The sequence below is a fragment of the Nostoc sp. DSM 114160 genome (assembly GCF_053470305.1).
In genome coordinates this window covers 980,418-1,095,760 of record NZ_JBPFGO010000003.1, presented here as the reverse complement: position 1 = coordinate 1,095,760, position 115,343 = coordinate 980,418, and the positions used below count along the sequence as shown (strand labels likewise).

Genomic DNA, 115,343 nt, shown 5'->3' with positions numbered 1-115,343 from the left:
TACTTGGTCTAAGAAAAAAGGCTTATGAGAGACAATTACATACGCACCTGTGAAATTCAAAAGAAACTGTCTTAGGCTTTCTAATGCTTGCAAATCCATGTGATTAGTTGGCTCATCGAGCAATAACAAGTTTGGCTCTTGAGCTAAACCGATTGCCAAAAACAGTTTAGTAAGTTCTCCACCACTCAAGTTAGCAATTGGTAAAGATAAGTCAACTTTGGTGTTAAATTGTGTTTGCAAAATATCCTCAATCTTCCACCATTCATCAGAGATAGAAATCAAAAAATTAAGTACTGTCTCTGCTGTAATTTCTTGCCTGATAGTGCTGATTTGTGGCAAATAATAGACAATACCATTACAGCAAACTGAACCTGTATATCGGTTAATTTGACCTGCAAGTATCTTGAAAAGGGTTGATTTTCCTACCCCGTTGCGACCGACTAAAGCAATGCGATCGCCTGCTTCGATACTCACCTGAATTTTTGGAAACAAAGTTCTGTCCAAGCTGAGTTCGTAGGCTAAATTCTCAGCTAATAATATTGATTTTTTCGGCATTCTTATCAAACCTCAATTCGCAAAATTCCACCCGCGTTTTTCCAAAAGCTGCGGGTAGATTAGACACAAAAAACCAGCCGCAGACAATCGTCAAGCGATTCTATGTAGATAGGAGTGATGACAATATTTGTAGTGCATGACTATGTGAAGTAACCGTGTCAAACTAGTTGCGTTTATTCTTCGTTGACATTTGTTGCTTTAGTGCAACAGGTGTTTGGTATTACTTCATTTGTGCTATCTCATTGGAGTTGTGATGAGGTTTGATATTGACTACAGTGTAGCACTAAGGTATTTCGGAAAGCGAGGATGCGATCGCTAACTACAACACTGCTAAAATAAATTAATAACTACTTGATGCCGTATTCATTCTATGACCATAGCTCAAGAATTAGATTCTCAAGAAGGCATCTGCCAAGATGTTATATTTCCCCCTGGCGATTTATATAGTGATGAACCACCCTTGGAAAGCGAACTGCATTTACGGCAAATAATCCTACTTTTAACATCTCTGGAATGGTTGTGGCGAGATAGGAATAATTTCTATGCGGCGGGGAATCTGACTATCTATTACAGTCCACATCAACGCAAATCAGAATACTTCCGAGGCCCAGACTTTTTTGTAGTGTTGGGAACTGAACGTAAAACCCGCAAAAGTTGGGTAGTCTGGGAAGAAGATGGCAAATATCCGAATGTAATTCTAGAAATTTTGTCTGACTCAACAGCGAATACAGATAAAGGTTTAAAAAAAGAAATTTATCAAGATACTTTCCGCACGTTAGATTATTTTTGGTTCGATCCTTATACAGAAGAATTTGCGGGATTTCATTTAGTAGATGGAAAATATCAACCTCTACAAGCAAGCGAACAAGGATATTTGTGGAGTCAACAACTAGGGTTATATTTGGGAGTCGATCGCGGATTATTGCGGTTTTATACAAGAGATGATCAACTAGTACCAACACCTGAAGAAACGGCAGAACAAGCAGAACAAAAGGCAGAACGTTTGGCAGCAAAACTGCGTGAGTTAAATATCGATCCAGATACAATTTAGACCACGGCTAATTCATTTAGGATAGTGTTGTGTTAAAAACTCCTCCGCTTCAGTCCTATCTTTAATTACTCCATCTAAGGTAGCAGCAACTACATCATCTAATATTTGCCGATACTGGGGCCCTGGTGTGTAACCTAGTTTCTTTAAATCATTGCCATTCAGTAGTGGCTGCACATTAGTCCAAACAGTTAAATATTCCCAAATCTGATGTCTGAGCGATCGCGGACTTTGCACAGCGATTAAAATCAGCATTGGTAAATCGTACTGTCGCAACAACTGTACTACTTGACTAGGACTTTGACACTTAGGTAAAGATTCCATTACTTCAGTTTGAGCAGAAGCCAAGTTTTGCAAGCGTTTAACGCCATCTTCTTGCAGTTGTAAGTTCTTTGCCACTTTCGCCCGATATTGTAGTGTTAGATGGGCAATTAACGCTTCTAAACGCATTTCCCAATGAATCAGAGTTGGTTTCGGGTCAAATCGCCGCAAACAGCGTTCTAGCAAACGTAATTGTCGCAAGAGTTCTGCGTCTAGCTTCAGGGTAGGATGGATGCATTGCAATGCCTCTAAGTTATCGAGTAACTGTAAAGCTGATTTCCAGTAGGGAGCTTCTAGGATGTGTTTTAGTTCTGTTTTCAGTCGAGTTTGCAGGGCTGGAGTTTTGCTATTCTCTTGAGCAGTGCGATCGTAAACACCACTGTTGATGGCATAGCGGATAAACTCTTCAGTTTGCGATTCTATCTGAAATCCAAAGCGCACGGCAAAGCGCACGCCACGAAAAATGCGGGTGGGGGTCTTCGATAAAGCTGTTGGCGTGTAAAACCCGAATTTGTTTAGCTTGTAAATCTAGTAATCCCCCAAAAAAATCGAGTAACTCACCAGTACGAGGGGAAGTCAGGCGCAAGGCGAGGGCGTTGATGGTAAAATCTCGGCGATACAAATCTTGACGAATAGAACTCGCCTCAACTTCTGGATTTGCGGCTGGATAAGGATAGAATTCTGTTCTCGCAGTGGCAATATCTACCCAGAGAGAATCTAATTCTGGGTCTTTGTGCCATAACAAAGCCGCAGTTTGAAAAGCCCCGTGGATTTCTAAGCGAGCCATAGGGTAAAGTTGTTGGAGTGCTTTGGCTAATTCCACACCAGCACCGACATCTGCTGATTTATGAAAGCCATCAACCACAAGATCGATATCTTTAATCATCAAAGTGCCCGCTACTGCTTCTGTTAATAGCAAATCCCGCACCGCACCGCCCACTAGATAAAGATGCCAACCCCGTTTTTCTGCCTCTTGCGATGCTGTAGTGAGTAATTGCCATAGTTGGGGAGCAAGGCGATTTTGCAATTCAGTGCTGAGAGGAATTTTAAATTTTGTTAGCGCAGCATTAGCGACTCTGTAAGCGTCATTTTGAATTTTGAATTTTTGCTCTCCCTCTTGGTCTTCATCCCTTTCTTGATGTAATTCGCGTAAGACATCAGTACGGGTGACAATGCCCATTAACTGCTCATTTTCCAATACTGGTAAGCGTCCGATATCATAAGTCACCATCACCGACTCTATTTGTGGTAATGTCGTATCTGGTGTAATCGTTTTGAGATTCTTGGTCATGTAGCCCTTAACTGGTGCATGACTAAATCCGTGGTGTAAGGCGATATCAATATCCCGCCGCGAAATAATACCTACTAGTTGCCCTTGAGTATCGACTACGAATAAACCAGAGTGTCCATAGCGTAATAAAATGCGCTGGGCTTCGGCAATTGTCGTTTCAGGCAGAATCGTGCGGACAGGAGAAGACATCAAATCCCTCGCAGTTAGGGGATGGGGAATTTGTGCTTTTATCCCGTCAAGAAGTTGTTTTAATATTGCCTGCGAATCAACTTCTCTTAGATTTAAAGATGCGGCTTGCGAATGACCGCCACCCCCTAGAGGTTGGAATAATAGGTTAAGATTTGTTTTGGGAATTTGCGATCGCCCAATTACCGTTAAGCGTGAATCCTCTTCACCTAAAGGATACTCATTAGCCAATAGTAGGGCATCAATTTCAGTTAATTCTACAAGTTCCGAAGCTAGGCTCGATAGCCCTGGCACAAAAGCCTCAGTTTTCAAAGTTACCCAAGCAACCGTATATCCATGTAGACTGAGAGATTCTAAACTTTCCAGAGATTTAGTTAATAGCTGCTGCAATTGCAAAGATAATCCGGGATCGCGGTAGGTGGAAATTACTGATAAACTAGCCCCTTGTTGCATCAACCAAGCCAAAGCTAGGGCATCTCGTGCTGTGGACTGATCGTATGTTAAAGAGCCAGTGTCAACGTGGATACCCAAAGCCATCACAGTTGCTTCGGCAGCAGTCAAGGAAATTTCCTGTTGTTGCAACTGCTCGACGATTAAAGTTGTGGTGGCTCCTACCGAGTCAATATGCGATCGCGTCGCCGGAATATCTGATTCTTGTCCTAAGTGATGGTCATAAACTATAATCTCTTTCAGATTGGGTAAATCTAACCACTCAGCAGCTTTACCCAAGCGATCGCGGTGCTGTGTATCCACCACGGTTAGAGAGCGAATTTTTTCTGGATTCACCGAACGGCGTTCAATCAGTGGATATTCATCCCGATGCAATGCTAAAAAATCCCGTACAGGAGGATGAGAGCCGCCAGTTAGCACAATCTTGCTTCCCGATAGTAGGCGTGTCAACCCTACTGCTGCTCCTAATGCGTCAAAATCTGCTGTAGTGTGGCAAAGAATTAAATCCATAGTTATACAGTCATTGGGCACTTGTACTGACCGAACGCGAACAGCGTTTCGTAGAGAAGCCGTTGGCGTGGTCACTGAACGTAGTCGAAGTGCAGCCTCTCTAAGAGTTGTATTGGACATTGGGCATTGGTAACGGACAAATGACTAATGACCAATGACCAATGACTAATGACAAAAATGTTGCAATTTCTGCTAGCTTAAAAATAATAAGAAAGTGTCAGTGTCGCCCTTTAGGATATTCTATCCTTAGTATTTCGCTGTATTGGGAGAAGTAAAAATGACCATAATATTCCAGTTTGCCTTGATAGGTCTAGTACTGTTGTCTTTTGTCCTCGTTGTAGGCGTTCCGGTTGCTTACGCCACTCCCCAAAACTGGAATGAATCTAAAAAACTGCTCTGGGTTGGTTCTGGGGGTCTGGATTGGTTTGGTGTTTTTAGTTGGCTTGTTAAACTTTTTTGTCGTTTAGGCGACGGCTTCGCTCTGGCGCAGGCACATAATATAAGAACTAGAGGGGCAGAAAAGCCAAGGTCAAAGGTTAAGGGAAACAAAAGATTTTTTTCCTACTAACTTCATTTTGACTGCGCTTTCCTGCTCCTCTACATTTAAATAAGAAATGTATATTGGCCAGAAGTATAGTTGATAAAGAGGCAGTCATGGCAGTTTTCGAGGGAACTTTTACCCAAACGGAGCCTTTGCGGTTTGCAGTGGTGATTGGTCGATTCAATGACCTCGTTACCGGAAAGCTGCTAGAGGGATGTCAAGATTGTTTAAAACGCCACGGTGTAGACCCTAATCCCCAAGGTAATCAAGTGGACTATGTTTGGGTTCCGGGAAGTTTTGAGGTACCTTTAGTAGCTCGCCAATTAGCACTTTCCCATCGTTATGATGCTGTAATTTGTCTTGGCGCAGTCATTCGAGGACAAACACCCCATTTTGATTACGTATCCTCAGAGGTTTCTAAAGGCATTGCTGCCGCTAGCTTTCAAACTGGAGTGCCAGTAATTTTTGGCATTTTGACAGTAGATACTATGCAGCAAGCCCTAGAACGGGCAGGCATAAAAGGTAATCATGGCTGGGATTACGCCCTGAATGCCTTAGAAATGGCTAGCCTGATGCGTCAACTGCGTTCTAACCTGGCAGAGCCATATTCTCGTAATAGCCAGTCTCTGCCACCTTCTTTTCCAAGTGCCAGCGTTGGCAATTTAACTTTGGAGTCAGAAGAACTCGGCTAGTCTGTCATTAGTCATTTGTCTTTTGTTATTCACTAATGACTAATGACTAATGACTAACTAGGGGGTTGACAATTACAGATAAATCTGAGATATTAATATTTGGGTGATGATCGCGGGTATAGCTCAGTGGTAGAGCGTCACCTTGCCAAGGTGAATGTCGCGCGTTCGAATCGCGTTACCCGCTTCCAACTAAAACCTCTTGAATTTATTAAGAATTCTAAGAGGTTTAGTGTTTTTAGGGTGCGTTGAAGTGTACGTAGATTAGCTCTGCACTCTTGTAAACCGCTCCAAAGCTGGGCAGGTCAATCAAAGTTAGTCAGAATCTATATATTTGGACAAAGATTTACACACTGTATATAGATGTTTTAGCAATTCCGGCTTTGCAAACGATTGCGAACTCCAAGGAATAGAGATTGGACATAATGGCGATCTAACCTTGAGAACTGATATTAATATATAGTGACCCAAAGCAAAATTAGCGGGTCTGTTGATGTGTTTTGTTTACGAGTGTAGCCTTCCCAAAGAATTTGCTTTAGAAGCGAATCGCCACCTATGCTTAAAATTGGATCGGGTATGTCAGCATAATAAATCACCAAAAACGCAACCACATTACCTTGAAAACAACAGATGAAGAGAAGGAAATTTTTAAACAAGACCGCCAGCTATGAGGAAAGATTACAAATAGATAACTCTGTACTAATTTGGCAAATAGTATACTTAAAGTTAGCGGCATCTACTATTTTTAATCAAGGCAATGTTTGTATCGCCTTTCTATGTATATAAAGACAGAAGCCTTTAAGGTGTTGATCAAGGCATTATATTCTCGTAGTTCGTGTAAAACACGCTCAAGTTATTAGAACGCTTGTGCAATCTCAAAAACCCGAAAAAATCGATTTCAATACCGAATACCCCTGTCCCTGTCGTCGCCGGGGTCAGTTAATTCCGATTACGCTGACAGAAGCATTTGGTTGCGATCGCTGTCAGCAAATCTTTGTTGTAGAAGATAATGGTCATGTCCTAGAACAGCTTTCCACCACCTATCCCTACAAACGGGCTTGGCGTTGGATGGGAAATAGTTGGCATGTTGTCCATCCCCGCTTGGGAGAAAGCTATTTGCCTATAGCGCTGGGGATTATTTTCGTGCTAGTGATTATATGGCTGCCATTAGCACTGCGATTGGCAAATGGTTCCAGCATTATTGCTTGGGCAATGGTGGCGGTGCTATTGGCTATCTTACCAGCACTAATGGTCTGGCTTACCTACAGACGTTAACTCAATGACTGTTGAATTGGATGACTACCCCGAACCGATTACTAGTGCCCAACGAGCCTATCAAGCTTCCCTAAAGCTGGCGCTCACAAAGGGAGCAGACCGGAGTCGTGCAGTATTGGCAATGGCTAAGGCGATTGAGCGCTCATTTGATGACATTCTAGAAGCCAATACCTTGGATTTAGAAGCCAGTCGGGAAATGGCAGTGCCTGAGCTGATATTGGACTGGCTGAAGCTGACTCCCACAAGACTAGAGATGACAGTAGACATTTTACAACGGTTGGGGGAATTATCAGATCCGCTGCGACGCGTCAGAACCGCTGATTATCAACTAGAAGATTCCCAAAGTTACACCCAGTTAATGCCCTTGGGAGTGATTGGATTTATTTATGAGGCTTTTCCCGATTTAGGAGCGATCGCAGCGGGTTTTTGTATCAAAACTGGTAATTGTATAATTCTCAAAGGCAGCACCGAAGCTAGCCATTCTAACGCGGTCATCGCTGAGGTACTGCAAAATGCGATCGCAGAAGTTGGTCTAGCTCCGGGCTGTCTAGAAATGATTACAGCAGAACATGGGGCTTCAGTTCGCGATCTAGTTACCCAAGACCAGTACGTGAATTTAGTTATTCCTTACGGACGTTCTAGCTTAGTGCAGCAAGTAGTCCGACAGTCAACTTGCCCAGTTTTAAAGTCGGCGATGGGTAACTGTTACCTTTATTGGTCGCCCAATAGCAGCTTAGAAATGGTACGCTGGATGATTCTTAATAGTCATCAAAGTGAACCCGATCGAGTTAACGCCATTGAAAAAGTGCTAATTCATCGTCAAGCCTTGCCATCATCTTTAGCTGTCTTGTGGAACAGCTTGATGGAAAAAGGCTTTGAAATTAAAGGGGATGCAGAACTAGTCCAAGCCTTTCCTCAGTTGCAGCTGGTAAAAGAAGGCGAATGGGGAAACCCTTATTTAACGAGGACAGTAGCTTTTAAACTGGTGGATAGCTTAGAGAGTGCGATCGCCTGGATTAATGAATACAGCAGTGGTCATGCCGACTCCATCGTGACTGAATCCTATCAGGAAAGTCGGCAGTTTGCCTTGGGAGTTAACAGTGCCTCTACCTACATCAACACTTCCCCGCGTTTTTCCCGCAACCCTTCGCGGGGAGATTCAGTATTTCTCGGCATGTCTAATCAAAAAGGTCATCGCCGGGGATTTATCAGCCTGGAAACCTTGACCACCGTTAAACACATTGTTCAGGGGAATGGCAGATTTTAAATAATTCGTAATTTATATAATATAATCCTGAATTTTGAAGTAAAACTATCTCAATCACCGTGAAAAATTAAATTCCCCACACCTCAACGGTGCTGTCTCCACTCCAAACAAATAGTCTCTGTCCATCTGAGCTAATTGTAAGGCGAGTAATTGACGATGAATGACTTGTGAGACTACAAAGTTCATGTCCTGTAAGAATATTCCACACTTTAATAATTCCATTTTCTCGACTACCACTAAGTAAAAAACGTCGATCGCGGCTGACAGTAATTACAGGCATATACCCTGAAAGACTTAAGGTGCAAATTACTTGTTGGGTTTGCCAATCCCATATTTCATAGTTTTGGTCAAAGCCTTGTTCTTCAGTCACTAATATTTGCGAATTTGAGTAGATGGGAATACGGCGATGAATATTTTCGGGGATAAAAATAGAAGGTGTTATCTTTTGTTCATTAACATCCCAAAATGTTAGTTCATAGCCATCACGAGTACTTACAAAAGTTTGACCATCTGGGCTAAAAGAAACTCTCCAAAATTCCTCAGACTGGATATTTGTACTGAAAATCTTCTGCTCTATTTTTAAATCCCACACTTCAGCCAAATCAAGACAATGCCAAAGTCCTAAAACGCGATTATTGGGTGCGATCGCGATTTGATCGAATTCCTTCGTAGTTTCTGGCTGGAATGTGCATATTACTTGTTGCGTTTGCATATTCCACACTTGAATTGTGTTGTTATAATTACCAGTAACTAAAGTTTGTAACTCTTGGCTTATATCTACAGAAGCTATCCTGCGAACTTCATCTGTATACCTTTCAATAGTCAAAAGATACTCAGAAAATAAATATGGGTTATATAGCTGTAATGCCAGTTTAGTTCTTGGCTCTGTACTTTCCTGAAGTAACCAATAAGCTGCTTCTTGAACATTAACCTCTGAGTTTTGTAAAGCTTGAATAATCAAGTCTAAGCCAGCTTCCCCATACTCAAAAGCATCTAGAAGGGCATCGATTTTTTGTTCAACCCTTCCATGCGTCAGAAATTGCTTAACTTTTTCAATTCCTAGCAAAACTGCATCTTTTCTGAGTTACCAAAATTACAAAAGACTTAAAAAAGTAGAGAATATGGGAGATTTAGGAGAAGTGTAGACTATATCAAGTCGAGAAGCGATCGCCTGTTCAAGGTTATACTAAATCAATTTTACTATAGAGTTATTTTGGCATTTATTTGCAATACTTAACTTATTTATAATTAACAAAAGTAAACATAGATTAAAAATAATAACTAACATCATAATTTATTAAGTTCATTAGACTAAGTTAAGAGTATGCTGAATAGTTGAAGTCTAGTTAAAAGTTTAAGTAACTAAGTGCAAATAAACTTAAATATTTGTTTAGTTTTTTATCCTTTGTCATTTATTTGAGTGTTAAATACTAAGAAATCAAAGTTTATTTGTGTCAACTTACTAACTAGGCTGTCAAACAAGGTGGTGAAAATCCGACCAGAGCCAAGTACCAACAGCGAAAACAAAAGTAAACTTCACAAAAATTACGTAAAATGATCAGAAGAATTTTGCTGGCTGTATCGGGATTGGGACACGCAGAAGAAATGCTTAAAACCCTGAAAGAAATCCCTTCAATTCAATCTGCAAAAGTTACGATTTTGCATGTTGTGCAAGCACAAAATGCTGCTGCTACCATGACAACTAAATGGGAAAATGGGGGTAAAATTCTGGCGAATGCCATTCAAACTTTGAACTTAGATCCTAGCCAAGTTTCTTCAATTTTGCGTGAAGGGGACCCTAAAGATGTGGTTTGCCAGGTCGCTGATGAAATCGATGCTGACTTGATTATTATGGGTTCACGCGGACTAAAGCGGCTGCAATCGATTTTATCGAACTCAGTCAGTCAGTATGTTTTCCAGCTATCTTCTCGCCCCATGTTGCTGGTAAAAGATGACATTTATGTTAAAAGAATTAAGCGCATTATGGTGGCAATAGACAATTCTGATTCAGCAAAAAATTGCTTGAAATTGGCATTGTTTTTACTGCGAGATATTCCAGGTGGCGAGTTAATTTTGGCAAATATTAGTACAGATTTTGGCGGTAAAAAATCAGAAATCACCCAGGTTAATTCCGACAAATATCCAGTTTTAGCAGCTGCTGTTGCAGAAGCTCAGAAACAAGGCATCCAATCTCGTTCTTATATCAGCAGTGGCAAACCTGGTGAAGAAATTTGTCGATTGGCAGAAGAGTTGAATATAGACTTATTATTGCTCGGTTCTCCAGATCGTCGTCCATCGATCGCTAAGAGTTTTGTTGATATAGATCGGCTCATCGGATCTTCTTTGTCTGACTATGTTCGAGTCAATGCCACTTGTCCAGTATTGTTAGCGCGGACAATCGCTTAAAGTAAACAGTGCTGAGTATAATAATTGTTGTAATAAAATAGTAAAGAAGTAAGATTTTTCTTGTCTTTACTATTGGGCACTCAGCACAGGCTACGCTAACAGCACTAAATGGATAGTTGATAAATAAAAACCCCTACACTATTAGCGCAGGGGTTATTTATTTTATACACAAACTCTTAACTATCTTTTCCACCTTCGCGGCTAGCAGTTTGGATGTACAGAATTAGTAAAAACACAGCAGGGACTAGTACGAACAAAATGCTCGCTATGAACCCCAGGTCATTAACTTGCATGGCAAGAAAGCCTCTCTTAAATTTCCAGTCAACAACATTAGGATAGCATTATCGATGACAGAGTTATACCAATTCAAAATTCAAAACTTGTACTGACTTGTGCCGAGCATCTCGACTCCGCTCGATGGAACCGTAGCCGAGGTAGCTTGTCGAAGTATTCAAAATGTCGGCGTAGCGTCTCGTAGAGAGAAAACTCAATTTTGGTAAGTATTTTGACTACTGACTGGATACATGACAGATTTGAGAACTTAAGGCTTCGTGACTACGCTGACTGAGCCATTCACTAAAGTTTGACAGGCAAGGCGGTAATTTTCTGGCTTTTTCTTAAATTTCCGGTTTTCTACATCTGTGCGGGGGGAAAGATTTTCTAGTCCTTCGACTATCTCCACAACACAAGTACCACACTGACCATAACCACCGCAATTGGTCATTTTGCCAATCAATGTATATATGTCAATGCCATTTTGTATCGCCTTGAGCCGGAGATTAGCACCATCTGCTGCCACTACTTCTTTATTTTCTTTAACGAATTTGATATTACCCATAACTGATTCCTCCTTGACTGTAAGCTTGGCTTTCAAGGCTTCATATTGACATAGCTTGATTAATATCTTATTTATTATAATAATTCATTGCAAAATATTAATAAATATTAATTTTATCAAACACGACACTGCAAAAAAATAGGACAGGTAGTCTACCTGTCCTATAAATTGAACAATAGATTAACTTATCTAAATCCCACAGCTGCTTGCCAAACGAAAGCAAGCAACAAGAAGAATACCGGGATAACTGGGAGAACGTCTACCAAAGGATCGAAGATTTGGTAAGCTTCAGGCAGTTTTGCTAATAAAAGTGCTGCTTCCATATTTGTTTAAATCCACCTATCCAACACAGCTTTCATAATTGAGAAGTATCTTAACATGGTTTGAGTCTCGATTATTGGTCAATAGTCATTTGTAATTTCACTCTCATCTGATGCTGATTCAGATGAGTTGAGCCAGTGACCAAATTCTGCGACAAAGCGATCGCTCAATATTGCTTCTCTAATTTTTTGCGTAAAGCGAATTAGTTCGGTAATGTTGTGAATGCTCAACAAGGTATAAGCCAAAATTTCCTGCGATCGCACCAAATGAGATATGTAAGCACGGCTAAAATTTTGACAAGTGTAACAGGGGCAAGTTTCATCTAAGGGCGTAAAATCTTCACGAAACTTAGCATTTTTTAAATTCCAGCGTCCGCCTTGGACTATCGCCGTACCATGTCTTGCCCAGCGGGTGGGAATGACGCAATCAAATAAATCTATACCAGATGCGATCGCGATCGCCATTTCCCGATAAGTACCCACACCCATCAAGTAACGCGGCTTTTCGGGGGGTAGAAGCGGTGCTGTTACTTTGACAATCTCAGCCATCAATTCTGGCGGTTCTCCCACACTCACGCCACCAATGGCATATCCGGGCAAATCTAACTTAGCCAAAGCTTCCGCCGCACGGCAACGCAAATCCAAATACACCCCCCCTTGCACAATCCCAAACAACGCCTGATCGCTGCGTTGATGAGCTGTTATACAGCGTTCTAACCAGCGGTAAGTGCGCTCAGTTGCAGTTTCTACCTCTTGGCGAGTAGCTGGGTAGGGCGGACACTCATCAAAGGCCATAATCACATCAGCCCCCAAAGTATTTTGAATCTGAATGGAGCGCTCTGGTGTTAAGTTAATAATTTGTCCATCATGGGGCGAGCGAAAAGTTACGCCTTCTTCAGTAATTTTTCGCATCTCGCTTAAGCTAAAGACCTGAAACCCACCCGAATCTGTGAGCATTGGACCCGTTCCAACCCATAAATTTATGCAACCCACCACCCCCAGCCACGATCGCTTCCCCTGGTTGTAGGTGAAGATGATAAGTATTGGATAAGATCATTTGCGCCCCAGTATCTCGTAACTGAGATGGAGTAATAGTTTTCACATTTGCCAGCGTTCCTACTGGCATAAATCTGGGGGTTTCTACAAGACCGTGAGGAGTGAAAAACACTCCTGCTCTAGCTTTTGTCTGACTACAGCAAGCAAGACATTGAAAAGAAAAATTCGCACTCATGCCATTTGGAATTTTAGATTTTAGACTTCGGCTTACCTCGACTTCGCTCAAGGCAAGTCGCTCAGTCGAACGATTTTGGATTGTGAAACACTAATTGATAAAGAGTTTCAAAAATCCATAACTAGTACAACGCAGCAAAAATAAACCTACCATTTCATTACAGCCAGAAAGCCCAAAATTCAAGCATGAGTGACTTTTGACTTTTGCCTTGCGGTACTAGCGCCATAAAACCAAATGGTATTAGGGCAAAATTAATCATATTTGGCTAAATTATGGACAAACATCAAGATTGGTAGTTTAGTTTTAGCGAACACTTAAGCATTCATTACTAACCTAGTTACCAACTTTACGAGTATATACTCTAAATAATTGTTATTTAGAAAGAATCAGAACAGTCATCGTCAATTTCTGCATCCCACTTGGCTGAGAGTACTTGTTCCATCATCGCTTCTATAGCGCTGACATTGAAGCTTCGCTCTCGTCGCTCTTGTAAAGGTGTCGATCGGGGAATTAACCGCAGACACAATCCTTCTTGCATCAAATCGAAGTAGGTTTCCTGTTGCGACGACTGTTTTAGTTCTAAGTAATCAAAACTACAAACATTCAGATATAGGGCGCGGTTAGCCACTAAGGTAGACCTTTGCGGATTGGCAAAAACTTCCATCACATCCCCTTCACCCTCGCTCAGTACCTTATCTTCTTGGGTGTAGATGTAGTGGACTCGACCTAAATCTGCCAGCAATCGCCGGATGTCGAGCTTATTCACAATAATGCCCGTGTTAATAATGCACGGAGCTGGTATCCTGGTGTCGGGTAGATGGTGACTCATAGGAAAATTGCGATTGAGCTAAGGAGGGCAACAACATAGCTAAACTGTCATAATTGAATAGCTTGTTTACTCCCTACATTTAAAAAAATATCAATTTTATGGGGCAATCGTCTAATAATTTGGAGTAAGTTTTTAGTTAACGAATACAAAATACAAATTTTGCTCCTTGATGGAATTTTAACTTCCTAAGTTATCGTTTTCGTATAAAAAGTTACTCAAAACTATTTGTTTACCACTTAGACCAGCATAACAAAATTTTCAACGAGAATGTTTAATAGAAGTAAATCTTATTTAAAGTTTTAAAGTCTACTGATGTCGGTTTTACCGAAATTATGACTATTATCCAGCAATTTACCAAAAATTAATCTAATTCAAATGACGAAACAGCAACAGTGGTGGAAAAAGCTGCTGTTAAAGCTGGCAGCTAGTATTATATTTTACACAAGTATTCCGTTACCGTATTTGAACGGATTGGACTTTCAAAGAGTAGCACGTCTTGCTTCGCTTGTTGGAGTTATAATTGGGGGAATTTTAGGGTTGCTAGATACGGGGATGGATTATATTGGTATGCCCGTGTTAACTCGTAGTGCTTTGGTAGTAAGTGTTTGGATTGCCATAACTGGAGGATTGCACTTAGATGGGGGCAATGGATACTGCCGATGGTTTAGCAGTAGGCGACCCAGATCGGCGACTGGAGGTAATGGCAGATAGTGCTACAGGAGCCTTTGGAGCAATGGCTGCGATCGCCTTGGTACTACTGAAAATAACAGCTTTGACGGATATGCCAGAAAACCGTTGGTTATTGCTGATGGCTGCTTGCGGCTGGGGACGTTGGGGACAACAACTAGCGATCGCCCGATATCCTTATTTGAAAGCAACTGGTAAAGGCGCGCTTCACAAACAAGCCATTCGTTCTTACAAAGATTTGTTACCAGGATTGTTATTGTTGTTTAGTTTGAGTGGTTTACTTTGGCTAATAGATAACCAGCAGCTATTTCTCGCACTGACAATCATAGTTGTTGGAAGTGCGATCGCCACTTTAACTGGTGCATGGTTCAACCATAAACTAGGCGGACACACTGGAGATACCTACGGCGCAGTCGTTGAGTGGACTGAAGCCTTATTTCTCTGTGTATTGACTACTGTAGGAAGTTAGGAGTGAGGAGTGAAAAGTGAGGAGTTAAAACTCCAAACTCCAAACTCCAAACTCCTAATTCCTAACTCAGCACGGGCTAAACGCCCCGCTACCGCTAACAGCACTCAGCACTCATTTAATCGGTTGCAACTTTGTGACTTTGAGTTTAAAAGCCCCAACCCCAGTTTCCCCAAAAGACCGGACACGAATAACATAATTCCCTGTCTCTACGATGCGAGTAAAGAGTAAGGAATTGCTACTACCATCAGGGCCATCATCATTTTCTGCTAAAGTCGAACCATCAGGTGCTAGCAGTGTGATGATACTGTCAAAGTTTTCCGATGACAGGTCAACTGCTAAATTATCGCCCTTCTGCAACTTCACAGTGTAATCACGGGCAAACCCACCTTGACCTGTGGGGATATCTTTGTCTGAAAGGCGATCGTCAATTTCAGTACTGTTAGATAAAGGAATTGGACTATACAACTTATTTTGAGCAACTGCACTTGTACTTATGCCTATTGCCAGCAATGTGGCAGGAATGATGATGAGTTGTTTTAAACCTGCCGCAAAAACTTTATTCATACATTTTAAGCAATTTTTCTACAAAAATAGGGTAATTAGGTCAATTTATGCACTTATCTGCTAAAGTTAGCTTATTAACTCTTGATTTATCCGTCTTTGACAGCAGTGGCTACAGCTACTAATCCTAAGACCACAATTCCATACTGACGAAGTGTTTGCACAGCAGACCTGGCAGTAGCACCAGTAGTATAAATGTCGTCCACTAACAGCACTGGGACATTTGGAAGACGATGGCGAAATTCTTGCCCAATAGCAAAAGCTTGGTTCAAGTTTTTTTCTCGTTTAGATACCGACAAACCAAACTGCGCTTCAGTTTCTCGCACTCTTGCTAAACCGTTTAGTTTCAATTTTAATCCAGTTATTTCGCAGAAACTTTGTGCTATTAGTGCAGCTTGATTGTATTTACGTTGTTTTTGTTTGCTAGCGTGAAGTGGGATAGGAACTACTACAGGCTGGCTATCTCGCTTCGGTGAATTTAACAACCATGCTTCCCCTAACCATTGACCCAAAGGACGAGCTATTTGGGGTTGATTTTCGTATTTCATCGCTGCGATCGCTCGTTTCACTGGGCCACCATATTCCCCCCAGCCAAACACTGGTATAGGCTCTTGCCATAGAGAAATCGGGTCTTTACGTTGACATTTTTGCAGTTGTATGGTGCAGTTTTGACAGAATTCTTGGGAAGTTGCGCGTTGACATAGAGGGCAATGGGATTGGAGAAAAAGATTGAGTAAGCCTTTAAAATTTTGAATCCAAGGGTGCATTTAGAATTGTCCTTTGTTATTTGTCATTTGTCCTTTGTCCTTTGTTTTTAGCTAATGACTAATGACTATTGACCAATGACTTAACATAGACGCGATCGCACCTTGTTGTTTCCACTCCTGTTGCTGGAGTGTAGCCATTGCTTTCATACAGCTTGACTGCTTCCACCAAAACACTGGCGGTTTCAATCCAAATTTGTTGAAAACCACGCTTTGCGATCGCTGCTTCTAGCTGTTGTAACAAATATTTCCCTAATCCTAAACCCCTGATGCTGGGTAAAAGATACATTTTGCGGATTTCTACAGCTTTTTCACCTCGGTGTATGGGGTAGTATGCTCCAGTACCTACTAACTGACTTTGGTGTTCAATTACCCAAAACTCTCCCCCAGTAGCTAAATAACATTCCTCGACTCGCAGCACATCTTGGTCAGCACCCTTGGGTTCCCAACCCAGACCGTATTCTGATAATACATAACTGATGACTTCGGCGGCTCTTGTGCGATCGCTTTTCACCCAATCACGAATTAAAAAATCTTGATAATAGTTTTTCATTACCATTTGCTGGTCAAGTTTACCCAGAAAAATTTTCCGCATCTATATCCCAATTTACTCAGCAAATCGCAATTCTTGCAGAGTTCATTTCAAGCTGTAATCTCAAGGCGTGAATTATCTTCAGTGCTGAGAAAAGTCATCTTTAACAAAGAAATCGGCTCTACATCTACCTACATTATCAATGCCCAAATCCGCTGAATTTCTGTTTGGAACAATTTACGACCGCGTTTAGCATCTCTTTGAGCAGCACGTAATCCCTGCTGACGGAGACAATAACCCGGTCTCACCACATCTCTCAAAACCTTGTGCAGGGGAGCAGGGGAGAGTTCTTGTACAAGTTCTTTCCCCTCTACCTCTCTGCACCTCAAGCTTGTGAGAAATGCGAGAATACCCCCATAAGCCTGAATTTGCTTTTTGTCAGTAACTATGAGATATTTTGTTTGAAATTGAAAATACTGTATTTTTATCGATTTAAGTAGGTCGGCGTGAATATTTATCGTTGAGATGAGGCAGGAGGCAGGTGGTCACTGAGCGTAGTCGTACCACTTCGTGGAAGCAAGCTAGCAAGAGCGTCTCCGACAGGAGAAGTGAGGTAGGAGGGAAGAGGGTTTGAGTCTATTTAATTTTTATTAACATAGTTTTGTTTTTCCACAGCGTTTTACTTACTGATGATTTGTGCTAATTAGCATGGTGTATAAGCTTTTTTCTATGAATTTAAGTTTTTTTAGAAAGCATCCACTGTTGTTTGTCATCATAATTTTCTTTGGAATTTTTTTCAGTACTACAGTAGTTGCTGCAAACTTCAAATTATATTTCGTTGCTCAAAACTATAAACCAGTCAAATTAGTAAATCTCCAAGCTATTAGGGTAGATGAACAACAACTGCCTGTAGATAAATTACTAAAATTGATCCAGCAGCGATTGTTAATCGCACATGATGTAGCCCGATGGAAATGGAATCAAAAACGTCCTATTGAGGATCTAAAGCGCGAACAAGAGTTACTATTAAAAGTTCGGCAGCAAGCAACAACCCATAGTTTAGAACCCGATACAGTTGCAGCATTTTTTCAAGCACAAATAAAAGCCGGAAAACTTATCCAAACCACTGATTTTCAAAACTGGCAAAAGCAAGGTATTAAATCTTTTCCTAACGTGCCAGACTTAAACCAGACATTACGACCATCGTTAGATAAATTAAACATAGAATTTCTCTTTGCTTTAACAGAACTGAATTCTGTTCTAGGTTGTCCACAAATTCGGGAATTAATTCAATCACGTTCCCAGGTGATTATTCAGGGAGATGGTATCGATCGGCAAGTGCAGAACCTAGCAATTTCACCTTTGCTGCAATTTAAAAGCACTTCTTGCAAAGTAGTTTCCTTTGCTAAATTCTAAATTAGATAATGATTCTGAAAGTTAGATTTATTTAAAAGTTTAAAAGCTATTTACAATATTGAAGCGAAACACCAATTGGCATTCATTTCTGGTGGTAAAGGCTGACTTTTCACAGGATTTGGAAAATTTTGATATTAAGCAATCGCTTGCAACAGAATTTCAAAAATAAGAGGGGTCAAGGGAAAAAGGTTAATAATAGTCTCCCACCATAGAAGCAATAGCTTTTTACCCTTTCCCTTGCCCCTTACCGTTCCTGATAAATAACTGATGATACACTTCCTGCTCCTGCCTTCTTGTATTAAGGCAATGTTGCTTCAGAAATGCTCAAAGTTTTGTTGTCGTCGGCTTTCGATGACTCATTTCCTGGAACGGATGCAGTTATCTCCCCAATGGCGCTGTCGTTTGTTGCGGTACCAGGACGCAAGGCACTTAAAGCAGTCTTAATCACAACAGCTGTAGGTACTGCCACAATTACACCCAACAGTCCGCCAATTCTTGCCCCTGTTAAGACCGAAATTAAAATCCAAACTGGATTTAAACCAGTAAAATTGCCTAAAATTCGGGGGGCAATTAAATTTTCGAGAATTTGCTGTACGATTACCGCTGCGATCAACACTCTCACACCCATTGAAAAATCTTGCAACGCTACCAATAGTGTAGTTAGGGCAATGCCTACAGAACCGCCAAAGGGAACGAGAGCCATCAGGCCAATAGTTAGTCCGAATAGCAATCCAAAGGGCACTTTTAGCCACAAAAAGGTAGGAATAAGGGCTGAAGCCATACAGGTAGATAAAATCAACTGGGTGATGAAGAAATTTTGGAAGCTGAGGCGGACTGTTTTGGAGAAAGGCTCGCGAAATTTATTAGGTAGCCATTCAACTAAACTTTCCCAGAGTTCACCCCCATGCTGTAAAAGATAAAAAGTCAAAACTATCGTCAAGAGAATATCTAGCAGACTAGTAACTGTCAGTACAGCCAGATTTAAAACTTGTCCAGCGATCGCTTGTAATTGTCCTTTGACGCGATCGTTGATTTGCACCACCAGAGCATCGAGGTTAATCGGTAAGCCAAAAGTCTCAGCTTTTCCGTTTAAGATCATCAACTGAGAGCGTCCAGAGTCGATTAAATCTGGCAAACGCGCCACCAGTTGTTGTGCTTGGGTAAGAGCCAAGGGAAAAAGTGTCACACCCAACGCCAATAAAATCGATAAAGCCAAGAGAAATACTAAAATAGCAACTTGCTCTCGCCTAGCACCATGATGCTCCATCCAACTCACGGGGTAGTTGAGCAGAAATGCTAGCACTGAGGCTCCGACTAAAATGACTATGAGAGAATGGAAATAATTGAAAAATACCGAAATTGCCCAACCATTGAGAACTAGCAGCGGAGCGAATAGCGCGATCGCCCCGATTCGCGCTATTGGAGTAAATGTTTGCCACCAGTCGAGTAGCTTACGTGTCTGCATTTTGAGCTGATTGCGGAATAGAACTAAATGAAATTTTTCTTTACAGCTTATTATCTCTAACTATATGAGTCTTATTCATCCTTCTAGTTTAGGAGTTAGACTAACCCCAATGAAGAATTTTGAAGCAAAAGAGAATGGGGAGCCAGGGAGCAGGGGAGCCAGGGAGCAGGGGAGCCAGGGAGCAGGGGAGCATACTTCGACTCCTTTCGACTTCGCTCAAGGCAAGACGCTCAGTAACCGGGGGAGCGGGGGAGCCAGGGAGCAGAGGGAGAATAATAATGCCCTATCCCCGATGCCTAAAACACAGTTGCTTTTACATTTAGTTCCAATCGTCGGCTTTTTTCCATCTTTGTGGACGCTCTATCGAGGCCAGGGTAATCGGGAACAACTTGCTATTAGTCGTCTGTCTATTACTTTGGCACTTACTTGGCTGTTGAGTTATCTATTATTAGCCACCGGGGCAGCAACTTCAGATTTTTTTCCGCTACGTCTATTTATCCTCAATAGCTTTCTTACGTCAGGTTACTTTTTAGTAAGTATTTGGTTGATTTTGCGCCTAATGCAGGGCAAATCTAGTCGTTTACCAGGGTTTAGTAGTTTAGCTGAACGAGTGCTTGGCAAGTATTTATCTTAATTTTTTAAAGCGATAAATTGTCGGTGTTTTTACTGAATTTTAGAAAATTTCTGGCAGATTTATTTATATATCTAGTCAAATCCAGTTTATTATTGCCATACTTCAGTAAAACATCTCCAGGTTGTCCCAAAAAAAGAATAAATGCTGCTATAAGTGTTGTGGTTGACACTACATTAAAAAAGTTAGCACCGATAATTAAGAGTTAGCTATTATGGGTTGATTTGTTTGGGTGTTTTTAGTCTGCAAAATTACTGAATTTGATTAGTGAGTAAGTGTGAGGAAGTCTGTGACCATTCAAAGAAGTTCGGCGGAAGAAAACCAGTCGGGAAAAGCCTCAAAGTCCAATAAAAAAATTCCCCAAAGCTCGACATCAGGACGGTGGCTGTGGTTTTGGGTAGGTATGGGTGGTATTGCGATGGTATCTGCAACTGCGGGGGCGCTTTTGGCGGTGTCTTTGACGAGTACGCCTTTGCAACAAGCCCAGCTAACTCCAAAGGATGAGGCGGCCTTTGATAGCGAGCGCATTTCTGGAGGTGTGCTGCGATTTTCAGAATTAACTCGTCCAGTGAATCTTTTAGTGATGGGAATGAGCGTACTTCCGCCAGATATCCAAAACCCTCCTGAAGATACCAAAAATCTCAAATACCTGCCCCAAGTCAACTCTTTTGATGGTCTTTCCGATGTGATGCTCTTGGTCAAATTCGATCCAGAGACGAAAAAAATAAATATGCTCTCCATTCCCAGAGATACCCGCACGCAAATAGAGGGATATGGAGTGAAAAAAATTAATGCTGCCAATGTTGACGGTGGACCAGCTTTGACTGCTAGAACCGTCAGTAATCTCTTAGGTGGGGTGGGAATTGATCGCTATATCCGAATTAACGTTTTGGGAGTTGCCAAGCTGATTGATGCTTTGGGTGGCGTGACTGTCTACGTCCCTAAAGATATGAAATATCAAGATGATTCTCAGCATTTGTACATCAATTTGAAGGCGGGTAAGCAGCATCTCAACGGCGATCAGGCACTACAATTGCTGCGTTTTCGCCATGACGAACTCGGTGATATTGGTCGGATTCAGCGCCAGCAAATGGTCATCCGCGCTTTGATGGAGCAAACACTCAACCCAGCGACTGTTGCTCAATTACCTAAAGTTCTTGATGTCGTGAAAGACCACATTGATACTAACTTGACGGTTGAAGAGTTAGTGGCACTAATGGGTTTTGGGGTGCGGACAAATCGCTCTAATATGCAAATGTTAATGCTGCCAGGTCGCTTTAGCGAAAAGAATGAGTTTGATGCTAGCTATTGGTTGCCCAACAAAGATGGGATTGCGAAACTGATGGCTCAACACTTTGGTGTGGAGTCAGAACAGGAACAGCTGGCAAGTACAACTAACCCCCGCTCTTTGCGTGTAGCAATTCAAGATAGTACAGGTGGCGATCGCTCTAACCTGCAACCGTTAATAAGAGCCTTGGAAAAATCTGGATATCGCAATATCTATGTGGCCAAGGCATGGGGTGAACCTCTAGATGTAACTCATATTGTCGCCCAACAAGGAGATGGTGACAGTGCCGAATCAATTCGCAGCACTTTGGGATTTGGAGAAGTGCGGGTGGAAAGCACTGGCAACCTTGCATCGGATATCAGTATCCAAGTAGGTAAAGATTGGTTGGAACAAAAATCTATTTTGGAGAAGTCGTTGACACCCTAAAGGGTACATCTGCTGATACTGAATTTACTACCTGGCTCAGTTCTTGGAGTTTAGCTGCTGCTAAACCATTGGTTAATAATTCTTCTGCTTTAGCTAAACCTTCTGGCATATCTGAACAAATACCACTGCGCCATAGATAAAATCCGCCATTCCACAAGGCTGTTTGCATCAATTCACCTGGTTTACCTGCCAAAACCTCTTGAATATCCGCCACCAGTTCTTCAGTAGTTCCAAGGGGTACGTTCTTGGTAGTAAAGCCGTAATCGCGCGGTACGAGGTGCAATCGTTCTACCTCTTGGGGTGCTACGGATGAAGATAAACTGATTATTGCAGTGCGATCGCGCGGTAAGTCGCAACTACCTTCCAATCCTTTGACTAATGTAAATTTTGTCACTCCCCGCAGTCCAAAAGCTATCTGAAACATCCCTTCTGTAGGTGGATGGACAAACCCAGCAATTACGTGAGCATCCCCAGCATAAGGACACCAAATTAGCTCCATTGTCGCCAACGGCGGACGTTTGCCAAGTTGGTCGCGGTACTCCCAAATACTTGTAGTTAAGGAAAAATGCTGAGGTAGATAAATAAAGCCGATTCCCGTTTGCTCAAACACTTGTTGAGTTTGTGCTAGGGGTAAAGTAGTCCAATCGACTCCTAAACCCTGCCAAATATCTATCAGGGGTAAGCCGTACTTCGTTGGTAGGCGATCGCCACCATGCATTACCACTGGTTGTCCCACTGCGGCGAGTAGTAAAGCTATGACGGGACTAATCGGTGCTGTGCGTGTCCTACCATCATAAGGAATGCCAAGAGCGATCGCAGGTCGCCCAGAGGCTATGGGTTGCAGTTTTGGCCCCAGTTCCTCATAAGCATCCAACATTCCGGCTAACTCTTCTCCCGTAGGACGCTTGATTCGGTGAGCAATCAAAAAGGCTCCAATTTGGGCTGGTGTCGCTTCACCCAGCAGCATCATTTGAGTAGCGGTGGCTGCTTCAATACGAGTTAAATTCTTAGATGTGTGGTTTCCGCTGCCTACTTTTTGCAGAAATTCCCGAAATACATTGCTCATTTTTCCTTTGTCCTCCGTCCAGCGTCATTTGTCTATTGTCCTTTGTCTTTCGGGATAAGCGAAAATGACTAATGGCCGAATTTTAGATTTAAGAAGGTAAAAATGAGTCGTCAACAGCAGAGTTTACTAAATTATTTAGCTCACAAGTTTGTCTATCTTTAACAAAGGGCTTAAGCTTGTTGTTAAGCCCCCAGTCTTGTTAATTAAAAGTTATAAAATCAGCTTTTTACTACACTACATATACAGTGAAATTAACTAGGTTATCCTGACCAAATCGCAGGGAATCACCGTTCAGTAGGCGATACTGCATACCAGGATTCAAAGGATTGTTGTTTAAATAAATACCATTTGTACTCATATCAACAATCATGTAAGAATTTTGCGACCAGTCCCAATCGACTCGCGCATGACGACGAGAGACTATTCCCTCACTGGGAATGCCGGTCAAGTCAATTTCTGGCGGCGCTATTCCTGGACTCTGACTGCGGCGACCGATATAACCTCCTTCCCCAATGAGGTGAAATTCTCTGCCGGTGCTATGAATCAGCTTTAAGGCTGGCGCTCTTTGAGGCGGGGGGGTATAAACAGGTGGCGTTGGTTGATAGGAAACTCGTGGCTGATAGACTGTTGAATAATCAATGGGGGCTTGTTGGGGAGCTTGGTAAGGTTGGTCTGTAGGCGGCCGCTGATACTGAACAGGTGGTTGACTAGGTTGTTGTTGAATAGGTGGAGGTTGACTAGGTGATTGTGGTGTAGCAGAAACTACATTACCCACCGGGGTAGAACACCAGGGACAAACCTTAGCATTGTTAGGCAGGGCGCGGTTAAAATATTCGCAACTAGGATTAGGGCACCGATTTGCAGGCATAAGACTTTATATCATCAGGCATAGGTTGTAAAGCTACAAGACCTACTTTACTAAGTAAACACTGACCCTGACGAGTAGTTAGCATCTGGGCAAATGTAGAACCACCAGGTAGGCGGTTGCTGTCTTTAGGGTACACTACAAAAATAGGGTATCCCAAGGGGTAGCTTTGGAAAGTTGTGACATCAACATAATAATCATCATGTTGACACAAATCATCTGAGGGATTAATTGAGCGCCGATCGCGCTTTTGAAACAGAGGTTGAATAGCAGACTTTTTAGCATCGGCGATCGCTAGAGGATAGCCAGTACACTGACTCGAAGTTTTACTGATAATCCCAAAACTGATAATACCAGTAGTTCGCCCCTCTAAAGTTTCACTGCGTATTAGGTTTTGAGTTTTTGTTGTATCAAGTTTAGTAACTTTCGCTGCAAATAAAGCTTCGTCTTGAGGAGCATTTTGCAGAACTATTTGTTGAAATTTACTGATTGCTTCCGGTTCGGTTGGGGCAAAAGGTTTCACAGGCAGATTTGGCAGTTTAGGATTAATCTGCTGCCAATTAGTAATTTTACCTGTGTAAATTTGACGCAATTGCTCGAGATTAATTTGCCCCCCAAGAGCATTAGCAAGATTTGAGTCTCTTTTATTAAATGCGACAAAAACAAGTAACCCATCATAGGCTACTGCTTTTTTCGCAAGTTTATCTGTAATGTTATCTACCAAACTAGTAATGGCAAAATCTTTTTTGTTTGTTTGAACTTCTTCGATACTTTTAATCGGATTATTTATATTTGATGACAAAACAGATTTATAGTCAAATGTTGCGGTTGCATCTGGCTTTGGTCTGGTCAATAAATCTGCTAAACGGCTGTTGTCCACTAATTGCGTTAAAACAAAACTCCATGTACTATCTTTTTCTCCTGTATAAGTAAATTGTCCAGAAGGAACGTTGGGGACTTCGGAAAAATTACGTACAAGTTTAGACCATTGGATATATTGATTAGGATTATCTGTTTTCCTACCCCATAGCCAATACCAAATTCCGCCACCAAGTAGTAATAAAAATAGGATTATTAGTAAAAGTAAGGGCATTGGCAAAGGCTTTTTTATTTCTTGAGAACCTGGCGCTCGCGCTGAATTTAAACTTTTAACACGATCTTCTTGAGGAAGTTCTAGCAGTGCTTTACGAGCCGCTTCTGCACTCTCAAAAGGAGTTTCCAACCCAATTAAGCGATAAATAAATTGCCTTAAATAGCTATCAGTATCCGGCCATTGTTGATTATCTCTAGGGTCGAGAGGCTGGTTAGATGAAAAATTAGTTGTCCGACCTACCCATAAATAAAAGGCTAATAATCCTAATGATTCTAAATCTTGATCGGGTCTGGCGGCAGCAGGTTGAGGAATAATTGGGGGAATAAATAAGTTTTCCCAGATTGCTAAATCACAAAAGTATATAGAAAATTTTTGATTATTTTCTACTTTAATTAAAATACTATCTAAATTGATATTGCCGTGAGTGATACCTAGTTGTGTTTGATTGGAGGGAAAACGCAGCTTTTGAGTGTGGAGAAACTGGAGAGTTTGTAAACCTTGATTTAGTACTTCCCGCACCTCAAGAGATGTCATTGCTCCCTTTTCTATGAGATATTTACCTAAAGTTTGGGATGATTCGATTCCTTGAGTAATAAGATAGCAGCGTTCTCCTTTTTCATCTGCGATCGCTTCTTTCGTTTCCACCAGACGGAAGTTTTGAATTCGACTATCGGCTAAACTTACCCCACCCACCCGTTTAAAAGTCTCTTTCCGCTTTTGAGTCTCACTTTCATTAAAAGAACGATTCGGGAGTAGGTATTCTTTGATGATTACAGGTTGTTTGTCTTTAAGTTGAACACCTGAATATAAGCGCCCTAAACCGCGCACACCGACAAAACTAGTTATTTGATAAGTTCCCTGATTTCCTTTAATCTCACCCTCCTGTGGTAAAGTCGCTGGAAAACCACATTCCAAGCAAAACTTAGCACCCTTGATTTGCTGCGCCGTTTGGAAGGGGCGATCGCAACTTAAGGGAGAATTGTACGAGCAGGGGTATTCTTGATAAAAAGATTCAAATGAAGCCATATCCAAAAAGTTTCGTGAATTGCGCCGATTACTTCCGTCGCGCTCAAGCATGAACTAATCCTAGCTTGAGGGCAGTTACAATCGCTTGAGTCCGGCTAGTAACCTTTAATTTTTCAAAAATACTGGTGAGATGCGCCTTAACAGTAGCAACTGTTACATACAAATGTTTAGCGATTTTTTCATTAGAAGCACCTTGAGTTAACCAGTACAAAACTTCTTGCTCTCTTTCGGTTAAATGCACCTCATGACATGCTTTTACACAAGAATCTGAATAAGCCTGAAAAAACCGGAAAAATCGACTAGCAACTTCTGAAGGTAGATAAATTTCTGACCTAGTTACAGTGTCAATAGCTTCACATAATTGAGTTGCTACACGATTTTTAAACACATAACCTGCGGCTCCTCCCTGCATCGCTCTAAAAATCCAATCGTCTTCTTGATGAGCCGACAATACTAAAACTTTGCCACTGTAAGCAGCTTCTTTTAGACGTGCCAGAACTGTAATTCCATCACATCCTTTCAATTGCATATCCAGCAAAATTAAATCTGGACACTTCTGAGTTGTAAACTTTAAAACCTGCTCAACAGAATCTGCATCACCAATAACTTCTACAGGTAACGCAGAATTAATACTATAAAAATTTAGGAGAGTACGTAAACCTTGACGAAAGCGTTCTTCATCATCTACGAGTAAAACCGAAAGTTTATTATTATCATTAATCATATTTTTCTGATGAATTATAAATTAATTCACATTCCTTGGTCGAGGTAAAATCATCGAAATTTGTGCCCCACTTTCTGATAAAACTTGTGCCCAGATACTTCCTTGATGATCCAAAATGATTTTTTTAGCAATAGTTAAACCCAGTCCTGTACCTCCTTGGCGTCGGGAATAAAATGGGGTAAATATTTTTTGTAAGTCTTCTTGAGACAATCCTGGTCCTCGATCGGAGATTTTAATTAAAACTTCATCTTGAAAAATTTGCCAGGTACAGGTAATAGTTCCTGAATGAGGGCTGAAATGAACGGCATTACTGAGGATATTATCAAAAACTTGTTTCATTTGTAATTTGTCTATCTTCAGTATTGTCGATGTATCAGGAATCAATATTTTAAGTTTTTTCTGATTAATTAGAGGTTGTAAATTTGTGATACTTTCTACCACTAAACTTCTTAAATCTTGAAGTGTTACTCTTAATTTTGCACTTTGACCGCAATCAATCAGTTCATTTAAATTAGTATCTAAATCTTGTATACTTTCGCCGATGATTGTTGCTTGCTCTTGCCAAGGGCTATCCTTTAAACCTAAACATAAATTATGTGCATACAATCCGATAAGTCCTAGAGAGTTACGTAATTGATGACCGACTCGATGCAAGATATTTTCTAGGAGTTGAATTTCAGTTTTTTGTCTGCCATAGTCCAAGGAAATATCTACATACTTACTCAGCAGCATAGCAGAGCGTTTTACATATAGTTGTAAACTCGACGAGAGAGGTTCATGAGTAATGATTTGAATATATTCAGTTTTCTGATTTCTATAGGATATGGGGCAAATGTAAGAAATAGATGAAAAGTCCTTCAGCTTAAATTCTTGTAAAGTCAAAACAGGCGGAAAATCTGTCAGCCATGCTTCCGAACGCAAATAAGCTAAAGTTTTTGAGGAAAAAGGAACTTGGTCTTGACCATAATTTATTACCTCTTGATTAGCTCTCAATAATGAATCATGATAGACAATCCGAGCGAAAAAAATTGGATACTGACTAGTTAACTGCTCAGACTCAAGCTGACAAAAGCTTTGGATGTCTGAGTAACTCAAATAATTAGAGCCATTGTCTAGTTTTTGTACAGAAAAGCCTAGTGTCATACCTTCACTCGCTTTTTGCAACTAAATGTTTTTACTCTTCTGCTGACCAGTATAAAATTATGCAGTTTCAGGAATGTTTATTTTTTTGTTAAGTTCTCTTTTGAGATAATTCATACAAATAATTATTAAGGTTTGTATTCACACGTGTATCAAGCTAACTTTGTTATGTAAAGAAGTTTGTAGTAAGGACTTTAGTCCTGATGTTAAGCACTGAAATGCTTACTACGTACCCAATACTTGTCGGGTTTTGGGGGAAAGGGGAAAAGGGAAAGAAAAAACCCTTAAACCTTACCCTTTAACCCTTTCCCAAAACCAAACTTTCAATTCAAAATGCAAAACCCGAGTAGTATTGACTACGTACCCAAGCTTTCGTTAGCTTAATGGACTACTTGGGATGTCTTTTCAGCCATTAGTGTCAAGTTAGGATGAAATCATTGGGTCAACTAGTATAGCTAGGGACACAACGACCGGCTCAGTGCATCGCTCTTTACTGGATGAAAAGTCTTTTTGTGTTTAGGTTTTATCCTTTTCAAATTAAAATTGAACAAAAATAATAAATGGCTGCCCAAATTCAATAAACGACTGCCCGAATTCAATAAACGACGCCCCGAATTCAATAAACGACTGCCCGAATTCAATAAACGACGCCCCGAATTCAACAAACGACTGCCCGAATTCAATAAACGACTGCCCAAATTCAATAAACGACTGCCCGAATTCAATAAACGACGCCCCGAATTCAATAAACGACGCCCCGAATTCAATAAACGACTGCCCGAATTCGACGAACATACCTTTGACATTTGGGCTTCTGCCTTAACTTGACACCAATGCTTTTCAATCCACCTCACAAGAAAAAAATGTAGTGCCTCCACTGAAGAACTGCTCCAGATTAATCTACAAACTGAAGTTGCTGCTTTACGGATTCTTGACCCAATACCTGATTTAAAAAATATCGACAAAAGTCTAATTAACTTTAGAAGCCCGATACATATACTGTAGATGCATCTGGATTAGCTACCAGCAGCACACCTTCATGCTTATCTTCGTTCTTCAAACTTTAGCCGAAATTCTCGCTGGAGGAACCTCACTTACCAGTACAGAGCAAATTGACTTTAGCCATCCTGGTAATCGTAGGGAAGAGGGAGCAGGCCCGACTCTCAATTTATATATTTTTGATATACGTGAGAGTAAGCAGGTACAACATTCTGGCAGGCAAGTAGAACGCAAGCTAACACGCGCTCTACAACCTGCCACTGTAAATTGGGCACCAGCTTGGTTTGATGTTTCGCTGCTATTAACAGCCTGGGATAGAACAGCTTTAGGTGAGCATCATTTTATTAGTGAGGCATTGACTGTGCTGTTGCGCCATCGCACCTTGGAAGAAGAGTTTTTGGTTCCTGAATTACGGGGCTATGGTAATTTGAACATGACAGTTGCCTTAGAGCCGCCAATTGAGATTGGCTCTTTATGGAGCGCTCTCAATGTGCCATTGCGTTCAGCCTTATATTTGACAGTTACAATACCCTTCGAGCCACAACCGGCTCCAGTGCCTTTGGTTTGGGAGCGAATTTTCAATTTGCGAAATCAATTGTCTCGCGATAGTGACAGTTTAGTATTAACCAGGCGAGTTGCGATCGCAGGTATTGTCAAAAGTGCGGTGACAAATTTGCCGCTGGTAGCAATAGAAGTGGCTGTGAGAGGAACTGACAAGTCCATATCAACTACTAAAGAAGGGTTGTTCTTCTTTGAAGACCTTCATTTAGGTAATTATGTTTTGACTCTGAATCATCCTGGCTATTTACCCCAAAACGTCAATGCATTGGTAGATAACCAAAGTAATACTTTCAAAGAAATATTTCTAACTCCTGAATAATTAGATTTTTACTGACTTGGAGAAACTTTCATGGCTAGACTTGATTACTTTGCTCCTGGTGTTTACATCGAAGAAATTGACCGGGGTAGCCGACCAATTGAAGGTGTTAGCACAGCAGTTGCCGGATTTGTAGGCTTTACAGAAGACGTTCGCGGTGGGGCTGAATTATACAAGCCCATGCTAGTAACCACTTGGACGCAATTTTTAAACTACTTTGCCCGTCCCAACTCTGACGGCTTCACTGACTTCAACGCCTATTTACCCTTTTCAGTCTACGGCTACTTTATGAACGGTGGCGGTCGTTGCTGGGTAACAAGCATTGGGACTCAGTTACCAGGCGCACCTAGACCTGCAACTCCAGAACCGGCTACCCTCAGAATCAACGCTAGAGGTAATCGTCCAGCCCTGCGCTTTACTTTGCGCCCTGAGCAAGCATCAGGTGGATTAGTAAATATTGTAATTGTTGATGGTTCGCCCCGCGCTCTACCCGAAGGTACTGAAGGAGAAGCACCTCCCAATACAGGCGAATATTTCACCATCGAAATTCGTCGGGGAGATGAACTTTTAGAGCAATACGAAAACTTGAGCATGAACCGCGACCCTAATGCTCAAGTCGCAACTTATGCGCTGACAGCATTGAGAAATTCGATGTATGTCACCGTAGAAGACATCACTCAAAGCGGACAACCTTTAGCTCGTCGTCCGGTGAATGGTCAATACGAATTAGCACCGCCCATTGTCGCTGCCACACCCGATAGATTTTCACAAAATTTAGAAGGGGTTAGAGACGATCGCACCGGGGTACGCGGTATCTTTGAAGTTGATGAAATCACAATGCTGGCTTGTCCTGATGTGATGCGGGCTTATCAAGAGCAAGTACTGAATTTAGATCAAGTTCACGGCATCATCGAGTTGATGATTAGTATGTGCGAGGGTTCTGCCAGTGGCGATATTCCCAACCCACCCAACCGCATGGTTGTACTTGATTCGCCACCAGAAGCCGTCAAACCGCAACAAGTAGTGGAATGGTTGAATAGATTTAACCGTCGTTCCATGTTTGCGGCCCTTTATTATCCTTGGATTAAAGTACCTAATCCACGCGATCGCGGTAATCCAATTTTAGTACCTCCTTGTGGTCATGTAATGGGTGTTTGGGCCCGCACCGACGAAACCAGAGGAGTTTACAAAGCCCCAGCCAATGAAGTTCCCAGAGGCGTAATTGGTTTGGGCTATGACACCAACTTCCGCGAACAAGAACTATTAAATCCCTTGGGAATAAATTGCATTCGCAGCTTCCCCAATCGAGGTATCCGCATTTGGGGCGCACGCACTTTAGTTGAGCCAGATAAAACAGAGTGGCGTTACATCAGCGTGCGTAGATTAATTAGCTATATCGAGAAATCCCTAGAATTAGGGACTCAGTGGGTAGTTTTTGAACCGAACGACCAAGATTTATGGGCGCGTGTCACCCGCACCGTCAGTAACTTCTTAGAACGTATCTGGCGTGAAGGTGCTTTATTTGGTGCATCTCCAGCCCAAGCATTCTATGTCAAGTGCGACGAAGAATTGAACCCACCAGAAACCAGAATTTTAGGACGTTTATATATTGAAGTCGGAGTTTGTCCCGTCAGACCTGCGGAATTTGTTGTTTTCCGCATCAGCCAATGGAATGGCATTGAAGATAGCGAATAAAACATAGGGCATGGGGCATTGGGCATGGGGCATTGGGCATTGGGCATGGGGCATGGGGCATTGGGGAAAGAATTCTTATAACTCCTAACTCTTAACTCCTAACTCCTAACTCCTAACTCCCCATTTCAAAATTAATTACACACAAAGGAGTCTAAAAGTATGGCAGGCGAATTTTTAACCTCTTGTAAGTTTTACTTCGAGGCTGATGGAATTACTGATAAATTCATCAAAGAAATTAGCGGACTAGGCGTTGAAAATACACCAGCGCAAGAAGTTCACGGTTCATCTAAAGGCGCTAAACTAATGCGTCAAGCTACACCAACTGTTGTTAAATTTACCAACATTACAGTAAAAGTCATCGCCACTGATGATATAGACCTTTATAAATGGTATCAAGACTGTAACGAAGACATGGGAGACCCTCGGAAGTGGGCACAGAATCGTAAAACTGGTTCAGTAGTTGCTTACGACCAACAAGGCTCAGAAAAAGCACGCTGGAACATTGTCAATTGTTATCCCTGTAAATACACCGGGCCTACCTTAACAGCCTCTGGTGGTGATATGGCAAATGAGACTGTTGAATTGGTTCACGAAGGAATTAAACGAATCAAATAATTAGCATTTGCAGTAATTAACAGTGGTACAATCCGCAAGCCGAATTCCAGAAGTTCTGACAGCCCATCGGTTCTATTTAGAACTGACACTAGAAGGTCAAAACGATGCCAATTGTTTCTTTTTGGAGTGTCAAGGCTTTAAAAGAACACAAGAGGTAATTGAAATTACTGAAGTCACTTCTCAAACCTGGGGTACAAAAGGACAATCCAAAGGTCAGGTGGTGAGAACCAAGCTTCCTAGCAATCCCAAGAGTGGTAATCTCATTCTGCGTAGAGGTACCACCAACTCTATGGATTTTTGGAAGTGGTTTGAAAAAGTCGAAAAAGGTAATTGGTCACAGCAACGTAGACTTGTTGCTTTGTCTATTTATAATCAGGCAAATGAAGAAGTAGCTAGATTTGAATTAGCCGGTGCTTGGCCTGCAAGTTACAAAATTGCCGATGTCAACGCCCGCAGCCATGACATCGAAATTGAGGAGGTGGAGGTTGCTTTTGAGGAATTTAAACGCGTGAAATAATTAGGAGAATTATGTTTCCCACAGAGTTTGAATTTACACTGCCAAAGGGGTATCTAGACTCTGAAGGCAACCTCCACCGCAAAGGTGTAATGCGGTTATCAACGGCGATAGACGAAATTGCACCCTTGCGTGACCCCCGCGTTAAAGCGAATCCCGTTTATGCCACAATTATTATCTTGTCGCGAGTGATTACCTGTTTGGGTGCTTTATCAGAAGTTACTCCTGCAATCGTGGAAAACTTTTTTTCCCAAGATTTAAATTATCTCCAAGATTTTTACCGTCGAATCAATGGCTTGGAAGGCGAAACTTCCATACCGGAAGATACAGTAAATTCTCCCGAAGCACTTGTTCATAATTGAATTGGGCATTGGGTATTGGGGAATGAGGAGCAGGGGGCAAAAGGAAAAGTTCTAAGCTACGTCTGCAAGTATCAAAGACTCATTAAGGGAACTCCAAATAAAAAAATACTCAACTACTTTTTGTGGGATGGGCGACACGAGCGCCCCAAGCCTTGGGCGGACAAGATGTCCACCCCACAAGATTGGATAATTTATTTGTTGGAAGTCCCTAATGAGTATCAAAGCCTCATTAAAGGAGTTCAAAGACTCATTAAAGGAGTTCAAAGACTCATTAAAGGAGTTCAAAGCCTCATTAATGAGTATCAAAGCCTCATTAATGAGTATCAAAGCCTCATTAAAGGAGTTCAAAGCCTCATTAATGAGTATCAAAGACTCATTAAAGGAGTTCAAAGACTCATTAAAGGAGTTCAAAGACTCATTAATGAGTATCAAAGCCTCATTAAAGGAGTTCAGAGCCTCATTAATGAGTATCAAAGCCTCATTAAAGGAGTTAGCCTCGTTCCCAGCCTAGAGGCTTGGGAATGTATTCCCAGAGGTTCTACCTCTTGTCAACAAAGAGGAGGCAGAGCCTCCCAGAATGGGTTCCCAGCCTGGAGGCTGGGAACCAGTCAGAAAAGACTCATTAATGGAGTTTAAAGACTCATCCCCTATTCCCAATGCCCAATGCCCAATGACGGCAGTTGCTCCACTTGGGGAGACCCCAAGACCGCACCGCCTCCCCAATGCCTAATGCCTAAATAAAATAACCTATGCGCCGTAAAAAGGATACTCTCTGCACAGAATTTGCTTTCACTCTTCCTAGAGGATTGAGTGATGGCGAACAACGAGTACATCGTCATGGGGTGATGCGTTTAGCCACCGCCAAAGATGAAATTTTGGTGCAACAAGAGCGCAAAGTTCAAGAAAATCCGGCTTACGGTGTCTTGGTGATGCTAGCACGGGTTATTACTCGCTTGGGCAGTTTCAACTCTGTTAGTCCTGATTTACTCGAAGGACTTCTCCTACATGACATTGCCTATCTCCGAGAATTTTACAATCGAATCAATCAACAAGGCAATGTACACATTCCGACACAATGTCCCCACTGCAATACTCAATTTTCAGTGGAGCTAGAACTAGCGGGGGAGTCGTAAGCTACCCCTCTGATACTTTATATGAGGAGGTAGCTTTTATTGCTTATCATTTCCACTGGTCACAAGATGATATTTTAAATTTAGAACATACTACCCGTCAGCGCTGGGTAGCAGAAATCAATAAAATTAACCAAAAATTAATATGAAAGTTAAAGTTAGCTACTCACCAAATTTAAGTGAAGTCAATGAAGTTGACCTGACCACAGAAACTCCAACAAGAGGAGAATGGGTAATAGGTCGTTCTCCTGATTCTGATTTAGTCCTAGACAGCCCTGATATCAGTCGGGTACATGCTAAGTTTTTTGTTAAAAGTGGAAATTACTACTTTTCTGACCTTGGCAGTAGAAATGGTTCAATAGTTAATGGGAAACAGGCTGAAAAAGATCGACCATATTCTTTGAGTGATGGAGATATTATTCGGATTGCAGATTATGTTTTGATTTTGGAAGCAGTTGCTCCTGCTTATGAGCAACCAGAGACAGTCTTTAGAATTATAGATCCTTCACTGTTTTCTCGGCCGCGATCGCCAGAAAATGTCAACGCTGCCAATGTTGTTAATCCAGCCCCAACCCCAGAGGTAGTTAGCGAAGTTCCACCGCCAATTAGTTCCGAAGTAGAAGCACCGCCTGCCTCAGAAATCAGCGAAATCTCAGAAGTTGTTTCGACTCAACCTGATGATGTCATTCCTGTTGTTGAGACACCAGCAGCAGTTAGCGAAGTTCCACACGATGTTCGTGATGATATTGTGGATTTGCGGACATTAGTTACACCAGAAGTCAGCGCCGATAGTCAGGAAGTCGAAGTTCCAGAAGTCAGCGAAGCCTCAGAAGTTTCTTTGACTGAACCTGATAACGCCATAGCTGCACCTGAAAACATCATTGAAACTCCTGAAGAGGAAAGTGTTCTTCCAGAAGCTAACCATGATGAGGCTGGAGATTTTGAAGCAGCACTGGCGACAGAATCTACTTTCGTACAACAGCGTGATACAAGTGCTACTCCAGACACTACCTACGACGAGGATGCAGAGTTAGAGGCAGCACTAGCAGCAGAAGTTACCTTCGTACAGCCACGTGATATTTTAAACGAAGTTCCTGTACAAAGCGCCACTCCCGAAGCTACCTACGACGAGGATACAGAGTTGGAGGCAGCACTAGCAGCAGAAGTTACCTCCGTCCAGCCGCGCGATATTTTCCACCATGTATCTGAGGAGGAGAGTGACATTCCCGAAACTACTCATGATGAAGTAGTGAATTTGGATACGCCAGTAGTAGAAGAAACCAGTGAAGTTGTTGAAAACGAAGAGATTCAGCCACAAGCAGCAGTGGACCAGAGCCAAGTTACACGGGATATCATTGATGAAACTACTCACGATGAAGTAGTGAATTTAGATACGCCAGTAGTAGAAGAAACCAGTGAAGTTGTTGAAAACGAAGAAATTCAGCCACAAGCAGCAGAGGAGCAGAGCCAAGTTACACGGGATATCATTGATGAAGCAATAGATTGGGATAGGTCAGTTACAGCAGCAGACAGCGCAGATGTTGAGGAAGTAGAACCTACTTCTGCGGTGGATGAAACAATAAGCGAAGTTTCGGAAGCATCAACTACACCTGATGATGCCGTTGCGGAAGTTTTAAGCAATCAATATATTGATTTGAGTAATGCAAGTACTGAAGAAGTTAGTCTATATGTTGATGGTGTTGCTGCACAAATAAGCGAAATTTCTGACTTCGGTTATATTCCATCTTTGGAAACAACAGAAAGTGGAGCTACTGAGAGCATCAGTCAAACTATTGAAGCAATTCCTGAAGTAGAAGAAGCTCATTTTGATGAAACTCCAGAAGAAACAAATGTTAGTGAGTCTCCTCAAGCAATCATTGAAAGAAACATAGTGCTGATTGCTCATGAAAGCAAAAAATCAGAACTTGCTGAATTGGTTTCCGAACATCAGGAATTTTTCTCGCAGAGTTTTACAATTACCTGGCCATCTGTTAGTGAAGTTTTACATCAGCAGGCAGGGATAACGATTAGTCAACAAACTCCCGCACCAACTTCTGGAGGATATCAAACAATTGCTTCATTGGTTGGAGCCGGAGAAATTGTAGCAGTTATTTTCCTGCGAGATTTGCTGCAACCTCAGCCTGGTCAAGCAAATGAAGAAGCACTGTTAAGATTATGCACTATTAATCAAGTTTTATTGGCTACTAACTTGTCAACAGCAGAGGCAATTGTGCATTATCTGAAACACATCTAGCAATGATAAATGAGTTATGAACAAAAAGATCCCCGACTTCGTAAAAGTTGTCGGGGATTTGAGTCTCTTGGCGTTTACAAGTAAAATATGATGACTATATTTTTTGAAAAGTTGCAAATTGCGTAGAATAATTTCGATATTAAAAATTAATCCAAAAATATACGTATATTTTAAAGTAAAATCTATTTAAGAAAATGGTTGTAACTTTTAAAAGTTTATTTAGACAGCCAGTTATTCTTTCAAGTGCGATCGCAACACTTCTATTAGTAGGAATTCAAAAACTGGGGGTTTTTGAGCCTCTAGAAATGAAAGTCTACGACCAAATGATGCAATTACGTGCCGACCCAGGCCCAGACACCCGTTTATTGATTGTTGCTTTAAGTGAAAAAGATATCCAAAAATGGAATTGGCCCTTGTCTAGCGAACTTCTAGACCGACTATTAGGCAAACTTGAAGAATATCAACCGCGAGTCATTGGTCTAGATATTTTTCGTGACTTACCAGTACCGCCTGGTCATGACAAGCTACTGCAACGCCTCCAACAGAGCGATATCATCATTCCCATTTGTAAACATTCGGGTTCTAATAATCCGGGAGTAGCACCCCCAAAAGGCGTTGAAGCAGAGCGAGTAGGATTTAATGATGTCGTAGAAGATACTGATGCCACAATTCGCCGCAACCTCTTATTAGTAAGTGCAGAGGAGTCTGATTCTTGTCAAAGTACCTATTCCTTTAGCTTACAACTAGCGCTCAAATATTTAGAAGTTGGAGGCATCCAACTAGAATTTACCCCCAAAAAGGAACTACGACTACGTAATACTGTATTTAAACCTCTGCAAAGTAACGCTGGCGGCTATGAAAAAGCAGATACCAATGGCTACCAAATCCTGTTTAATTACCGTTCTGGTCATCAAGTTGCCCAGCAGGTAACTATTACAGAAGTACTTGCAAATCAAATTAAACCAGATTTAGTTAAAGACCGCATCGTTTTGATTGGTTCAACAGCTAATAGTTTAAATGATATTTTTAATACGCCCTTTGCTAGCGGGAAATCAGATAATTCTGGCAAAATGGCCGGAATTGAAATTCATGCCCACAGCGTTAGTCAAATTCTCAGTGCTGTTCTGAACAAACAACCTCTATTTTGGTTTTTGCCTGAATGGGGTGAAGTCCTGTGGATATGGGGATGGACTGTAGTTGGTGGGTTGCTGGTATGGCGGATTCAACATCCGCTAGGCTTAGGATTGGCAGCACTAACAGCCCTAGCAGTATTATTTGGAGCCAATTTTGTCATTTTTACCCAAGCTGGATGGTTCCCAGTCATACCTCCGGCGTTGGGGTTAGTATTTACTGCCGCCAGTGTGCTTGCTTATAGTGCTTATCAAACCAAGCAAGAGCAAAAAGAAATTACCCAACGGGTTCAAGAACACCAACAATTAATTCTAGAATTACAAAATCTTTTACGACAGCGTGGCAACGCCTCAAATGAAGCGCCAACGGTAATTGTTGATTCTATCGGGCAAGAAATTGCACTAGGAACGGTACTAAATAACCGCTACAAAATTACTCAACCCTTGGGTTCTGGCGGATTTAGCAATACTTATTTAGCTGACGATATCCAGCGTCCTGGTAATCCGCAGTGTGTGGTTAAACAGTTGCGACCTCCCCGCCAAGATGCAGAATATTTAAATGTTGTCAGACGTTTATTCGACGCGGAAGCAGAAATTTTAGAAACTTTGGGAAAGCACCCACAAATTCCTCGACTGCTAGCTTTTTTTGAAGAAAATCGGCAATTCTCTTTAGTGCAAGAATTTGTTCGAGGGCACGCTATGGATAAAGAGTTAACTGCTGGAAAGGGACTAAAACAAGCTGAAGTTGTGGAGATACTCAAAGAAGTTTTAAATGTACTAGTTTTTGTTCACAGCTATGGCGTAATCCATCGAGATATCAAACCTAGTAACTTAATTAGGCGAGAATCAGATCGGCACATTGTTTTAATTGACTTTGGCGCTGTTAAGCAGATTCAACCTCAGCAGCAAGAAGTTCAGACAATTTCAATTGGCACTCCTAATTATGCACCTTCGGAACAAATGAGCGGGTTGCCAAAACTCAACAGCGATATTTATGCATTGGGAATTATGGGAATACAAGGCTTAACTGGAGTAGAACCCAGAGAGTTTCGTAGAGATGCAAATACTGGTGAAATAATTATCCAAAGCCAAGCTGATGCTAATCAACAGATTTGGCAACATTGGCGCGAATTCACTGACGCTACAGACGAGTTGGTGAGAATTTTAAATAAAATGGTACATTTCGACTTCACTCAACGATATCAATCAGCCGCAGAGGTGCTTAAAAATCTCGAAAGTCTTTAGTATTTTTTTCAACACTAAAATGCTAATAAAAAAGCTTGGTCATTTACATGACCAAGCTCTTAATCATTTCAATCAATCATTACAGGTAAAGTAGTGCGACGCCGAGTAGCCCGCACTTCGGCAAGCTCAGTGACCATCGTAGACATCGCAAGCAGATTATTAATTAGCAGATTGTTCCAAATTCACCTTGAAAACTTTGTTCTTTTCTTGCTCAGTTTTAGGCAGTGTTAAATTCAAGATGCCATCTTTATAATCTGCCGTAACATTAGTGTTTTGAATCCGAGCCGATAGAGGAATTACGCGTTGGAATTTACCGTAATGAAACTCACTTCTGGTGACACCTTTTTCCTCTGTTTTCGTTTCAGACTTCCGCTCACCGCTAACATAAACAGCATTTTCTGTGACTTGTACATCCAGGTCTTTAGCTTCTATTCCTGGCAGTTCTATCTTCAGATGAATCGCATTTTCAGTTTCTTGAATTTCAGCAGCCGGAACTTTGCTTAAGCCTTTGTCAAACAATGCAGATGGTAGTCTGGTATCTTCAAATAAACTATTGATTTGGTGTTGTAGAGTGTCAATTTCTCTCCAAGGATTCCAACGAACTAGTGTCATAACTCTTCCTCGCATTAGTTAGTATTTTTTAATAAGTTTTGCACTGAATCTTGTGCTTACATATTCATATTATGCAGAGTGAAAGCTGCTGTAAATTCGGTTTTTAACACCAATTAATTGATGATTGCCGTACTAAACTAGATAGAAAAAAATTGACGGTTTACTCTAATTTGTCTATTCGGGTTTACCGAATAGACAAATTAGATTCAATCATACTAAATCAAGAAATCTGCTGTTGAAGGGATAGCCTAGAAATACGATGCCTCAGTTGGGCTATATCTACAACTGAGTAATAGCGTTGCATAAATTTTTAGATAACCTCAGTTAAATATATATCTGTTCAAGTTTGTCCTGAACTTAGCTCTCGATTTATTAACCAACACAGCATCAATGATGAAACTCTTTCCTTGGCTTAATTTTGCACACATTGTTGATTCTAGTGTCCTGCCTAGAATCGCTAGGACTCAAATAGCTACTCATGGCAAAAGTGGCACATCAATCAACACCGCTGTCAAATCTAATACTTTACGCAACGATTCCACAGATATCAATTGCCTCAAAACCTTTGATACTGCTGTTCTTGCTTATCAGATGATGGGTCTTAGCAACTTTGAATGAATCGTCGGATGCAATCACCCAAATGGGTGAGGAGCAAATCAACCGTTTAGGTGAACTGGGTGCAGGAAGTTAAGACAAATAAAAAATAAGACTCTATTACTCAAGAACACTAATTGCACTTTACTATAACTAAGGATAATCCGATGAAACTCTCTATCTTGATTGATTCTGTACTCATTGTTACTTCTATTGCTTTATTACCTAGAATCGGTGGCGTTCAAATAGCTACTAACAATAGTGGCAAACCTATAGCTATCAATTCTAACAATTCATCTAACGTCAGCTACCTCAAACCCTTTGATGCTGTATTTCTAGCTGATCGAGGTAATCTGAAAGCACAGGGTGGTCTTAGCAGTAGCGCTTTGGTATCTCAATCCCAAACAGGAAACCTGACTGCATTAAATGTGGTTAAGACTGCTGTTAACGCTAAAAAGTTACCAACACAAAAAGCTTTGAATGATAAAGGTTATCTAAACGCTGTCGAGTTGCAGTTGACATCAGACGACAGCACTAACGATTTATCTTACTAAGTAGAGACTTGCAGAGGTTCGTAATGGATTTATAAAATGCTGTACTATCATCTGGTTGCTTTGACAAAAAAATGCGTAACCGAGCAGGAAAAGCTGCTGTCTCCCCCTAATTACCATTATCATTCGCAAAAATTACTTTCACCCCTCCAACACCTTGGAGGGGTTTTTAGTTGGTGCTACGGTTGCTACTTGCTCTAGCGTTGTCCTATGCACAGTAGCACTAGAATGCTTTCTGCTCCCACAACGGCGCGACTCATCACACTTTTAGAAATAAGGGACGAGTCATAAATTATTTACTGTTCTATCAAATTAACGTTGTTAAGTTACTCAGCAGGTGTAGTTTTCACCTCCAGGCTGTGTTAAATATTGTGATGCGAAACAGGAGTATAGATACGTTGCGAAAGCTTTCTCCCGAATCTCCTTTATTTATTGTATTAATCATTATTAGTTTTATAATAGTAACTTTGTCAACTTGGTTATCATCTAAACCATTCGTTTTAAAACCATTTGGAGCTAATGATATTGTCCAGCTACTCACATTACAATTATTTATTTCTTTGTTGTTAGAGCGTTCTTTAGAAGTTTTTATAACTACTTGGCGTGGCCCATTCGTCGAACAATTAGATATTAGTATTCAGCAAGAAAAGGCTCTCATCTCTGAGAAAATAAAACTTATGGAAGGACAACAGCAACAATTTCCTTCTTTGGAATCAAATCAAATCAGTGGACTTCCACCAGAAGGAATGAGTTTAGAACAGCAAATTATCCAAAATTTTACACAAAATCAACAAAATTCATTAAAACTTTTCCAGCCACAAATGGATGATATACATGAAAAAGAGCGCCAAAGAACAGCCTATAAATCTGATACACGAATAATTGCTCTATGGACATCTCTTTTATTCGGTCTTTTAATGAGCGCAATAGGTATTCGCTCAATCGAACCACTTGTAGTTATTGATTTAGATAATCCCATACAAGTAATTATTTTCCGTTGTTTAGATGCATTGCTGACAGGAGGTTTAATTGCAGGAGGTAGTGAGGGAATTCATAAGCTCATAAAAGTTTTTATCGACTTTATGGAAGCTACATCTAAACAAATCAAAAATCAGGGATCGTCTTGATGAAACTCTCAGAGCGACACCGAGCAGCGCCTTAAAGTAGAGATTGCATACAAAAAAGCCCAGTATTTTTAACTGGGCTTTTAGCTATCTCAATCAATTATTGGAGGTGAGAAGTTTCGCACTTATGCAGCAGGTTGTTCTAAATTAACCTTGACGACTTTGTTCTTTTCTTGCTCGGTTTTAGGCAGTGTCAAATTCAAGATACCGTCTTTATAATCTGCGGTAACATTGGTATTTTGAACCCTAGCAGATAGAGGAATTACACGTTGGAATTTGCCATAGTAAAATTCACTCTTGGTAATACCCTTGTCTTGGGTTTGAGTTTGGGATTTGCGCTCACCGCTAATGTGAACTGCGTCTTGGGTGACTTGAATATCTAAATCTTTAGCTTCCAGTCCTGGCAGTTCTAGCTTGAGATGAATCGCATCATCGGTTTCGTGCAATTCAGCAGCCGGAACTTTGATAAAGCCTTTTTCCAACCGTGCAGACGGGACTTTGGTATCTCCCAATAAGCCGTTGATGTGACGTTCTAAAGCGTTCAATTCTTGCCAGGGGTTGTAACGAACTAGTACCATAACTCTTTCTCGGAAAAATTCAGCTATTGTTTAATCGTTTTTGCACTTGCCTTTGTGCTTATGTATTTATAATAAATATGGTTCCAACTTGTGTAAATTCGGTTATCATCACCTAATTAAATGATGATTACCGCACTTAATTAGACTTAAAATTAAATTACGGTTTACTCTAATTTCTCTGTTCGGTAAACCAGAATAATAACTATTAAGACCAATAATAATCAACTACCTAACCTGCTGTTGAAGGAGATATGCAGTCAGGCGATCGCTTATCTTTTCAAAACAACAACATCCAAGCTCTATTGCGCCGTGGTATTCCTAAGACTTTAGGCTAGAATCCTCTAGCATCAAGGCAGGGGTGTTGACAAAGGATTTATGATTTTTGGCCGATCTTACCTGATAATTCAGGTTTTATAATTAAAGTTAAAGGGCTTAGAGTATTAAGCATAAATGAGGTTAAAAGCTGTGAAGAAAATAGTTGTTGCTGCAATATTTAGCTTAATCGCTGGCTCAACGTCTTTACTTTTTCCCCAAGCCGCTAAAGCTGATAGGGTTGTTTACTGTCGTCCTGTTATTGATAATAGGGTACTCAACTCGTCGGCTAACCATCCCAATGCTTATACAAATGGTTTTCGAGAAGGACAACAAAGCGCTCGGAATAGAGAAGCTTATAAACCTCGGACTGCGGGAGGCGAATTCGCTCGTGGTTTTCACGATGGTTATTTGAATCTACCTTATGCTGGGCAAGAGAATGTTGTACCTAGAACAATTGTGCAACATACTACTCAGATTTGTGATGATGATTACACCGTAGCGCCTTCTCCTGTTTACATCTACAACCCTTATCCCATCTATGTGTCGCCCTATCCTACTTATGGCATCAACTTCGGATTTGGAAGAGGGTTCCATTTCGGATTTGGCGGAGGGTTCCACGGATGGGGTCATCATCGAAGATGGTAGGGAGTGGGGAATTTCGTCAAAGAAAGTTTCTGGGCTGGAGGATACTTTGTATTCACCCTCGGAAGTGAGGAAGGAAAAATTCGAGAGTATATCTGAAATCAGAAAAAAGAAGATATTCGGATGATTAGATGAAAGTATTAAATAATAACCGCCTTGGGCTATTGGCTATGTAATGCAAGCAATTCTCTTTCTCTATGTTGATTGGCAAGAAAGGCGTAAGGCTTAATGCCTTACCGCATAAAAGTTGAATTATCTAGATGAGATTAGTCAATAAGTTGTGGGGTGGGAATTTGCGTATCGATATCTGCTTGGGAAAAATTAGGTAGCAACCAGGTACTCTCACCCGCCTTGAATACTTTCGCAGGTTCAACATTCAATTCAATTGCACCAGTGGCTGGATTGGTTCTAGCAAGAGACTGTGTACCATCGACAAACTTAACGGCGATGGGTTGAGTCAGTTGTTGTGGTTGAGCGTTTGGGCCTAAAACCACTTGAGAACCTGCGGGTAAGTAAATACCATCGCAATCCCAATCATCATCGGTGATTGTTCCTGCACCCAAAAAGTAAAGTTGGGTTGGAATTTTTTTTGGTTTATTGGCATAGACAGCCAAAGTCTTTCCAGTTTCATTGCGGCACTGCGCCCGCTTTCTAGCTGTTTCTATGACATTTTTCTGAAACTGCAATTGTGCTAGTCGCTGCTGGAATTGCTCAGGTGTATAGCCAGCTTGCTCAGGTGTATTCTTTACAGTTAGAAGTTGATTGAGTGCCTGAGTTACCTCAGCATAGTCAGCCCCCTTAGTGAAATCCTTACCTGCCCAAGAGGGTTGAGCAATTAGCAGATTCACCATCAATACGAGCGCAACAAAAACAATTTTGAGAAACTGCATAAATTTCTCCTTTTTTTTGAAATTAGTGTTCAGTACCACTGAAACTTTACCAGATTTCAAATCCTTGAAAATTTCGATCGCGATCGCACCACATACCCATAAGATTAATTAATAGCCCTACAAGCTCTCCTCAATATCCACTAAAAGTTGGTAACAGTTAACTATGAACTGATGGCTGATGTCAAACTCTTAACTGGGTGACGGCGATATTACCAGAAAAACATACATCTACATCGCTACCAGGAGTGCGATCGCGTTTGCTATATTCTCCTACATAATAAAAATTATCGCCTTCAATTCGATAGTTCACAGGCAAAGGTTTGGTACAGGCTTGGCAAAATACTATCTCAGGATGTGGTTCTCCTGGTTGCAGATGCGGCAGATTCACATTCCAGAAGCTTCCTGGTTCTAGGGGACGCTTGAGTAAATCCGCTAAAACTTCAGCTGTGAATTTGGCAGCTAGATCCCAATCAAAATTCAGCTTGGCTTTACGATAGTGGGAAATGGCAACTCCGGGAATACCGTGCATCGCGGCTTCCCGCACGGCGGCCACTGTGCCAGAAATATAGGCATCGACTCCCAAATTGCCCCCAGCGTTGATGCCTGAAAGTACAAATTTGACATCTGCGGCAATTTGTGTTAAAGCAATTCTCACGCAATCAGCAGGAGTACCTGCGATCGCATACTCAGTCTCAGAACGTCGCTGGAGGTTGATAGCACGAGTAGTAGTAACTTGATGTCCACAGCCAGACTGATGATCGGCAGGAGCAGCGATAATAGAATTTCTGCCGTTTACAGCTTTGAGCAGCGCTTGGATACCAGGGGCATCAATGCCATCGTCGTTAGTTAAAAGTATAGTCATGTATATATGATATTGATTTAGCTAAAATATCAGAAAAATGCAGATATAAACCATCACATAGACATCTCTAGAAACTAAATATGCATTGTCCAGAACCCTTGTAGAGACTTAGCAGTATAACGTCTTGACATTCTTTTTTACTCAGATATCTAATGAGTACGTTAAGAAAAGCTACTCGCAGATATGAAAAAATATGCCGTTGTTGAACCAAAATATGAATCATGCGATATGATTTCTAGATGGTTTGCAAATTCCGCCCTCAGTATTTGGGTTAATTCCCAAAATGGGCGGTATTTCTTGTGACTAGTAAGGGGGTTTAGCGTCAGGTTAATGCTTGCAACCGCCCTCAGGACAAGTTTGTGTAATCAAAAATCCCGTACAATATACATATTTGCTGGGAATATCAGAAATTTTACACTGAAGAAAATCGGGAACGAGGTGATTTTTGCAGTGTTTCTGTAGTATTTTTGGTGCAAGTCTGTCTTAGGGATTACACGATGAAACAGCTCCTCAAACAAGTTTTTAGCAGTCAAAAACACCTCATCCGGCTAATTCTACCTTTGGTGACGATTATTTTCGCAGCCTCGCTGTTTGCCACACCTGCTTCAGCCACAGGTGTGTATCAAATACCCAGTCTGACAGCAGGGAATGACACCTGGGTTTTAGATCGAGGTGAAGTCATCAGCCGTCTGAATGAAGGCAAGATTAGCAGTGCTTTTAAGGATTTGGCAAAGCAAACAGATAAGGAAGTCAGAATTGTTACTGTTCGCCGACTCGACTATGGCGAAACACCAGAAAGCTTTACTAAAGAACTGTTTGAAAAATGGTTTCCGACAAAAGCAGCCCAAGCTAATCAAACTTTGTTGGTTCTTGATACAGTTACCAATGGTACTGCCATTATTACTGGGGATCAAGTCAAGCCTTTGCTTACTGACTCTATTGCCGAGAGTATAGCTACTGAAACAGTAAGTGTGCCGTTACGCAATGGTGACAAATATAATCAGGCATTTCTCGATGCAAGCGATCGCCTTGTCGCCGTTCTCTCTGGCAAAACCGATCCAGGGCCACCCCAAATAACTGACAATGTGCAGGTTGGAGGCACTTTCAAGAAAGCAGAAGAAACCAACCAAGGCAACGCTACTGCTTGGGTTGTAGGATTGTTAATTGCCGCCACCGTTATCCCAATGGCAACTTACTATATCTATCAGATAAATCAGCCCTCTTCTAATGGGTAATGGCAGAGTGGGGAGTTAGGAGTGGAGTTAGGAGTTAGGAGTTAGGAGTTATGAATTTCTAACTCTTAACTTTTAACTCCTCACTCCTAACTTTAATCTTGAACATACTCTTGCCCTGTAACTAAAGCTACCTCAGCCCGGACAAATTCTCGACCTAAATAAGCTGCATGATCTAATTGAGTTACAGGAGAAGGCTGAGTTTCTTCAAAAATTTTCACGCAAAGTTCTTTTGCCGTTCTGGCGCTAAAAACTGTTGTATGAGTTCGTTCTACCTTTTCTCGCGCTGGAATTACCTTTCCCGTTTCAGGATCGACAGCTAAACCGCGATCGTCAATCACATTTGTAAAATGCTTGGCATAAATTAACCCTGCGTCTCGATCCAAGTAAATAATGAAATATCCACCGGGATCGAGGTCAATATGACGCTGGGAAAGTTTATCATCAATTGCAGCTAAATCTTCAATTATTAAATTCATAAGCATTATAAAAAGAAATTTTCTTTCTTGAGGGGTTTTACACTCTATATCAAGTGTAATTCCTATCCTCCTTAGTCTTCTTCATATCTTTCAGATATTTTTGATCCCTTTTACTTAAAATAAAATTAGAGAATTAGACTCAACTATTCCGAATAGTGCCATCTGGCATGATGGTGTTACGAAAAGTAGTGCGATGCAGATTAGATCCTTCCAAATTGGCTCCAGTCAAGTTAGCTTCCCAGAAGTCGCATCCCCCTAAATCAGTTCCGCTCAAGTTAGCCCCTATCAAATTAGCCCTATAGAAACGAGTTTTGTGGAATCTCGCTTGTCTAAGGGTCGGCATTAGTCAGGTTAGCAACATCGAGACGAGCACGTCGCAAGTCAGCTCCTCTAAGATCGGCTTCGGTCAGATCAGTACCATCCAAGCAGGCTTCAAACAATTTGGCATTAACCAAACTAACTGCCTTCAAAATAGCACGAGCAAGATAGAACTCCTCCATATTATTCCCAGTCAAGTCAGTGCCACTCAGGTCAATCCCGTCCAAGCCAGGATCGGAAAATTTAACTAGAGCGAAGTTACGTTCTCCAGCAGCATATCTTTTAATCAACTCATCACGATTCATAAATATTTTCTTGAACTTATTTACAACATCAACGCTGTGTTGATTATCGAGTAGTTGCTTTTCCTCAACCATTTTTCTCACTAAATGGCAACTCTACATTAATTGCTTCAATCTGCTGCTGTTCGAGTTGATTCACTTCCTTAATATAGGGACGAATAATTTGTCCTAAACGATTATTGTAAAAGCGATGCAAACTGTGATTTGGCATAGCGGGGAAACCACGGCGTTTTTTGTGACGCCCGCCCGCACCAGGGTCAAAAATTTGGATATTGTTAGCGATCGCCCACTCAATCGGTGCATAATAACAAGCATCAAAATGTAAGCAATCTATTTCTTGAAAACTCCCCCAATAGCGTCCGTAGAGTTTGTCACCTTTAAATAAACAAAAGGACATTCCTAAAGGATGAGAATTATCTTCCTCGCTATATGCGCCAACAAACAAGACTCGATGGCGATAATCGGTGTGTAGCTGCTCAAAAAACCTGCGTGTGAGATACTTGCTACCCCACCAGCCAAACTTATCACAGGTGTCAGCATAGAATTCGTACATCAAGGGAAACAAAGACTGAGGAATTTGATCCCCGCTTAGAGGTTGCAATCTTAAACCTGCTTTTTCTACAGCTTTGCGTTCCCGCTTGATATTACGGCGCTGATTCGCATTGAAAACTTTCAAGTAATCATCAAAAGTTTTAAAGCCAGCATTTTCCCAGATATAGCTGTGGTGCAGCCAAGTTGTAAAGCCATGCCGTTCCAGCATCGGACGCCATTGGGGATCGACATAGAGAAAATGACATCCAGAAATCCGATTTTTGGAGCAAAAAGTATCAATTTCATGCACCATCAGCGCTGTGATTTCATCCTCGTCTTCTCCTGGGGCGATTAAGAAGCGATAACCTTCTGCTGGGGTAAATGGTGTCATTCCCAGCAATTTTGGGTAATATTGGACTCCGATGCGATCGGCTAACTCTGCCCATTGGTGATCGAAAACAAATTCACCAGAACTATGTCCTTTAAGATAAAGTGGCGCAGCCGCAATCAGCGTTTTATCTCGCCACAATGTCAAATGATTTGGCAACCAACCAGTTTTAGCCGTAACACTCTGGGAAGTTTCGAGATTATTCAGCCATTCCCATTCTAAAAATGGCGTTTTGAGTGGCATTGCCAAAGCATTCCAAGCATTTTGGGGTACTTCAGCAATTTTGTTCGTCCAAATGACAGAATAGCGAGGCTTAAGTTGTTCCACCATCTTAGAGGAGTAGGGAGTAGGGAGCAGGGGAGCAGGGGAGCAGAGGAGTAGGGGAGCAGGGGAGCAGGGGAGCAGGGGAGCAGGGAGTGAGGGAGTGAGGGAGTTAGGGGACAAGGAGATAAACAAAACTCCTAACTCTTAACTCATAACTCTTAACTCTTAACTCCTAACTCCTAACTCAGCACTCAGCACTCCTAACGCCCTATCCCCAATAAATAACTTAACTTAGCGTAATCTAATCTGCTGGTCGTTGCAGGCGATAGTGCAAAAACACTTCTTGCTCAACTGTATGAACTTCTATAAGTTGTAACTTGGGAGCCAAATCAGGTAAAAATCCTTTCCCTTCAACGGGTGTGGGTGCAGTATTACCACCTAAAATCAGTGGACAGACAGTTAGCCATAATTCATCAATTAAGTCTAATTTCACCAAAGAAGCGACTAATTCACCTCCACCCAAGATCGCCAAGCGTGTTATATGTAGAGTGGTTAGATACTTCAAAGCTGCGAGAATGTCAATTTCTTGCGTTGGTGTTTCAAAAACCAAAATCTTCTCAAATTCTGAAGGGTACTCCTGTACTCCGATTCCCAGAGTTGAGTGAAGTGTCTGTAAGCGTTCTTTCCACGAAAATTCCCCTGCTGTTGTGGTGAGTAGCCAGCGTCTAACTGGTTGCTTAAAAAAGTGAATTTCCGGATTAAGGTTTGCAGAGTTTGTAATCACTATATGAACTGGTTGCTGAGGCTTCCCTGCTTGCGCCCGGAGTTGCACTAGAGTTGGATCGGTTAAAGTAAGTGTTGTTCCATAAGCATCCAGAGTCCTAGCACCGAACAAAACGGCATCAGAGGCAGCAATTTGTTTTTCTAAGTGCGCTTTATCAACCTTTGAGCCAAACCTAGCAGGCGATCGCTTAAAATCTGCTATCTTGCCATCTGCACTCATTGCTAAAACAACTGTAGTATGAGGACGATGTTGCAACATTAAATTGATTTGATAGTTTTAATATTTACTTTAGTCGTATGTAGATTCTCTTTAAACCATACCTGCAACCTACTGTTTTATATTTCACCATTGTATTGATATGCAACACAAATCGCTTCTACATCTAGCATATACGAGTTTTGGTATACCACGTTTCTTTTTGAATTATAGCAATTTGTTATTTTTAAACATTGAAAATAAAATTCTGATAATTTAAGAAAATGTCTCATCTAGCTAGTTTAATTGCATATCTTTGGTGTTGTAGATTGCAGGTGCAAAGTGAGACACTTGATGACTAATTCCCGCCAATCTTCCTTCCGTCGAATTTTAGTAACAAGAATATTGCTGCTGTTTGTTCCAGTTTTACTAGTAGGCGAAATTGTTGCCTTGAATAAGGCACGTACTAGTATATTGAGAACTGCACGGCAAAACTTAACAGAAAGCGCTATCAGTAAAGGAGAGAGAATTGGTGATGCGATCGCAATCTTAAAAGCTAATTTGCAGAGTGTAAGCAAAACAACGGTTATTCCATCGGATTCGCCTATACAAGAGCAAGAATTTCTCACGCAGTTAAGGCAACAACTTCCAGCTAGTATTGAGTGCATCCAATTAACAAATCTCCAAAGCCACAAAATAATTGCCAGTAGCTGTGGGGAGCGAGAAATTGGCGAATTGAGATTACCTTTCCCTAGTGAGGGAATTGATGTCAAAGCAATCTTACCGCCAAAAGCAGGAACGACTGGAAAAAGAAACACACAAAATCAGCAGCTGCAACTAGTTTTATCTGCACCAGTCTTTGATAGCCGAAAAAATTCAGTTTACAGCTTAAGTATTCAGTCTGCATTATCCCAACAAACCAAAAATCCGCCGGGATCGCTCACAGGCGCTATGGTAGTGATTGCTGAAGATGGCACAATTTTGGCACACCCATTGACAGATTGGGTGGGAACTAATATCAATCAGCACCCTCATGCTTCCCAAATCAAAAGCATAATTAAAAATGCAATTACGGGACAAAACGATTCGATAAATTTCTCTTTTACCGAAGGAAAAGAATTAGTCGCTGGTTATACAGCAATTCCAAATCCACTCACTCAACAGCAGCAGCAAAAATGGATAGTTTTAGCTGTTACTAGCGTCGATAATGCACTTTTTGGTTTAGAGGAAATTAAATTAATTCTGATCGTTTTGACAGTCGGTTTGATTGGTGCAAGTTTGTTAGCATCTCTATATTTAGCTCCTTACTTGGCACGTCCTGTAGAAGAATTACGAGACTACGCTCTCAATATTCACTCTCATCATGCCGCACAACCAGTTCCGCACAATTTTCAAATTCGGGAATTCAATCAACTAGCCCAAGCATTAGACCAAATGGTAAAACGGCTGAAAGCTGGATCGGAAGAATTAGAAATAGCTTGGAAAGAAGCAAAAAGCGCTAACCAAATTAAAAGCCAGTTTTTAGCTACGACTTCTCATGAATTGAGAAACCCATTAAATATTATTATTAACTGTATTCGCCTGGTTGAAGAAGGTTTATGTGATGACCGGGAAGAAGAAATGGAGTTTCTCAAACGTGCCGATGAAACAACAATTCACTTGTTAGGTATTATTAATGATTTGCTCGACATTTCTAAAATCGAAGCAGGTAAGCTTTCAGTTGTTTCCACACCAATTGACCTCCGACAACTATTGTTAGAGGTAATTAATTTACAATCAGTTAATGTCCAACAAAAGGGCTTGCAATTGAAATGTGAGTTAACTTCCAAAGTGATACCAATTAAGGCAGACGCGGGAAAACTAAAGCAAGTGCTGATTAATGTTATCGGCAACGCCACCAAGTTCACCGACACCGGAAGCATCACCATTTCAACAGAAATCCAATCTACTAATGGTAAATCTCAGGTGGTAGTAGCTGTCAAAGATACAGGTATAGGTATCGATCCGACTCAACAGCATAAACTATTTCGCCCCTTTGTAATGGTGAATGGCACTACCACACGTCAGTTTGAAGGTACTGGGACTGGGACTAGCGATTTCACGAAACTTAATCGAACTCATGGGAGGCACTATTACTCTTGAGAGTGCGGGACTTCATCAAGGTACGACACTGAAAATTACCTTACCTTTGATTGATATCTCGCTGTTAGCTGTTCCAAATAAAGAAGCAAATGTCGGGGATCTTGGGTTCTCCTCTGGGAATGAGCCAGTAAAAGCAAGCCGCTATCCCAGCCTACAGGAATCTGGGGGAAGTTCCTCTTTGGGGATCAACAAATCTGTAAAAGTAGAGCTAGACAAAGAGAAGCTCCCGAAGTCCCAGTTGCTATTTGGAAATGAGACTTGCGAGATTCGTCTTTCACCCCTGCAAACTATCTTGGTAAGTCTTCCAAAAGGAGGAGTTTGTGCAAATGGGACTTTCAAGAAGTAATTTAGTCAAAAGTCCATATTCATAACTACTCCTAAGACTTTTACTCCTTGACGATGCGATCGCTCAAAAAAACAGGTTTACCGCCTTGATTAAGAGATAATGTTAGAGCAGCAAGAATTTCTACTAACTCAGTGCCTACCCAGCCAGACGAAATCTCTGAGGGAGTATTGTTAAGAATTGAGACAACAAAGGAGGAGCAAACCCGCTCCAATGGTTCTCCTGGCTCTAATTCCAGCACTATCTGCCTTTGATTCACAGGAATAAATTGATTCCCCTGCTGTTCAAACTCACCATGTAGCAGGGTTAGGGGTGATGATATTGACATTTCATCAAAAATCAAGCTGCCAAGGCTACCTACAATCCCCAGCCGTCTCTGTTTATCAGAATTCAGCCAACACAAATGAATATAAGCTTGAAAGCCATCTGGGTATGTAAGTGTCAGCCATACTAAATCAGCCAAACCTTGAGGCAGAGCAGAATCTGTATATGGACTCACCTCTGCTCCCCTGCTCCCCTGCTCCCCTGCTCCCTGTAGCCACACAGTACCCGTTGCTTGTACTTGCACAGGAATTTGATCCAGCCAAGCGTTAAAAATAGCAATATCGTGAATAGCTAAATCCCATAGTGCATCAACATCTTGCCGGACAGGCCCTAAATGGGTGCGGGTGGCATAGCCATAGCGTAAATCACCTAATTTCCCCGCTTGTACTACAGTTTTTCCTCGCTCAACTGCTGGGTGAAATAAATAGGTATGGTCAACCATGAGTATTAAATTATGCTGCTCTGCCAACTGGCAAAGTTCCCGACATTCTGCGGGGTTGAGAGTTAGGGGTTTTTCTGCCAAAACATGATATCCCTGTTGGAGAGCATCTTTAATTAAAGCATAGTGGGTGGTAGCAGGAGTAGCGATCGCCACTGCTGTCAACCCTGGCACTGTCTTTAAATTCTGCCACTGGGTTGTTAATAGTACATTTCCGCCTAAGTTAAACTGCTGCTTTACTGCCGCTAATCGTTCTGGATGAGGGTCTACTACAGCAACTACATTTACTTGAGGATGTGCTAAAAAATTCCGCAACAGATGCACTCCCCAACGCCCAACTCCGATAACAGCAATTTTAATTTGGTTTGTCATTTGTCACTTGTACTGAGCGAAGCCGAAGTATTTGTCATTTGTCACTTGTACTGAGCGAAGCCGTTGGCGCAGCCTCTCGTAGAGAAGTATTTGTCATTTGTCATTAGTTATTTGTATACAAAGGACGAGGGACAAATGACCACTGACAATCAACTGATTATCGACTAATCACCCTTCTTTTAAGCTCAGGGTATTTGCGGATTGGGAATTGCTAAAAAAGCTACTTTAGCTGCGGCTTGTTCGGCGGTTTTGATCGATCGCCCCTTACCTTCTCCGAGTTTGTTTCCGTGCAGCCACACTTCAGCCAGGAAACGTTCTTGATTGCGGTGCGGTTGAGTGACTTCTACAACCCGATACTCTGGTAAAACTTTAAATTGCGCCTGAGTCCATTCTTGGAGAGCAGCTTTGTAATTTAGTCTGGCAGGATCGAGGCGAATTTCTGTGGCTAGTTGGTGAAAGTGGGGATCTAGCCAAGAGCGAATCAATTCCAGATTTTGAGTACTTAAGTAAAGCGCACCCAAAACTGCTTCAAAAGCATCTGCCAGTCGTGACTCTAGACCAACTTTATCGGCGGTAGCACTACCAGCGACTAGTAAGTATAACTCCAAACCATAAACTCTGGCTAATTGGGCGAGAATGCGATCGCTCACCAACACCGAACGAATTGCCGCAAAATCCCCTACTGAACAATCGGGATAATTTTCCCATAATACAACAGCCGACACCAACCGCACCACTGCATCGCCAACAAACTCCAGCTGTTCATAATTTGCCGAATCAGAGACAGTGGGATGAGTTAGCGCTAAATCCAGCAGTTCCCACTTTATAGGTGCTTCTAGCGACAAACCAAATTTTTGGACTAAACTTTCAAGTTGCCGTTGACGGCGTGGATAGGCAAGGGGCATTACGCGATCGGGGGAAGGGGGAAGGTAACTAGCTATCTATCTTATATCTCTAAAGTTCTTGGACTATCACTTTAACAACTTTTCGCTACTTCTCTCTATCTAGCTTCTCTTGAATAGCTTGACGGCAAAACTCAGGAGGATCGTCTTTAGCTTTTACTTCTTCCTTCATTTCCTTGGTGACACGAAAATTTAATTGTTCAGTTAATTCTTTGCTTGGTTGGTTTCCAAAATTTTCAGGTTTACCTTTAGCTTTAGCCATTTATATAGAAACGTAAATATAGCTTGAAGTCGATGTTAACAACGGAATAGAGTTTTATATCGGTGGCGATCGTGTCTTGCAAACTAGTTCACCACCGATTTCCACTTTTACAAGAGGTAACTCTATTTTATGTTTACGCGCACAGAATTAGAAGTTAAAAGCTTGAGAGCGTTACGCGATTTATGTCTGATACAGTATGGCATCCAAGCAATAGGAAACCCTGCGGATAAGGCATCCTACATTAACGCACTCCTGACTTTTCCTGTTATAGCCTGCAAGCAAGTGTCAGAAAATAAAGGATTGAAGTCTCCTATGCTTTCTCAAGTACAAGCGTTAGAAGCAACGCTAGAGGCTATGGGAACACCGACACCAGAGCAGTCAGCATTGCTCAAGGTGACGATGGAAGGAAGGAAACTAGAGTACCCAGCACGGTACAGTCAAGAAAAACTGTTTGGACTCTATCGCGTTAAATGGCATTTGGATACAGCATTAGAGATATTGGGAATGCTTTAAATGCTTTAGATGATCGATTAGCGATGTCTACGACGAGCTTCGCTTACGCACAAAACCCGTACAAAAAATAATAGAGTACAAACCGTGAAAGGTTCATACTCCATTAAAGGGGAGAGAGCAGGACATAAGCCGGGTTCTGTTCTCTTGCGAGGGCAGTTATCTATCTGGGACGTTTGTTACCAAACGCCTCAAGCGGCTCTCATTGAGCGGAACTGGTAAAAGACCAACCGTAGTTCCTATCGCCTTGCTCCCAACCGGGGTTTACCGAGCCAGCACCTCTCGATGCTGCTGGTGCGCTCTTACCGCACCTTTGCACCCTTACCAGATCAATTAAAAATGTAAAATTAAAAATTAAAAATTACTCATTTTACATTTTTAATTTTTAATTTTTAATTGTCCTGGCGGTATCTTTCTGTGGCACTATCCTCACGATCGCTCGCACTGGACGTTATCCAGCAAGTTTGGTCTTTCGGGAGTCCGGACTTTCCTCAAACCAGTAACTATGACCGATCTGCAACCGCCTGCGCCTACTCTCTCCTTAAATCCAGTGTACCCGGTTAACACAAGGGGTTGACAGCTTATTACTTTTTTTTATTCCAAGGTAGAGCGTAAGTCCAAGGTAGTTTCCTGACTGTGAAAGGACAATTAATAATGCTAATGGGAGGAAAATCACGACCTGGGGCTAGACCTAAACGCACTTCAGATATCCTCAGCACTAATTGCAGAGAAAAATCCAACTCTTTTTTTCTGTTAAAAAAGTCGTTGTACAACTTTTTTTGCCCTTTTTGTAGCCCATTGATATCAATTAGTGGTTTTTTTGCTAAATAGGTTCCAGCTACTTGATCGCGCTGGAAAACATCTTCTGCTGTCACTGTTTCAGAAAGTGTTTTCCTGGGGGCAATCAGGCTAGGACTTTGGGGTACTGCTAAGTCGCGGGTTAAGTCTGGTGATTTCCGAATTACGCGGCGCGATTGCTTGCTATGTTCAACTACTAAAGAACTGTTATCCCAGTCAACATATAGGGCAACATTATCCGATTTATTTTCGATACTAATTCCTAAATCTTTCAAATCGTCAATTGGGTATGAGGATTTGAGTTTAAAGGAAATTCCAATTTTATCGTCGAGATTTTGTTCTTTGAGTTGTTCGTCAACGATTCCTTTTTTAAACTCAAATTTAACTTGGTCATCGATGGATTCAATCATGCGGTTGAAAACATAAGAGACACCGATAATATAAATCGTCAAAACTACTAAATTCTGGTCGCTACTCCTCATAACTCAAAAATTTTAACTCCCGGTGCTAATGAATATATATTTGACTCATCGCTAATTTACAATTTTTAATTGCGCTTGATTACTACAGAATTTTGTAGCCAGCCTCTTCGCCAAAAAAAGAATAGCAAACTAATTGCGATCGCTAACATCAATGCCCAGCAAAGTGGATAACCCCAATACCAATTCAACTCAGGCATATTATATGGTGATTTTTCAGTATTGAAATTCATACCATATATTCCGGCCACAAAAGTCAGGGGAATAAAAATTGTTGAAACTATCGTTAGCACCTTCATGATTTCATTCATTTTATTACTTACTGCCGAAAGGTACACATCCATTAATCCAGATGATAGTTCTCGGTAAGTTTCCACCATATCCATCACTTGCACTGTATGGTCATAACAATCTCGCAGGTAGATTCGCACTTCTTCACAAATCAAATCGGGAGCATCTCGAATTAAGGAATTAATTGCATCCCGCTGGGGCCAGATAGCACGACGTAGTTGCAGTAATTCTCGTCTAATTTGATAAATATTTTGCAGTGTTTGGGGAGTAGGTTTAACTATTACTTCCTCCTCTAACTCTTCGATTCGCTCGCCATAAAGCTCCAGCACTGGGAAAAAGCCATCAATAATTGCATCTAATAGAGCATAAGCTAAATAATCTGCTCCCTGTTTACGGATGATACCTTTATTTTTTTCAATTCGCGATCGCACCGCTTCAAAGCAATCATGTTCTGGTTCCTCTTGCACTGTCAGTAAATAATTTTTTCCTAATATCAAACTCACTTGCTCGCTATAAAAACCACATATTCTTTCCTTTGGTACTACCATCCGAGCAATGAAAAGTAATTGCTCTTCATAATCCTCTGTTTTGGGACGCTCCGGTACATTGACTACATCTTCTAAAACTAGAGGATGTAACTTAAAAACCTTACCCAATCGTTGTAATATATCTTGACTACCTAAACCTTGTACGTCTACCCAAGAAACCGATTCCGCTTCCAGATAAGAGACACACTCCTCTGGAGTTTCTATTTGTTCGCGGATGAAATTGGTTTGGTTATAGTCAATCAAAAAAATTATTGGCGGTGGAGCATCTGCATCAATAAAAATAGTTCCAGGTATAGTCCCTGGTTGGTGATGGAACTCGTCTTCATACAGCTTGGTGAGTATTTTAGGAAGGCGACGTAGTTTTCGTGCCATGCAATATTACCTAATAGTCATTTGTCATTAGTCATTTGTCATTAGTAAATAACAAAGGACATAAGAATAACTTACACGTTATTTCACAAAAATTAATATAAAGATGGTAATTTCTAAATTGTGTAATTATTTAGGTTGCTAATTTGATCGTCACTCAGATTGAATCTGACGAATTACGAATTACGAATTGGTATAACATATTGCCTTTGAATCAGCAATGCTACAAAAAAACAGTTTGCCTTGGCAAGACAAACTGTTTAAAAAATATTTATCTGGGTCAGCAGAAATTAGAACATACCCATGCCGCCCATGCCACCCATACCGCCCATGCCGCCCATGCCGCCCATATCAGGGGCAGGAGCAGCAGATTTCTTCTCTGGCTTTTCAACAACGATCGCTTCGGTGGTTAAGACCAAACCAGCAATGGAACCAGCGTTTTGCAAAGCTGAACGTACAACTTTGGCAGGGTCGATAATACCAGCAGCAATCAAGTCTTCAAATTCGCCAGTAGCGGCGTTATAGCCAATGTTGATGTCGCTCTCGCGGACTCTAGAGACGATCACAGAACCTTCAGCACCAGCGTTATCTGCTATTTGGCGCAAGGGGGCTTCTAGCGCTCGTTCGACAATATCAGCCCCAATTCTTTCTTCGTCATTTTCTAGGGTGTTTTTAATCGCTGCTACCGCCTTGGCTAAGTGAATTAAGGTTGTTCCACCACCAGGAACAATACCTTCTTCTACAGCAGCTTTAGTCGCGTTGAGCGCGTCTTCAATCCGCAGTTTGCGGTCTTTGAGTTCGGTTTCGGTTGCCGCACCCACTTTAATCACTGCCACGCCGCCAGCAAGCTTGGCGATGCGTTCTTGAAGTTTTTCTTTATCGTACTCAGAATCAGTTTCTTCCAACTGTCTGCGAATTTGACCAATCCGCTTTTGTACTTCTGGCTTGGTGACACTACCAGCAACAATTGTGGTGTTTTCTTTGTCAATGGTGATTTTGCGGGCAGTTCCCAGCGCTTCTAGAGAAGCGGTATCCAAGCTTAAGCCGATTTCTTCTGAAATCAACTGTCCATCAGTGAGAATCGCAATATCTTCTAACAAAGCTTTGCGGCGATCGCCAAATCCAGGTGCTTTAATCCCTGCCACGGCTAGTACACCCCGCGCTTTGTTCACCACCAAAGTTGCTAAAGCATCACCTTCGACATCTTCAGCGATAATTAGCAACGGCTGACCAGAACGGGCAACTTTTTCCAACACAGGCACTAAATCTTGGATACTGCTGATTTTTTTGTCAGTAATCAAAATCCGGGCGTTTTCAAATTCGACGATTTGCCGTTCATTGTTGGTGACGAAGTAGGGAGAAATATAACCTCTATCAATCTGCATCCCCTCAACTACTTCTAATTCAGTTGTCAGGGATTTAGATTCTTCAACGGTAATTACACCATCTTTGGTGACTTTTTCCATTGCTTGGGCTAACATTTGACCAACTTCTTCATCGTTACCAGCAGAGACAGTGGCAACTTGAGCGATCGCACTTCCTTCTACTGGCTTGGCTATTTTGGCAATTTCTTCTACTAATGCCTCAATAGTTTTGTCGATCCCGCGTCTCAAGCTCACAGGGTTACTACCTGCGGCGACGTTCTTCAAACCTTCTTTAATTAAGGCTTGTGCTAAAACTGTGGCGGTGGTTGTCCCATCTCCAGCGACATCTTTAGTTTTTGAGGCCACTTCCTGGATGAGTCTTGCACCAGTATTTTCCAAAGGATCTTCTAATTCAATTTCCTTGGCAACAGTGATACCATCGTTGACAATTTGAGGTGCGCCAAATTTTTTCTCTAAAAGGACATTGCGACCTTTGGGCCCCAAGGTGATTTTTACGGCATCGGCAAGGGCGTTAACACCCCTTTCTAGAGATCGCCGCGATTCCTCGTCAAATGCAATAATTTTCGCCATGTTTCATTTCTCCAGCGCTTCCATTAGACAATTTAGCACTCACAGCGCCAGAGTGCTAATCTCTCAGGCTGCTCAAGTTACAAATGGAAATAAAAAAATTGATTAATATACAGGTGATGCTCATATTAGATACTGGCAGTAATGCTTGAATTGGGAGATGAATCTAGACAACTCCCTTAAGTCCCTTGGTATTGCCGACCCTAGCGGCACCGGCTGGTTGGCAGTAGTATTTACGTTCCTCTTGGCTTGGCTTGTAACTTGGCGTTTAATTCCGACAGTACGCAAATTCGCCTTGCGGGTAGGTTGGGCTGACCAACCCAACGCCCGGCGACTCAATCGAGAACCTTTACCCAATGCAGGGGGGCTGGCTATCTACGCGGGCGTGATTGCTGCGCTGGTACTAGCTAGCCTTTTACGACCGATCGAACTCCAAAACGTATTGGCTCAGGTGCTCACTATTCTGTTGGGGGGTTCGATATTAGTCCTTGTGGGCTTTATTGACGATCAGTTTGGCTTACCGCCCTCTGTGCGATTGTGGGCGCAAATTGTCACGGCACTTTTGCTGGTAGCTAATGGCATCAGTGTCAAAGTCCTGTTTGGCACTCCCATCGATTCACTTCTGTCCATGTTGCTAACAGTACTATGGGTAGTAGGGATTACCAACGCCATCAATTTGATGGATGGTATGGATGGCTTGGCAGGAGGAATTAGCTTTATAACCGCCATGAGTTTATTGGGCGTTGGTGCCCAATTTAACAATCGTGCTGCGGCAATCTTAGTCCTCGCAGCTTTGGGAGGTGCTGCACTAGGATTTTTGCGCCATAATTTCCATCCATCACGAATTATTATGGGTGATGCCGGAGCATACTTTTTCGGTTATGTCCTGGCAGCAACTAGTATTTTAGGCAAACTGCAACAAAACACAGTTTATGCCCTAATTCCTACGGTTTTATTTCTGTTGTTACCGGTGCTAGACACCACTCAAGTATTTGTGCGGCGGCTACTAGCGGGAAATAACCCTCTGAGTACTCCAGGTAAAGACCATCTGCACCACCGCTTACTTGCTTGGGGACTCTCCCAGCGCCATGCTGCGTTTACCCTTTGGTCAATTACCTTAGTTTTCAACTTGCTGGCGATGAGAATACAAGGTATGAGTTTGGCTGTGATGCTGGCTACCGCCAGTAGCATTATCCTGCTTTTGGGCTTTACAGTCTGGCAAAGGATACGCCAACAGCCTTAGTTACTTGTAGGGTGGGCATTGCAGTGCTAGCCCTACTATGTTTATTCAGTTGATCAAAAATTCAAGCTTGAGTTAAATTGTCTTGCAACCAAGCAACTAAATCTTCTTCTATGGAAAAATCCAACAGTGCCTCGGCTAGATTTTCAAGCTGTTCGATAGATAACTGGCTGATACGCTCTTGCAATTGCGGACTCAAATTACCAATGCGTCGTCGTAACTGGCGCATAACTAGCTCTAGAGTTGTTTCCTGCTTGAGCTCCTCATAAAGTCTAGTCGTTTTGATATCAAAATCACCGAGTCCAAACATTTTTACCAACTCCTGACGACTGATACGCGGTAGTTTGTAAACTACAATTGTTTCTATTAAATCTAGCACTTTTTTTTGAAGTGCTTTATCGCTCAATTCCGAACGTGTCTTTGTAATCAAACTTTTGACTAATATGGGAGTTTGTTTTTTATTTACAACTACTAATTTGATGATCCCAATTCCCAAGGAATATTCAGTTACTTCTCCAAGCTCGTTTAAATATAGCCTCGTTACAAGTTGGCTTTCGAGTAAAACTCGATAAGGTTGGACTTGGGTTGGTTCAAGGCTGCGGCGAGGGAATATAACTACTGCTCGCCAATCTGAAGTAGGTGCGTAAAGTCGTAAATACAGAAATATTTCTGAAAATAAACGAGCATAAAATTCATTATCTTTTTGAAATTGAACCTCTACAAAATAAATCGGCTGACGATTAGTGTCAGCAACAGGAAGAAAGACTCCATCAATGCGAAATGCTGTTTGCTTTAATTCTACTGAAGCGAAATTATATGCATTTGCTTCTGATGGTTGCAGATTAATTAATTCAAAAAAAGCACTGGGGAAAGTTTGAAATAAACGATAAAAAATAGAGTCTGTTTTCATAATTAGTCTGTCAAATATTATTTAATAAGTTCGTAGTTGGAGCTTTAGCGCCAACTACGAAAAATCGCTACCCCTCAATTATTTAGCTCAACTATTTAGGCCATTACCATGCCGCCATCGACGTTAAAGACTTGTCCGGTGATGTAGGCAGCGGCAGGATCGGCGGCGAGGAAGCGCACCATTCCTGCGACTTCTTCGGGTTGACCGAAGCGACCGAGTGGGATGTATTTCAGAATATCTTCGGGGTTGTTGAGATCGCTGGTCATATCGGTGGCGATGAATCCAGGGGCGACGGCGTTAACGACGATCCCGCGGGTAGCTAGTTCTTTAGCAACGCTTTTGGTGAAGCCGATTACACCTGCTTTGGCAGCGCTGTAGTTTGACTGACCTGGGTTGCCCATTTGCGCAGCAACAGAGGTAATGTTGATAATCCGCCCCGATCGCTGCTTGAGCATGATTTTACTGACGGCGCGTGTACATAAGAAAACACCAGTTAAATTTAGGTCTATCACAGCTTGCCAATCTTCTGGCTTCAAACGCAAAAGCAGTGTGTCGCGGGTAATCCCGGCGTTGTTGACTAAGATATCCACACGCTTAAACTTTTCCATGACGGTGTTAACGAGTGCGTCTACTTGCTCAATTTTAGAAACGTCTGCTTGGATCGCGATCGCCTGACCTCCTGCTGCTGTAATTTCTGTTACAACTGCTTCAGCCGCAGCACTAGAATTGGCATAATTGACAACTGCGATCGCTCCTTGTGAGGCTAATTCAATTGCGATCGCTCGGCCAATTCCTCTTGATGCACCTGTGACAATTGCGACTTTATCTTGTAATAGCGTCATTTAATGTTCCTCAATCTTAGAAATACCGCGCTAATTATCTTATGGCGATTTCGGGAACATCTGAATATTGTCTGGATAATATCTAACTCTTGCGGGGTGACAATCTTGCTGTCATGCTGCAAGTTAGATAGCTAGTAGATAAAGTTATACCTCGTATTTAACTAGATATAGCTATGCTGAATCAAAGGCGCAAAAACCAGATCCCCGCCTTCATAAAAGCGATCGAGAAGCTGCGGTTTGCAATTCTCACAAATCAAATAAGATTCCTATATAACTCGAATAACAATAATTAACGTTTTACTCTGATTAAATATCTATAGTTACTTCAGGGTAATCGAAAGTTTTATGGGGCAAAAGTTGGGGGGATGAGTATCCCTACTCATCCCCCTCGGTTTTAAATGCTGGCAAGGAAGCTGTGTTGGGCTAGATTTATCCAGCCAGCGGCCGGTAATTTGCAACTAAACACGGATGGGGTATTAATGATGGTGTGCATTTTGGTAAACTAACTTTGGTATCGATTGGCGATCGCGTTCTTTGGTAGGGAGGCGTTCGCCTAAAATTTCAGCTAAAATCCGTCGGGGATATCGTCTATGTTTGGCTCCTCACCTGGTTTGGGGGTTGGATTATATGTAGGATATGGAGCAAAAAGCTGACAGTTGACAAACCGCATTAAATGCCGAGCTTCCGACACCGGATCGTCGCCTTCATCAAGAGTTGCAGTTGCCTGGAAAGTTTCATTCTCAAAGTTCCCCAGATTTTTGACCCGCTTGTAGGTAATGGTTTCGATTTTCATGGCTTTGTGATATTTTTGACTTGTTCACGTTTCAAGTGTTTGAATTGGATAATCAAATTGCGATCGCGTTTCTCGAATGGCGCGATCGCTTTTGAATTAGCCCTACAACCCAAACTCTGTAAGGCGGTCACGGAAAACTACTTCAATTGGGTTTCGGGAGAATTTTCTCATCATTTGATGGTAGCTATCCGCATCGCTGCGTTTTCTAAATTGCGACAAAATAACCCACTTGCACGGCGAGACTTCTTTGAGAACAATCCAATCAAAAAGCTGTTGTCGATAAGTCATAGGTAAATGCTGTTGTTAAATTATGTTGGGTAGTTATCTTTGAGAAACTGATGCAGTTGCTCATCAGAAAAGCTATGAAACTTTTGTTTACCAAGGTCTATGTATTTCATTCGGTGAACAATCGGCGATTCTCCTGTATGTTTTGCTAATTCGTCAGTGACAAGTGCATAAGCGACAACCAAATATGATAGGAAGTCGTTGGAAAGAAGCACATCAGATTTTCGTTTTGTAATCCTCATAATTGCCTAATTTTGATGACAAGTAAAACCAGCCAACCATCAGCAATTGACTGGTTTAAAGTACTTTCGGCTTATATAAATGAAAGTTATTTCATAGGCATTTCCTCCGACAAAAATAGTCAAGCTTGAGGGCGCGGTGGTGAAGAGTTAGCCGTGCCCTTAATAATTAGGCGGCCGTTACTGTCACGATCCATCACCAAGTCGGCGCGGGGTGCAATTGATAAATTTCGGATTTTGCGTCGCGGTGGTTTTTTAGCGATCGCTGTCGGTGGTAATTCTGATGGCAATAACTCTTCATGAAAATCTCGCTCGACGGCACGCGCCAAGCCAGGACGGGAACGATAAATTATCCCGTGGGCATCGTCAAGCAGTTCGGTTAAGGTTTTGACCTGACATTGCAACTGCTCAATTTCTTTTTCTAGTTGGCGTATCCGTTTTTTTCGTGTTACATACTTTCCTTTGGTTTTAGTCATATAAAAAATGCGACCGGCCGCAAGGGTTTGCGCGTTTTTCAAATAAACTGTGATCCGTTGCATAACCACACGGTGAGTCCACTTGCCGTCTTGGCTTGTAGCCAGATGGCAAAGTGGCGAACCCGAAGGGTGGAATGCAATTTCGCGATCGTGCATCTGTGCGTGAGCCATTACCTACACGCCAGCCTCTAGGGGATTTTCACCCAGGTCTTAATTTCCACAGCCCACCGTGTCACCACGTCGGCATATAGCCCCTGGAAAATGTGGAATGCCCTACTAAGGTCGGTTACAGATTGGGGCCCCCATACAGTTGCACGTCACCAGCTTTTATCTAAACCGCGACTTGTATAGACAAACACTTCATGTCCTACTCGCTCGCCGAACCTCTACACGGGACACTGGTAGCCTGAAACACTCTTCATCAGCTTTCAACGGCTATTACACATAAGTGTGACTTTCCCGGATTTGGCTTTCGCTATCAAGGTGAGACACTTGAAATTCACCAGCCAACACTGTTTCTCTGCCGAGTCACTTAGGTCGGCTGGTGTTTATGTTGTCTATCAAAGCAAGCATACTTGCTTTCGCTCACGGATGTCAAGCGTGCTTGCTTATTTGCTATTATGTCAAGAAAGAAGCGACCAGAAAACCCGGAAGATATGCCAGCTTTGCAGATATTACGTGAAGCAGTTGGTTTGACACAGGCACAGCTAGCAAGCCGAATTCCTGATAAGACCAGAAAAAAGACCTTAAGTCGTCAAGTTATTAGCGGATGGGAAAGAGGTGAATATGAACCAGAATTGACAATTCGTCAAGTCAAAGCCTTGTGCCGTGCTTTAGGTAAATCGCTTGAAGAATTACCAGATGATTTTGGCCCCCCGCCAACCCAATTGACCGAACCTGAAAACTAAAAAATTCGCCACAGTGCTGTAAACAAGCACTGTGGCGGGACGAAATGACTAACCTAATTATGACGGAAACCGACAACGGAACTGCCCCAAGGCAGCTGACATTGTTCGCGGTGGAGTCAGTTGCAACGGCTCCCCCTTCCCCCCTGCACCCTAGTTACGATTCTTACTGGGATGAAGTAACCAATGGCGATAGCGATCGCTGGAATCCGGCCGACTTCACAGAAGCACCACGTCTTGTAGACGACGGCGGTCAAGTTTCCGTTTTTTACGATGAATCACTTGAACCACCAGATCCAGACGATTACGAAAACCTCAATGCTTATGAGCAAGCCTGGAGCGACTGGGAGTCAGGCCGTGTTCTGGAACAGAACACACAGGTAGATGAATTAATCAGTGAAGACTCGCAGATTTCCCCTGGCGATCGCCCGCCTCTTGTTCTGGAACGTGATACCAAAAATCCTGTTCCAGAACAAAAAACCCAGGATTGGGAGACTATACCGATGTTCCAGAACACATTTTAGCCGTTCCAGAACATCTTCACTGGGTAGAAAAGTACTGCCCAAGCAATCGCAAAGATAACCATTATTACCGCTATTGCTGGAAGACCGGCAGCAAAATTAAGCATCGGCACATCACCGGGGGGAGTGTGCGATCGCAGTTGGCGCAGCACAGGAAGCTGGAAGTTGAGATTGCGATCGCGGACGGACTAACCCCGGTGGAAATTGAGAGTTTGATTAAATCATGGAGAGTAACTAATGTCTGAACCGAATGGCACTAAGAAAAGCTCTAAGCTATACAGGATAGGCGCTACAGATTTCAAAGCTATTAAGCAGTGTGGCGACGGGGCAGGCGATTGTTCTTGATGAAGTGTTGCGATCGCTAATGAAGTTTGCTCCCGGCGTAACCGCCCGCCTTGTTGGGATGCCTGCGGCGGTAAACTACGCTATGGTTGACTCCAGACAGTGCAAAAATGTACGGGTTGTCCAAAAAAATTTTAGGTAGGAAAAGCTTACTCGTTCATGAAATACTTTCCTTGAGACGAGCAAGCAAACATCATAAATACTACTGTGACACTACGAGTACAAATCCTCAAGGATAAATTTAGCCAAAGTTTGGGACTACCGTTTAAAGAACTATTGCCAGAGTCTGTGATAAGACTTGCAATCTCGGAGCTAAAAATTAAATACAAAAAACGGTTGTTTGACCCATTCGTAACTTTATGGGCATTTTTATCTCAAGTATTAGATACAGACAAAACTTGTAATAATGCTGTGAGTAAAATAATTGCACATTTGGCTGAGTCAGAAGTAGAAGTTCCCTCAACAGATACGAGTGCTTACTGCCAAGCACGGGCAAGATTACCAGAAAAATTGTTAGAAAAAGTTTTCAATTATTCAGCACAAAAACTGGAAGAGAAAGTAACCCAAGAACATCTATGGTGTGGTCGAAATATTTTGGTGATAGACGGCTCGACGGTCTCTATGCCTGACACTGTAGAAAACCAAAAAGAATACCCACAACCCAGTAGTCAAAAGCCGGAATGTGGATTCCCAATTGCCAAAATTGGTGTGATATTCAGTTTATTAACGGGAGCTGCCGTTGCCTTGTGCATAGATGTTCTGAACACTCATGATATTAAATTAGCAAGAATTCTGTACAGTTTTCTCAAACCTAATGATGTGCTTGTAGGGGATAGAGCTTTTTGTGCTTACGCCGATATGTTTAGTATCAAAAAGTTTAATTGTGATGCCGTGTTTCGTAAACATCAATCTCGCACAACAACTATGCGAAAAGGTAAAATTGTTGGAGATTGCGACAAATTAGTTACTTGGTATAAGCCGAAAACTTGCCCAAAAGGATTGGATAAAGATGAATTTAATGCTTTACCTCCTTCCATAACTGTGCGAGAGATTTACTATTATATTGTTATTCCTGGTTTTCGGACTCAACAAGTTAGCTTAATTACCACTCTTTTAGATGGATCTTCTTATTCTACTCTGGCAATTGTTGGGCTTTACGGACAACGCTGGGATGTTGAACTAAATTTAAGACATCTCAAAACTACCTTGGGTATGGATATTCTGCGATGTAAAACACCTTCGATGATCCGCAAAGAAATTTACGTTTATTTGCTGGCTTACAATCTACTTCGTAGCTTAATGTGGTCGGCTGGAACTACTTATACTACCTCTCCAAATCGCCTATCACTGCAAGGTACTCGCCACCATTTAATTAACTTTATTCCCTCTCTTATAGCAGCAACTTCTCAAAAACGGCACCAAATTTATCGCACTTTACTCAAAGTTATTGCTCACAAGGCTGTTCCTGACCGCCCAGCTAGAAATGAACCACGAGTCCGTAAACGTCGCCCCAAAGCCTACCCCTTAATGACCAAACCCCGGCATGAATTACGCAAACAATTGCAAACTGCTTAATTGATAAGCGTTTCCGCTTTTCTTAGTGCCATTCATGTCTGAACCAATGACTTATGACAACCCTGACTCAGAACACAACTTGCTAGTGACAAATCTAATCATCGCCAAACTTTCTCAGCTCGTAGATTACATATCTCGCCTAGAACCGGACTTAGAGGCGAGTGAATTAGCAGCGATCGTGGCATTTCTGATTGATGGACTGCCAGAGGTAATTAAGTCGTGCCAGCTAGAAGAAAATATCCACCAAATGGCGACAAGCCTTAAAAATAGGCGGCAACAGTCCAGTACCGCCACTAACAACTAATGACTAATGTTTCAACAGCAGCGTAGTCAGTCATAACTCGTAATTCATAACTCCTAACTCCCTATTCCCCAATGCCCAATGCCCAATGCCCAATGACGAATTGACTTTTGACTTTTGGCTATTCCCCATCATCATCGTCATCTGTGCTGATGACAACATTCACACAGTCAGACCCCAGCCTCAAAACCGATGATGCTGTATGTTTCACCATAGGCATCTGTCAAGCAAATTACTGCATCACCCGGAAAGTCTTGTAATTCAAGAATCAGTTTTTCTACAGTCAGTTCTTCTGTTATCTGTTCTTCGGTTGTAGTACTCATAAAATTTCTCCGGTTTAAAAATGCGATCGCCTTGTGAGTAAATGTGGGCGATCGCGCTGTGACTAATTGCTGGTTTGAGCTTACCTGCTCATAGAAACTTTGTCACAGGTTGGGGTTCATAGAGTTGCGATCGCGCCTCTTCTCTCATCCGTCTCTATCTCAAAGTAAGGGTCAAGCCCTTTATTATCGCGGTGTCCGGTGAAGGTGCGAATAGTTTCTTTCGGGATTCCATTTTTTCTGAGTCGGTTAACAAAGCTCCGTCTCATGCTGTGAGTGGATATTCCCTTCGCTTCATACCCTGCTTTCTCCACCGCAGCCATCAAAATGTTGTAGGCATTTTTCCAGACAATCGGCTTAGTGCCGCACCGGGACGGGAATAACCACTCGCTATTTGTGGCTGGTTTGTATCGCTCTAGTGATTCCTTCAATATTGCATGTACTGGAATCTCTGTGGCATCGGCTGTCCCGTCTGGCCTGTGCTTTCTAATGATTGCAGGAAAAATGATATCGGTTTTAGCAATACCTGGTTCCTGATAAACATCGGCTACTTTCAGTTTCACCAAAGCCCCCCAGCGTTCGCCGGTAAACCATCCAATGTCTAAAAGCAGTTTGTATTTTTCTGTTAAAATTTGTTGCCTGACTTTGGAATATTCAGCGTTTGTAATTACAGCAGCTTTTCCTTTTCTGTTACTCTTTGCCATAGACGTAAAAAATAAACTTCGCATATTCCGCTTTTACCTGGTTCAGAGGTGAAAGTGGAATTACCTAAATATTCACTATTAGTAAATATTCGCTCAATCCTAATGCTGGCAAAGGATACACGGCATCAGTGAATATTCCACTTCTACATAAAAGTGGAACATTTACATTATTTTCGGGATTGAATACAACGGATTTATTCATTTCACACTCATCTGTTGTATGCAACCTGGAATCACTGATTTATTTGGGCCCAACTCTACCTTTTCCGGTTCACCAAAAGTATTAGAAATTCCACTTAGTTCCCTGCCCGCGCTGACAACTGCTAATCCAACAGCATTGGAATTGTACGCGGCAATTATTTCTTATGCTCATACTTGGATAAATGCCAATACTGATGCTTCAGTAATGGCAAGTTCCGATTTAGTTATCTCGTCTCCGGTTACTCGCAACGGTGTTGCGAAAACTCAATTCCAATTTTCAGAAAGATTTTATGGGCCGTACAGTGCCCCGACATTCGATCCAAACTCAATTTAATAATTAATAAATGCAGTGTACTGTCGTTGGAACTTATCTTTCCTCTTTAAATGGGTGCGATCGGGATACATTATCTGTTGTCTTGACATTTGAATCAGGGAGCTTTTCTTATAGCCCAACATTAAATAGAGAGTGTGGAGTTGAATATAGAATTTCAGAGTCTTCCATAACAGGATTGAGTTCTATTACTTATACATGGGCTAGAGGATCTGGAACTCTTGATTATTCTACTTTTGCTGATTTTTCTTGGATAGGCTCACCGAGCATATCTTGTACTAGCACTACTAAATACGATTGTATTAATGGTACTTGTACAGATGCAAATACACACAAAACCGCAGGAATTTATCAATCGCTAGCTGATTGTCAAGCTGTTTGTGCAAATGGTGGAGCGTGTGCATCAGGCAAGCAATGCGTAGACCCGACAACATTTATTCCTAGTGGTAAAGTCTGCATTGATCAAGGTGAATTTGCATCAATTGAAGCCCTAATATCTAAAATTGGTGGTGAGGTTTGTTAAGTGTCTACAGAAGGTCAATCTCTGATTTCCTCACTTTCAAATATTAGTCATTGTTCTGGTCATCAGTGCGATTGTTGTCAGCAACTCCAAAGTCAGATTGATGAATTAAGGAATTTAATTAATAATTCCAATAATGGAAATCTTCAAAGCGAGATTGATGCACTTAAACATCAATTAGCTGATGTGTATCGCCAATTAGCCCAAGATGAAATTCAAATTGGCAATATAGAAACTGAACTACACGATCTAGAAGCAAAATTAATTGCAGTTGGGGCAGGGATTGCCGCAGTAGTAGCAGTAGTGGCTGCTCCATTAATTGCTGCTGCTCTTGAGGGAGTGTTTGCAGCGATCGCGGCTTTGGGGGCAGAAGTAGCTGGTGCAGTGGCGGCCACTGCGACAATAGAAGCGCAATTCGTGGTTTTAGAATCTGAAATTGTCGCTTTAACTGGCGAGGCATCATCAGCACTAGCATTAGCTGGAACAGCTGAGGGAACCGCATCATCAGCACTAGCGTTAGCTGGAACAGCCGAAGGAACCGCATCATCAGCACTAGCGTTAGCTGGGACAGCCGAAGGAACCGCATCGTCAGCACTAGGCGCAGCATTGCCAGCGTTAACACTTGCCCAAAAAGCAGATTTAACAGCTGATTCAGCATTGGGATTAGCAGTAACCGCAGAAGGGACGGCTGGTTCAGCATTATCAATTGCTCAGATTGCAGAAATTCTAGCCGGAACTGCTGAAGAAACAGCTATTGCAGCAGGTTCCACGGCTGGCATTGCTTTAACTACAGCAGAAACTGCGATCGCAGAATTGCAGCCAATAGCAGCCCAAGTTCAATTTCAACAAACTGAACTGGCATTTCTTGAACCACAAGTAAAAGTAGCTATTAGTTTAGGTACTGTGGCCGAGGGAGAAGCTGCGGCTGCCCTTGCCGCTGCCGAACTTGCTGAAGCCACAGCAGCCTCAGCATTGCAACTTGGAACAGTCGCAGAAGGAGAAGCGGCTGCCGCCCTTGCAACTGCTGAACTTGCATTAGCAACAGCAGAAGCATCGCTAGCTAAACCAATTATTCCAGGTCCTCCAGGACTTCCAGGAGAACCCGGCGCACCAGGTGAACCAGGACAACCAGGTCCGCAAGGTCCGCCAGGTGAACCTGGAACTCCTTTACCACCACTACAAGGCCCACCAGGAGAGCCTGGACCACAAGGAGAACCTGGCGCTCCAGGTCAACCAGGACCACAAGGAGAGCCTGGGCCACAAGGAGAACCTGGCGCTCCAGGTCAACCAGGACCGCAAGGCGAACCAGGGCCACAAGGAGAACCCGGACCACAGGGAGAGCCTGGAATACCTCTACCACCATTACAAGGAATCCCTGGAGAGCCTGGACCGCAAGGAGAGCCTGGACCACAAGGAGAGCCTGGAATACCTTTACCACCATTACAAGGAATCCCTGGAGAGCCTGGGCCACAAGGAGAACCCGGACCACAGGGAGAACCCGGAAAGGATGCAGAAGTGAATTTAACTACAATTGACGTTCCATTTTTTGAAGGATGTAGCGATACTCATCAACCCAATTATGGAACCCGAATAATAACGGTTATTCAGGGCACTGAAGTTCAAGAACTATTGAAATTTCAGCAGATGGCAGAAATTGCTGGTGAGCAATGTAAATTAGACAATTCTGGCTCATCAAATGTTGTTGCAATCGCATCCCTTCCCGAACGCTATCAACTTTCACCGGAGGGACATATTCCTCAATTAGTTTGTTTATTCCGTGAATTAAAATCAGACGGAACATTAGGAACTGATTGGTATCCTATTACAATTCCACATCCCATTAATTCAATTGAAAATGAACAAACCCCTCTACCAAATTACAAAAAGGGTTCATGGGAATTAATATTAACTTTAAAAGACAACAGCAAAGCTTTTATTAATGCCTTCTCTAAAGATGAAGCCGAACAATTTTTGACAGCTACTAACACTCAAATTAATCCTGTCTATTTAGAAAATAATTTTACAAAGATAGGGCAGAGGAAAGGACAAGCCTTAAAAGAGATAACAGTAAAAATGGTACGGGCAGATTATTACCCACAAGGCACTGCTAATTCTAAGCCGCAATGGTCTAAAAGGTTTGTCTAATGGCTCTCGTAGAACAGTCGTTGTTCAGGAGGCTTAAGGTCTCCGTCCGTTGAACCGTCGTTGTGAAGCTTAAAATGCAATGTAACAACCGAGACAACGTAATAAGTGTTCAACAACGGAAACTTAATATATGGCAAGAATCCTTAAATCCTATTTACTGACAATAGATTCAATCAATTATGCTTTGCATCTTGATAGCAATATCTATGAAGGTATTAAAGACATGGTTGGGTTGAGTGATATGCCAAGCCCTGCCCCAGCCAACTTGAGACAAAGCTCAATTGCAGAACTAGAAAAAAATGGTCTTGCACATAAAATTAGTGTTGGGTCTTGCCACAGAACCAACTGGAAAAGTCACCAAACGCAAGATAGTAATGTGTCCCTCGACTAAACCTTTCAAAAACATGATTGGCAAGCAGATTGGCAGCCTTTATGTCAAATCTGCAAGTGTGAAAACGCATCGTAATTTTATCTAATTAAAATTAAGGAAGAACTATTAATATGGCTGGACTTTACGCAACATTAGCGGTTACTGGGACTCAACTTGCACTTGATGCAACTGAAAAGCCCTTTACTTTTTATTTTCGGGGCGCGAAAGAGATTTATGCAGATGCTGAGTGGTCAACAGCTACAGGCATTAAAGATGTCACTGCTACTCACGCTGGACAAGTTGTACTTACAGATATAGGCGATTTGCTCTTACATGGGATTGTCAGAACTGCCGAAGTTGAACTTAAGGATTCTGATAACGGAAAAGTTGTTGCAATCAAAAGAGTTCGTTATGCCGGATCTAAATCGTCAACTGTTGAAGAAAAGAAAGCTGATGGTGGAATTGTTGGCTTGAATTGGAAAGGCGCTGGTAAATTCACTGGTAAACCAATTTCCGCAGTAATTGAAACTAGAAGGATGATTGTAGATTAAGTTTTATGGGTGCAAAAACTTGCACCCATAGCTATATTTATGAGCGCTACACAATCAACCATAGCTACTACATCAAGCCCAGTCATTACGGTAACTCTAGAATCGGTTGGCGTATTTACTGGCATTTTAGTAAGTGTCTCTGTCTTGGCTACCTTAGCAATAAAGTTAGTTAGTAATCTAAACAGTATTTCAAATTCTATTACTCAAATTAAAGAAGACTTGAAAGAACACGCTAACAATGCCGAAAAACTTAGAGATTTAGATAAAAGGCTAGACTTGCACATTCAAGATTACATTAACAGAAAAGATACTGTAACCTTGTTGATTGCTCAAGTATCCCAGACGGTCGATCACCGAACAAACCGTTTATATACATCCATGAAAGACATTGTAAACTTCTTGCAAAAGCAAGGGAATTTTAAAATTAGAGAATTTCAAGATTTACGCAAAATGGAAGATGAAGATCCTTTTAGTAAACTTTGATTTTTTTTGGGAATTATCAATTAGTTACACAAGGTTTTGATCGATATGTCTAAGTCCACATTGAATACACTTTCTACCATTCTTGGCTTAATTGCGGGTGCTTCTAGCTTGCTTGGTAGCACTGGAGTAGTTAATCACCAGCTTGCTGGCACGATCGGGGGACTTGCTACAGCGCTATTGGGCTACCTGGTACAACAACCTGCGGCTGGCGAACAGTCTCAAGTACCAAAGTAACTCTCTGGGGATTCTCTGTAAATAAATGAATAACTATAACTAATATATTTGCCTGACTAGATAGACTAGAAAGTGTTGCAATACTGCTCGGTTAAGGGGAAAAGGAGTAGAAGGCTCGATATATAAGGTTTTTTCCTTTTTAACATGAGTTCCTTTCCCTCTTAACCGATAAGTATTGGAAAGTGTTGCATCTACAGCCTTTGTAGACATCACTCTTGTGAAAGCCTCTATAATGATTTGGTCGATCGTGATAGGTTGAAATACATATTTAATACAGATGCACAACCTAACATAATATACGTATTTTATTATAATTATTTAAGATTTTTGGCTGGCGAATCATTCTAATATTAACTAATCTAATCTTTTACTAACAAAAACCCATGAACCTATACCGATTTTATTTTATAAGAACTACTATTGAAACAAACAATTGAAAATCGGTGTGTGTCACATGGCAACCAAAAAGCAATTTAACAGTTTTGAAGATATGCTGTCTGCTTCTGATGTACCTGTATTAGTAGATTTTTATGCTGACTGGTGTGGTCCTTGTCAAATGATGGTGCCAATTTTAGAGCAAGTTAATGCCCAACTTAAGGATCGCTTAAGGATTGTCAAAATCGACACAGAAAAATACACAGATTTGGCTACTGAGTATAAAATTGCTTCTCTTCCAACCTTAGTACTGTTTAAGCAGGGTCAGCCTGTGGATCGGATAGAGGGAGTAATGCAAGCACCGCAGTTGGTGCAATATCTACAAACAAAGATTTAATAACACTTATAATTTTGATTTTGGTTCTTAGAGGCGCGAAATATCGCGTCTCTTTCAATAGATAGATAATCATGTGCGCCTATATTAATCAAATCACTGTTTGGTTGAACTTCTAAAAGCTATAAGACTCCTATTTGATTGCGTGAAAAAACTCTGTATAACTAAGGCTGATTCTCTACTCTCTGCCTCTGGCGCTTACGCTGTACTTTGAGTGCGATAAAACCTTAAGTAAATGTTAAGCATATTTACTTATATGTCTAGAGAAAGTAGTTTAGAAATTGAGAAGATTATATTGTATAGATATAACAAAATATATTGACAAGTAAAACCATATATGAATAGAAGGCAGCTAAGACCTGACAAAGCTTATATTTGGGTGAATATTGATTTTGATAAGGTTAAAAATAGAATAGATGCGGTGACTTGCCAGATTGAGCGGGTTATACAAAAGCACCACCTTTCAAATCAAACTCATAAATCAGGTAAAAGAAATAATTAGGTTATCTGGGGGCGATATCGACGATGAGCTACACCTACACAGTTTATTTTTGATGTAGCCCGGACTTCGGCCATTCGGTAAGCTACTTCGACTGCGCTCAGTACAAGTCAGTCAGCAACGTAGACATCAGATTAGTTTTGCACAACAGATTTTGAGCAATGCGACTATATTTTTGTCAAAAACCAAACAATATTATTCAATAAACATCCACCGAATTTCTACGTATTTATCAGTCATTATTTTATCCTCGACACTCCTTTTAAAAATTCTTGGGGGAAAAGGGTAAAGGTTAAAGGGGAAGGGGACAATACAAAGCCTTTTCCCCCGCCCCTTATCCCCAGAGGGGACCCCACCTTCCCCCTTCTCCTTTTCGCGACAAATGCCAAGAAGTCTAATCTCTTAAAATGTAAAAGTAGTCCGAAGTACACCTACAGTCGTAGTGTCATTATTACTGTTACCTTCTGGGTTAAAGAGAACAAATGCACCAGGGGTAATGCTGATATTATCGGTAACTTGAAGGCGGTAATAAGCTTCCAAATGGTAAGGAGTCGCCCGATTCTCGCCTGTGGGGGTAAGTTGAGCAGAACCACCAGCATCACTACGAAAAAGCGGCTGACCAAAAAGAATCCCGGCAGTGTTCCCTGACTTGAATAAATCATTGAAGTGAATTCCTGCCATCCAACTAGTAAATGTGGTGGAAGCACTCACGCTATTGGAAGCAGCATCAACAAATAATGCTGCACCATAGCCAGATAAGGCTATCTTGGGAGACAGTCGCCATGTTAGCGTACCGCCAACAGAGTTGAGTGTGACCGGTGTTTCAGGGTCCAAGCCCTGCTCCTACTAAAGCACCGATATCACTACTAACTAATCCTGTACCCAAAATATTGATTTCGTGATAACTGTGGGCATAGTTTAAACCAATATCCAGAGCGGTACTTGGCTTGAAAGTCAACTGTGTGGCAATCACATTACTACCACTAAATAAACCTGCTCCCAAAGGTGTAGTAGAAACTCCTGGTACTGCCTCAGCGGCAGATTTTTGGGTTAAATTGGCATTTGGATTGCCGTATAAAGCTCTGAAATCTAAATTTGGCGAAATGTTAAAAATAAATCCCGCCGCCGATGCTAAACCAGTACCCGAAGTCCCACCAGAAACCCGTACCACAGGATTCAAGTTGCCAAAACGAGAAATTGACTCTTGTCCTTCACCATAAAAAGGCGTAATTGTTGGGAAAGCATCTGATGTCTCCGCCGCAGTTCCCGCAAACAAGGTTAATTTACTAGCCACGGGAAAGATATACAGCAATTTGTAAATCTGAACGCTGTTTGCGCCAACACCCGACAAAGTATTGACATTTATCCCCGGAAATTGCGGCTCAAAACTGGTACGAGCGCTACTTGCACTTAAAAGTGGCGAAGCTAATCCTAAACCTTGTTGCAGGCTACCCTGTCCATCGGCTCCACCCAAAAAGTTATAGGCTTGCAATCCAGTAATCAATGAATCTTTACCAGTAAAGCTAGTGGTGAGATTTAATCGCACTCTATTGACTAAGATGATGTTCGGGTCACTCTGATTAGGAGCGCCGCCGCTAGCACCAACACCAGCAATAATTGCCTCGCCACTGAGTTTGGTCGTAGTAGAAAACTGATTTGCTTCTAGTTCTGCTGTGCGAGCTTCTACAGCATCTACTCGACCTCGCAATGTTGCCAATTCCGCCGCAAATTGCTCTTGTAGTTTCTGCAACGTGGTTAAATCTTCTTTTTTGACCAAATCACCAGTTGCAGTCGCAATCAGTTCGTTGATTCGCTCTAAACAAGCATTTAAGCCAGCAGCAAATTCATAGCGAGTCATCGCCCGATTACCGCGATAGGTTTGATTGGGATAACCTGCGATACAACCATAGCGTTCGACTAAAGATTGGAGTGCCTGAAAAGCCCAATCCGTCGGTTGTACATCAGACAATTGCGATACGGATGTTACTTGTGCAAGTTTGTATGAAGTTGGAGATGAACTTACAGGTTGTGGTGTGATTGGCTGCCACAAGTTAACAGCAGAATCTATTCCTAAATCTTGATTTTTTTGCTGTTGATTGACTGAGGATAAGTTTTTTTGACTCTCATTAGCTATCAATAATTTACTGGAGATATTATTTGCTAAATTGCTTTGATGAGAATCATTTTTTTGAAAGCTGCCATCATTTTGATTAACAGCTAAGTTTTTATCTGCAATTTCTAGACTAGGAAGGGCTTGCACAGGTGATAACCCGGCAATTAAACATAAAAATCCCATCCCACTAGCAGAAGCTAGTAGATATTTTGCCATCATAACTCCCAACACCAATAAAATCGTGAAAAAACAATTGCGATTTCCAAATGGATTGATAAGTAAATTTAAAGTATATTTAGCAAGAGAATCTTGTTAACTTTAAATTTTGCATTTCAGGATTTTTTTCTGAATTTGCTTACCAGGAAATCAGCTTATATTGCAAGTATTAAATTATAGTAAATACTATTTTTGGAAAGAATTAACAATAAATTATATTAATAGTTTCTATAGTTACTATAGTAAATACTAAATGGTTTGTGAACAGTAAGTTTCCTAGAATGCTTGATTTATAAGCCTTACAAATTTCTCTGTTCAAAGATAAAAGCGGATTGCTATTTTGATAAAACAATAATTACATAAGTCTCATTTTGTGATAACGAATATAAATATTGAGCCGAGGATTTCGGTTCAATACCTACCAGAGAAGAATTACTAAAAAAATAAGAGACCGCGATCGCTGCTCAATTTAGGTGCAGGCTAAAATCGGCGCAAAAAAATAGCACATTATAGCACACAATTTCTCCAATTGAGATATTTTAAGTATTCAATCCCACCAATAACAAACAATGACCGCATCAGAATACCGATGAACATCTTCACCTGATAGCGCCCCTTCCAGTCTAGTTCTCAGTCGGCGCTTCAGGCGCAAACCGTAGTCTTCATTCGTGCTATCACTTATCTCTACTGAGTCAGCCCGCCATTTTTTGCCCAAGTCTAAAAGCTCTGACACTTTTGTGTCTTGGTTCTCTGTCAGAATGTACAGTGTATCGGCAGGATAGGCAATAAAATGAATGATGCTGCTTTCAGGCATGGGACGATAATTTGCCATTGCAAGAAGGGTATCGACCATACCACCAAAGCTTAAACCGTTTTCATCTGGTGCAAAGATTGGTTTTGTAAACAGAAAGCTTGACCATAAATTTCTGTGGTTGGAAAGGTCAGTAATCACTTCTTCACCATCAAACTCATTGAACCGACGCTGCCAAACCAAGGCAGCGAAGAGTTCTTGAGGAGAATAGGATTCCGCAATCGATTGGATTTTGCCTAAATCAAGCATCACATTTACGGGAAGTAATATTTTTAACAAAACATTTGTAACTACCCTTGCAGTTTATTTACCCAGTGCCTGCTATTCTTATAGTTACTTCGGTCTGTCATAGCAGATAGATTATCCTCGATAATGTTTTATTTGTGAGCGCTCATATACCATCGTGGTAATGTGGGTGCTTTTACTTTATCAAGAAAGGCAGAAGGCAGAAGAAGAGGGGAAAAGGGAAAAGGTTAAAGGGAAAAGGTTAAAGGGAAAAGGATAGATATTCTCCTTTCCCCCTTCCCCTTTCCCCCTTCCCCTTTACCCTGCCTTGTTCACGTGATGTCTGGTGTTTGGTACATTAAGCTGATAATGAAGCTTTAACTTGACCAAAACGGCGATCGCGATTTTGATAGCTCAACAAAGCTTGATGAAATGCTTCTCGATTAAAATCTGGCCAAAGAATATCGGTGAAATACATCTCTGTATACGCCATTTGCCACAAGAGGAAATTACTCAATCGCATCTCACCACTGGTACGAATCAACAAATCGGGTTCTGGAGTATCTGCCGTGTAGAGATGTTGTTCTACAAGACTTTCATTCACTTCTTGGGCGCTAAGTTTGCCCTGTTCCACGAGTTGAGCTACTTGACGACAAACTCTGGTAATTTCGTTGCGGCTACCATAGTTGACTGCAACAGTAAAGTGGATTGCTTGATTGTTCAATGTCTCTGCCATTGAACGTTCCATTTCCGTTTGTAGAGACTTGGGTAAAGCCGATAAATCTCCAATAAACGAGATGCGTACACCTTCTTGATGCATCTGAGCCAACTCGCGGTGTAGTAATCGCTCAAACAAATGCATTAGAAAATCCACTTCTTCAACAGGGGACGCTGCCAATTTTCTGTTGAGAAAGCGTATGCTGTCAACGCTTTGATTCCCCAATCTTTGCAGCAACGCAATAGTTCTTTGAGCGTTTTTGCTCCTTGGCGATGTCCAGCAATGCGCGGTAATCCTCGACTGGTTGCCCATCGGCCGTTACCATCCATGATGACGGCGATATGTTGGGGGATTTTTTGGGGGTTTAAATCGATGGGTAGTTTTGATTTGTCATTTGTCATTTGTCATTTGTCCTTTGTTATTTGTCATTTGTCATTTGTTTTTACTAATGAGCGCTGTGTGCAATCTTTCTTTCAAACCTAACCCCCAGCCCCTTCCCTGCAAGGGAAGGGGAGCAAGAGTCAAAGCCTATCGACCTTTCGGGGAGAGGAATGGAAGTGGGGTTCTAAGAATAAGTTGGACATCGCGTTAATGAGTAATTTCAAATAAATTTTGTAAGTACTCTGGTGTGAGGGTGTTGTTCCAACTCCACAAGCGATGCATTGTGTAAGTGAAGGTAAATAGGAGAGTTGTTTTGTTGGTTAATGACCAAGCATCCCAGTTGAGAGTACCCATCATGCGGCGAAGAGTACGCATGAGGTTGTTACGCTGATAGTTTGGCGATCGCGTTTTGATTAGCGTCCGTCCAATTCGCATCAACCCAGTATCAGGGAAAGCCCAGACTCCAAACCCCCAGAATTTGGTCATGTGGTTGATTTCATCCTGCGCTAGTTCCTCTAAAACATCCTGGAGTGCGCCTGTGGTGTGAGCCATCAACCAAATATAAAGACAGGTTGCACCGTATTCTGTGGCAATGCGGTGTAAGCCGTGGCGATATAAGTCTTCCTTAACGTCATCTGTGGGGAGATAGCCTCTAACAGTACGAACTTTTGGGATAATTTTCTCGCCTGTTAATTGGGTGTAGATTTTGATTAATGCAGGTGTGTGCTGACGTTCTTCCTTTTCCCACAAACCAAGTTCCAGTAGTTCGCCATTTTCACCGACTGTTCCACCAACAAACCGAGCCATCTGAGGATGCAATTTTCCCAAATACTGCCGACTGGTTTGGGTATAACCGCGAATGGGCGCTTCTGTGTCCATCGCACCGATCAATATAGATAGAAATACCTCTGCGTCTAAGCCGATAATTTGATTGCGGTTAATCGTCTGCCAATCGATGGGTTTCCAGGGACGCGGTTGGGGATTGACAAACTGTAGCGGTAAATCTTGTAGGCGATCGTGTAGTTTTTCGACTGCAAGATATTTGTCTATGAGGGAACGAATGCGGCGCTGTGTTTGCAAATAATGAGGACTAGGATAGCTTTTATCTGCTAAGTCTTCTGCAATTGGGCTAAGGGTATTAAGCATATTTTTATACTTAAATTTTTATCTCTTTGCCCAATAGCCTAAGCGATCGCACTTTGTTTTGTCAGTCGGTGAAAGTAGGCAGTTTTATGTGATAGGGTTGCAAAAGTCGGGGAAAAAGTTGGTTATAGAAAATTTGGGTTTAAAATGTTGTCCTTCTAAGACGATTTTACAAAGTTAGAAGAGAGAATTGCAGAAAATGTAGCGAAATTGTTAGAACAAGGGTAGATAAAAGTTGACTAACAGGATAAATGATGAACGTTTATAAAACATATATCACCATTGCAGATCCAAAGCAGTTAGTATTATCTGATTTACCATTTAAAGCAGGACAGAGAGTTGAGGTGATTATTTTGTCAGACGATAATCAAAGGGTTACTTTAGCAGAAGAATTAAAAAAGCTATTCAAAGAAATACAAGCGATACACGCAGATAATCCTTTAACTGATGAAGAAATAGCAGCAGAGATTGAAGCTTATAGACGGGGAGAATGAAAATGATTATTGATAAAAACTTTTTCTTAACAATTTTGTACTGGATATTTTCTAACAGAGCTTGTTAAGTAGTAACTGCCGTGTTTTGGAAGTTAAAGTATGACTGCTGAAGAACTGTTGCAACGTTATGCTGCTGGTGAAAGACGCTTTATTGAAGTCGATCTCAGTGGTATTGATTTGAGCGGAGCTAATTTGTCAGAAATTGGTTTGTGCAGATGTAATCTCCGAAATATTAATCTTTCTGGAGCAAATTTGCTTGGTGGGAGCCTCATGGGTTCCGATTTGAGTGGAGCTAATCTGAGCAAAGCTAATTTAGAAAGTGTTGCTATGCAAGGAACGAATTTGGAAAATGCTACTTTGCTCGGTGCTAGAACTATCGAAACTGAATTTGCTGGAGCTTTCTTCTGTAATACCACGACTGAAGAAGGGGATGTTGTTCAAGAATATGAATACTTCGACTAATGCCATTACCGCAGCAATTAATTCTTAATTAATTAGCTCAAAAATACACTCAAATTATTTTTACTAAAGTTACCTGTCTTCTGGTCATATTCTAACAATGCAATGCCTGACAACCCCTAACAATAAGTAGATTTCAATTCATGAGGATACTAAGGTAATGTCGATTTTGACTGAGGCGCTTGAAAGAATAAGTAGTGGTTTTCGTTTTACTGAACAGGGCATGAGTCTTGAAGAAGTTGAAAGAAGACTTAGTTTTTTCCCATTCCGGCTGTCTGATGAAGCTTACGAGTTTTATCAATGGGCTGGTGCACCTACTGGGGATCGAATGCCTGACGGTTGGGATGGTTCTTATAACGACAACTCAACTTATTATTGCTTCTTGGAGCAGCTGTTAGAAGGCGCAGATGATTTAATTCATTTTCTATCCTTAGAGGAAGCTGAGAAATATTATTCTCCAAGAGATGCAGATATATATGACCCAAAGTGCTTGCCATTCGTTTCCTATGAGAATGGCAAGCTAGTTATTGTTGGTTCAGAAACTCAGATTGAGACTTCTCCAGTGCTGCAACGAGAAGACATTAAAGATAAGTTATGGTTTCCAAGTTTGACGAATATGATGTTAGCGATCGCAGAGGCTTTAGAGACAGTAGGGACAATTCTGCCAGAGTTGTCCAGGAACTATGATGATGAAGATTATGGTACTGATGATTATGATGATAAAATTCGTAAAAACTGTAAATTAGTAGGATAAATCGCTCAAAAGTATGGTTCACCAAGGGGAATAATTCTTACTAATTAAGCATTTTATACTAACCAATAATAGCTGCTTAACCTTCTGGCAGTTCTCCAAATTGCTGACGGTAACGCTCAAGTTGTTTCTGCGCTAACTCAAGCTGTTCTTCTGAAGTTTGATAGCGCTTTCCTTGTTGGTCATACCAATACAAAACCTGACGCTGGATATTACCAGATACGTATTGCCCTCTACCAATTCCCAAACCAATTTCTGGCATCCAAAAGGGTTCACCAATTTGTAATTGATAGCTACCATCTACTAAGCGATAAACTTCAAAAGGTTGATGACGGTCTCTTTGCCAATACTCTGGATTGTAAATAATGTAGTACAGCACCCCTAACTTGACATAGGTGTCTAATTTTTTATCGTATTCTCCACCTGGAGTTAAGGAAACAATTTCTAAAGCCAAGATAGGCACAATGTTGTTTTCTTCCCAAACAACATAGCTTTTACGAGATTTACCTTCCTTGCGGCGTTCTACACCTAAGCTCAAAAATCCGTCTGGTACAATCGGTACAAGTGGACTAACCCCTGTGGTATGGTAAACGCCCATATCCACACTGAAAAACCAGTCATTACGGTTTGCCCAAATATATTGCAGCAAAAAGAGAAGCAGGTTGGGAATAAAGTTCTGGTCTTCGTTATCCACAGGGGTATCGTCTGAACAAGGAAGTTCAGCACTACTAGGCAATTGACGGGGGTCTAATTTCACCATAAGTAATGATGGTGCTGATGTTACCTAATGAGTTTTATTCTAGACGATTCGACGCGGACGATATACTTTAAGTAAACGTTCTAAGTTAGTGGCAATGAAGAATTTTGATATTCAGTTAGATGAAGAATATGCTCAAAAGCTTGCCTATATTCAACATGAGGCTGACCAAAATACAGTAGAGGCAATTAAATCTTTGATTGAATTGCGTTATCAACAACTTGAGCAACAAAAAACAGATCCCTTAGCTAAACTTAAGCAAAGTAAGTTTATCGGCTGTTTCAAAGGAGAAACTAACTTAGCTGCTAATTCCGAAGTCATTGTGCGTAAGCGTTAACGTAGCGTCTCGTAAGAAAAGAGTCTTAGAAGTTATTTATTTAAAGGGGAGCAATCAGGGCTATTTCATTCTAATGGGACTATCAATTTATCTTTTGGCAGGATGTAACTCCGATCAGTGTAAAAGAGAGGTTACACGTATCAATCAGGTACTTGAAGAGGAGCATCTTCCTACTTATAATGAGCCTTATACATCGCAAATTGAGGAAAGCGATCTACCTGAAATTGAATGGCTCTACTCAACAAGCGAACCTCTTGAGCTTCTTGCTGCTAAGTTTATTGAGAATCCAAGCTGGATTCTTCCTATTAATCGACAAGATTATTACCCAATATCAGCGACATCACATAAGAAGATTATTCAAAAGGGTCAATCACACATAGTTTGTTTACCCCAAATTAGTGGCTACTATGTTCCTGTTTATTTCAAGTCGCTGTTGTTACATCGATCTCCTCTATTAGGATCGAGTATTGCTTTTCGTGACGAATTACAGTGTCTTGCAATAAAATTAAATCTTGATTTAGGTGAATATACTCCTCATTTTGGAGCATTGCGTGCAGAAAGAGAGCAAGAATTGGAAAAAGACGCATTTGGATCTGAAAAATGGACTCTTCTTTGTTTATACAATTTAGCAGTAGCCAGTATTCGTTATAGTAGTGCAATTGTTTTTGGTGGATGATGTAGCTTGATGTGACCGAATCTTCCTTTCAATAACTTGCTGCTGAATTTTGAATAAAGTTTGCAAAAGTCGGGAAAAAAGTCGGGTTTACAGAATCTTATCCAAAAACTCCAGCAACATAACTGTAAAGTAATTTATAGTTGTCCTTAAAATCTGAACTAGCCTTGTCGTTACCCAATGGACGCTGAAGCAGCATTAGCATGGTTAGACGCCATAATTCCCCCTCAGACTGGGGAACGGTTGAGCGATTTGCAAAAAGTGATTCTTGTGCAAGTTTGGTTGGGTAGAAAATACTTGGATATCGCTCATGCTTACGGTTGTACGGAAGGACACGCTAAGGATGCTGGTTCTCAGTTATGGAAGCTGCTTTCTAAAGTATTGCGCCAAAAGATAACCAAAAGTAATTGTCGCGCTACTCTGGAGCGAGTTCTGAGAAAAACTACTGCGATATCCAGTTTGATTGATTACTCGCGATCGCCCCAACCCACCCCAAAATTAGAGGATACCAATTTTATTGGCCGAACAGAAGCGATCGCTCACCTAAATACTTTGGTAAATCAAGGTTCAAAAGTCATTGTCATTCAAGGTGAAGGCGGTTTAGGCAAAACTACTCTAGCGCAGCAATATCTCCATCAAGAGTTTGACTTGGTTTTAGAACTGCTGATGGCGAAGGAAACGCAGAATATCACCCCTGCTGAACGAGTTGTAGAGGAATGGCTTAAACAAGATTTTGACGAAGAACCTGGGGTAGAATTTGGGGTAACTTTGGCGCGACTCAAGCGCCAACTCCACAATCGGCGGATTGGGGTGTTAATTGATAATCTCGAACCTGCATTAGATCGACATGGTAGGTTAATTGCTTCTCACCGCAACTATGTAGAACTATTGCGGGTGTTGGCTGATGCCAGGGTGCAATCTGTTACCTTGATTACTAGCCGCGATCGCCTTTGTGAACCTGGGCTAAATGTGAATCACTATCGGCTTCCTGGCTTGGATCGAAGCGCATGGCAACAGTTTTTTAGCAGCCGTGGATTAGCCATCGATTCACCAACCTTGCAAATCATGCATCGCACTTATGGCGGTAATGCCAAAGCAATGGGGATTCTCTGTGGTTCGATTCAGGAGGATTTTGATGGTGATATGGCTCTTTATTGGCAAGAAAATCATGCCGATCCGTTAGCCGCAACTGATTTAAAAAATTTAGCCGTTAGTCAAATCAATCGTCTGCAAGCCCTCGATCCCAAAGCGTATCGCTTACTTTGCCGTTTGGGATGTTATCGTTACCAAGATATACCCAGTATTTCATCACAAGGATTGTTTTGTTTACTGTGGGATGTTCCAGCCGATCAACATCGCCAAATTATTGCCTCCTTGCGAAATCGATCTTTGGTAGAGTGTGAAAAAGGTGAATATTGGCTGCATCCGGTGATTCGGAAAGAAGCGATCGCGCGTTTACGCCTCACCGATGAATGGGAAATTGCCAACCACAAAGCCGCAGAATTTTGGACAGCTAGTATTAAACAAATTGAAACTTTTAAAGATGCTTTACAAGCTCTAGAAGCATATTATCATTATATAGAAATTAATGAATTTGAGTTAGCAGGGAAAGTTATTCTCAAAAGCCGAAATAATCAATGGCAGCAGTTTTTGCCTCTTGGTAGTACCTTGTATCGGATGGGTTTAATTCAACCTGTACTTACGGCAATTAATCAAGTTGTTCATAATCTTGATAATGACCAAAATCTCAGCGAACTTTATAATATATTAGGCGATCTATACTGGATAACAGGCAAAATTAGTCAAGCGATCGCCTGTCAAAAAAAGACTATTACACTAGCAACCCAAGCACTCAAATTACTTGTACCTCAGCCGGAAAATAAACATACAGTTTACTATCTAAGGATGCTAGAGGTAGATTCTTTATTAAGTATTGGTCTTTACAAGATAGATTTGTGGGAACTAGAGGCAGCCGCCAAGTTATTTCAACAAGTAATTTATTTAGCTCAAAATACTGAACATCATCGCTGGGCGGAAAAAGCTTCAGTTTGTTTAGCTTTGGTATATTCTTATTTAGGTTTGCGCGCTCGTTCATCTGCATTAGCAAATGTAGCTTATCAAAATATTACAAAAAACGATAAATTGGTAGAACAAACGGGTAGATTTGTCTATTTTATGCAGATTTTAGGTCAAACCTACGTCAATTTAGGAGAATTTTCTCAGGCAAATCAGATATTCCAGCAAGCTTTGACTTTTGCTGAAGAAAGTCACTATATGCAAGTAAAAGCAAAAACTCTTAATGGTTTAGCAGAAATCCATCGGCAACAAACAGATTTTGCATTAGCTCTTGCTAATCATACACAAGCAATCGAACTTTTGGATAAAATCGGTGCAAAGTACGATCTAGCTGAAGCTTATTTTCAATTAGGTTTAACTAATCAAAAGATGGCAAAATTTGATGAAAGTCAAATGAATTTTAATCGAGCGATTCAGCTATTTACTGAAATTAAAGCACCTAAACAAGTTGAAAAAGTTTTCAAGTGTTCTACTCAAATCTGTGTCACCAGTCGGAAATTGGAAACGAGGTAAAAATTTTTGGTTTAGTAGACGGCTCTGCAAAAAAATTAAAGCAAATAATTAAAAGTTGACTTAGGGACTTGGTGCAGTCCATTGAGAAGCGGTTTGATCGTACTTCCCTTTTATGGTTGCAGCGCGAGGACGAGCTGCTGCTAAAGCCGCTAGTTCATCGTCTTCGGAGGTATAGTCTCCAAAATCTACACCTAATAAACCACCATTACCTAAAATCCCGATACTCTTCAAATGATCCTCAATATTATCTAAATCAAGAATGTCAGAGTCATCATTACTTAAAGTTCCCATCCACATAATCCAAATATCTTTTTCTATTTGATCGACTCCGGGCTTAGTAGGATCGTAAGCCAAAATAGAATTACCAAAGGCACTCATCGCAGTTGCTTTTTGTCTCAACTCGCTAAAGACACTTGCCATTCCATTAATGCGATCGTTCATAGTATTAGTTGCTGTTAGTATATCTGCTGGCGAATATGACGATGCACCACCAGCAATTTGTACCCTAATTTCTGCAATTAATCGCTCAAGAATAACAGTATTCTTATGTAAGTTTGCTAATACTTTATTGGTTTGCAATGCACCACGATACATTGATGCAACGTGTTGCCAAATATTACTTCGCAGCATATCCGGTGAAAGACCACCAGGTTGTAAATCACTGCCTCGCGTTGTGATGGCATCTGATACAGCAAGAGCTACTGCCGAAGACGCAGCACCTTGTAAAAATGAAGAACCGGCTGCTGTACCTGCATCAGCGAGGGTGAGAGCAAACCATCCGGCAGCAGTAGAAGGAGCAATATAGGCGGCGGCAAGACCTGCTAAAACACCCGTTCCTATTCCTAAAAATATTCCTCTCCAAAGAGTTTGATTTTGTGCTTCTGCTCTTCCTTGACCAATTACTCTTGAGTAATTGCTGTAAGCCATATCGTAATTTATAGAGAAAATTTTTAATTTTGTACTGATTAAGTCAGTATTTGCTACAGATAAATCGACATAAATACTACCTAAATTATGACAAGCGTCAATTAATCTTGCATTAGCTTCCGTCAGTGGCAATTTTGACGAAAGTTCTGTTACTACTGGGTTTTTTGGCGCTCTCTGCAACACATCTCTCTGCAATACTCCACCTTTGTGTTGTACTACATGAGGCAACTGATTATTCCCTGCCGGTTTCCTTTGCCCAAAGTAAACATCGAAAGGCTTCGTTTGTACTTCTTCTTGAGTCTGTTCTTCTAGTGTCATCTGCGGTTGCATCGCAGTATTAGGCATTGATATGACTTGATTAGCCACCTTATCGGCTTCCTGCTCATACTGGTCTCCTGGTTCTCCAATCGTCAGTTTTGCTTGTGGACGACGCAACGCCATGCTACTAATGTCGTGAACAGGCTTTTTTTTGATAGCTTCTGGTTCTAAGGATTGTTCGCCAGTAGATTGTGCAGCTTGCAGGTCGGTTGATACCTTAGAGGATGTTTGGATTGAAGCTTTATTTGCGATGTCAAACCCGCGCACTGGATTCGCCAGCGTTGGAGTTGTTGCTGAGATCAGCGACGGATTTGAAGTGGATATACCTGCTTTCTTAGACCCAAATATGCGATCGCTCATCTCACATCCTCAAGCATATTTTTGAATCAGATTATACAATTTGTTTCGTGGCGATCGCTATCGACTTAAGTATAAATTATTCTTTGCCAGCAGGTGTTTTGTGTAAGCGAGATTTATAATTCTAGAAAGCTGGGATGAAAAGCTGGAGCGATCGCTTTTGCAGGTGAATGAATTGGGTTAAGTTAGATTTATCTTGTCAAAATAGAAATTATTATGTCTTCTGCTCAAGATTTAGGAATAATTTTAGAAGACACACCAGAAGATGTTATATTTCCTCCTGGTGATTTATACAGTGATGAACCACCTTTGGAAACAGAACTTCACTTGCGGCAAATACTGCTGTTGATTCAGTGTTTGGAATGGTTGTGGCAGGAGCGTCAAGATTTTTACGCTTGCGGTAACATGACGATTTATTACAGTCCGCGTCAACGCAAGTCTGAACAATTTAGAGGCCCCGACTTCTTTGTAGTTTTAAATACCCAACGCAAAATACGCAAAAGCTGGGTAGTTTGGGAAGAAGATGGCAAATACCCAAATGTAATTGTAGAGATTCTTTCTGACAAAACAGCTGCTACTGATAGAGGGTTGAAAAAGGAAATCTATCAAGATATTTGGCGGACTCCCGATTATTTTTGGTTTGACCCGGTAAGTTTAGAATTTAAAGGATTTCATTTATTAGATGGCCGTTATCAAGAACTGCAAGCAAATGAAGCTGGTTGGTTATGGAGTCAGCAATTGCAGTTATATTTGGGAGTTTATCAATCGAAGTTGCGCTTTTTCACTCCCGATGGACAACTGACACCCACGCCAGAAGAAGTAGCACACCAAGAACAGCAACAGCGTCAACAAGCCGAGCAGCAACTTGCCCAAATCGAGTCTATGCTTGCTCGCTATCGGGAAAGATTTGGTGAATTACCAGAGTAATTTTGTTTGCTATGGTAGTTGGCGTAGGTACAGCTTGCTAGCTACCAGCATTTTCTACTAAGATCAAAATTGTAAAATCACATCCATCCCCCAACTTCCGCATCAGTCAAGGGTTTTTCTAACTTACTATATTCTGTTTGAGCCGCCCGCAATACGTGTTTCATCTGCACTGGTTCCCCGACATCGGCAGCCAAAAAAGCTGCATTTAAGGCAATATTACGGATATTACCTCCAGCGACATTGAGCCGTGCTAGTTGCAGAGCATCTAAATCTGCGGTTGGGGTTTCGGCTGGAAAGACACGCCGCCAAATTTCGGCTCGTTGCATAGTATCCGGGAAGGGGAACTGCACCACAAAGCGAATCCGCCGCAGAAAAGCTGTATCAATTGCACTCTTCAAGTTAGTAGTCAAGACTGCTAAACCTGGGTAGCTTTCCATCCGTTGCAATAGATAACTAACTTCTATATTGGCATAGCGATCGCGGGCATCTTTAACTTCACTCCGTTTACCAAATAAAGCGTCGGCTTCATCAAATAACAAAATCACTCCACCTTGTTCTGCGGCATCAAATACCCGACGCAAATTCTTCTCTGTCTCACCAATATATTTGCTGACTACCGATGATAGGTCAATCCGATAGAGGTCGAGGCGCAATTTCTGAGCCAGTACTTCTGCTCCCAAGGTTTTACCAGTGCCGCTACTACCTGCAAATAAAGCGCTGATTCCCAATCCCCTAGCACTCTTGCCCCCAAAACCCCAATTATTATATACAGTACTACGTTGGCGCACGTGAGCCGCGATTTCCTGGAGAACTTGTTTCTGCGCCTCTGGCAATACTAAATCATCCCAATCACCAGATGGCTCAATTCTTTGGGCGAGTTCATCTAAGCGCGGACGTGCTTGCACGCGGCAGGCATCCCATAAAATGCTAGCGATATCGGTTTCTGGTGTTTGTGCTAATTGTCCTGCGGCTTCTGCACAAGCAGCGTGAATGGTTGCAGCACTAAGGTTAAACTGATCCACTAAGGTTTTGACTTGCCCATTCATTTGCGATGCACTCGCTCCTAATGCATCTTGCCAAACTGCACCTTGTTCTTTGCTAGTTGGTTGATGTACGTCAAAATTAACTACTAGGCGTTGTGATAAGCCGATCCGTTCCCGACTCGTGACTATTAAAAAGCCCTTTGTGCGTTCGATGAAACGAGCGATCGCATTCAGCCGCGTTGTATCATTAGTATCTAGTTCGTTGCAGTCTATCAGTAAGGCACTCTTACTTAAAATCGTCTCGCGAGTCCAGAGGCGAATAAGATTATCCAACTCGCCAGGTGCTAAAGGAATGACTTGTGCAGGCATTACCCACAAGCTTAAACCCTGAAGCTGACAAACTGTGGTGGCAATGGCACGTTTACTGGCAGTTTCACCACCAGATAACTGGATGATTGGTAAGCTATTAACCTTGTAAGCTTGTGACCAAATCGCTGCGACTCGCTCTGCTAAATCTTGATGCGAAGGTACTAAATCGCTAACCTCTGGTAATGGCTCAATGATACTAGCTAGCCGTTCGTCAAGATATTGAATACCCGTGAGATAATGTAAAATCCGCTCGTCAATTCTCAAGGGACTAAGAGTTAGGGCATGACCATCACCAATTTGAATTAACCGCCAATAACGTAAGGGAGCATTTGGAGCGATCGCATCCCAATGGACGTTAGGTAAAGCTGCCAAAGCTAAACCCAAAGTTGGGTAAGCTCGTTGTGAATCGTCGTGAACGATGGCACACAATTTGGCAAAATCTCCATTTAATTCCATACCTGCACACAACAGCAACAAATTACGTTCAAAGGATGAGAGGCGAAACATTTTGCAGACTCTCTCCAATGCCGATGGTGCAGGCATAGCAGCAACAGCTTCCTGTAACGCCTGCTGTAAATGCTCTGGGTGGTTCTCTTGTGGTTGATTTTGCTCTTTTGCCGTGTGATTTTCCAAAATATCACGCACTACAGCCAGAGCTGCTGATAGGTAGCGGTAGTTTGCCTCATCCCAATTGTGATTAATTGTTGTAGCATTCATAAAATTGTCACCTGTGGCGAATCATATTCCCCTAACTGATTTTTGTGAAGTGGACTTTCGGCGCCATCTACTTGCGCTCGGACAATATAAGTTCCTGGTTTGACATTTTTGATCGGAATTGCGATCGCATCAGTGTCTTGGGTAGGTGGTGCAGCCAAAAAAGAGTAAGCTACCGGATTCTCACCTGATACCTGATTGAGTAGCAAAACTACCCGCTGTTCTTTACCTACTTTCGGCTGGAATTTAACAGTAATTTCTGCTGCGCGTAAATTCTCACCGCTATTTTCTACTTGAGTGACGAATGCTGTAATTGTTGGATGTAAGACAAAAGCCGCCACGTTTGATTCAACTAAATGATTCGTTTGCTCTGCATAGCCCATTGTTAGATGTACAACTTGGACACCCTGAACGCTGGCGTATAAATCTGGGGGGACTAATAAGCTGATTTGCGTTTCTTTGACTTCTTGAGGTACTAGTAATGTTTCCGTATTACTAAAACGAACTCGTGTGATTTCACCGCGTAACCGTTTACCACGAATTACTAATTTTGTACCTGCAACAATCATTTGTTCAGTTTTAGTCTGAGCTATAACTTGCTCTATATTCGGTTGAGACAAGGGCATCATGTAGAAACCTGCTTCTTTGTCAGATTTACTACTTTCAATCAATATCATTGATGCTAAATAGGTAGCTGAAGGTCGATAGTGTGTTTGTAAAGCAGACCATAACTTAGAAGTTTCTTCCATGTTAAAAAACTCTGGAGTCAGTTTGATCTGCCCAATTTGTTCTGCTAAATCGGATACAGACACACTTGCTACGGCTTGGGAAAAAGCACTTGAGGTATTGGTTGTAGATGCATTTATCAAAGTATTTTCAATAATATCAGATGCGATCGCTGGTGTTTTGTGTAATAAATGCATTGCATAGCCGAGTAAAAGCTCCGCCTGAAAATCCTTAGCTCCGTAAGCTGTTAATAAGTAGTGAAGGTCAAGAGCTAGTGGTGGAGTCTGAGAGCGTGGGTTTCCATTAATCCGTGAGTGCCTGCTCCGAAATTCTTGAGATACCCAATCGACATTGCGGTTCTGCGTCACTTGATAGAGAAAAAGGTTTATTTGGGCACGCTCGTCAGCTTCAACTGAAATTCGATCGGGCGGTAAGGCAGTTACAATCACATCACCAACACTAGCAGCGATCGGATCGCTGACTAAACCATTTTCCAGCAAGACTTTTAGTACTGCTGTCACTGCGGCTATAGAGAGCACATTACTCATCCTGATTCCTCATGGCAATAGCACATATTAATCATGTACGCCAGAGTACATTAATAGAATATATTTTGCAAAACTTTAAGTCCTGTTGTCGCTAAGACTATCAGCACGAACGCTTAAACTTAAACCTTTATGGGATAGTAAGCTGTTACGTAAAAAGAAAAGCACATTAACTGGTGTTCGCGCAGCGTCTCCTTCAGGAGAGGTTGTTCTTTGTCAATTGTCCAAAGTCCAGTTGGTAAACACAAATGACAAATACTTCTCTACAAGAGGCTGCACTTCGACTACGCTCAGTGACCACGCCAACGGCTTCGCGGTAGTTGAATCTCGACTTCGCTCGATTACCGCGCAGTCGAAACTCAGTACAAGTGACTAATGACTAATGACGGTCTACACGGAGTTTGTGCAATATGTAGGCGCGTTAGCTTAGTTTTACTTTTTTCACTTCATCGATAATCTGTGATGTGAAAAAAGTATTTGCCAAAAAGCTAGGTTTTGTCGGATAAAGAAAACCGAGTTCTTAATTTTAGAGCGAGTCGAGCTTAATTAAGATTTTAAATGATTAAAACTAAAGTACCGATGACGACTAACCCAGTTCCTAAAACGATTTTCCAGCTTAATGTTTCTCCCAAAAAAATGACTGAAAATAATAAAACTAATACCAAGCTTGATTTATCAATTGGTGCAACAAGGGAAGCTTTTCCTGCTTGTAAGGCTTGGAAGTAAAAAATCCATGATAACCCTGTAGATACTCCAGATAATAATAAGAAAATTATGGTTTTTTGGGGTAAAGCTAAGATATTAACTACGTTCCCCTGAAAAAATACAATCCCCCAAGCAACTACTAAAATCACAACAGTTCGGATTGCTGTTGCTAAATTAGCATTCACATTTTCTATCCCAATTTTGGCAAAGATAGTTGTCAATGCTGCAAAGCTAGCTGACAATAATGCATATATCCACCATGTTGTGGCGTTGCTTTCCATCTTAGCCTCCTAATTAGCCGGTCAAAATTAGCAGTGTAATTTAATCAGAGTCTTAAATTCAATTACTTGTCTGTAAAGTTTGACTTGCTAGACAACACGGCGTAAATAAACCACCCATTCAAAATAAATGAAACGCCTATGCTGTATTAATTTTGAATTTTGAATGCGTGAATTTTGAATTCCGCCTTGCGGCAGTAGGTTCGTAGTTTGCGCTCTACCGTTTGACTCTTTTAGTCACTCAGTACTACTGAAGTGACGATTCTCGGCGAACTTGCGCTAACTTAATATCAGGAACAAATTTCAACTGCTATTAGGTCTAAAGTTTAAACATTTTATCAAATTTATCATATTACTTTAAGTTACTAATATGTTAAGCTGAGTATAATTAGACAAGTACTAGTAGTATATATTACTAATATTCATCTAAGTTATGAAGCAATCATATTTGTAATACTAGTATTATCTCTGAATAAAGTTAACACTTAAAGTAACTAGGATGGGTTGCCCCAGATGAAATCCCCACCTTCTTCAAATTCTTGGAATGGTCGCTTCGTCGGTGATAACCAGCGATACCGTTTAGACAGACGGTTAGGCGGGGGTGGCATGGGAGAAGTTTTCCTAGCAACGGACACCCGTGTTGGTCAGCAGGTAGCGTTGAAGTTGCTCAAAGATACGCTAGTGGCATCACTGGAAATGAGAAAGCGTTTTGAGCGGGAGGTGGCAGTTTGTGCTGCTTTGCAAAGCGACCATATTGTTAAGATTAGTGATTGTGGTGTAACCCCGGAAGGTTTTCCATTTTATGTAATGGAATATTTGCGGGGACAAACGCTCAGGCAATTACTGCTGCGCGAAAAGCGGCTGTCTGTTGAGCGGACGGTGAAGATTATGGCGCAAGTTTGTAAAGGTTTACAACTTGCCCATCAAGGAGTGACTCTCCAACGGGATGGCGGCAAAACTACTGAACATATTCAGGTAGTTCATCGCGACCTGAAGCCAGATAATATATTTTTGATGCCCACAGATTTAGGAGAATGGGTGAAGGTTTTAGATTTTGGTGTTGCCAAAATTCGTAGTGAATCTTCAGAAAATTCCAATATTACAAATATAACTAGTACATTTATTGGGACATTTCGTTACGCACCTCCCGAACAAATCCAAAGCGATCGCAACCTGGATGCTAGAGGTGATATTTACAGCTTAGGGATTATCCTTTATGAAATGCTGAGTGCAGCCGACCCCATTTGGAATCAGCATTAAGGGTAGTCATGTGAGTGAGGCTTCTTGGGTATTAGCTCATGCTTACGAGCCACCAAAACCACTGCGCGAGCAACCAGGGTGCGAGCATTTACCCGTACAATTAGAAGCCGTGGTAATGAAATGCCTCCACAAGAACCCAGCCAACCGATTTGCAACCGTAGAAGAACTGAATCAGGCTTTGCAAGCTGCTGCCAAATTTGCTACCGAATCTAGCGTACCCGGAGAAATTACTGGGCGATCGCAAACTTCTTCAAATCTTGGCTCAAATCACGAAACGGTTCCCAGACAATCAAACGACGATACGATTCTGCGTCCTCCATCTGGTTTCAATCAAGGTTCAAATCACGAAACGGTTCCCAGACAATCAAACGACGACACGATTCTGCGTCCTCCATCTGGTTTCAATCAAGGCTCAAATCACGAAACTGTTCCCAGACAATCAAACGACGATACCGTTATTCGCCCTCCATCTGGTTTCAATCAAGGTTCAAATCACGAAACCGTTCCCAGACCATTTGACCCGATTAAGCAAAACCAATCTGAGCAAATCGTTCCTCCCATTCAGGCGGGACAGAACCAAGGCTCAAATCACGAAACTGTTCCCAGACCATTTAACCCAGTTGAGCAAAATCAACAGAGTCCTGTGAATAATCCGAACGCCAGCAAACCTGATGTGACGTTATATCAACCACGACCAGGAGCCGATCGAGGTGGTCAACAAGTACCAGCAGATAAGACGTTGTTTCAACCACGACCAGGAGCCGATCGAGGTGGTCAACAAGTATCAGCAGATAAGACGTTGTTTCAACCACGACCAGGATCTAATCAAAATAGACCGCCAGTTCCACCAGATAAGACGTTGTTTCAGCCGCGACCAGGATCTAATCAAAGTAGACCACCAGTGCAATCAGATGTGACGTTGTATCAGCCACGACGTGCGTCTAATCAAAGCAGAACACAAGCACGAACGGATGATACTATTTACCAACCAAGGCTAAGTGAACAGCTAACTACGAGAATTACTCCCAATTTCTTGCGAATCGTAGGGGTGGTGTTGGCTATTGGGCTGACTTTAGCAGTAGTAACCTATATATATACGCAATTGCAATCTGGTAAACCGCAAAACAACCAGCAAAATTTACCTAACAGCGATCGGCCCATTTAGAACTAATCAGCGGGGCACAACATATGCCCCTAACTGCACGCTTTGTGGATTTCTAACTCGGAATTGGATTTGGGTAAAGGTTAAAGGGTAAAGGTTAAAGGTTTTTTCTTTCCCCTTTCCCCCGCCCCTTATCCCAACAAATGACAAATGACCAATGACTAATGACAAATACTTCGACTCCCAACTCTTGGAGAGGCTGCGCCAACGACTACGCTCAGGGCAAGTCGCTCAGTACAAGTGACTAATGACAAATGACGGTCTACACGGAGTTTGTGCAATATGTAGGCGCGTTAGCTTATAATTCATCCCAAACTACAGGAAAGGAATAATCTGAAAACGCCGAGAAATCACAATTGTCGTTGCGGGTTTCTTCATCGAGAACTTTGACAACTTTGTTATAAATATCTCGTGCTTGTTGCGGTGAATCACCGATGCTGGTTAATCCCACCTTGCCAAACTGCGAAAGACAGCCCATAAGATGAAAGACTGTACCTGTCTCTGTACCGCTGTCAAAGTGCAGTCTGTGGTGAGCAATGATATCCATTAAATCATTGGGTAATAATCCCTGATAGCGCTCTTTTTGCAGATTATCAGTGGCAACATAGTATTTTGGACGACCTTGTTGACTATAAAATAAACCCGTGGAAAGGTCATAGCGACCGTTCGTTAATAATTTCAAGGTCATGAATGGATGCGTTGTACCGCCTTTACGCAGGTTAATTTCGATCGCCTGAATATCCCAGTCTCCATTACCCTTGTCAACGGCGATAAAATCTACACCAAACCGCTCCAAAGTGCCTTTATCTGCTAGCTTTCTGCCAACTTGAAGTCCCAATTGCTGTAATTGCAATCGATATCTTTCATCAGCAGGAAAACTGCAACCAAGATAAATCTGACCGTCTGGGCCTCCGAGAATTTGGTCGTGAGTTGAAAGGATTTCCACTTCGCCTTGGGGCGTGATCCGTCCTTGAACGCTGGGCGATCGCTTAATTTCCCCTTCCACAAATGCTTCAGCGATTGCCCCTAACTCAGGCATTTTTCCCAAAAAACTATCCCAAGTCTCTTGTTTTGCTTGAAAGCGCATCGTTGATAAGCGATCGCTAATTGCTGCTATCCTTTCGGCATGAGTACCAGTGTTTGGTGCTAAATTCTCAATCGGTCTAAGATCCAACAATGCATTCCCCTCTCCAGAAATGCCCTCGTTAAGTTTTACTACTACCCGTTTTAATGTTGGTTGGCGTTCCCACAAATCAACGGTAGCTTCTGCTAAATCTTTGTGGTTCCAAACTTTTTCGCTGCCATCTGGATGCGGTACTCCGCTTTCCTTGAAGATTTCCCGACTGCCACTTTTTGTTCCCCAAATCTGTAAATCTGGTGCAGCCGCATACAGTGGTACACCCAATTTTAAAGACAATTCGCCTTCCCAGTGCGAAGAGTTGTAGCAGATCATAAATGATTTGTCTAGCCTCAAAGATTTCTGAATTCGCTCTAGCAAGCGTGGGCGTTCTAAAATCTTTTGGCTCAGAGGCTTAAAAGAGGAATCGTAAGTAGAAAGTAACAGCAAGCGATTGCGAGCATGAGAAAAGGGAATTCCTGGCAACAATTGCAGATAATAATCAATGATACTCGGATGCAGCGGTACTGATGTTACATAAATCAGTCGAGTTCGGGGATTCCGCAACCGAATTAAGGAAAATAGTAATCTTTCTTCATAATGCTCGCAGCCTTCGATCTTTTGGAGTTCTCCCTGGTCAAGACTCAAGGAGGGAATAATTAAAATATCCGCTTCACTATTGTCAAATATTTCGCTGGTTTTCCAGCGATCGCGCAGGGTTAATTGTAAGTGGCGAAACTTTTCAACCTGTTCTAACTCGGAAATATTTAATGTTGCCATAACCCATGCCCTCTAATAATCTCAATGTAGCGCACCACGCACCCTTTTGGACGATGTATAGTTGCCGTGTCAAGATTCAGGTAGTTTTGTAAAAAATTTCCGGAAGTTCGCAAAGAGCGATCGAGCTATAGCAACTCGGAAATCGCTGACTTCTTTAATTTCTTTTCCCTCTTAAGGTTGAGCTAGTTGCAGCTTAGTTTACCTCTAGGGGGCGATAAAGTAGAGCAACATAATAGTTAATTTGAAAGCAGGTGAAAAAGAGAAATTCTTCATCGCATCGCAGTTGTGTACTTATTTCATGGTCAAGCGTGAGGATAAATAATGTAAGTCGCGTACAGTTGCTAGGAATAAGTAAGTTTGGCAAACATCCAGGATAGAAATGCCTAAAATTGCGAATGGCTAGTGAGAGCCAAAGCAAAAAATAAACCTTGGGTTGAATTTTCGATCCAAGGTTTAGTTATGAAATAGGGAATAGGAGAAAGATGGAGTATAACGAGTGCCCAATTCCCCTTTTTCAACACCCATTCAATACTCAATGACTAAGGTAAAACAGATGGCTAAATCAAAAGAACCAAAAGAGAAAAAAGAGCAAAAATTACAACCGCCACAGCAACAAGAAACACCAGGTGTTGAATCAGAAATGACACCCAAACCCAAAGCAGATGATGCTCAGTATCGGGGTAGTGGGAAGTTACAAGATAAGGTAGCATTGATTACGGGTGCAGATAGTGGGATTGGTCGTGCTGTTGCGATCGCATTTGCAAAAGAAGGTGCAGATGTAGCTATTCTTTACCTTAATGAACACGATGATGCCAAAGAAACAAAACATTTGGTAGAAAAACAAGGGCGTCGTGCAGTAACAATTGCAGGTGATATTGGCAATGAAACTTTTTGTCAGCAAGCCATACAACAAACAGTTGGTGAGTTTGGCAAACTCGATATTCTCGTCAACAACGCTGCTGAACAACATCCGAAAGAAAGTATTGAAGAAATCACCGAAGAGCAACTAGAGCGAACTTTCCGCACTAATATCTTCTCAATGTTTTTCATGACTAAAGCTGCACTCAAGCATTTACAAACGGGCAGTGCTATCATCAATACCACATCGGTAACAGCTTATAAAGGTAGCCCACAACTACTAGATTACTCCTCTACAAAAGGTGCGATCGTTGCTTTTACTCGCTCCTTATCAAAAAATTTGGTATCCAAAGGAATTCGCGTTAATGCTGTCGCCCCAGGGCCAATCTGGACACCTTTAATTCCTTCAACTTTCCCCGAAGAGAAAGTTGAAACTTTTGGTAAACAAGTACCAATGGAACGAGCCGGACAACCTGAAGAAGTTGCTCCTAGCTACGTATATTTAGCTTCTGATGATGCTTCTTATGTCTCTGGACAAGTGTTACATGTCAATGGTGGAGATGTTGTCAATGGGTAAGTAAAAAGTTCAGTCATTAGTCATTAGTCATTAGTCATTGGTCACTGGTTATTCACTTTGAATAAAGAACTAATGACTAATTAGAAAAAATAATTACTTCTAAATTATACCCTGATGGTCTTCCATTGGAGGGATGAGTAAAAGTGGGAATATTGATAGTCTATCTAGCAGCAAACATTTAATAAATAATAACTACGTCTATGGCATCTCCTACACCATTGAATGGCAGAGAACTAGTAGATTGTGCTAGAGCAAATGCCCAGCAAGGAATTGAAACTGCTGCTTATCAATGTGGCTATGGTCAAGACCTCAACAAATTTGCCAGAGAACTTAGACAAGCTTGTGAAGACATGAATTTACAAGTGAAGGAACTTAGCGGATTGATTACTGACCAGGACATGATACTGCAATTGGGTACTGGCGAAATTGTTGCTCCAGATACGGAATCAGAATTGTAAAAGTTAAGTTAGTCATTTGTCCTTTGTCTTTTGTCATTTGTCCTTTGTCCGTTGTCATTTGTCTGTTACCAACAACTAATGACCAATGACCAATGACCAATGACTTTTTTCATAACTTTAAAATTATCCGCGCCAAATTGAAGTAAATCAAAACACCTACGACATCAACTGCTGTGGTGATGAACGGCGCTGACATTAATGCCGGATCTAAACGCAGATAGCGAAATAGAAATGGCAGTGCTGAACCGGAGATCGAAGCCAAAATAGAAATAGCTACCAAACTAGTGCCGACAGCGATCGCTACTTCTAATCGTCCTTGCAGAAAATAAGCCCAGACAGTAGCGATCGCACCTAACATTCCTCCCAATAAAGCGCCTGCGATCGCTTCTCGGCTGATTACTTGCAATGCACCACGCGATCGGATTTCATCGGTGTTCATCCCGCGAATCACCACTGTGGAAGATTGAGCGCCTACATTACCCCCAGTACCAGTCAACAAGGGAATAAAGGCCGTCAGTGTCACCACTTTTGCTAAAATATCTTCTTGCGACTTAATAATTGTGCCTGTAACGGTATTGGTTACAAGTAAGACCAATAACCAGACAACCCGTTTCCGAGCGATTTCCAGCAAATTCATTTGAAAATAATTGTCGCCCCCCGACTGCACGCCACCACCCAAAGCATAGATATCCTCGGTGGTTTCTTGTTGCAGAATATCAATTACATCATCCACCGTAACAATACCTACTAGAAGCTGTTCTCGATCTACTACAGGCACAGCCAAAAAATCATATCTTTGAATTAATCTTGCAACTTCTTCTTGATCTGTATCAGTGTAGACAAACACCACATCACGGGTCATAATTTCGCCAATCATTTGCTCAGGCTGAGACGTTACTAATTCCCGCAACGATACAATCCCCGTCAAGCGCCTTGCCGCATCCATGACATAAAGATAATAAATCATTTCACTGGCATTAGCTAAGTTGCGAATTCGCTCTAGAGCTTGAGATACTGTCAAATTTTCTTTCAGCGAGATCAACTCTAGCGTCATAATTCGCCCAGCTGTATCAGCTTCATAACCCAATAGTTGGGCTGTAGCTTGACGTTCAGCTGGACTCAGTTGTTCTAGCAAGCGATTGACGACTTTTGCCGGTAATTCATCAAATAACCTAGCTCTGTCATCCGGCGACATTTGATCGACAATATCGCAGACTTCCTGGCTTTTAAGTTCTTCAATTAACCGTTCTTGAACACTGTAGTCAAGATATTCATAAACTTCGATCGCCTCATCCTTAGAAAGCAAGCGAAAAGCCAAAGCGTGCATCGCTTCTGGTAAACCCTCAATCGCCTCGGCGATATCCGCAGGCTGCACGGGTACGAGAATTGATTTTGCTCCTTGCAAGTCTCCTGCTTCTAGGAGCATTTGCAGCTGAGTCCGCACTAAATCCCGCAATTCCCTGCGTGAAAGATTCTGGATGGTAGAGTTTAAATTGTTTGTCTCAGTCAAAGTCCACTTTCCTCTGCCAGTTTGAACAAGGTTGCTGCCCTTAGTCTAGGGGAAAGTGGGAATGTGCAACGTCAAACTTATAATTTTTCTGACTTAGAGTAAATTGAAAACTTTTGTAAATGAACGAAACAGAGGGTTTCGGATGCTGACAATTCTTTGCTCGCAGCGCCTCGTAAAGCCTGCGGCATAGCTTCTCTTCTCTACGAGAGGCTGCGCCAACGAGAGGCTTCTCTTTCAGAGACGCTAACGCGAACGCCAACGCGAACGCTTAGGGCGTAGCCTCTTGTAGAGAAGAGAAACTGTCCCATAGCGATTTACAGGATAATCCACTCACAACAAGAGACTTCTTGGCATTTGTCAGGAAAAGGTTCTGCAAAAGTCCCCTTCCTCTTGAACCTTTACCCTTTTCCCCCCCTCTGATAAAAGTTTTTGTTCCACTGATTTTAGGTTATTACTATATTTCTGCTGGTTCTGGTAACAAAAAGATAGAGTAATAGTCAAAATGAAGTATAGATAAATATTAATTTTTCAAATCTTTAAATATTAAAATTTTTCTTTATACAAATTTTATATAGTTAATAAATTTGTAGATAAGCACATTAGATTATCCGATATTTTGGCATTTTTTATTTAAACATCAGCAAAACTTTTATATTCCTTTAAAAAAGGATATATCAATATGAATATTTAAACAAAGTTCCATACAGAAGATAGACATAACACCGCCATCTATTGTCAAATGTGTAAGCACTAAAAGAATACTTAAGTAATCTATGTAAAGTTATTGCATTTGACTAATTACGCATGTATTTGCTTTCTTAAGCACTGCTTGCCTTGCTGATATGCATCTGCACATCAATAAAATTTAGAAGGTATCAAAAATTTACTAAATTTTTGAAAGAAAACAAAGACTAATATATTCTTCAATTAATTATTCATGATTAGTAATTACTAAATATATATTTATAAGTTAATCAATTATTAGCTTATCAGTATATTTATATCAAGCTTCATGATGCATTTTTTGCTGGAATATTCAATGTAAAATTAATCTTGAAACATTAATTATGGCATCAAATCAAAACTTATCAACATCTGTAAGTCCAGTAATTACTACTAAATCATCTCTAGAAAGTATTGACCAAGGACAAACCAGCATTTCTGCTCGCTCTAGCCTACTCTCTCAAGGAGATGGACTCAAGGCAGAGTATTACGACAACATGGACTTCACCAACCTGAAGGTAACTCGTACAGATCCGACGGTGAACTTTAACTGGCGTACTGGTTCTCCCGATTCGTCGATTGATGCAGATACTTTCTCAGCGCGGTGGACAGGTCAGGTAGAAGCCAAGTACAGCGAAACTTACAAGTTCTACACTACTGCTGATGATGGTGTGCGACTGTGGGTGAATGGTCAACAAATCATCAATCAGTTTGTCGATCAAGCTGCCACCGAATCTAGTGGCTCGATCGCATTGGTTGCAGGTCAGAAGTACGATATTAAACTTGAGTACTATGAAAAGCAAGGCAATGCCGTTTCTCAACTGCGTTGGTCAAGCGCCTCTCAGGCGAAGGAAATCATTCCTCAGTCGCAACTGTATAGTAATGTCAGCACACCTAGTAGTGGCAATGGACTCAAAGGAGAGTACTACGACAACATCGACTTCACCAATCTGAAGATAACTACTACAAATCCGACGGTGAACTTTAACTGGGGCGCTGATTCTCCCGCTCCGTCGATTGATGCAGATACTTTCTCAGTGCGGTGGACAGGTCAGGTAGAAGCCAAATACAGCGAAACTTACAAGTTCTACACTACTGCTGATGATGGTGTGCGACTGTGGGTGAATGGTCAACAAATCATCAGTCAGTTTGTCGATCAAGCTGCCACTGAATCTAGTGGCTCGATCGCATTGGTTGCAGGTCAGAAGTACGATATTAAACTTGAGTACTACGAAAATAAAGGCAATGCCGTTTCTCAACTGCGTTGGTCAAGCGCCTCTCAGGCGAAGGAAATCATTCCTCAGTCTCAACTTTATTCACCATTTCTTCCGACCACTATCACCTTAGGTTCGTCTTCGATGACTGTGAACGAAGACAGTGGTAGTGTTACCGTCAAACTAATTAGAACTGGAGATACAAGTGGTACATCTTCAATTAAGTATGCGACTATAGCTAATACTGCTACAAAAGGAGTTGACTATGGCAGTGAAGGCGTTGAAACTGCTGGAACACTGATTTTTGCGCCGGGACAAAGTAGCGCACAGGTATCGATTCCGATCAATGATGATTCCTTGATAGAAGGAGATGAAACCTTTAATTTTGTCATCGATCAGGCAGAGGGGGCAACACTAGGAGTCCAAAGAACTCTCGCAATTACAATTCAAGACAACGATCGCTCCGGCCTCGATTTTAGTCAGACAGTAGTTAATGAAGGTGACGGTAATGCTAAGGTGATAGTTACACGAGGCAACGCTTCGGCGGCTGCTAGCGTCAACTACACGACCGAAGATGGGACTGCTAAAGCTGGATCTGATTACAAAACTGTATCTGGAAACTTGAGTTTTGCAGTTGGACAAACCAGTAACACCATTGTTATCCCCATTGTTGATGACAACATTGGGGAATCAAATGAAACATTTACCTTGAAGTTAAGTAACCCAGTTGGAGTGCAGTTAACTAATCAACAGACAAGTATCACTATTATTGATAATGACTCTGGTAATTTTGCTTTAGATAAGGTAGCTTCTGGTTTGAATCAACCTACAGCTTTTGAATGGGCACCTGATGGTAACAGTATGTTCATTGCCCAGAAAAATGGGGTAGTGCGAGTCATGAAAAACGGTAGCTTATTATCAACACCGTTTACTGATATTAGCGGACAAGTAAATGATACGCGCGATCGCGGTCTTTTAGGCATTGCCGTACATCCAGATTTTGGTAAAAGTCCAAACGGCAACAACTATGTTTACCTGTTGTATACCTACGATCCACCAGAAACTAATACAAGCAATCCTAATAATAATCCCAATAGCACATTGGACGATCCCGATCAAAATGGGAATCGTACTGCACGCCTAAGTCGCTTTACAGCTGACCCCAATACTAATTACACTACTGCAATTGCTGGCAGCGAAGTTGTACTACTCGGCACAAATGGCACTTGGGCAAATATCAGCCACCCAGATGGAAATAGCACAAATGTTTCACTTGGCTATGCACCATCAGGAATTCTCAACAAAGATACTGGTAAGCCGTTTACTAGCTTGCAGGATTATCTCAATAATCTCGATAAAGTCCAAAATATCCAGAATTTTATAGCCAATGATAGTGAATCTCACTCAGTTGGTTCTGTGCGTTTTGGTACTGATGGTTCTCTATTTGTGAGCTTAGGAGATGGTACTTCCTACAATGGAGTAGACCCCCGAGCAATTCGCGTCCAGGATAAAAATAATCTATCCGGCAAGATTCTGCGGATTGACCCGATTACTGGTAAAGGCTTATCAAGCAATCCTTTCTACAACGGTGACGCCAATAGCAATATTTCCAAAGTTTATGACTTCGGTCTGCGTAACCCCTTCCGTTTCACAATTGATAAAAAGACCAATACCCCCTATATTGGCGATGTTGGCTTCGGTACTTACGAAGAGGTGAATGTCGGAAAACCAGGAGCTAACTTTGGCTGGCCATTCTATGAAGGTGGCCTTGATGCAAATGGTAATGTCGTCAGTCTGAAACAACCAGTCTACGCTAATTTAGATGCAGCAAAAGCCTTCTATAATAGTGGCTCATCTGTTACAGAACCACTGTACACTTACAAGCATTCTGGTTCTAATTCGATCCTAGTGGGTGACTTTTACACAGGTAATACTTTCCCTGCAATCTATCAAGGTGCCTTATTCATTGGTGATTTCAGTCAAGGAACTATCGATGCTTTGATATTAGATAGTCAAGGTAAAGTTACCTCAGTTAAGCGGTTTGCTTCCCAAACAGACAGGCCTAATCTAGGACTGCCTACACAAATCACCACTGGCCCTGATGGTAATCTGTATTACGCAAACTTGACCGGAGGCGAGATCGATCGTTTCCGACCTGTGTAGAGATATAGCAGTGACATAAAAATTATCAGTTATCAGCGAACAGTTATCTGACCGTTCGCTGATTTTGCTTAAGATAACTTTGTCAGAAATCCCAGCAATTTTTTGGTATTTGATGTTAGGAGCGTTCGACGATAAGCATCAGCTGCTTTTTTAATTGCTTCGGCTTGAGTGGGATAAGGATGAATTACACTGCTTAACTTGCTCAAACCAATCTTATTCACCATTGCCGTAGTCACTTCTGATATCATCTCACCCGCGTGACTGGCGACAATAGTTGCACCGATAATTTCATCAGACCCCTTTTTATGGTGAATTTTGAGAAATCCTAACTCTTCACCATCGGCGATCGCTCGGTCTACACTACTAAAAGGAATCTCAATTGTTGTCACCTCAATACCCAATTTCTGCGCTTCGTGTTCGGATAACCCTACGTGGGCAATTTCTGGGTCAGTATAAGTTACCCAAGGCATCACCAAACTACTGAGTTTCGAGCGTCCCAAGCCAAAGGGAGAAAACAGGGTATTTTTAATTACAATCCGCGCTGCGGCATCAGCAGCATGGGTAAACTTCCAGTTCATGCAGATATCGCCAGCTGCATAAATTTTGGGATTGGTCGTTTGCAGGTAATCATTTACCTTCACGCCAAGGTGCTTGTCATATTCCACACCTACAGCTTCTAAATTTAGATTTTCGACATTTGGCGATCGCCCCGCACCAACTAAAATTTCATCGACTGTTACCGAATCTCGATGACCGTTAGAGGAAAAGTAAAGGCGTTTTCCCTCGGTGACAGTTACCACTTCTTCCAAGTTGGAATCGAGTACTAGGCGAATTCCTTCGTTAATCAAAACCTTTTGAAGAATTTTAGTGGCTTCAGGGGTCTTCTTTATTTAGGAGATGAGAACCGCTATGGAAAAGCACTACCTCACAACCCAAACGCCGGAAAGCTTGCGCCATTTCGCAACCAATGGGCCCGCCACCAATCACCGCCAAACGTTCCGGTCGTTGAATTAGAGAAAAAACCGTTTCATTGGTTAGATAACCCGCCTGTTCAATTCCCGGAATCGACAGTTGTGCAGCTCTTGCGCCAGTTGCAATCACAGCTTTTTTAAACTTGAGGGTTTGATCGCCAACTTCCACCGTATTTTTACTTGCAAATCGACCGCTACCCAAAAAGACATCGACACCCAACTTTTGAAACCGTTCCGCCGAGTCGTTAGGGCTGATATCAGCTCTTATCTTCCGCATCCTGGCCATAACTTTGGGAAAATCAACATCAATATTATGTTGGGGAATATTAACTCCCAAGTCTTTAGCATCCCAGATTTCGCCAACAACGCGGGCAGAGCGAATAATAGTTTTAGATGGTACGCAACCAACATTTAAGCAATCTCCACCCATGAGATGCTTTTCAATTAACGCCACCTTTAAACCCAAATCCAGACCCGCAGCCCCCGCCGCCACGACTAATCCCGCCGTTCCAGCACCAATAACTACCAAGTCGTAAACGTCGGCAGGCTGAGGATTAACCCAATTTGGCGGATGGGCATAAGACACCAGCTTTTGGTTATACTCGTCAATTGGGCGAACTGTGACTCTTTCTAAATCTGAATTGGTCATTGGCGAAACCTCTTTTAAAATTAAGAATCCCGATTAATTTAGGCGGCTCAGTCTTTTATTTTTTATGCTTGTTTAATAAGGAATACAACGTTTAAATTGTTTTGTCCGTTTGGGAATTGACAGATACGATTGAAGCTTTTTTCTATAAATGTTTCAGCAATCAATAATTTACAGCAATTTGCAAGCACACCTGTGCTACCCTACAATTCCTCTTCTAAAGCTTTGCGGGCAATCCGGGTTACATAAACTGTAACAGTGACTGTTGCAATCAAACCCAAGATGCGAATTGCCCATTGTAAATTCGGGTTGGTAGGTTGAGCCTCAGTGCCAATCATCGCAAGATTACCTGCAAGGGAACCAATATAAACATACATGATGGTTCCAGGAATCATCCCTAGAGAGCCGATAAAGTAATCTTGAAGTGAAACTCCCGTGATGCCAAAGGCATAGTTTAACAAATTGAAAGGAAATATCGGGGACAGTCGCGTTAACAGGACAATTTTTAATCCTTCTCTACCTACCGCTTCATCTATGGCGGCAAATTTTTTGTTATCTGCAATTTTCTGAGCAATCCAACTTCTTGCTAAATAACGTCCGACGAGAAAAGCAGCTGTAGCGCCAAGGGTTGCACCGATAAACACGTAAAGAGAACCCCAAACTGCACCAAAAATTACACCAGCTCCCAAAGTGAGAATAGAACCTGGAAAAAAAGCAACGGTAGCGATAATATAAAGGGCAATAAAAGCTATGGCTCCTAATGCACCCAGGCTTTCAATCCACTGCAAGGCTTCGCGTAAAATTGCTTGGGGATTAAAAGAATTTGAATTTACCGATTCTTGTGCTAAAGCTGGGTCTGTGTTTAATGAAAAACTACTTGCCAATATTAGTAATATTAATACACTGAGGCTAAAAAACTTCTGGAAGTTTCTGGCATTAATACTTTTAACACTTCGGCTCCTTTCGACTTCGCTCAAGGCAAGTCGCTCAGTGTTAAAGCCGAGCAAAGTCGTACCACTTCGTGGAAGCAAGCTACGCGTAGCGTCTCGCAGAGAGGCTTTAAATATCTGAATGATTGTTAGTTTTTTCATCGGTTGTGATTTCTTCTATTGCCACACTTTGAGCTAATGCTTTCTGAGCAATTTTTGTGAGATACATAGTTACAGCAACGGTAGCAATCAACCCAACTACTCGCATTATCCATTGCCAGACTTGAGTTTCTGGAGTAATTGGTTGATGAGAGGTGTTAATCGTGGCAAGATTACCAGCTAAAGAACCAATATAAACGTACATCACAGTACCGGGAATAATGCCGAAGGAACCTAATATATAATCTTTGAGAGAAACCTGTGTTACTCCAAAAGCATAATTTAATAAATTGAAGGGAAAGACGGGTGAAAGACGAGTTAGCAAAACAATTTTCCATCCCTCTTTAGCAACTGCTAAATCAATCGCTTTAAATTTAGGATGTTTGTCCATTTGTCGAGAAACCCAATCCCGCGACAGGTAGCGTCCAATGAGAAAAGCTAAGGTTGCTCCAATTGTTGCAGCAATTAGCACATATATCGATCCCCAAAATACTCCAAACAGACAACCACCTTTGAGCGTTAGAAGGGAACCTGGTATAAACAGTAATGTTGCTAAGTTGAAAATAACTATGTAGGCAATAGGCCCTAAAGTACCAAGACTGTGAACCCAAATGACTAAGGTCTGTAAAAGTACCTGTAAGTTTAACTGTTTAGCAGCAATTATTAGAGTGATAATCAGGCAACTTAGCAGTAGTAGTTTGAGTTTGGAATTTAATAAACGCTTGTTCATTTTTATAAGTTTCACCCTCAGAGGCTCGATGTTGACCTTTTGAAGCTCGACGTTGACCTTTTGAGGCTCGACGTTGACCTTCTGAGGCTCAATGTTGACCTTCTGAGGCTCGACGTTGACCTTCTGAAGCTCAACGTTGACCTTCTGAGGCTCGATGTTGACCTTCTGAGGCTCGATGTTGACCTTTTGAGGCTCAATGTTGACCTTCTGAGGCTCAATGTTGACCTTCTGAGGCTCAATGTTGACCTTCTGAAGCTCAACTTTCAAATTTACACCTTAAATCCAATGCCCTTAAGATATACCACCTACATGAGAAACAGCTTAAAGCCTCTTAAATTTTTCTCGGCGATACCAGCGACAAATTCGCTCAGGTGAAACGCCGAGCAAATAAGCAATAATTACTATCTGATTAAGCAGCGTAGTTTTGAATACTCCCTTTTGCAACCATCTACGCGCTGAGGTGACAACTGGTGTGGGAATAATTACAATGCGTCCGATGCGTTTTAGACGACGCATGAGTTCAAAGTCTTCCATGATAGGCAATTCGGGAAAGCCGCCTATTTGCTGAAATACTTCCTTTGTTAAAAAAATTGCTTGGTCGCCATAGGGCATTTGATAAAAATGCGATCGCACATTTACTCCCCACTCCACCCATCGTAAACTTAAAAGTGACGCATCAATCCGCAACTTAAAAGCACCAGCTACAATCCCAGGTTGTTGTAGCGCCGTGCGAATCATCTCATCAAACCCCGTTGGCAAACGGGTATCTGCATGGAGAAATAACAGAATATCACCACTAGCTGCTACAGCACCCGCGTTCATTTGCACAGCACGACCGGGAGATGATGAGATAACTTTGACATTTAAAGACTGAGCGATCGCTACAGTATCATCACTAGAGCCACCATCGATTACAATGACTTCTATATTTAGATTGGCTTGAGTAGTAGCAATGGCTTTTTTAATATTTCCTGCTTCATTAATAGCCGGAATAATAATAGAAATTTTAGCAGCGCCAATACTTTGACTCATGATTGCTGAGTTTGTTTTTCCGATTGGTCAGGAAATGAACACTCTACTGTTACCTTCAGATTGCTTTCAGCCGTGCCTTTAGTTATGTAAGGTATACCTGCTTCACCGCCAACTTTGATGCCAAATTCTAAAGTTACTTTATCAATATTAGCAACAGGGATTTTCTTAAAAGCATTAAGTGAATAAACAGTGTAAGCCCGAATTGTACCTTCAATCGCTTGAAAATTTTGCACTATCTGTTTTTGTGCAGCATCAGCATCCCATCCCTTATCAATTAGCGCTTCTTCTCCCTCTGGAGAAACTTCGATGTTAACTGGCGGTGCATCTATATTATCTGTAGCTTCAATGTAAATAATCGTGCCATCTTCTAAATAAATAGGTGTGAGTTGAGTCATGGAATAAATCTTGCTTAAAAGAATTAGGCGTAGGGTAGCACAGCTGACTTTTCACGGCATCTGGAAAACCTCTCTCTAAATCTCTCTCCTAAAAGGAGAGAGACTTTGAATTTCCCCCTTCCCGCATCGGGAAGGGGGTTAGGGGGTTAGGTTTTTCGTGGACTTTTTCACATAACGTGAAAAGTCAGGGTAGCACAGCTGTGCTACCTTACACATTTTTACGGAAAATGCGGTAAATTTCTTGTAGAAGCTGGAAATAATGCAACTAAACTATCATAAAGCTTGCTGATATGAGTCGAGACGCTTTGGTGGTGGGAATTAATACGTATGACCGCTTAAAGAGTCTTAATGCTCCTGCTGCCGATGGTGAAGCGATCGCTCAAATCTTACAACAATATGGGGAGTTTCGGGTAACGCGGCTACCAGCAGTCAAAGACAAGGAAAATGAGACGATTCGCATTGGTAAGCAAACTAAAGTTAGTTTAACTCAGTTAGAAAGAGCGATCGTCCAATTATTTAAGCCAGATGGAAAGCCGCCAGATACAGCGCTGCTGTATTTTTCTGGTCATGGTTTGCGGAAAAATCTAGGGATTCAGGAAGGCTTTTTAGCGACAAGTGAAGTCAACCCCGATGCGGGTAATTGGGGATTATCTTTGCAATGGCTGCGGCGACTGCTGCAAGAAAGTGAAGTAAGACAACAAATTGTGATTTTGGATTGCTGCTATAGCGGAGAAGTGCTAAATTTTGCAGAGGCAGATCCAGGCGATCGCGGTAAAGGCAGAGACAGGTGTTTTATTGCGGCTTCTCGTGATTTTGAGGTAGCTTTTGAAGAGATTAACAGCCAACACAGCGTTCTCACCGCCGCACTGCTTCAAGGTTTGGAACCAAAACAAGACCGTTGGGTGAGTAACTACACTTTAGTAGATTCGCTCAATCAACAATATCATCCCTTTCCCCAGCGTCCCATTTTTGCTAACTCTGGTGAAGCAATTAATTTCACCCGCAAATGGGATTCCTCTGTTGTTAATTCCACAGTAGAAATATCAGCTATTTGTCCCTATAAAGGGTTGTCTTATTTTGATTGTACAGAAGCAGATGCCAAATTATTTTATGGCAGAACAGCGTTAACTGATGAATTATTAGAAAAAGTGCGATCGGGTAATTTCCTCGCTGTGTTGGGAGCATCAGGAAGTGGCAAATCTAGTGTTGTGAGAGCGGGTTTACTTTATCAATTAAAGTTAGGACGCAGGTTATCAGGTAGCGATACTTGGCAGTTGAAAATATTTCGACCAGGGATTAACCCCTTACAAAATTTAGCACTGGCATTTGTAGAATCAGAATTATCAGATATTGACCGAGCCTCACAATTAGCAAAAGCAGAAGAATTAATTGCCAAAGGCGCAGTTGGTTTAGGACAGTTGATTACTGCTGCACAAACTCAGCGCGTAGTGCTAGTGGTAGACCAGTTTGAAGAAGCTTTTACTCAATGTCAAGACATTATAAAACGACAGCAGTTTTTTGAATGTGTGCTAGGTGCTTTGCAACGGGATGACAACAAACTCTGCCTAATAATTACAATGCGGGCTGATTTTTTTGGTAAATGTTTGGAACAAGAGTATGGCGGACTTGCTAAGAAAATTCAAGACCATTTAGTAACGGTAACACCGATGATTCGGGAGGAATTAGAAACAGCAATTATCAAACCGGCTGAACAGGTGAACTTAGCAGTAGAACCGGAATTAGTTTCTCAAATGATTGCAGATGTAGAAGATTCACCGGGGAGTTTACCGTTGTTGCAGTACACGCTAACAGAACTATGGCAGCAAAGAACTGAAGAACGGTTAACCCTGACTACGTATAGCAAACTAGGTGGAGTCAGAGGAACCCTGCAAACACGCGCTACAGAAGTTTATGAGTCATTATCACTTGAGGAACAGCAAGCAACAAAACGGATTTTTTTAGAATTGACGCAGTTGGGAGAAGGAACAGAAGATACCCGTAGACAAGTTTTGCAACGAGATTTAGTTAGTTCACAGCATCCAGAAGCTGCGATTAATAGAATAATTCAACGGTTAGCTGATGAGAAGCTAGTTGTCACCAGTACCTTATCTAATCAAATTGCTGTGGTAGATGTGGCACATGAAGTGCTGATTCGCCATTGGTTGCTATTACGCAAATGGATTGAGGAAAGTCGGGACATACTGCGACAAAAACGGAAAATTGAAGCTGCGGCTGTTGAATGGCGAGATAGAGCAAAGGCGAAAGATTATCTCCTTCAGGGGAAACGGTTAAGAGAGGTAGAAGATTTTCACAAGCAACAAACTGAGAACTTAAGATTATCTGACTTAGCTATTGAGTTTATTCAAGCAAGTGTCAGACAAAGACGGAATAATCGCTTTAGAACCGTTGGGTTTTTCTTAATTATTCCGCTGGTTGCGTCAGTAGTTCTGGGTATTGTAATTGAGAAACAGATTAGGATAAACCAACTTTGGCAGCAAGTCGATGCTGTTAAGGGAAAAGAGTATAGTCGAGTAAGAATTCAAGCACTGGAAAAGCTGGTACAAGCTGGTGAGAGTCTAGCTAGTAAAGATTTCAGCAGTGTCAACCTCAGCGATGCCAACCTCAGCCGTGCCAACCTCAACGGTGCCAACCTCAGCCGTGCCAACCTCAACGGTGCCAACCTCAGCCGTGCCAACCTCAGCCGTGCCAACCTCAACGGTGCCAACCTCAGCCGTGCCGGCCTCAGCCGTGCCTACCTCAAAAGTGCCCTCATCTTTGCCATCTTTGGCGACCTCAGGGGTGCCGACCCTCAGGGGTGCCGACCTCAGGGGTGCCGACCTCATCAATGCCGACCTCATCCTTGCCGACCTCAGAGATGCCGACCTCAGCAGTGCCGACCTCAACAGTGCCGACCTCAGCAATGCCAACCTCAGCAATGCCAACCTCATCAATGCCGACCTCTTCCTTGCCGACCTTAGGAATGCCAAAAACCTGACTCCTGAGCAAGTTAAATCTGCTAAAAATTGGGATAAGGCAAAATACGAAGACGATTTTCGTGTCAAGCTTGGTTTACCACCTGAACCTGCTAAGTAAATACTTTGAGTTCGTTTTTACTTCTACCCAATCCTGCAATGCAACTTTTTGCAAACTTTTTCTACATTATTATTCGACTAAAAGTAGTTGTTTTGCGGCCTTCTTTGCGTCTATGGGCAAAACAAAAAGATTTATTTGTCAGAGCGAGTAAAGCTCACAAGACTTAGAGATTGCTTTGGTGGCAATGAGTTTTTATAATTAAGCGATCGCACCAAACAAAGACAAACCCTACATCTAGTTTGAAAAAATGGTGTTCAAGAGCGATCGCAACACTCAAAGATTGTTTTGTTGGCAATGAGTTTTTATAATTAAGCGATCGCACCAAACAAAGACAAACCCTGCATCTAGTCTGAAAAAATGGTGTTCAAGAGCGATGCCTGGGTTGGGCTACGCCTACGCTTGACTCTGAAATTCATTGCTAAGATGTCTTGATACAATTAGTTTGTGGTAAAAAGCTTCATTAAATTTTGATGTCATCCCCAATATAGTTACTATGACAGCGATCGCCATCAACTTAAACCCCATCATCCAACTCACCGACAATCAATTTTATCAGTTGTGTCGTGAAAACCCTGAAATCAAATTTGAACGCAATGCAAGGGGAGAACTTCTAATCATGCCACCCACAGGCGGAGAGACTGGAAATCGTAATATTGAAATTGCGGCAGATTTTGTGATTTGGAATCGTCAAACTCAACTAGGAATTTGCTTCGATTCTTCCACTTGCTTTAAATTGCCTAATGGTGCAAACCGTTCTCCTGATGTCGCTTGGATTAGAAAAGAACGATGGGATACACTTACACCTGAAGAGCAAGAAAAGTTTCCACCTATTGCACCAGACTTCGTTTTAGAGTTAATGTCAGCCAGCGATTCTTTGAAAGAAACCCAAGAGAAAATGCAGGAATATATCGATAACGGGGTTAAATTAGGTTGGTTAATTAATTCAAAATTACGTCAGGTAGAAATCTACCGTCTTGGTCAACCAGTGGAAATATTAGAACATCCAAAAGAATTATTAGGTGAAGATATTTTACCAGGATTTACTTTAAATTTAGCAATAATCTGGAGATAAATATTAATTTATGACAGCATCAAAAAGCGATGCCTGCGGTATTTGCTAGCCAACGCAACACTCAAAGATTGCATTGAATATTCCGAGCAAGAATTATATTTGGCGATAGGAGAAGTAATTTATGAAGATTTCTTCCAAAAAGTTGCAATTCAACTAATTTTGGCAAAGTATCAAGTTTATTTATTAGTTATTAATATGAAGAAAGAGGAGATTGTGAAATGGATAAGTTAACTCAATACCAAAATCTAATCAAGCAAATATTAACAGAGTATCAAAGAATATCTTCACAAGTAACTATTGTTGATGTGGATGAAGTATTAATGTTTGATGATGAAAGAAGTCAATATTTGTGGTTCAATATTGGTTGGAAACAAGGGAAAAGAGTTAAAGGAATTTCTGTCTATATTCGCATTAAAAATGAAAAAATTTACATCGAAGAAGATTTGACTGAAGAAGGAATGGCAACTGAGTTAATGCGTTTAGATGTTCCTGCAAGCGATATTGTCTTGGCTTTTCAGCCTCCCGAAGTGAGGAAATATACTGAGTTTGCAACAGTTTAAAGATTATTTTCTCCTACTAGCGCGGCTGAAAGCGGTTTATTAAAGCATCTAGTTTGAAAAAATGCCATCAAAGAGCGATGCCTGCGGTATTTGCTAGCCAACGCAACACTCAGAGATTGCTTTGTTGGCAACGAGTTTTTATAATTAGGCGATCGCAGCAAACAAAAACCAACCCCGAAGTCACTCCCGTCAACTCTGTAGTGACTTTCGTCAACTCTGTAGTCACTCCCGTCAACTCTGTAGTGGCTTTCGTCAACTCTGTAGTCACTCCCGTCAACCCTGTAGTGGCTTTCGTCAACTCTGTAGTCACTCCCGTCAACCCTGTAGTGACTTTCGTCAACCCTGTAGTCACTCCCGTCAAGTCTGTAGTCACTCCCGTCAACCCTGTAGTCACTCCCGTCAACCCTGTAGTGACTTTCGTCAACCCTGTAGTCACTCCCGTCAACTCTGCATCTAATCTAACGTGAGTTCGATGAACCTCTCCCCAACCCCTCTCCGAGGCGGAGAGGGGCAGAAATATTTTTAGTTGACAATGAAAAAATTAGGGTTTCAAAGCCTCTCGAAGAGTGGGGGAGAGGAATGGAAGTGGGGTTTTTAGAGCCGTCGAACTCACGTTAATCTGAAAAAATGCCATCAAACAGCGATGCCTGCGGTATTTGCTAGCCAACGCTTGACTCGGAAATTTGACAGTCGCTACTAGCGCGGCTGAAAGCACCCAAGAATTAGTAATAACTTGCGA

General features: G+C 41.7%; 110 protein-coding genes, 1 tRNA gene, 1 other RNA gene and 9 pseudogenes (1 of these 121 only partly in view). 63 read left to right on the top strand and 58 right to left on the bottom strand.

What is annotated here, in order from left to right:
- Nucleotides 1-555, bottom strand: the 5' end (the start) of a protein-coding gene (locus NSTCB13_RS30060) for an ATP-binding cassette domain-containing protein (protein WP_448274759.1). It extends 795 nt beyond the left edge of the window; 555 of the gene's 1,350 nt are visible here — the first part of the coding sequence; the start codon lies at nt 553-555; the stop codon falls past the left edge of the window.
- 370 nt (nt 556-925) lie between these two features.
- On the opposite strand from NSTCB13_RS30060, the gene NSTCB13_RS30055 reads away from it, so the two are divergent.
- Nucleotides 926-1,606 carry a Uma2 family endonuclease gene (locus NSTCB13_RS30055; RefSeq protein ID WP_448274758.1) on the top strand — a complete coding sequence of 227 codons (681 nt, stop codon included), beginning with the start codon at nt 926-928 and terminating at the stop codon, nt 1,604-1,606.
- 12 nt (nt 1,607-1,618) lie between these two features.
- Here the strand turns inward: NSTCB13_RS30055 and NSTCB13_RS30050 are convergent.
- Nucleotides 1,619-4,361: pseudogene (locus tag NSTCB13_RS30050) on the bottom strand (CBS domain-containing protein).
- Nucleotides 4,362-4,638: 277 nt separating this feature from the next.
- On the opposite strand from NSTCB13_RS30050, the pseudogene psbZ reads away from it, so the two are divergent.
- The 5 genes and pseudogenes from psbZ to NSTCB13_RS30025 all read left to right on the top strand — a co-directional run bounded on the left by psbZ (nt 4,639) and on the right by NSTCB13_RS30025 (nt 8,133).
- Nucleotides 4,639-4,828: pseudogene (gene psbZ / locus NSTCB13_RS30045) on the top strand (photosystem II reaction center protein PsbZ).
- A gap of 187 nt (nt 4,829-5,015) precedes the next feature.
- Nucleotides 5,016-5,594 carry a 6,7-dimethyl-8-ribityllumazine synthase gene (gene ribH / locus NSTCB13_RS30040; RefSeq protein WP_099103015.1) on the top strand — a complete coding sequence of 193 codons (579 nt, stop codon included), beginning with the start codon at nt 5,016-5,018 and terminating at the stop codon, nt 5,592-5,594.
- Between the two features lie 112 nt (nt 5,595-5,706).
- Nucleotides 5,707-5,778, top strand: a tRNA-Gly gene (locus NSTCB13_RS30035).
- A 680-nt stretch (nt 5,779-6,458) separates the two neighbouring features.
- Nucleotides 6,459-6,866: a hypothetical protein gene (locus tag NSTCB13_RS30030; RefSeq protein WP_094348002.1), complete on the top strand. Its 408-nt coding sequence runs from the start codon at nt 6,459-6,461 to the stop codon at nt 6,864-6,866.
- Between the two features lie 4 nt (nt 6,867-6,870).
- Complete coding sequence (locus NSTCB13_RS30025; RefSeq protein WP_448274757.1) at nt 6,871-8,133, top strand: glutamate-5-semialdehyde dehydrogenase; 1,263 nt, start codon at nt 6,871-6,873, stop codon at nt 8,131-8,133.
- A 67-nt stretch (nt 8,134-8,200) separates the two neighbouring features.
- Here NSTCB13_RS30025 and NSTCB13_RS30020 read toward each other — a convergent pair whose 3' ends face one another.
- Nucleotides 8,201-9,199: a WD40 repeat domain-containing protein gene (locus NSTCB13_RS30020; protein ID WP_448274756.1), complete on the bottom strand. Its 999-nt coding sequence runs from the start codon at nt 9,197-9,199 to the stop codon at nt 8,201-8,203.
- Between the two features lie 488 nt (nt 9,200-9,687).
- Here NSTCB13_RS30020 and NSTCB13_RS30015 point away from each other — a divergent pair, with 488 nt between their 5' ends.
- A complete protein-coding gene (locus NSTCB13_RS30015) occupies nt 9,688-10,539 on the top strand; it encodes a universal stress protein (protein WP_322638453.1) in 852 nt (283 codons plus the stop codon).
- Nucleotides 10,540-10,715: 176 nt separating this feature from the next.
- Here the strand turns inward: NSTCB13_RS30015 and psbM are convergent, their stop codons facing one another.
- The 5 genes and pseudogenes from psbM to NSTCB13_RS29990 form a co-directional block, all read right to left on the bottom strand.
- Entirely contained in the window at nt 10,716-10,832 is a 117-nt protein-coding gene (gene psbM, locus NSTCB13_RS30010; protein ID WP_084227279.1) for a photosystem II reaction center protein PsbM, read from the bottom strand.
- Between the two features lie 248 nt (nt 10,833-11,080).
- Nucleotides 11,081-11,377: a 2Fe-2S iron-sulfur cluster-binding protein gene (locus NSTCB13_RS30005; RefSeq protein ID WP_322676274.1), complete on the bottom strand. Its 297-nt coding sequence runs from the start codon at nt 11,375-11,377 to the stop codon at nt 11,081-11,083.
- A 185-nt stretch (nt 11,378-11,562) separates the two neighbouring features.
- A complete protein-coding gene (locus NSTCB13_RS30000; RefSeq protein ID WP_006195022.1) occupies nt 11,563-11,700 on the bottom strand; it encodes a photosystem II reaction center protein K in 138 nt (45 codons plus the stop codon).
- Between the two features lie 78 nt (nt 11,701-11,778).
- Nucleotides 11,779-12,928, bottom strand: a pseudogene (gene tgt / locus NSTCB13_RS29995) (tRNA guanosine(34) transglycosylase Tgt).
- A 376-nt stretch (nt 12,929-13,304) separates the two neighbouring features.
- Complete coding sequence (locus tag NSTCB13_RS29990) at nt 13,305-13,757, bottom strand: hypothetical protein (protein ID WP_322662022.1); 453 nt, start codon at nt 13,755-13,757, stop codon at nt 13,305-13,307.
- A 375-nt stretch (nt 13,758-14,132) separates the two neighbouring features.
- On the opposite strand from NSTCB13_RS29990, the pseudogene cobS reads away from it, so the two are divergent.
- Nucleotides 14,133-14,913: pseudogene (gene cobS, locus NSTCB13_RS29985) on the top strand (adenosylcobinamide-GDP ribazoletransferase).
- Nucleotides 14,914-15,024: 111 nt separating this feature from the next.
- Here the strand turns inward: cobS and NSTCB13_RS29980 are convergent.
- From NSTCB13_RS29980 to NSTCB13_RS29970, 3 genes are all read right to left on the bottom strand, one after another.
- Nucleotides 15,025-15,477 (bottom strand): PPC domain-containing protein, encoded by a 453-nt coding sequence (locus tag NSTCB13_RS29980; protein WP_322705848.1) that lies wholly within the window; start codon nt 15,475-15,477, stop codon nt 15,025-15,027.
- Between the two features lie 86 nt (nt 15,478-15,563).
- The gene (locus NSTCB13_RS29975; RefSeq protein WP_445626807.1) at nt 15,564-16,241 is read right to left on the bottom strand and encodes a ComF family protein; all 678 of its coding nucleotides are present in this window, start codon (nt 16,239-16,241) and stop codon (nt 15,564-15,566) included.
- Nucleotides 16,242-16,299: 58 nt separating this feature from the next.
- On the bottom strand, nt 16,300-16,791 hold the full coding sequence (locus tag NSTCB13_RS29970) for a GNAT family N-acetyltransferase (protein WP_445632144.1): 492 nt from the start codon (nt 16,789-16,791) through the stop codon (nt 16,300-16,302).
- A 708-nt stretch (nt 16,792-17,499) separates the two neighbouring features.
- Here NSTCB13_RS29970 and aroQ point away from each other — a divergent pair.
- Nucleotides 17,500-18,186 (top strand): gamma subclass chorismate mutase AroQ, encoded by a 687-nt coding sequence (gene aroQ, locus NSTCB13_RS29965; RefSeq protein WP_448274755.1) that lies wholly within the window; start codon nt 17,500-17,502, stop codon nt 18,184-18,186.
- Nucleotides 18,187-18,484: 298 nt separating this feature from the next.
- Here the strand turns inward: aroQ and NSTCB13_RS29960 are convergent, their stop codons facing one another.
- A complete protein-coding gene (locus NSTCB13_RS29960; protein ID WP_445626809.1) occupies nt 18,485-19,651 on the bottom strand; it encodes an AI-2E family transporter in 1,167 nt (388 codons plus the stop codon).
- A gap of 292 nt (nt 19,652-19,943) precedes the next feature.
- Between NSTCB13_RS29960 and NSTCB13_RS29955 the strand changes: the two genes are divergently transcribed.
- Together NSTCB13_RS29955 and NSTCB13_RS29950 are read left to right on the top strand one after the other, a co-directional pair.
- Nucleotides 19,944-20,285, top strand: a complete 342-nt coding sequence (locus NSTCB13_RS29955) for a hypothetical protein (RefSeq protein WP_322693865.1) — start codon at nt 19,944-19,946, stop codon at nt 20,283-20,285.
- Nucleotides 20,286-20,571: 286 nt separating this feature from the next.
- On the top strand, nt 20,572-21,996 hold the full coding sequence (locus tag NSTCB13_RS29950; protein WP_445626810.1) for an LCP family protein: 1,425 nt from the start codon (nt 20,572-20,574) through the stop codon (nt 21,994-21,996).
- Here the strand turns inward: NSTCB13_RS29950 and NSTCB13_RS29945 are convergent.
- The 6 genes from NSTCB13_RS29945 to NSTCB13_RS29920 all read right to left on the bottom strand — a co-directional run bounded on the left by NSTCB13_RS29945 (nt 21,968) and on the right by NSTCB13_RS29920 (nt 28,705).
- Entirely contained in the window at nt 21,968-23,062 is a 1,095-nt protein-coding gene (locus NSTCB13_RS29945) for an anthranilate phosphoribosyltransferase family protein (protein WP_448274754.1), read from the bottom strand. The genes NSTCB13_RS29950 and NSTCB13_RS29945 overlap by 29 nt on opposite strands.
- A 229-nt stretch (nt 23,063-23,291) precedes the next feature.
- A complete protein-coding gene (locus tag NSTCB13_RS29940) occupies nt 23,292-23,930 on the bottom strand; it encodes an FHA domain-containing protein (protein WP_445626812.1) in 639 nt (212 codons plus the stop codon).
- Nucleotides 23,908-26,097: a substrate-binding domain-containing protein gene (locus NSTCB13_RS29935; protein WP_448274753.1), complete on the bottom strand. Its 2,190-nt coding sequence runs from the start codon at nt 26,095-26,097 to the stop codon at nt 23,908-23,910. Before NSTCB13_RS29935 ends, NSTCB13_RS29940 begins: the two co-directional genes overlap by 23 nt.
- Nucleotides 26,090-26,770, bottom strand: a complete 681-nt coding sequence (locus NSTCB13_RS29930) for a response regulator transcription factor (RefSeq protein WP_445626814.1) — start codon at nt 26,768-26,770, stop codon at nt 26,090-26,092. The genes NSTCB13_RS29935 and NSTCB13_RS29930 overlap by 8 nt, the downstream gene beginning before the upstream one ends.
- A 21-nt stretch (nt 26,771-26,791) precedes the next feature.
- Nucleotides 26,792-27,913 (bottom strand): sensor histidine kinase, encoded by a 1,122-nt coding sequence (locus NSTCB13_RS29925; RefSeq protein WP_448274752.1) that lies wholly within the window; start codon nt 27,911-27,913, stop codon nt 26,792-26,794.
- Nucleotides 27,914-28,447: 534 nt separating this feature from the next.
- Nucleotides 28,448-28,705, bottom strand: a complete 258-nt coding sequence (locus NSTCB13_RS29920; RefSeq protein ID WP_448274751.1) for a hypothetical protein — start codon at nt 28,703-28,705, stop codon at nt 28,448-28,450.
- Between the two features lie 244 nt (nt 28,706-28,949).
- On the opposite strand from NSTCB13_RS29920, the gene NSTCB13_RS29915 reads away from it, so the two are divergent.
- The 10 genes from NSTCB13_RS29915 to NSTCB13_RS29870 all read left to right on the top strand — a co-directional run bounded on the left by NSTCB13_RS29915 (nt 28,950) and on the right by NSTCB13_RS29870 (nt 38,731).
- Nucleotides 28,950-29,789: a Pvc16 family protein gene (locus NSTCB13_RS29915; RefSeq protein ID WP_448274750.1), complete on the top strand. Its 840-nt coding sequence runs from the start codon at nt 28,950-28,952 to the stop codon at nt 29,787-29,789.
- A 30-nt stretch (nt 29,790-29,819) separates the two neighbouring features.
- Nucleotides 29,820-31,481 (top strand): phage tail sheath family protein, encoded by a 1,662-nt coding sequence (locus NSTCB13_RS29910; RefSeq protein ID WP_448274749.1) that lies wholly within the window; start codon nt 29,820-29,822, stop codon nt 31,479-31,481.
- A 159-nt stretch (nt 31,482-31,640) separates the two neighbouring features.
- Entirely contained in the window at nt 31,641-32,096 is a 456-nt protein-coding gene (locus NSTCB13_RS29905; RefSeq protein ID WP_094331970.1) for a phage tail protein, read from the top strand.
- A 22-nt stretch (nt 32,097-32,118) separates the two neighbouring features.
- A complete protein-coding gene (locus tag NSTCB13_RS29900; protein ID WP_445626818.1) occupies nt 32,119-32,613 on the top strand; it encodes a phage tail protein in 495 nt (164 codons plus the stop codon).
- Between the two features lie 11 nt (nt 32,614-32,624).
- Nucleotides 32,625-32,972, top strand: coding sequence for a hypothetical protein (locus NSTCB13_RS29895; protein ID WP_448274748.1), 348 nt, complete (start codon nt 32,625-32,627; stop codon nt 32,970-32,972).
- Nucleotides 32,973-33,183: 211 nt separating this feature from the next.
- Nucleotides 33,184-33,483, top strand: a complete 300-nt coding sequence (locus NSTCB13_RS29890; protein ID WP_448274747.1) for a hypothetical protein — start codon at nt 33,184-33,186, stop codon at nt 33,481-33,483.
- 238 nt (nt 33,484-33,721) lie between these two features.
- Nucleotides 33,722-34,105, top strand: a complete 384-nt coding sequence (locus tag NSTCB13_RS29885; protein ID WP_094347971.1) for a hypothetical protein — start codon at nt 33,722-33,724, stop codon at nt 34,103-34,105.
- On the top strand, nt 34,048-34,251 hold the full coding sequence (locus NSTCB13_RS29880) for a DUF6760 family protein (protein ID WP_313931140.1): 204 nt from the start codon (nt 34,048-34,050) through the stop codon (nt 34,249-34,251). The genes NSTCB13_RS29885 and NSTCB13_RS29880 overlap by 58 nt, the downstream gene beginning before the upstream one ends.
- The gene (locus NSTCB13_RS29875) at nt 34,248-36,356 is read left to right on the top strand and encodes an FHA domain-containing protein (RefSeq protein ID WP_448274746.1); all 2,109 of its coding nucleotides are present in this window, start codon (nt 34,248-34,250) and stop codon (nt 36,354-36,356) included. Before NSTCB13_RS29880 ends, NSTCB13_RS29875 begins: the two co-directional genes overlap by 4 nt.
- 194 nt (nt 36,357-36,550) lie before the next feature.
- Nucleotides 36,551-38,731: a CHASE2 domain-containing protein gene (locus NSTCB13_RS29870; protein ID WP_448274745.1), complete on the top strand. Its 2,181-nt coding sequence runs from the start codon at nt 36,551-36,553 to the stop codon at nt 38,729-38,731.
- 159 nt (nt 38,732-38,890) lie between these two features.
- Here NSTCB13_RS29870 and NSTCB13_RS29865 read toward each other — a convergent pair whose 3' ends face one another.
- The gene (locus tag NSTCB13_RS29865; protein WP_448274744.1) at nt 38,891-39,343 is read right to left on the bottom strand and encodes an Hsp20/alpha crystallin family protein; all 453 of its coding nucleotides are present in this window, start codon (nt 39,341-39,343) and stop codon (nt 38,891-38,893) included.
- A gap of 390 nt (nt 39,344-39,733) precedes the next feature.
- On the opposite strand from NSTCB13_RS29865, the gene NSTCB13_RS29860 reads away from it, so the two are divergent.
- The 3 genes from NSTCB13_RS29860 to NSTCB13_RS29850 all read left to right on the top strand — a co-directional run bounded on the left by NSTCB13_RS29860 (nt 39,734) and on the right by NSTCB13_RS29850 (nt 41,615).
- Nucleotides 39,734-39,961, top strand: a complete 228-nt coding sequence (locus NSTCB13_RS29860) for a hypothetical protein (RefSeq protein ID WP_448274743.1) — start codon at nt 39,734-39,736, stop codon at nt 39,959-39,961.
- A gap of 143 nt (nt 39,962-40,104) precedes the next feature.
- Entirely contained in the window at nt 40,105-40,491 is a 387-nt protein-coding gene (locus NSTCB13_RS29855) for a hypothetical protein (RefSeq protein ID WP_448274742.1), read from the top strand.
- Between the two features lie 395 nt (nt 40,492-40,886).
- Nucleotides 40,887-41,615, top strand: a complete 729-nt coding sequence (locus NSTCB13_RS29850; RefSeq protein ID WP_448274741.1) for a hypothetical protein — start codon at nt 40,887-40,889, stop codon at nt 41,613-41,615.
- 122 nt (nt 41,616-41,737) lie between these two features.
- Here the strand turns inward: NSTCB13_RS29850 and NSTCB13_RS29845 are convergent, their stop codons facing one another.
- Complete coding sequence (locus tag NSTCB13_RS29845; RefSeq protein WP_448274740.1) at nt 41,738-42,190, bottom strand: Hsp20/alpha crystallin family protein; 453 nt, start codon at nt 42,188-42,190, stop codon at nt 41,738-41,740.
- Nucleotides 42,191-42,655: 465 nt separating this feature from the next.
- Between NSTCB13_RS29845 and NSTCB13_RS29840 the strand changes: the two genes are divergently transcribed.
- The gene (locus NSTCB13_RS29840; protein ID WP_448274739.1) at nt 42,656-43,150 is read left to right on the top strand and encodes a hypothetical protein; all 495 of its coding nucleotides are present in this window, start codon (nt 42,656-42,658) and stop codon (nt 43,148-43,150) included.
- A 263-nt stretch (nt 43,151-43,413) separates the two neighbouring features.
- Here NSTCB13_RS29840 and NSTCB13_RS29835 read toward each other — a convergent pair whose 3' ends face one another.
- Both NSTCB13_RS29835 and surE read right to left on the bottom strand, forming a co-directional pair.
- Nucleotides 43,414-44,037 carry a hypothetical protein gene (locus NSTCB13_RS29835; protein WP_448266278.1) on the bottom strand — a complete coding sequence of 208 codons (624 nt, stop codon included), beginning with the start codon at nt 44,035-44,037 and terminating at the stop codon, nt 43,414-43,416.
- Between the two features lie 181 nt (nt 44,038-44,218).
- Nucleotides 44,219-44,899 carry a 5'/3'-nucleotidase SurE gene (gene surE, locus NSTCB13_RS29830; protein WP_448274738.1) on the bottom strand — a complete coding sequence of 227 codons (681 nt, stop codon included), beginning with the start codon at nt 44,897-44,899 and terminating at the stop codon, nt 44,219-44,221.
- A gap of 497 nt (nt 44,900-45,396) precedes the next feature.
- Here surE and psb32 point away from each other — a divergent pair, with 497 nt between their 5' ends.
- Nucleotides 45,397-46,134, top strand: coding sequence for a photosystem II repair protein Psb32 (psb32, locus tag NSTCB13_RS29825; RefSeq protein WP_445626829.1), 738 nt, complete (start codon nt 45,397-45,399; stop codon nt 46,132-46,134).
- Nucleotides 46,135-46,226: 92 nt separating this feature from the next.
- Here the strand turns inward: psb32 and NSTCB13_RS29820 are convergent, their stop codons facing one another.
- The 5 genes from NSTCB13_RS29820 to NSTCB13_RS29800 all read right to left on the bottom strand — a co-directional run bounded on the left by NSTCB13_RS29820 (nt 46,227) and on the right by NSTCB13_RS29800 (nt 49,455).
- Nucleotides 46,227-46,610, bottom strand: a complete 384-nt coding sequence (locus tag NSTCB13_RS29820) for a DUF4346 domain-containing protein (RefSeq protein WP_448274737.1) — start codon at nt 46,608-46,610, stop codon at nt 46,227-46,229.
- Between the two features lie 139 nt (nt 46,611-46,749).
- Entirely contained in the window at nt 46,750-46,953 is a 204-nt protein-coding gene (locus NSTCB13_RS29815; protein ID WP_448274736.1) for a pentapeptide repeat-containing protein, read from the bottom strand.
- Nucleotides 46,940-47,305 carry a pentapeptide repeat-containing protein gene (locus NSTCB13_RS29810; protein WP_448274735.1) on the bottom strand — a complete coding sequence of 122 codons (366 nt, stop codon included), beginning with the start codon at nt 47,303-47,305 and terminating at the stop codon, nt 46,940-46,942. The genes NSTCB13_RS29815 and NSTCB13_RS29810 overlap by 14 nt, the downstream gene beginning before the upstream one ends.
- Nucleotides 47,298-48,479 carry a GNAT family N-acetyltransferase gene (locus NSTCB13_RS29805; RefSeq protein ID WP_448274734.1) on the bottom strand — a complete coding sequence of 394 codons (1,182 nt, stop codon included), beginning with the start codon at nt 48,477-48,479 and terminating at the stop codon, nt 47,298-47,300. Before NSTCB13_RS29805 ends, NSTCB13_RS29810 begins: the two co-directional genes overlap by 8 nt.
- Nucleotides 48,480-48,714: 235 nt before the next feature.
- The gene (locus tag NSTCB13_RS29800; protein ID WP_448266275.1) at nt 48,715-49,455 is read right to left on the bottom strand and encodes a RibD family protein; all 741 of its coding nucleotides are present in this window, start codon (nt 49,453-49,455) and stop codon (nt 48,715-48,717) included.
- 291 nt (nt 49,456-49,746) lie between these two features.
- On the opposite strand from NSTCB13_RS29800, the pseudogene NSTCB13_RS29795 reads away from it, so the two are divergent.
- Nucleotides 49,747-51,880 (top strand): annotated as a pseudogene (locus tag NSTCB13_RS29795) (ATP-binding protein).
- Between the two features lie 40 nt (nt 51,881-51,920).
- Here the strand turns inward: NSTCB13_RS29795 and NSTCB13_RS29790 are convergent.
- The 3 genes from NSTCB13_RS29790 to NSTCB13_RS29780 all read right to left on the bottom strand — a co-directional run bounded on the left by NSTCB13_RS29790 (nt 51,921) and on the right by NSTCB13_RS29780 (nt 54,176).
- Nucleotides 51,921-53,012: a Gfo/Idh/MocA family protein gene (locus tag NSTCB13_RS29790; RefSeq protein ID WP_448274733.1), complete on the bottom strand. Its 1,092-nt coding sequence runs from the start codon at nt 53,010-53,012 to the stop codon at nt 51,921-51,923.
- Nucleotides 53,013-53,197: 185 nt separating this feature from the next.
- Nucleotides 53,198-53,917: a ribonuclease III gene (rnc, locus tag NSTCB13_RS29785; RefSeq protein ID WP_445626835.1), complete on the bottom strand. Its 720-nt coding sequence runs from the start codon at nt 53,915-53,917 to the stop codon at nt 53,198-53,200.
- A gap of 85 nt (nt 53,918-54,002) precedes the next feature.
- Nucleotides 54,003-54,176 carry a hypothetical protein gene (locus tag NSTCB13_RS29780; RefSeq protein WP_273765553.1) on the bottom strand — a complete coding sequence of 58 codons (174 nt, stop codon included), beginning with the start codon at nt 54,174-54,176 and terminating at the stop codon, nt 54,003-54,005.
- Nucleotides 54,177-54,305: 129 nt separating this feature from the next.
- On the opposite strand from NSTCB13_RS29780, the gene NSTCB13_RS29775 reads away from it, so the two are divergent.
- Entirely contained in the window at nt 54,306-54,689 is a 384-nt protein-coding gene (locus tag NSTCB13_RS29775; protein ID WP_445626836.1) for a hypothetical protein, read from the top strand.
- 110 nt (nt 54,690-54,799) lie between these two features.
- On the opposite strand, the gene rnpB is transcribed toward NSTCB13_RS29775, so the two are convergent.
- The 4 genes from rnpB to groL form a co-directional block, all read right to left on the bottom strand.
- Nucleotides 54,800-55,223, bottom strand: an RNA gene (gene rnpB, locus NSTCB13_RS29770) — RNase P RNA component class A.
- Nucleotides 55,224-55,270: 47 nt separating this feature from the next.
- Nucleotides 55,271-55,966, bottom strand: a complete 696-nt coding sequence (locus NSTCB13_RS29765; protein WP_445626837.1) for a hypothetical protein — start codon at nt 55,964-55,966, stop codon at nt 55,271-55,273.
- Between the two features lie 65 nt (nt 55,967-56,031).
- Complete coding sequence (corA, locus tag NSTCB13_RS29760) at nt 56,032-57,174, bottom strand: magnesium/cobalt transporter CorA (protein ID WP_448274732.1); 1,143 nt, start codon at nt 57,172-57,174, stop codon at nt 56,032-56,034.
- Nucleotides 57,175-57,461: 287 nt separating this feature from the next.
- Entirely contained in the window at nt 57,462-59,126 is a 1,665-nt protein-coding gene (gene groL / locus NSTCB13_RS29755; protein WP_445626839.1) for a chaperonin GroEL, read from the bottom strand.
- A 157-nt stretch (nt 59,127-59,283) separates the two neighbouring features.
- Between groL and NSTCB13_RS29750 the strand changes: the two genes are divergently transcribed.
- Nucleotides 59,284-60,366 (top strand): MraY family glycosyltransferase, encoded by a 1,083-nt coding sequence (locus NSTCB13_RS29750; RefSeq protein ID WP_445626840.1) that lies wholly within the window; start codon nt 59,284-59,286, stop codon nt 60,364-60,366.
- Nucleotides 60,367-60,427: 61 nt separating this feature from the next.
- Here the strand turns inward: NSTCB13_RS29750 and NSTCB13_RS29745 are convergent, their stop codons facing one another.
- The 3 genes from NSTCB13_RS29745 to NSTCB13_RS29735 all read right to left on the bottom strand — a co-directional run bounded on the left by NSTCB13_RS29745 (nt 60,428) and on the right by NSTCB13_RS29735 (nt 62,908).
- On the bottom strand, nt 60,428-61,273 hold the full coding sequence (locus tag NSTCB13_RS29745) for an Rpn family recombination-promoting nuclease/putative transposase (RefSeq protein ID WP_448274731.1): 846 nt from the start codon (nt 61,271-61,273) through the stop codon (nt 60,428-60,430).
- Nucleotides 61,274-61,368: 95 nt separating this feature from the next.
- Nucleotides 61,369-62,115 carry a 3-oxoacyl-[acyl-carrier-protein] reductase gene (gene fabG / locus NSTCB13_RS29740; RefSeq protein ID WP_448274730.1) on the bottom strand — a complete coding sequence of 249 codons (747 nt, stop codon included), beginning with the start codon at nt 62,113-62,115 and terminating at the stop codon, nt 61,369-61,371.
- A 565-nt stretch (nt 62,116-62,680) separates the two neighbouring features.
- Entirely contained in the window at nt 62,681-62,908 is a 228-nt protein-coding gene (locus tag NSTCB13_RS29735; protein WP_448271427.1) for a hypothetical protein, read from the bottom strand.
- A gap of 39 nt (nt 62,909-62,947) precedes the next feature.
- Here NSTCB13_RS29735 and NSTCB13_RS29730 point away from each other — a divergent pair, with 39 nt between their 5' ends.
- Nucleotides 62,948-63,202, top strand: a complete 255-nt coding sequence (locus NSTCB13_RS29730) for a hypothetical protein (protein ID WP_448271428.1) — start codon at nt 62,948-62,950, stop codon at nt 63,200-63,202.
- Between the two features lie 14 nt (nt 63,203-63,216).
- On the opposite strand, the gene NSTCB13_RS29725 is transcribed toward NSTCB13_RS29730, so the two are convergent.
- A complete protein-coding gene (locus NSTCB13_RS29725) occupies nt 63,217-63,435 on the bottom strand; it encodes a hypothetical protein (protein WP_448274729.1) in 219 nt (72 codons plus the stop codon).
- A gap of 119 nt (nt 63,436-63,554) precedes the next feature.
- Nucleotides 63,555-64,079, bottom strand: a complete 525-nt coding sequence (locus tag NSTCB13_RS29720) for a hypothetical protein (RefSeq protein WP_448274728.1) — start codon at nt 64,077-64,079, stop codon at nt 63,555-63,557.
- A 449-nt stretch (nt 64,080-64,528) separates the two neighbouring features.
- Between NSTCB13_RS29720 and NSTCB13_RS29715 the strand changes: the two genes are divergently transcribed.
- The 6 genes from NSTCB13_RS29715 (at nt 64,529) to NSTCB13_RS29690 (ending at nt 67,555) form a co-directional block, all read left to right on the top strand.
- On the top strand, nt 64,529-64,816 hold the full coding sequence (locus NSTCB13_RS29715; RefSeq protein WP_448274727.1) for a helix-turn-helix transcriptional regulator: 288 nt from the start codon (nt 64,529-64,531) through the stop codon (nt 64,814-64,816).
- A gap of 44 nt (nt 64,817-64,860) precedes the next feature.
- Nucleotides 64,861-65,337, top strand: a complete 477-nt coding sequence (locus NSTCB13_RS29710) for a hypothetical protein (RefSeq protein WP_448274726.1) — start codon at nt 64,861-64,863, stop codon at nt 65,335-65,337.
- On the top strand, nt 65,301-65,579 hold the full coding sequence (locus tag NSTCB13_RS29705) for a hypothetical protein (RefSeq protein WP_448274725.1): 279 nt from the start codon (nt 65,301-65,303) through the stop codon (nt 65,577-65,579). The genes NSTCB13_RS29710 and NSTCB13_RS29705 overlap by 37 nt, the downstream gene beginning before the upstream one ends.
- Nucleotides 65,580-65,650: 71 nt before the next feature.
- Complete coding sequence (locus NSTCB13_RS29700; RefSeq protein ID WP_292705164.1) at nt 65,651-65,818, top strand: hypothetical protein; 168 nt, start codon at nt 65,651-65,653, stop codon at nt 65,816-65,818.
- A 65-nt stretch (nt 65,819-65,883) separates the two neighbouring features.
- Nucleotides 65,884-67,251 (top strand): IS4 family transposase, encoded by a 1,368-nt coding sequence (locus tag NSTCB13_RS29695; protein ID WP_448272954.1) that lies wholly within the window; start codon nt 65,884-65,886, stop codon nt 67,249-67,251.
- A gap of 34 nt (nt 67,252-67,285) precedes the next feature.
- Nucleotides 67,286-67,555: a hypothetical protein gene (locus NSTCB13_RS29690; protein WP_448274724.1), complete on the top strand. Its 270-nt coding sequence runs from the start codon at nt 67,286-67,288 to the stop codon at nt 67,553-67,555.
- 167 nt (nt 67,556-67,722) lie between these two features.
- On the opposite strand, the gene NSTCB13_RS29685 is transcribed toward NSTCB13_RS29690, so the two are convergent.
- Nucleotides 67,723-67,875, bottom strand: a complete 153-nt coding sequence (locus NSTCB13_RS29685) for a hypothetical protein (protein WP_448274723.1) — start codon at nt 67,873-67,875, stop codon at nt 67,723-67,725.
- A 116-nt stretch (nt 67,876-67,991) separates the two neighbouring features.
- Nucleotides 67,992-68,576: a tyrosine-type recombinase/integrase gene (locus NSTCB13_RS29680; protein WP_445631563.1), complete on the bottom strand. Its 585-nt coding sequence runs from the start codon at nt 68,574-68,576 to the stop codon at nt 67,992-67,994.
- 220 nt (nt 68,577-68,796) lie between these two features.
- On the opposite strand from NSTCB13_RS29680, the gene NSTCB13_RS29675 reads away from it, so the two are divergent.
- From NSTCB13_RS29675 to trxA, 8 genes are all read left to right on the top strand, one after another.
- Nucleotides 68,797-69,111, top strand: coding sequence for a hypothetical protein (locus tag NSTCB13_RS29675; protein WP_448271362.1), 315 nt, complete (start codon nt 68,797-68,799; stop codon nt 69,109-69,111).
- Between the two features lie 10 nt (nt 69,112-69,121).
- Nucleotides 69,122-69,631 (top strand): hypothetical protein, encoded by a 510-nt coding sequence (locus NSTCB13_RS29670; protein ID WP_448271361.1) that lies wholly within the window; start codon nt 69,122-69,124, stop codon nt 69,629-69,631.
- The gene (locus NSTCB13_RS29665) at nt 69,632-71,773 is read left to right on the top strand and encodes a hypothetical protein (protein WP_448274722.1); all 2,142 of its coding nucleotides are present in this window, start codon (nt 69,632-69,634) and stop codon (nt 71,771-71,773) included. It abuts the gene before it with no gap.
- A 130-nt stretch (nt 71,774-71,903) separates the two neighbouring features.
- Entirely contained in the window at nt 71,904-72,164 is a 261-nt protein-coding gene (locus NSTCB13_RS29660; RefSeq protein WP_448274721.1) for a hypothetical protein, read from the top strand.
- Nucleotides 72,165-72,274: 110 nt separating this feature from the next.
- Nucleotides 72,275-72,694 carry a hypothetical protein gene (locus tag NSTCB13_RS29655; RefSeq protein WP_448274720.1) on the top strand — a complete coding sequence of 140 codons (420 nt, stop codon included), beginning with the start codon at nt 72,275-72,277 and terminating at the stop codon, nt 72,692-72,694.
- Between the two features lie 39 nt (nt 72,695-72,733).
- Nucleotides 72,734-73,177, top strand: coding sequence for a hypothetical protein (locus tag NSTCB13_RS29650; protein ID WP_448274719.1), 444 nt, complete (start codon nt 72,734-72,736; stop codon nt 73,175-73,177).
- A gap of 45 nt (nt 73,178-73,222) precedes the next feature.
- A complete protein-coding gene (locus NSTCB13_RS29645) occupies nt 73,223-73,411 on the top strand; it encodes a hypothetical protein (RefSeq protein ID WP_448274718.1) in 189 nt (62 codons plus the stop codon).
- A gap of 454 nt (nt 73,412-73,865) precedes the next feature.
- On the top strand, nt 73,866-74,183 hold the full coding sequence (gene trxA, locus NSTCB13_RS29640) for a thioredoxin (protein WP_445626843.1): 318 nt from the start codon (nt 73,866-73,868) through the stop codon (nt 74,181-74,183).
- Between the two features lie 898 nt (nt 74,184-75,081).
- Here the strand turns inward: trxA and NSTCB13_RS29635 are convergent.
- From NSTCB13_RS29635 to NSTCB13_RS29620, 4 genes and pseudogenes are all read right to left on the bottom strand, one after another.
- Nucleotides 75,082-77,008: pseudogene (locus tag NSTCB13_RS29635) on the bottom strand (iron uptake porin).
- 547 nt (nt 77,009-77,555) lie between these two features.
- Entirely contained in the window at nt 77,556-78,098 is a 543-nt protein-coding gene (locus tag NSTCB13_RS29630; protein WP_448274717.1) for a hypothetical protein, read from the bottom strand.
- A gap of 304 nt (nt 78,099-78,402) precedes the next feature.
- Nucleotides 78,403-79,163: pseudogene (locus NSTCB13_RS29625) on the bottom strand (isoprenyl transferase).
- 187 nt (nt 79,164-79,350) lie between these two features.
- The gene (locus NSTCB13_RS29620; protein ID WP_448274716.1) at nt 79,351-80,289 is read right to left on the bottom strand and encodes a ferritin-like domain-containing protein; all 939 of its coding nucleotides are present in this window, start codon (nt 80,287-80,289) and stop codon (nt 79,351-79,353) included.
- Between the two features lie 248 nt (nt 80,290-80,537).
- Between NSTCB13_RS29620 and NSTCB13_RS29615 the strand changes: the two genes are divergently transcribed.
- The 3 genes from NSTCB13_RS29615 to NSTCB13_RS29605 all read left to right on the top strand — a co-directional run bounded on the left by NSTCB13_RS29615 (nt 80,538) and on the right by NSTCB13_RS29605 (nt 81,993).
- A complete protein-coding gene (locus tag NSTCB13_RS29615) occupies nt 80,538-80,780 on the top strand; it encodes a hypothetical protein (protein WP_448274715.1) in 243 nt (80 codons plus the stop codon).
- A gap of 99 nt (nt 80,781-80,879) precedes the next feature.
- The gene (locus tag NSTCB13_RS29610; protein WP_334843572.1) at nt 80,880-81,242 is read left to right on the top strand and encodes a pentapeptide repeat-containing protein; all 363 of its coding nucleotides are present in this window, start codon (nt 80,880-80,882) and stop codon (nt 81,240-81,242) included.
- A 157-nt stretch (nt 81,243-81,399) separates the two neighbouring features.
- Complete coding sequence (locus NSTCB13_RS29605) at nt 81,400-81,993, top strand: hypothetical protein (protein ID WP_448274714.1); 594 nt, start codon at nt 81,400-81,402, stop codon at nt 81,991-81,993.
- Nucleotides 81,994-82,069: 76 nt separating this feature from the next.
- Here NSTCB13_RS29605 and NSTCB13_RS29600 read toward each other — a convergent pair whose 3' ends face one another.
- Complete coding sequence (locus tag NSTCB13_RS29600) at nt 82,070-82,750, bottom strand: Uma2 family endonuclease (RefSeq protein ID WP_448274713.1); 681 nt, start codon at nt 82,748-82,750, stop codon at nt 82,070-82,072.
- Nucleotides 82,751-82,844: 94 nt separating this feature from the next.
- Between NSTCB13_RS29600 and NSTCB13_RS29595 the strand changes: the two genes are divergently transcribed.
- The 3 genes from NSTCB13_RS29595 (at nt 82,845) to NSTCB13_RS29585 (ending at nt 86,346) form a co-directional block, all read left to right on the top strand.
- On the top strand, nt 82,845-83,084 hold the full coding sequence (locus NSTCB13_RS29595) for a CopG family transcriptional regulator (protein ID WP_448274712.1): 240 nt from the start codon (nt 82,845-82,847) through the stop codon (nt 83,082-83,084).
- Nucleotides 83,085-83,157: 73 nt separating this feature from the next.
- On the top strand, nt 83,158-83,760 hold the full coding sequence (locus NSTCB13_RS29590; RefSeq protein ID WP_448274711.1) for a hypothetical protein: 603 nt from the start codon (nt 83,158-83,160) through the stop codon (nt 83,758-83,760).
- Nucleotides 83,761-83,937: 177 nt separating this feature from the next.
- Nucleotides 83,938-86,346: a tetratricopeptide repeat protein gene (locus tag NSTCB13_RS29585; RefSeq protein ID WP_448274710.1), complete on the top strand. Its 2,409-nt coding sequence runs from the start codon at nt 83,938-83,940 to the stop codon at nt 86,344-86,346.
- A 60-nt stretch (nt 86,347-86,406) separates the two neighbouring features.
- Here NSTCB13_RS29585 and NSTCB13_RS29580 read toward each other — a convergent pair whose 3' ends face one another.
- Nucleotides 86,407-87,951 (bottom strand): hypothetical protein, encoded by a 1,545-nt coding sequence (locus NSTCB13_RS29580; RefSeq protein ID WP_448274709.1) that lies wholly within the window; start codon nt 87,949-87,951, stop codon nt 86,407-86,409.
- 213 nt (nt 87,952-88,164) lie between these two features.
- Between NSTCB13_RS29580 and NSTCB13_RS29575 the strand changes: the two genes are divergently transcribed.
- A complete protein-coding gene (locus NSTCB13_RS29575; protein ID WP_448274708.1) occupies nt 88,165-88,875 on the top strand; it encodes a Uma2 family endonuclease in 711 nt (236 codons plus the stop codon).
- A 77-nt stretch (nt 88,876-88,952) separates the two neighbouring features.
- Here NSTCB13_RS29575 and NSTCB13_RS29570 read toward each other — a convergent pair whose 3' ends face one another.
- The 3 genes from NSTCB13_RS29570 to NSTCB13_RS29560 form a co-directional block, all read right to left on the bottom strand.
- The gene (locus NSTCB13_RS29570; protein ID WP_448274707.1) at nt 88,953-90,944 is read right to left on the bottom strand and encodes an ATP-binding protein; all 1,992 of its coding nucleotides are present in this window, start codon (nt 90,942-90,944) and stop codon (nt 88,953-88,955) included.
- Nucleotides 90,941-92,215 (bottom strand): DUF4255 domain-containing protein, encoded by a 1,275-nt coding sequence (locus NSTCB13_RS29565; RefSeq protein WP_445626854.1) that lies wholly within the window; start codon nt 92,213-92,215, stop codon nt 90,941-90,943. The genes NSTCB13_RS29570 and NSTCB13_RS29565 overlap by 4 nt, the downstream gene beginning before the upstream one ends.
- Nucleotides 92,216-92,766: 551 nt before the next feature.
- Nucleotides 92,767-93,198, bottom strand: coding sequence for an EamA family transporter (locus NSTCB13_RS29560; RefSeq protein WP_448274706.1), 432 nt, complete (start codon nt 93,196-93,198; stop codon nt 92,767-92,769).
- A 510-nt stretch (nt 93,199-93,708) separates the two neighbouring features.
- Between NSTCB13_RS29560 and NSTCB13_RS29555 the strand changes: the two genes are divergently transcribed.
- On the top strand, nt 93,709-94,455 hold the full coding sequence (locus NSTCB13_RS29555; protein WP_448274705.1) for a serine/threonine protein kinase: 747 nt from the start codon (nt 93,709-93,711) through the stop codon (nt 94,453-94,455).
- The gene (locus NSTCB13_RS29550; RefSeq protein ID WP_448274704.1) at nt 94,424-95,620 is read left to right on the top strand and encodes a hypothetical protein; all 1,197 of its coding nucleotides are present in this window, start codon (nt 94,424-94,426) and stop codon (nt 95,618-95,620) included. Before NSTCB13_RS29555 ends, NSTCB13_RS29550 begins: the two co-directional genes overlap by 32 nt.
- Before the next feature lie 295 nt (nt 95,621-95,915).
- Here NSTCB13_RS29550 and NSTCB13_RS29545 read toward each other — a convergent pair whose 3' ends face one another.
- Complete coding sequence (locus NSTCB13_RS29545) at nt 95,916-97,514, bottom strand: peptide ligase PGM1-related protein (RefSeq protein WP_448266250.1); 1,599 nt, start codon at nt 97,512-97,514, stop codon at nt 95,916-95,918.
- Nucleotides 97,515-98,067: 553 nt separating this feature from the next.
- Here NSTCB13_RS29545 and NSTCB13_RS29540 point away from each other — a divergent pair.
- The gene (locus NSTCB13_RS29540; RefSeq protein WP_448274703.1) at nt 98,068-98,949 is read left to right on the top strand and encodes an SDR family oxidoreductase; all 882 of its coding nucleotides are present in this window, start codon (nt 98,068-98,070) and stop codon (nt 98,947-98,949) included.
- A 200-nt stretch (nt 98,950-99,149) separates the two neighbouring features.
- Nucleotides 99,150-99,407: a hypothetical protein gene (locus NSTCB13_RS29535; protein ID WP_094352695.1), complete on the top strand. Its 258-nt coding sequence runs from the start codon at nt 99,150-99,152 to the stop codon at nt 99,405-99,407.
- Nucleotides 99,408-99,516: 109 nt separating this feature from the next.
- Here NSTCB13_RS29535 and mgtE read toward each other — a convergent pair whose 3' ends face one another.
- Entirely contained in the window at nt 99,517-100,917 is a 1,401-nt protein-coding gene (gene mgtE, locus NSTCB13_RS29530; protein ID WP_448266249.1) for a magnesium transporter, read from the bottom strand.
- A gap of 1,067 nt (nt 100,918-101,984) precedes the next feature.
- Between mgtE and NSTCB13_RS29525 the strand changes: the two genes are divergently transcribed.
- Entirely contained in the window at nt 101,985-105,017 is a 3,033-nt protein-coding gene (locus NSTCB13_RS29525; protein ID WP_448274702.1) for a PA14 domain-containing protein, read from the top strand.
- 68 nt (nt 105,018-105,085) lie between these two features.
- Here NSTCB13_RS29525 and NSTCB13_RS29520 read toward each other — a convergent pair.
- The 3 genes and pseudogenes from NSTCB13_RS29520 to NSTCB13_RS29510 form a co-directional block, all read right to left on the bottom strand.
- Nucleotides 105,086-106,637 (bottom strand): annotated as a pseudogene (locus tag NSTCB13_RS29520) (mercuric reductase).
- Nucleotides 106,638-106,837: 200 nt separating this feature from the next.
- A complete protein-coding gene (locus NSTCB13_RS29515; RefSeq protein WP_448274701.1) occupies nt 106,838-107,725 on the bottom strand; it encodes a TVP38/TMEM64 family protein in 888 nt (295 codons plus the stop codon).
- Nucleotides 107,694-108,452 carry a TVP38/TMEM64 family protein gene (locus NSTCB13_RS29510; protein ID WP_448274700.1) on the bottom strand — a complete coding sequence of 253 codons (759 nt, stop codon included), beginning with the start codon at nt 108,450-108,452 and terminating at the stop codon, nt 107,694-107,696. The genes NSTCB13_RS29515 and NSTCB13_RS29510 overlap by 32 nt, the downstream gene beginning before the upstream one ends.
- Before the next feature lie 39 nt (nt 108,453-108,491).
- On the opposite strand from NSTCB13_RS29510, the gene NSTCB13_RS29505 reads away from it, so the two are divergent.
- A complete protein-coding gene (locus NSTCB13_RS29505; protein WP_448274699.1) occupies nt 108,492-108,827 on the top strand; it encodes a hypothetical protein in 336 nt (111 codons plus the stop codon).
- Here the strand turns inward: NSTCB13_RS29505 and NSTCB13_RS29500 are convergent.
- Nucleotides 108,774-109,484 (bottom strand): TIGR04283 family arsenosugar biosynthesis glycosyltransferase, encoded by a 711-nt coding sequence (locus NSTCB13_RS29500; RefSeq protein WP_448274698.1) that lies wholly within the window; start codon nt 109,482-109,484, stop codon nt 108,774-108,776. The two genes, NSTCB13_RS29505 and NSTCB13_RS29500, sit on opposite strands and share 54 nt — an antisense overlap.
- On the bottom strand, nt 109,481-109,879 hold the full coding sequence (locus NSTCB13_RS29495) for a CU044_2847 family protein (protein ID WP_448266244.1): 399 nt from the start codon (nt 109,877-109,879) through the stop codon (nt 109,481-109,483). The genes NSTCB13_RS29500 and NSTCB13_RS29495 overlap by 4 nt, the downstream gene beginning before the upstream one ends.
- 290 nt (nt 109,880-110,169) lie before the next feature.
- On the opposite strand from NSTCB13_RS29495, the pseudogene NSTCB13_RS29490 reads away from it, so the two are divergent.
- A pseudogene (locus NSTCB13_RS29490) lies at nt 110,170-112,611 on the top strand (nSTAND1 domain-containing NTPase); the annotation flags it as partial.
- Nucleotides 112,493-112,972 (top strand): pentapeptide repeat-containing protein, encoded by a 480-nt coding sequence (locus NSTCB13_RS29485; protein ID WP_448275036.1) that lies wholly within the window; start codon nt 112,493-112,495, stop codon nt 112,970-112,972. The pseudogene NSTCB13_RS29490 and the gene NSTCB13_RS29485, both read left to right, overlap by 119 nt.
- A 163-nt stretch (nt 112,973-113,135) precedes the next feature.
- Here NSTCB13_RS29485 and NSTCB13_RS29480 read toward each other — a convergent pair whose 3' ends face one another.
- Entirely contained in the window at nt 113,136-113,267 is a 132-nt protein-coding gene (locus tag NSTCB13_RS29480; protein WP_448274697.1) for a hypothetical protein, read from the bottom strand.
- A 198-nt stretch (nt 113,268-113,465) separates the two neighbouring features.
- On the opposite strand from NSTCB13_RS29480, the gene NSTCB13_RS29475 reads away from it, so the two are divergent.
- The 4 genes from NSTCB13_RS29475 to NSTCB13_RS29460 all read left to right on the top strand — a co-directional run bounded on the left by NSTCB13_RS29475 (nt 113,466) and on the right by NSTCB13_RS29460 (nt 115,071).
- Nucleotides 113,466-114,044, top strand: coding sequence for a Uma2 family endonuclease (locus NSTCB13_RS29475; protein WP_448266242.1), 579 nt, complete (start codon nt 113,466-113,468; stop codon nt 114,042-114,044).
- Nucleotides 114,045-114,086: 42 nt separating this feature from the next.
- Nucleotides 114,087-114,275 (top strand): element excision factor XisH family protein, encoded by a 189-nt coding sequence (locus tag NSTCB13_RS29470; protein ID WP_448274696.1) that lies wholly within the window; start codon nt 114,087-114,089, stop codon nt 114,273-114,275.
- Nucleotides 114,263-114,604 carry a XisI protein gene (locus NSTCB13_RS29465; RefSeq protein ID WP_448274695.1) on the top strand — a complete coding sequence of 114 codons (342 nt, stop codon included), beginning with the start codon at nt 114,263-114,265 and terminating at the stop codon, nt 114,602-114,604. The genes NSTCB13_RS29470 and NSTCB13_RS29465 overlap by 13 nt, the downstream gene beginning before the upstream one ends.
- 77 nt (nt 114,605-114,681) lie before the next feature.
- The gene (locus NSTCB13_RS29460) at nt 114,682-115,071 is read left to right on the top strand and encodes a hypothetical protein (protein ID WP_448274694.1); all 390 of its coding nucleotides are present in this window, start codon (nt 114,682-114,684) and stop codon (nt 115,069-115,071) included.
- The last annotated feature ends 272 nt before the right edge of the window (nt 115,072-115,343 follow it).

Bases quoted from the DNA above. Each gene is read 5' to 3' on its own strand.
- aroQ (WP_448274755.1), top strand. From the start codon at position 17,500: ATGAATTTAAGTTTTTTTAGAAAGCATCCACTGTTGTTTGTCATCATA.
- NSTCB13_RS29780 (WP_273765553.1), bottom strand. From the start codon at position 54,176: ATGGCTAAAGCTAAAGGTAAACCTGAAAATTTTGGAAACCAACCAAGC.
- NSTCB13_RS29945 (WP_448274754.1), bottom strand. From the start codon at position 23,062: ATGAGCAATGTATTTCGGGAATTTCTGCAAAAAGTAGGCAGCGGAAAC.
- NSTCB13_RS29545 (WP_448266250.1), bottom strand. From the start codon at position 97,514: ATGGCAACATTAAATATTTCCGAGTTAGAACAGGTTGAAAAGTTTCGC.
- NSTCB13_RS29860 (WP_448274743.1), top strand. From the start codon at position 39,734: ATGATGAAACTCTTTCCTTGGCTTAATTTTGCACACATTGTTGATTCT.
- NSTCB13_RS29675 (WP_448271362.1), top strand. From the start codon at position 68,797: ATGCAACCTGGAATCACTGATTTATTTGGGCCCAACTCTACCTTTTCC.
- NSTCB13_RS29615 (WP_448274715.1), top strand. From the start codon at position 80,538: ATGATGAACGTTTATAAAACATATATCACCATTGCAGATCCAAAGCAG.
- NSTCB13_RS30055 (WP_448274758.1), top strand. From the start codon at position 926: ATGACCATAGCTCAAGAATTAGATTCTCAAGAAGGCATCTGCCAAGAT.
- NSTCB13_RS29580 (WP_448274709.1), bottom strand. From the start codon at position 87,951: ATGAGCGATCGCATATTTGGGTCTAAGAAAGCAGGTATATCCACTTCA.
- NSTCB13_RS29610 (WP_334843572.1), top strand. From the start codon at position 80,880: ATGACTGCTGAAGAACTGTTGCAACGTTATGCTGCTGGTGAAAGACGC.
- NSTCB13_RS29715 (WP_448274727.1), top strand. From the start codon at position 64,529: ATGTCAAGAAAGAAGCGACCAGAAAACCCGGAAGATATGCCAGCTTTG.
- NSTCB13_RS29775 (WP_445626836.1), top strand. From the start codon at position 54,306: ATGTTTACGCGCACAGAATTAGAAGTTAAAAGCTTGAGAGCGTTACGC.
- NSTCB13_RS29805 (WP_448274734.1), bottom strand. From the start codon at position 48,479: ATGGTGGAACAACTTAAGCCTCGCTATTCTGTCATTTGGACGAACAAA.
- NSTCB13_RS29940 (WP_445626812.1), bottom strand. From the start codon at position 23,930: ATGCCTGCAAATCGGTGCCCTAATCCTAGTTGCGAATATTTTAACCGC.
- NSTCB13_RS29570 (WP_448274707.1), bottom strand. From the start codon at position 90,944: ATGAATGCTACAACAATTAATCACAATTGGGATGAGGCAAACTACCGC.
- NSTCB13_RS29540 (WP_448274703.1), top strand. From the start codon at position 98,068: ATGGCTAAATCAAAAGAACCAAAAGAGAAAAAAGAGCAAAAATTACAA.
- NSTCB13_RS29655 (WP_448274720.1), top strand. From the start codon at position 72,275: ATGGCTGGACTTTACGCAACATTAGCGGTTACTGGGACTCAACTTGCA.
- NSTCB13_RS29460 (WP_448274694.1), top strand. From the start codon at position 114,682: ATGCCTGCGGTATTTGCTAGCCAACGCAACACTCAGAGATTGCTTTGT.
- NSTCB13_RS29485 (WP_448275036.1), top strand. From the start codon at position 112,493: ATGCCAACCTCAGCCGTGCCAACCTCAACGGTGCCAACCTCAGCCGTG.
- NSTCB13_RS29465 (WP_448274695.1), top strand. From the start codon at position 114,263: ATGGATAAGTTAACTCAATACCAAAATCTAATCAAGCAAATATTAACA.
- NSTCB13_RS29585 (WP_448274710.1), top strand. From the start codon at position 83,938: ATGGACGCTGAAGCAGCATTAGCATGGTTAGACGCCATAATTCCCCCT.
- ribH (WP_099103015.1), top strand. From the start codon at position 5,016: ATGGCAGTTTTCGAGGGAACTTTTACCCAAACGGAGCCTTTGCGGTTT.
- NSTCB13_RS29725 (WP_448274729.1), bottom strand. From the start codon at position 63,435: ATGAGGATTACAAAACGAAAATCTGATGTGCTTCTTTCCAACGACTTC.
- NSTCB13_RS29815 (WP_448274736.1), bottom strand. From the start codon at position 46,953: ATGCCGACCCTTAGACAAGCGAGATTCCACAAAACTCGTTTCTATAGG.
- NSTCB13_RS29745 (WP_448274731.1), bottom strand. From the start codon at position 61,273: ATGAAAACAGACTCTATTTTTTATCGTTTATTTCAAACTTTCCCCAGT.
- NSTCB13_RS30025 (WP_448274757.1), top strand. From the start codon at position 6,871: ATGACTGTTGAATTGGATGACTACCCCGAACCGATTACTAGTGCCCAA.
- NSTCB13_RS29895 (WP_448274748.1), top strand. From the start codon at position 32,625: ATGTTTCCCACAGAGTTTGAATTTACACTGCCAAAGGGGTATCTAGAC.
- NSTCB13_RS29845 (WP_448274740.1), bottom strand. From the start codon at position 42,190: ATGGTACTAGTTCGTTACAACCCCTGGCAAGAATTGAACGCTTTAGAA.
- NSTCB13_RS29510 (WP_448274700.1), bottom strand. From the start codon at position 108,452: ATGAACAAGCGTTTATTAAATTCCAAACTCAAACTACTACTGCTAAGT.
- NSTCB13_RS29600 (WP_448274713.1), bottom strand. From the start codon at position 82,750: ATGGTGAAATTAGACCCCCGTCAATTGCCTAGTAGTGCTGAACTTCCT.
- NSTCB13_RS29920 (WP_448274751.1), bottom strand. From the start codon at position 28,705: ATGTTCGTCGAATTCGGGCAGTCGTTTATTGAATTCGGGGCGTCGTTT.
- NSTCB13_RS29690 (WP_448274724.1), top strand. From the start codon at position 67,286: ATGTCTGAACCAATGACTTATGACAACCCTGACTCAGAACACAACTTG.
- trxA (WP_445626843.1), top strand. From the start codon at position 73,866: ATGGCAACCAAAAAGCAATTTAACAGTTTTGAAGATATGCTGTCTGCT.
- NSTCB13_RS29680 (WP_445631563.1), bottom strand. From the start codon at position 68,576: ATGGCAAAGAGTAACAGAAAAGGAAAAGCTGCTGTAATTACAAACGCT.
- NSTCB13_RS29835 (WP_448266278.1), bottom strand. From the start codon at position 44,037: ATGCAGTTTCTCAAAATTGTTTTTGTTGCGCTCGTATTGATGGTGAAT.
- NSTCB13_RS29495 (WP_448266244.1), bottom strand. From the start codon at position 109,879: ATGACTCAACTCACACCTATTTATTTAGAAGATGGCACGATTATTTAC.
- NSTCB13_RS29955 (WP_322693865.1), top strand. From the start codon at position 19,944: ATGCCTAAAACACAGTTGCTTTTACATTTAGTTCCAATCGTCGGCTTT.
- groL (WP_445626839.1), bottom strand. From the start codon at position 59,126: ATGGCGAAAATTATTGCATTTGACGAGGAATCGCGGCGATCTCTAGAA.
- psbM (WP_084227279.1), bottom strand. From the start codon at position 10,832: ATGCAAGTTAATGACCTGGGGTTCATAGCGAGCATTTTGTTCGTACTA.
- NSTCB13_RS29975 (WP_445626807.1), bottom strand. From the start codon at position 16,241: ATGCACCCTTGGATTCAAAATTTTAAAGGCTTACTCAATCTTTTTCTC.
- NSTCB13_RS30005 (WP_322676274.1), bottom strand. From the start codon at position 11,377: ATGGGTAATATCAAATTCGTTAAAGAAAATAAAGAAGTAGTGGCAGCA.
- NSTCB13_RS29790 (WP_448274733.1), bottom strand. From the start codon at position 53,012: ATGACAAACCAAATTAAAATTGCTGTTATCGGAGTTGGGCGTTGGGGA.
- NSTCB13_RS29875 (WP_448274746.1), top strand. From the start codon at position 34,248: ATGAAAGTTAAAGTTAGCTACTCACCAAATTTAAGTGAAGTCAATGAA.
- NSTCB13_RS29865 (WP_448274744.1), bottom strand. From the start codon at position 39,343: ATGACACTAGTTCGTTGGAATCCTTGGAGAGAAATTGACACTCTACAA.
- NSTCB13_RS29820 (WP_448274737.1), bottom strand. From the start codon at position 46,610: ATGAATTTAATAATTGAAGATTTAGCTGCAATTGATGATAAACTTTCC.
- NSTCB13_RS29905 (WP_094331970.1), top strand. From the start codon at position 31,641: ATGGCAGGCGAATTTTTAACCTCTTGTAAGTTTTACTTCGAGGCTGAT.
- NSTCB13_RS29560 (WP_448274706.1), bottom strand. From the start codon at position 93,198: ATGGAAAGCAACGCCACAACATGGTGGATATATGCATTATTGTCAGCT.
- NSTCB13_RS29720 (WP_448274728.1), bottom strand. From the start codon at position 64,079: ATGGCTCACGCACAGATGCACGATCGCGAAATTGCATTCCACCCTTCG.
- surE (WP_448274738.1), bottom strand. From the start codon at position 44,899: ATGACTATACTTTTAACTAACGACGATGGCATTGATGCCCCTGGTATC.
- psb32 (WP_445626829.1), top strand. From the start codon at position 45,397: ATGAAACAGCTCCTCAAACAAGTTTTTAGCAGTCAAAAACACCTCATC.
- NSTCB13_RS29670 (WP_448271361.1), top strand. From the start codon at position 69,122: ATGCAGTGTACTGTCGTTGGAACTTATCTTTCCTCTTTAAATGGGTGC.
- NSTCB13_RS29800 (WP_448266275.1), bottom strand. From the start codon at position 49,455: ATGTTGCAACATCGTCCTCATACTACAGTTGTTTTAGCAATGAGTGCA.
- rnc (WP_445626835.1), bottom strand. From the start codon at position 53,917: ATGCCCCTTGCCTATCCACGCCGTCAACGGCAACTTGAAAGTTTAGTC.
- corA (WP_448274732.1), bottom strand. From the start codon at position 57,174: ATGGCACGAAAACTACGTCGCCTTCCTAAAATACTCACCAAGCTGTAT.
- NSTCB13_RS29970 (WP_445632144.1), bottom strand. From the start codon at position 16,791: ATGAAAAACTATTATCAAGATTTTTTAATTCGTGATTGGGTGAAAAGC.
- NSTCB13_RS29555 (WP_448274705.1), top strand. From the start codon at position 93,709: ATGAAATCCCCACCTTCTTCAAATTCTTGGAATGGTCGCTTCGTCGGT.
- NSTCB13_RS29535 (WP_094352695.1), top strand. From the start codon at position 99,150: ATGGCATCTCCTACACCATTGAATGGCAGAGAACTAGTAGATTGTGCT.
- NSTCB13_RS29685 (WP_448274723.1), bottom strand. From the start codon at position 67,875: ATGAGTACTACAACCGAAGAACAGATAACAGAAGAACTGACTGTAGAA.
- NSTCB13_RS29990 (WP_322662022.1), bottom strand. From the start codon at position 13,757: ATGAGTCACCATCTACCCGACACCAGGATACCAGCTCCGTGCATTATT.
- NSTCB13_RS29930 (WP_445626814.1), bottom strand. From the start codon at position 26,770: ATGATTAATGATAATAATAAACTTTCGGTTTTACTCGTAGATGATGAA.
- NSTCB13_RS29620 (WP_448274716.1), bottom strand. From the start codon at position 80,289: ATGCTTAATACCCTTAGCCCAATTGCAGAAGACTTAGCAGATAAAAGC.
- NSTCB13_RS29650 (WP_448274719.1), top strand. From the start codon at position 72,734: ATGAGCGCTACACAATCAACCATAGCTACTACATCAAGCCCAGTCATT.
- NSTCB13_RS29880 (WP_313931140.1), top strand. From the start codon at position 34,048: ATGTCCCCACTGCAATACTCAATTTTCAGTGGAGCTAGAACTAGCGGG.
- NSTCB13_RS29960 (WP_445626809.1), bottom strand. From the start codon at position 19,651: ATGCAGACACGTAAGCTACTCGACTGGTGGCAAACATTTACTCCAATA.
- NSTCB13_RS29515 (WP_448274701.1), bottom strand. From the start codon at position 107,725: ATGAAAAAACTAACAATCATTCAGATATTTAAAGCCTCTCTGCGAGAC.
- NSTCB13_RS29855 (WP_448274742.1), top strand. From the start codon at position 40,105: ATGAAACTCTCTATCTTGATTGATTCTGTACTCATTGTTACTTCTATT.
- NSTCB13_RS29810 (WP_448274735.1), bottom strand. From the start codon at position 47,305: ATGGTTGAGGAAAAGCAACTACTCGATAATCAACACAGCGTTGATGTT.
- NSTCB13_RS29750 (WP_445626840.1), top strand. From the start codon at position 59,284: ATGAATCTAGACAACTCCCTTAAGTCCCTTGGTATTGCCGACCCTAGC.
- NSTCB13_RS29575 (WP_448274708.1), top strand. From the start codon at position 88,165: ATGTCTTCTGCTCAAGATTTAGGAATAATTTTAGAAGACACACCAGAA.
- NSTCB13_RS29645 (WP_448274718.1), top strand. From the start codon at position 73,223: ATGTCTAAGTCCACATTGAATACACTTTCTACCATTCTTGGCTTAATT.
- NSTCB13_RS29595 (WP_448274712.1), top strand. From the start codon at position 82,845: ATGAAGAATTTTGATATTCAGTTAGATGAAGAATATGCTCAAAAGCTT.
- NSTCB13_RS29765 (WP_445626837.1), bottom strand. From the start codon at position 55,966: ATGAGGAGTAGCGACCAGAATTTAGTAGTTTTGACGATTTATATTATC.
- NSTCB13_RS29925 (WP_448274752.1), bottom strand. From the start codon at position 27,913: ATGACACTAGGCTTTTCTGTACAAAAACTAGACAATGGCTCTAATTAT.
- NSTCB13_RS29870 (WP_448274745.1), top strand. From the start codon at position 36,551: ATGGTTGTAACTTTTAAAAGTTTATTTAGACAGCCAGTTATTCTTTCA.
- NSTCB13_RS30000 (WP_006195022.1), bottom strand. From the start codon at position 11,700: ATGGAAGCAGCACTTTTATTAGCAAAACTGCCTGAAGCTTACCAAATC.
- fabG (WP_448274730.1), bottom strand. From the start codon at position 62,115: ATGACGCTATTACAAGATAAAGTCGCAATTGTCACAGGTGCATCAAGA.
- NSTCB13_RS29885 (WP_094347971.1), top strand. From the start codon at position 33,722: ATGCGCCGTAAAAAGGATACTCTCTGCACAGAATTTGCTTTCACTCTT.
- NSTCB13_RS29890 (WP_448274747.1), top strand. From the start codon at position 33,184: ATGAGTATCAAAGCCTCATTAAAGGAGTTCAAAGACTCATTAAAGGAG.
- NSTCB13_RS29710 (WP_448274726.1), top strand. From the start codon at position 64,861: ATGACTAACCTAATTATGACGGAAACCGACAACGGAACTGCCCCAAGG.
- NSTCB13_RS29475 (WP_448266242.1), top strand. From the start codon at position 113,466: ATGACAGCGATCGCCATCAACTTAAACCCCATCATCCAACTCACCGAC.
- NSTCB13_RS29525 (WP_448274702.1), top strand. From the start codon at position 101,985: ATGGCATCAAATCAAAACTTATCAACATCTGTAAGTCCAGTAATTACT.
- NSTCB13_RS29500 (WP_448274698.1), bottom strand. From the start codon at position 109,484: ATGAGTCAAAGTATTGGCGCTGCTAAAATTTCTATTATTATTCCGGCT.
- NSTCB13_RS29935 (WP_448274753.1), bottom strand. From the start codon at position 26,097: ATGCTTGAGCGCGACGGAAGTAATCGGCGCAATTCACGAAACTTTTTG.
- NSTCB13_RS29910 (WP_448274749.1), top strand. From the start codon at position 29,820: ATGGCTAGACTTGATTACTTTGCTCCTGGTGTTTACATCGAAGAAATT.
- NSTCB13_RS29590 (WP_448274711.1), top strand. From the start codon at position 83,158: ATGGGACTATCAATTTATCTTTTGGCAGGATGTAACTCCGATCAGTGT.
- NSTCB13_RS29980 (WP_322705848.1), bottom strand. From the start codon at position 15,477: ATGAATAAAGTTTTTGCGGCAGGTTTAAAACAACTCATCATCATTCCT.
- NSTCB13_RS29605 (WP_448274714.1), top strand. From the start codon at position 81,400: ATGTCGATTTTGACTGAGGCGCTTGAAAGAATAAGTAGTGGTTTTCGT.
- NSTCB13_RS29660 (WP_448274721.1), top strand. From the start codon at position 71,904: ATGGCAAGAATCCTTAAATCCTATTTACTGACAATAGATTCAATCAAT.
- NSTCB13_RS30015 (WP_322638453.1), top strand. From the start codon at position 9,688: ATGATCAGAAGAATTTTGCTGGCTGTATCGGGATTGGGACACGCAGAA.
- NSTCB13_RS29915 (WP_448274750.1), top strand. From the start codon at position 28,950: ATGCTTATCTTCGTTCTTCAAACTTTAGCCGAAATTCTCGCTGGAGGA.
- NSTCB13_RS29735 (WP_448271427.1), bottom strand. From the start codon at position 62,908: ATGAAAATCGAAACCATTACCTACAAGCGGGTCAAAAATCTGGGGAAC.
- NSTCB13_RS29565 (WP_445626854.1), bottom strand. From the start codon at position 92,215: ATGAGTAATGTGCTCTCTATAGCCGCAGTGACAGCAGTACTAAAAGTC.